The organism is Cryobacterium sp. AP27, from assembly GCF_056680495.1.
Genome location: NZ_CM155285.1, coordinates 2741205 through 2855500, shown reverse-complemented (window position 1 = coordinate 2855500; position 114296 = coordinate 2741205). Strand labels below are relative to the sequence as shown.

The window sequence follows — 114296 nt, the reverse complement described above, 5'->3', positions numbered from 1 at the left end:
CAAACTGAGAATTGTTTGCAGGGTCTCGTCGCTCTGGCCCTTCGATACCCGGATGCGCGGCAGGCCGAGGGCTTCGAAAACGGGACCCCGCTGGGCGCGTTCGACGGAAATCTCGAGCGCCGCACGCTCGGACGGCGCATCCGTTTTCATCAGGTCGTCAACGGTCGTGCCGAGGGCGGCGGCGATTGTGCGCAACATCGACAGCCGCGGTTCTCGTTTGCCGTTCTCGATCATCGAGACCTGCGAGGGCGCCCGGTCGATGGCCGCGGCCAGCCCGTCGAGGGTCATTCTTCGCATCCCCCGCAGCTCACGGATTCGGCGGCCGAGAACAAGGCCGTCGAACTCGGATTCCTCTTCAATGAGCGGGGGGAGGGTGACGGGACCGGAAGTGATCATGGCTCAGTGTGGCATGAAAAATTGCGTAGAACAGAAGAATGTCGATTATTCTCCCGAAACGTTCCGGTTGGCGCGCTTGCTTCCGAGAGAGAGTTATGTCGTACCAAGCACTCGCCATCGAAAACCGGATCGCCCAGGGTGGCACCCCACACACGAAGGAGAAACACCATGACAACCACTCACCCGGCGACGATCGACCGCCCGCAGACGTCCGGGACCAACACCGGCAGCTTCGCCACCGTTCCCGCCCACCTCGAAGTGACCGGGCCCCTGGGCGACCGCTACGACGAGGTTCTCACGCCGGAGGCGCTGGCATTTCTGGCCGAGCTGCACGAACGATTCGCCGGCACTCGCCATGACCTGCTCGCCAACCGGCTGCAGACCCGCGTGGATGCCGCGAACGGGCGAGACCCCAAATTTCTTCCGGAGACCGCGCATATTCGCCTCGACACCGAGTGGACCGTCGCCGGCCCCGGCCCGGGGCTCGAAGACCGACGCGTGGAGATCACCGGACCGACCGACCGCAAAATGGCCATCAATGCGCTGAATTCCGGCGCCAAGGTGTGGCTCGCCGACCAGGAGGACGCCACCAGCCCCACCTGGGCGAACGTCATCGAGGGTCAGATCACCCTCATGGACGCCGTACGCGACCGCCTGAGCTACACGAGCCCCGACGGCAAGGAATACACCGTCGGCGAGCAGACGCCCACGATCGTGATGCGCCCCCGCGGCTGGCACCTGGTCGAGAAGCACGTGACCTTCGTGGACCGCGCCAACCGCCGCATGAAGGCATCGGGGAGCCTGATCGATTTCGGGCTCTACCTCTTCCACAATGCGCAGAAACTCATTGAGAAGGGCAGCGGTCCCTACTTCTACCTGCCGAAGCTCGAAAGCCACAAGGAGGCTCGCCTGTGGAACGACATCTTCAGCTACTCGGAAGACCGCCTCGGCATCGTCCACGGCACCATCCGTGCCACGGTGTTGATCGAGACGATCCAGGCCGCCTTCGAGATGGACGAGATCCTCTTCGAACTGCGCGACCACTGCGCCGGACTCAACGCCGGGCGCTGGGACTACATCTTCAGCATCATCAAGACGTTCCGGGCTCGTGGCCGTCGCTTCGTTTTTCCCGACCGCAAGCAGATCACCATGACTGTTCCGTGCATGCGGGCATACACGGAACTGCTCGTGGCGACCTGCCACCGGCGCGGCGCGTATGCCATCGGTGGAATGAGCGCCTTCATCCCCAACCGCCGCGACCCGGAGGTGACGGAGCGAGCATTCGCACAGGTGACCGCCGACAAGCGTCGCGAAGCGACCGACGGTTTCGACGGAACCTGGGTGGCTCACCCCGACCTCATCCCGCTGGCCCAGGCCGAGTTCGACGCCGTGTTCGGCGACAACCCCAACCAGCTCGAGCGCACCCGCCCCGAGGTCGAGGTCACGGCGGCCCAGCTGCTCGACGTGGCGTCGATCGGTGGCACGATCACCGAGGAGGGCGTGCGCAGCAACCTGCTGGTCTCCCTGCGCTACATCGAGTCCTGGCTCCGCGGGGTGGGAGCGGCGGCCATCGACAACCTGATGGAAGACGCCGCCACCGCGGAAATCTCGCGCTCGCAGCTCTGGCAGTGGATCCACGAGAATTCCGTCACCGCCGAGGGCCGTCGCATCGATTCCGCCTGGGTCGACGAACTCCTGACCGAGACCGTCGCCGGACTCGAACGCACCGCAGATGACCGGTTCAACGACGCCCTCACGGTTCTGCGAAGCGCCGCTCTCGAACCTGAATTCCCGAGCTTCCTCACGGTGGGCGCCTACGCACGCTTCTTCTAGGCCGTGCCGCCGAGCGGGCGGCGACCGGTGGGCAACCACTGGTCGCCGCCCGCTCGGCGCATCCCGTCCGGCATCGAGTCGACGCGGTGGAACTCGACCTAGAGTGGACAGGTGAGCACAATACGAATCGCGACCCTCGCGGATGCCCCCGCCCTGGCCGAGCTGGCCGCCGCCACCTTCGAGCTGGCGTGCCCGCCGCAAACCACGGCGGCGGCCGTGCAGGAGTTTCTGAGGGATGTACTGGCCGAGGACAACTTTTTGGACTATCTGGCCGACCCGAACCGGCTCCTCCTGGTGGCCGCCGTCGAAGACATCCTGCTCGGTTACACCATGGTGAATTTCGGCGATCCGACCGACCCCGAAGTGAATTCCGCGGTCGGCATTCGTCCCACTGCCGAGGTGAGCAAATGCTATGTGCGCGCCGGCAGTCACGGTGGGGGACTCGCCGCGGCGTTGATGACCGCAACCCTGCATGTGGCGCGCGAGCACGGTGCCGCCGGGGCGTGGCTTGGTGTGAACGAACTCAATGCCCGCGCCATCCGCTTCTACGAGAAGCAGGGTTTCGCCCGGGTAGGCCGCAAGACGTTCCTCCTTGGCGGCGTGCTCGAAAACGACTACGTGCTTGAGCGCCCGCTCTGAACTACGTCGACGCCTTCGCTGCCTTGACCTCTTCGTAGGCGGCGAGGGCGGCGCGCCTCGTTTCTCCGAGGTCAACGATCGGCTCGGGATACGCATCCGTGCCCCACTCCGGCACGTTGGCACGCACATAGGACCCCTGCGGGTCGAACTTGGTGAGCTGTAGCTGGGGATTGAATACTCGAAAATAGGGCGCAGCGTCGGCGCCGGACCCGGCGACCCACTGCCAGCCGGCCGGGTTGCTCGCCGGGTCCGCGTCGACGAGAGTGTCCCAGAACCAGCGTTCGCCCACGCGCCAGTCGATGAGCAGATTCTTGGTGAGGAACGAGGCCGTGACCATCCGCACCCGGTTGTGCATCGAACCGGTGCGCCAGAGTTCCCGCATGCCGGCGTCGACCAGGGGAAAACCGGTGCGTCCCTGTTGCCAGGCGGTGAGTGCCGTTTCGTCAAGCGGCTGCCAGGGGAAAGCGTCAAAATCGCGTCGCCAATTCTCCGTGGCGAGCCGGGGCGCGTGAAACAGCACGTGGTAGCTGAATTCGCGCCAGCCCAGCTCGGTGAGAAAACGCACTTCGCCTCTGCTGGCCGAACCCTGCCGCCCGGCGCCCGCCGCACGGGTGGCATGCCACACCTGGTACGGACTGATTTCGCCCCAGCGCAGGTGGGGGGAGAGCCGTGAGGTGACGTTCTCCGCAGGCACATCGCGCTGTTCGGCGTAGCTGCCGAGACTGTCGCTGAGGAAGTCGTGGAGTCGGGCGTGTGCGTGTGCCTCGCCGGGGTGCCAGGCGGCGCGCAGGCCATCGGCCCAGTCGGGAGAGTTGGGCTCGAGGCCCCAATCGTCGAGGTCGTCGGCGGGTAGCTGACCGGGCCACGCGTCAATCGTGGTGGGCGCAGGGAACGGGTGTCGTGGCGGGGGCGCTGCGCTGCACGCCCGCCAGAACGGAGTGAAGACCGAGTAGGGGGTGCCCTGGCCGGTTGTGATGGTCCAGGGTTCGAAGAGCAACGAACCGGCAGAGCTCTGGGCGTTACGGCCGCTGCCCCGCAGGCCCGCCTTGATGCGCGTGTCGAGGTCGCGCTCGGCCTGGCCGTAACGACGATTCCAAAAGACCGCTGCGGCGTTGGTGCTCGCGGCGAGTTCGCTGATCACGGTTTCCGCGGGGCCGCGCCGCAATACGAGACGCACACCGAGAGCCCGAAGGGATTCAGTGAGAGATCGGAGGCTGTTGTGCAGCCACCAGCGTGCGGCGCCGCCGAGCGGACGGATCCCCGGGGATTGCTCGTCGAGCACATACACGGCGACCACGGGCGCACCGCGCGCAATCGCGTGGTGCAGCGCCGGGTGGTCGGCGAGGCGCAGGTCGTCTCGAAACCACACTATCGACGGGGCAGGAGTTCCGGAGATCGGCGTTGCCGGGCCCGGTTGTCCGGGAACATCGGTGTGGCGCTCGGACATGTGTGTGACCTCCGTTGTGTCGTGCCAGTCTTGCACCGCGGACGTGGGGAGGGATGACGGGTCTGACGCGCGCGGCACTCGCTAAGGGTTGGCGGCACGCGGCGTCCCCGGCGGTTAATCGGTGACGCGCAGCACGATCTTGCCGCGGGTGTGGCCGTCCTCCACGAGACGGTGGGCCGCAGCTCCCTCGGCAAGGTCGAAGACCCGGTCGATGTGCACGCGCACGGCCCCGGAATCCATGAGAGCGCTGATGCGGTCGAGCGCACGGGCATCGCTCGAGACCTTGTAGCCGGTGGCCCGGATTCCCGCGGCCGCGGCCTCCCGGGCCATGGTGGGCCAGCTTCCGGTGGGCGCATTCACCAGGATGCCGCCCGGACGGATGACGCTCAAGGAGCGTGATCCGGTGTTGTCGTGCACGTTGCCGATCAGGTCGATGACCGCGTCGAGGTCCTGCACCCGTTCCTCAAACCGCGTCGTCGTGTAGTCGATCACCTCATCCGCCCCGAGCTCCCGCAGGAAATCCAGGCTGTTGGTGGAGCAGGTCGCCGTGACGTGTACTCCGAAGGACTTGGCGAACTGAATCGCGAGGTGACCGACGCCGCCGCTGCCGGCGTGTACGAGCATCCGCTGACCCGGCTCGGCGCCGGCCATGTCGACGACCATGCCCCACGCGGTGAGCGCGGCGACGGGCAGCGCGGCGGCCTCCACGTGGCTGAGCCGCGCCGGTTTGCGGGTCACGCTGAGCGCGGTGACGGCCACGTATTCGGCGTATGTTCCGCCCGTGCGCGGAACCCGGGCCATGCCGTAAACCTGGTCGCCGGGCTGCAGAGCAAATCCCTCATAGGGCGAGCGCACGACCACGCCGCAGAAGTCGTTGCCGAGCACGACGGGGTAACCGGTGATGGCGGCCGAGACGCCCTTGCCCGACCGGGTCTTGGCATCGATGGGATTGACTCCGGCGGCGACCACCCGCACGAGCAGCTCATCGAGAACCGGCACGGGCAGCGGCATGTCAACGAGGTGTAGCTCTTCGGGCGTGCCGGGTCGGTCGATGACAAGGGCACGCATGGTCTTCGGCAGGTCGGTCATGACACCATTCTGCCGCGTACCGCGTCCAGTGCGAGTTACCGCGCGGTGCGGGCCTGTCGGTCGAGGTATTCCTGCTCGAGCAGCCCGATCAGGTCGTTCGCGAAACCGATGAGAATGGCGATCTGGTCTTCATCGCGTTCGATCCAGCGGCACTCGGGAACCGGGTTCACCGGTACGAAGTCGCGGTGCTGCTCCCACACCAGCAGGGTGCGGTCCGCGCCTAATACGTACTGCTGCCACCACACCTGGCGCAGGTACGAGCGGGGAATGCTGCGCCACGGCTTGCTGGTCGTCTTGATCTCGGCGAGTTCGAGCACGCCGTTCTCGCCGCGCCCCACCCCGTCCGGTGTCGCCAGATGTCGTGGCTGATCGGCCGCGTGGAAGAGATTGTTGCTGGGCTCGATGCCGTAGGTCGCGAGCACCCACGCGGCGATCTCCGGTTCGCGTGCGCGACCGTAGTCGGTGAACGTGTTTCCGGTGAAGCTGCTGCCGTTGAGCTTGTCGAACGCGGCGTTTTGCACGGACTTGGGGGTGGCGAGCTTGGCGACATCCGTTGCCGTGATGCCGCGGGCACGAGCCCGCAGCCACGCGACGCGGTCCTCGGAACTGGCAACGATGCGTCGCGTGTGCGGCAGCGGCTGAGGAACGGTGACGGGGGACTCCGGCTCAAAGAGGGAGAGCAAGGAATCGGTCACTGTTCAACTATGTCACTCCGGCGCACGGTGGCGGCCACGAAACGCCCCGCCGCCGCCACCCGCCGGGCCTACGCAACTTCTTTCAGCACACCCTTGCTGATGTGCAGCCGACGTTGGGCGCGGTTGGCCACGGCCGTGTCGTGGGTCACGACGATGAGAGTGAGCCCGCGGTCGCGCCAGAGGCCCTCAAGCAGGTCCATGATCTCGTCGCGCGTGTCCTCGTCGAGGTTGCCGGTCGGTTCGTCGGCCAGTAAAACGGTGGGTTCCTTCACCAGGGCCCTGGCGATGGCTACCCGCTGCTGCTGCCCGCCCGACAGCTCGGCGGGCAGATGAGTCAGGCGCTCGCCGAGGCCGACGGATGTCAGCGCCGCTACCGCGCGTTCCCGGCGCCGGGCGGAGGGGAGGCCCAGCGGGGCCAGCGCGGTCTCCACGTTCTCCTGCGCCGTGAGCGTGGGAATCAGGTTGAAGCCCTGGAACACGAAGCCGATCTCCTTCGCCCGGATGCCGCCGAGCGGTCCATCCCCCAACTTCGAGAGGTTGGACAGGCCGAGTTCGACGGTGCCGGAGCTGGGGCGGTCGAGCGCGCCGAGCATCTGCAGCAGGGTGGACTTGCCGCCGCCTGTCGGGCCCTGGATGGCGATCATCTGGCCGTCCGGAATGCTCAGGGTCACGTCGTTGAGGGCGGTGACGCTCCGCTTTCCCTGGTCGTATTTCTTGGTCACGCGGGTCAGTTCGTACATGGTGTTCTCCTTGACAGGTAGGGATGGTGGGGGTCAGGCGATGCTGCGCAGCGCTTCCGCGGGGCGCAGCCGTGAGGCACGCCATCCGCCGATGGCTCCGGCCAGCAGCCCGCCGAGCACCGACAGGGCAACCGCCACGAGGATCACCGTCGCGGTGACCGGAGCGGTGAGTGCGATGTCGGAGGTGGCGGCCTCCGCGGCCGCCTGGCCAAATCCGCCGCCGGGGCTGCCGGGGCCGCCGGGGCCACCGGGACCGATGGCCTCGGTGACAACGGCGCCTGCCGTGAGCGTGGGGGCGACGAGGTTGATCGTGAGGATGCCCAACAGGCCGACCGCGATTCCGGCCGCGCCGCCAATGAGACCCTGCACGAGCGACTCGCCGGCAACCTGACGCACGATCTTGCCGTTCGACCAGCCGATGGCCTTGAGGGTGCCGAATTCACGGGTGCGGCGGGTGACACCGGAGATGGTGAACAGGATGGCGATGAGGAACGCGGCACCGAGTACGAGCAGCGACAGCCAGAGGCCGAGGTTCTTCACGAGGGCGCCGGCGCTGGACAGAGAGCCGGACACGCTCGAGGCGAGGTCGGCCTGGGTCTTCACCGTGGCGTCGGGCAGCGCCGCCTCGATTCCGGTTTGGATCTGCGCGATGTCGGTCGATGACGCGGCCTGCACGTAGATGTCGGAGATCAGGCCGGTGAGGCCGGAGAGCGTCTGCGCCACGTCGAGCGGAATGTACACATTCGCGGCGGTGGCGGCGTCGGACGTTGTCGCGGTCACCAGGCCCACGATGTCGAAGTCGGTGCCGGCGATCGACACGGTGCCGCCGACGGCGAGACCGGACGTGGCGGCGTAGCTTGAATCGAGCACGGCCACGTTGGCGCCGACATCCTCGGAGGCGAGGGTGCGGCCGTCGGTCAGCGACACGGCCGACAGCGGTCCGACGGCGTCGTCGGCGGTGTTGAGGCCGAGCACGGAGAAGGAATTGACGCTGAAGGCGCTGCCGCCGGCGCCGTCAGGCCCACCTGCCGGTCGTGCGCCGTCGCCGGTCGGTGCGCCACCGGCGGCGCCCAAGCCGGCCATGTCGGGCAGAGCGCCATCGAAGGTCGTGTTGCTCAGCGACAGGGTCGCGGCGGCCGCCGAGACATTCGCGACGCCGGTGACGGTGTCAAGAGCCGTCGCGTCGAACGTGGTGGTTCCGCGGTCGACCGCCAGTCGGGACTGGCTCACCGTGGTGGTTCCATCGGTTGTGGTGCCGTCCCCCTCACCGAAATCAAAGCGCTGCGGCCCGCCGGTCGGCGTCTCTCCCTCGGTGGGGGCCGTGGCCGTCTGGCTCACCGTGATGTCGGTGCCCACTCCGTAGACCGACTGCAGAACGGATGCCTGCGCGAGCGCGACCCCGCTCGAGACGGAACTCACAATAATGACGAGGGCAATGGCCAGGGCCATTCCGCTGGCGACGATGGCCGTCTGCTTGCGTCGACCGGCAAGCTCCCGCCGCAGGTAGGTGATAAACATGTCACTCCAGTTCCGGACGGCCCCGCAGGTGAGGCCACCGAGTACGAAACTAGGAAGCGCACCTATCCCCGCGCCATGACGAAGCTATGAACCGCATATGAAACGATGCCATTCCCGTCTCACAGGGCGTCGAAGCCAGACGCATGGCTGGTTCATAGAAAACTCTGGATACTTGGAACCATGAGCACAAGCACGAACAGCCCCGGCGGCCACGGTCCACGCCTCCGCAAGGCCGACGGGAGCGCCATTCGGGTGCTGGTCGTCGATGACGAACCCACGCTCAGGGACCTGCTGTCCATGGCACTGCGCTACGAGGGCTGGGACGTTCGAACCGCCGGCGAGGGGCGGCAGGCGCTCGCCATGGCGCGCGAATTCCGGCCCGACGCCATCGTTCTCGACATCATGCTCCCCGACATCGACGGCCTGCAGGTGCTTCAGCGCGTTCGCGCCGACGGCTCGGAAACGCCCGTACTCTTCCTCACCGCGAAGGACTCGCTCGACGACCGCATCGCCGGTCTGACCGCGGGCGGCGACGACTACGTCACGAAGCCGTTCAGTCTCGAAGAGGTTGTGGCCAGGCTGCGCGGGCTGATCCGTCGCTCCACCCTCGCGGTCTCCGATTCGAGTGACCCGCGCATCACCGTGGGCGACCTCATGCTCGACGAGGACAGCTACGAGGTCTTTCGCGCCGGTGACGCCATCGAGCTCACCGCCACGGAATTCGAGCTGCTCCGTTTTCTGATGCGCAATCCCCGTCGTGTGCTGAGCAAGGCGCAGATTCTCGACCGAGTGTGGAGCTACGATTTCGGTGGGAAGTCCTCCGTGGTCGAGATCTACATCTCCTACCTGCGCAAGAAGATCGACGCCGGTCGCGATCCGATGATTCACACGGTTCGCGGCGCCGGTTACATGCTGAAGATCGCGGAATGAGCGCCGAGCAACCCCGTCCCGAGGCCGCTGCACCCGAGAGTGCAGCATCCGAGACGCCGGCTCCCGATGTGGACGAACCCGCGTCGCCGCCGCGTGCGGTTCCCGGGCGGCGCGCCCGCCCCCGGTGGACGTTGCGGCGCCGGCTCGTGCTCACCGTCGTGGGGCTGCTCGCCCTGGTGAGCCTCGTGATCGGCGGGGTGAGCGTCGTGATCCTGCGCGCCTCCCTGGTCGACCGGCTCGATGTGCAGCTGGCCTCCGCAGCCGAGCGTTCCGGAGTGGTGGTCGGCGGCGGAGACGGTGGCCTCGACCGGCCTCGCGGCTTCTTCGCCACCCCCACGGCGGATGCCATTCTGGGCGGCCCCGCGCAGCCTCCCGGCCTGCTCGCCCTCGTTTTCGACGGCACCACGGTCACGACCGGGTACACCGATGCCGAGAGCGGCGAGATCAAGACGCTCGAGGCGCGCCAGGTGCAGGTGCTTGCCGACAATATTCAACAATCGACGCCGGTGACGGTCGATCTTGAGGGTGCCCTCGGTCGGTACCGGGTCGTTGCCGAAACCAGCCGCACCGGCACGTTGTACCTCGTCGGACTGCCGCTGTCGGGCGTCGACGCCACGGCCACGCAGCTCGTGGTCATCATCGCGTCGGTCTCGCTCGCCGGAATCCTTGTGGTGGCCGCGCTCGCCGGCTGGATCGTGCGCCTCGCGCTGCGCCCCCTGCAGCGGGTGACAGCCACGGCCACCCGGGTGGCGTCGCTGCCGCTCGATCGTGGTGAGGTGTCACTGGTAGACCGCGTTCCTGCCGCGGACACCGATGAACGCACCGAAGTGGGGCAGGTGGGTCTCGCGCTCAACCGCATGCTCGACCACGTCGATGTGGCGTTGGAGACGCGGGAGGCCAGCGAGCGCAAGGTGCGGCAGTTCGTGTCTGACGCGAGCCACGAGCTGCGCACCCCCCTGGCCTCGATCCGGGGCTACTCGGAGCTCACCCGGCGCAGCGGTCAGGAATTGCCCCCCGACGCCATGCACGCGATCGGTCGCATCGAATCCGAGTCCATTCGCATGACCGGGCTGGTGGAGGATCTGCTCCTACTCGCCCGGCTCGACGAGGGCCGCGAGCTCGACCTCGAACCCGTCGACCTCACGCGATTGCTTGTGGATGCCGTCAGCGACGCTCATGCCGCCGGCCGGGACCACGTGTGGGACCTCGACCTGCCCGAGGAACCGGTCGAGGCGCGGGGGGACACGGCTCGCCTGCACCAGGTGCTCGCCAACCTGCTCACCAACGCCCGCGTTCACACGCCGGAGGGGACCACGGTGACGGTGGCGCTGGCGTCAGAGGACGACCGGGCCATCGTCACGGTCACCGACGACGGCCCTGGCATTCCCGACGGTCTGCAGGACACCCTGTTCGAACGGTTTGCCCGCGGTGACACCTCGCGCTTCCGTGGCGCCGGCGGCAGCACAGGACTGGGCCTCGCGATCGTGGCCGCCGTCGTGGCGGCGCACCACGGCGAGGTCACGGTCGAGAGCAACCCGGGCCAGACCGAGTTCCGCCTCTCCCTGCCACTGGCCTGACGCCGCGCGCTACGGCGTGTTGAGCTGGGCGAGCAGCCGGGTGAATTCGTGCAGGTCGTCGACGGACCACGTGGCCAGACGGCGGTGCACGATGGCCGTGTCCCCGGCGCGCAACTCGGCGAGCTTGCTCTCCGCGAGCGGGGTCACGGCCAGAAAATGCGCGCGGCCGTCGTTCGGGTCTGGCTCGGTGCGCAGCAACCCGAGCTCGCACAGCGGCTTGACATGCCGGCTGATCACGCTCTTGTCCACGGCCAGCGCGGCACCGAGGGCGCCGGCATGCGTGGGCCCCATGCGGGCGATGTGCCGCAGCATCTTGAGGCCGAAGGCCTGCATACCGGGGTCGATGCTGACTGCCGCCGCCCGCTGTGCCGCGCGGATGTGCCCGGCCAGCACGCTCATCTGCTCGATGACCTCGCCGATCAAGGCCGCCGTGGCGGGGTCGGTGGGTTGATCAACAGGCACGTGTACCATCACAGGTCGCGGCGGTCCTCGGGTGGGACCACTCGAATGGATCCCGTCGGGGTGTTCAATCCCACGGGCGTGAGGCCGGCGGATCCCGAGCTCACATCGATCAGGATATCTTCCATGTCCGCGAGTTCGCGTTCGGCTCTCGCGTGGGTCTCCGTCTCCCGCTCCAGTTTCTCGGCGTGTGCCCGGGCGATGGCTGTCTTGCCGCCGAGGGGGATGTTGGGCAGCAACGCCACCGTGACGAGCGTAATCACCGCAAGCGGGGTGCCGAGCAGAAAGACGGTGCCGGCGCCGGATCCATAGGCGGATTCGACGATGACGCGAAGCGCCCCCGGCAGCGCCGAGATGCTGGGGATTGTTCCGCCGCCGATGCTTCCGGCCGCGGCGATCTGCTGCTCCGGCGTAAGACTACCGATGCCCGATCGGATGTGATCGGCCACGACGGTGCCGAGCACCGAGCCGAGCACCGAGACCCCGACCGTGCCGCCGAGGCTGCGGAAGAATGTGATGCCGCTGGTGGCCACGCCGAGGTTTTTCACGTCAATGGCATTCTGCACAACGAGCACGAGGTTCTGCATGAGCGAGCCGAGGCCGGCGCCGAGAACGAACATGAACACGCCCACGAGCACGAGGTTGGTCGTGGCGGTGAGTGTTCCGAGCAGCAACTGGCCCATGATCACGAGCGTGGCGCCCGTGATCATGATGGCCTTCCACTTGCCGGTGCGGCTGATCAGGGTTCCGAATACCGTCGACGAGACGAGGAACCCGCCCATCATGGGGATGGTGAGGAGTCCCGACTGCGTCGGCGTGGCGCCGCGGCCGAGCTGCATGTACTGGCTGAGAAAAAGAGAGGTTCCGAACAGCGAGACGCCGACCGCGATGCTGGCCACCGTCGCGAGGCTGAACGTGCGGTTCGTGAACATGGCGAGCGGAATGATGGGTTCCTTGACGGTCGCCTCCACGACGCCCGCGGCTCCGAGCAACACCACCGCACCGCCGACCATGACGTACGAGACAAGGGATGCCCACTCGAATTGCGTTCCCGCCAGCGTCACCCAGATCATGAGGAGTGACACGCCGCCGGCGATCAGCACGGCGCCCAGGTAATCGATCCGCACCACGCGTTTGACCCGATCGGGCAGATGCAGCGTGCGCTGCAGTAACACGATGGCCACGATGGCAACCGGAAGTGCGATGAAGAAGTTCCAGCGCCAGCCAAACGTGTCCGTGATCACGCCGCCGATCAGCGGGCCGCCCACGGTACCGAGCGCCATGACGGCACCGAACAGTCCGGCGTACTTGCCACGGTCGCGGGGGCTGATGATGTCGGCCATGATGATCTGGCTGAGCGCGGCGAGGCCGCCGGCGCCGAGGCCCTGCAGCACGCGGAAACCGATGAGAGTCCCCGTGTCCTGAGAGAAACCGGCCAGGGCCGAGCCGAGTACGAAGATCACCAGGGAGAGCTGGATGAGCAGCTTGCGGTTGAACAGGTCGGCGAACTTGCCCCAGATGGGTGTGCTCACCGTGGTGGCGAGCAGCGTGGCGGTGATGACCCACGTATAGGAGGACTGCCCGCCGTGCAGGTCGGCGATGATCACGGGAAGCGAGGTGCTGACGACTGTGCCGGCGAGGATGGAGACGAACATGCCCAGAAGGAGGCCGGAGAGTGCCTCCAGCACCTGGCGGTGGGTCATGCTGCCGTCGGCCGCAATTGTCGGACGGGGCTGAGCGGCGGTGCGGCGGGGACGTGGGCGTGACATGAGGCTCCGAATCTAGTTGACAAAAATCAACAATAAATACATGGTGGACATATGTCAACTACTTTGGCCAGCGAATATTGCCGTCAAGTTGCACCGGCCCGGCCCGCGCCATAGACTAAACCTCAGCCACAGACCGCCGGTCGTTGCTCTCGCGCAGAAATGCACGGAGCGACCGAAAGTTCATTCACGTGAACGGCCCGCGCAGGTGTTCGAAGTAAGTTTTCAGTCTCATGGATTGTGACCCAGCTCCGGCGCCCTGCGCTGGAGCTTTTTTCATGTTTGCACTCGGGGCTACCCGGCACATGACTATTAAGAGGAGCACCATGGCGAACAAGGAAGCAACGGTCGCCGAGCTTACGGAGAAATTCGAGAGCTCGACCGCCGTACTGCTCACCGAGTACCGCGGTCTCACTGTTGCGCAGCTCAAGAAGCTGCGTAAGTCCATCAGTGAGGACGCCACGTACGCCGTGGTAAAGAACACGCTCACCAAGATTGCGGCCAACAAGGCCGGCATCACCTCGTTTGACGAGGAACTTGTCGGACCGTCCGCCATCGCCTTCGTGCACGGAGACCCCGTCGCCGTCGCGAAGACCCTGCGTGCCTTTACCAAGGCAAACCCTCTCCTGGTGGTTAAGGGCGGTTACTTTGACGGTAACCCGCTCACCGCAGCAGAGGTTGGCAAGCTTGCCGACCTCGAGTCCCGCGAGGTGCTGCTGGCCAAGCTGGCCGGCGCCTTCAAGGCATCGCTGTTCGGAGCCGCATTTCTCTTCCAGGCGCCGCTGTCGAAGGCTGTTCGCACCGTCGACGCGCTGCGTGAGAAGCAGGAGTCCGCGAACTAGGCATCTGCCTCGTCTTGCGGTATTGAATTTTTAAGAAACTAGAAGGAGTACATCATGGCAAAGCTTTCCACTGAAGACCTGCTTGAGCAGTTCAAGGGCCTCACCCTCATCGAGCTCTCCGAGTTCGTCAAGGCATTCGAGGAGACCTTCGAGGTCACCGCAGCAGCTCCCGTCGCCGCAGCCGGAGCCGCTGGCCCCGCCGCCGTCGTCGAAGAGGTTGAAGAGCAGACCGCATTCGACGTCATCCTTGACGCCGTTGGCGACAAGAAGATCCAGGTCATCAAGGTTGTGCGCGAGCTCACCAGCCTGGGCCTCGGCGAGGCCAAGGCCGTTGTCGATGGCGCCCCCAAGGCCGTCCTCGAGGGCGTTGCCAAGGAAGCTGCCGACAAGGCAAAGGCAGACCTCGAAGCTGCAGGAGCAACCGTAACCCTCAAGTAGTCGGTGCCCCTGCACGGGGCTCAACTGCGCGAGATTTACGGCCTGTCTTTCGACAAGCCAGTACAAACGGGCGTCATCTCCGAGAGGGGGTGGCGCCCGTTCGTCGTCTATCCGGCACGCTCGGAGAAATAGATAGCTGGGCTATGTATAGTTAATGGATGTCCGCTTCCCTTCGTTCCCTTCTGGGTGACCTCGTCTCGGTCAACCACAGACTCACCCGACTGGCGGCACGGGCGACCGACAGCTCCGAGTCGCCCGCCGTCTGGCGCACGCTCAGTGTGTTGAGCGCCGGCCCGATGCGCCTCGGCGAGCTCGCCGAGCTCAGCCGCGTCGCCCAGCCCACGGCCACCAAGCTCGTCAGCAACCTGACCGCACGCGGCTGGGTCACCCGACTCGCCGACCCGGCGGATGCCCGAGCGACACAGACCGCGATCACCACCGCCGGCGCAGTGGCCCTGGCGGGCTGGCGCGATGAACTCGCCGGTGCCATGCTGCCGCTGTTCGCCGGCCTCGACGCCGACGATATCGCCGTGCTGCAACGCGCGGTCGAGATCATCGGGGAACGCGCGGGCGCCGCAGCGGACCTGCCTCCCGGGGCTCCGGTCACGACTCCGGTGGAGGCGCGGCCGTGACCCGCCTCGAAACCGCCGGCGTGGACGCCGGCACGACGGGCAGCATCCTGCACCAGCCGCGTGCCGTGTGGGCCGTGGCCTTCGCGTGTGTGATCGCCTTCATGGGGATCGGCCTGGTCGACCCCATCCTGCCGGCCATTGCCACCGATCTGCAGGCCACACCCACCGAAACCGAGATGCTCTTCACGAGCTACCTCCTGATCACCGGCGTCGCCATGTTCTTCACCAGTTGGCTCTCCAGCCGCATCGGCGCCAAGCGGACCCTGCTCCTCGGCCTCGCCCTTGTCGTGGTCTTCGCCCTCGCCGCCGGCCTCGCGGGCGATGTCGAGTCGATCATCGGGTTCCGCGCCGGCTGGGGGCTGGGCAACGCGCTGTTCATCTCGACCGCCCTCGCAACGATCGTGGGAGCGGCGTCCGGTGGCACGAGTTCGGCCATCATCCTCTATGAGGCCGCGCTCGGGCTCGGTATTGCGATCGGTCCGCTTCTCGGGGGGCTTCTCGGCAGTGTGAGCTGGCGCGGGCCGTTCTTCGGTACCGCGACGCTCATGGCTATCGGCTTCATCGGGATCGTCATGGTGATGAAACCGGATACCCACCGCCTGGAACCCACGCCGCTCTCGGCGCCCTTCCGCGCACTGGCCAACCCGGCGATCGGCGTGCTCGCCGCCGCCGCGCTCTTTTACAACATCGGCTTTTTTGTGCTGCTCGCCTACACGCCGTTCGCCCTGATTCCCCTCGGACTCGGCAGCGCCGTCACCCTCGGACTCGTCTTCTTCGGCTGGGGCCTCTCGCTCGCTGTCACCTCGGTCTGGGCGGCCCCGCTGATCACCCGCCGCTTGCCACGCACGCTAGCGTTGCGGCTCGTGCTGCCGCTGCTCGCCCTCGACCTCGTGGCGGCAGGGGTTTTCATCGGCTCGGCGGCCGGACTGGTCGCTTGTGTGATCGTCGGGGGCATGCTGCTCGGCGTGCTCAACACCGTGCTCACCGAATCCGTGATGGAGGCCACAGACATGCCTCGCGCGGTGGCCTCTTCGGCGTACTCCGGCGTGCGCTTCCTCGGCGGTGCCATCGCGCCGCCCGGGGCGACGCTTCTCGCCGGTGCTTTCGCGCCGACGATTCCCTTTTTCGCGGCGGCGGCATCCGTTCTCATCGCCACACTCATCGTGATTCTCGGTCGCAAGCGTTTGCGGAGAGCCGATGGCGCCGTGGAATCTCAGGAGGAAGAAGTCGAAGCGATAAGCGCCGGCGACCGCTGACCGCACGCCGCGTAGCCGGCGACGTCGGGTCAGGCGACCCGGGTCCGGGGAGCGCTTGTGCTGGAGCGCATGACCAGGGTGGTGGGGATAACAGTCGACACCTCCGTGAACGGCGCCGGGTCGTCGAGACCGGCCAGCAGCGTCGCGACGGCCATTCGGCCCTGGTTTCTCGGGTGCTGCTCGAGGGTGGTGAGACGGAACATTTCGGCATACGGATGGCCGTCGATGCCGATGACAGAAAGTTCGGAGGGCACGACGATGCCGAGCTCGCGCGCGGCCACTATGAGCCCGATGGCGAGCTCGTCGCTCGCGGCGAAGATGGCGGTGGGGCGTCGCCGGGGGTCGCCCAACAGGCTCATGCCCATCTGGTAACCACCGGGCACGGTGAGTTCGCAGGCGTAGAAGCGCCCCGAGATGGGGCGGCCCGCCGCCAGCATCGCCGCATTGAAGCCGGCAAGTCGTTTGCTGTGCACGTCGAAATCCATCTGTTCTTCCTGGCTGCCGCCGACATGGACGACGTCGGAGTGGCCCAGGCTGAGCAGGTGTTCGGTGGCGAGCCGGGCGGTGGCGACATCGTCGATCGCGATCGTGGGTACGCCGCGGATGGGGCCACCGATGCCCACGAGCGGACGTCGCAGCCGATGCAGGTGTTCGACCTCGGCTTCGCTGAGTTCCACGCCCACGGAGATCACGCCGTCGAAGCGCTTGCGCGCCAGAAAATAGTCAAAGACCCGGTCGCGTTCCGGCGAGGCCATCGGCAGGTTGTACAGCGTCATGTCGTAGCCCTGCTCAAGCAGGGCCTGCTCGACGCTTTCGAGCACCTCGGCGAAGAACCAGCGACTGATGTACGGGATGATCACTCCCACGCTCTTGGTGCGCCCCGTGACAAGGCTCGCGGCGTTGGGGGAGACAACGTAACCGATCGTGCGCGCGGCGCTGACGACCCGCGCGCGGGTTTCCTCCGAGACGTAACCCTTGCCGCTGAGGGCACGGCTGGCAGTGGCTTTGGCGACATTGGCAAGACGTGCGACTTCCGCTATCGTGCTCACATCTACCTCCGCCATTGGATCTGTCAGACACACCATATCGGGTCGGAGCGCCGACTGGAACCGGTTCCATAAAAATGGGGGACAACACACCCCTCCGTCCGCTGGTTCAGGGAGAAGGGGCGTTCTGCCCCCCAATCTTTGCCATTCTGTAACATAAATCCCTTGCGTCCGGCCCGAGGGTCCCGTACTTTATGGTGTGGAACCGGTTCCCGAGTTCACAGGAGCACCATGCACCCAGGGCAAAGCTTCCAACCTGCAGATCACAAATACTCAATGAGGAGATAAAAATATGCGGTCCTCCCTGCACCGTCGTATCATCACTCCGATCGCCATCGCGGCGGTCGCAGGCCTGACGCTCGCCGGCTGTTCCGGCGGCCCGGGCAGCACGAACGCCGATGCCGGCGCCGAGGGCGACGGAATCGTCACCGTCTACGGCGGGATCTCAGATTTCGAGGCCGAACAGCTCAATGAGTCGTGGGCCGCCTGGGAAAAAGAGAACAACATCGACATCCAGTACGAAGCGTCGAAAGAATTCGAGGCCCAGATCTCGATTCGCGCCCAGGGTGGAAGCGCGCCTGACATCGGCATCTTCCCGCAGCCCGGTCTGGTGGGCGACCTCGCGAGTCGAGGCTTCCTCAAGCCGGCGCCGCAAGCCGTCGAGGACAACGTCGACAAGTACTGGTCCGAAGACTGGAAGGCCTACGGCACCGTCGACGACGTCTTCTACGGCGCCCCGCTGATGGCCAGTCTCAAGGGATTCATCTGGTATTCGCCGGCCAAATTCACGGAATGGGGCGTCGACGTACCGGAGACCTGGGATGACCTCCTGGCAGTGACGCAGACGATTCGCGAGAAGACGGGCGCCGCGCCGTGGTGCGCCGGTTTCGCTTCCGGTGATGCAACGGGCTGGCCGGGAACGGACTGGATCGAAGACATCGTGCTTCGCGAGGCCGGTCCGGAGACCTACGACAAGTGGGTCAACAACGAAATCCCGTTCACGGATCCCGCCATCAAGACCGCCTTCGATTCGCTGGGCGAGATCCTGCTGAACCCGGACTACGTCAACGCCGGATTCGGTGACGTCAAGTCCATCAACACGGTCCCGTTCGGTGACGTGGCGACACCCGTCGTTGACGGCACCTGCGCCATGACTCACCAGGCCTCCTTCTTCGACGGCTTCCTCACGGATGCCGGTGGCGAGGTCGGGCCCGACGGTGACGTCTGGGCGTTCATCACCCCGGCCGCCGAAGCCGGCAGCCAGGCAGTGACCGGCGGTGGCGAGATCGTCGGAGCCTTCTCCGACGACGCCGACACCCAGAAGGTTCTCGAGTACCTCTCCAGTGCGGAGTGGGCCAACACTCGCGTGGCCCTGGGCGGAGTGCTGAGCGCCAACAACGGCCTCGACCCGGAGAACGCGACGAGCCCCATCCTTCAAGAAGCCATCACGATCCTGCAGGACCCCGACACCACGTTCCGCTTCGACGGCTCGGACGTCATGCCCGGGTCCGTGGGAGCCGGCACGTTCTGGAAGGGCATTGTGGCCTGGATCAACGGAACGCCGACCGATGAGGTGCTCAGCAGCATCGAAGCCGGCTGGCCCTCCAGCTAGGCAGCTGTTCCGCACGCCGCCAACAGGTGTGGGCCGCTCCGGCTAAACGGGCGGCCCACACCGTGAGCTGGGTGTACCGTATCGGTAAGTTTTCGGTCCTGTCTCAGGCGATTGCTCAGAGTCCGCCGTCGTACTCGAAAGGTTTCATATGTCCGCATTCTTCGCCTGGCTCGCGCAGCTGCCGCCGCTCGCGCAGGTGCCCATCGTCATCATCGCCTTCGCGATCGTGATCGCCGCCATCCTGTTCTTCGTCGAGATCGCGCCCCGCCCCGGCAAGGTGTACACCGTCATCCGTCTCGCCGTTTGTGTTGTCACCCCCCTGCTCATCCTCGCCCTCGCCGGCTCGTATCCGATCGCGATCATTGCCGCGGCGGTGCTCGGCGGTGTCTTCTTCCTCATCGACTACCGAGGTCGGATGGGAGCGGGTTACCTCCTGCAGCTCTTCGGCTTTCTGACGCCGGCCGTTCTGCTGTTGGCCATCGGCCTCATCATCCCCACGGTACAAACCACGGTGCAGGCCTTCCAGAACTCCCGCGGCACGGAATTCGTGGGACTCGAGAATTTCGCGTGGGTGTTCACCCAGCCGGAGAATATTCGCATCATCCTGAACACGATCGTCTGGGTGCTTTTCGTGCCCACCGTCTCCACGGTTGCCGGGCTTGCTTACGCCGTCTTCATCGACAAGTCGCGGGGAGAGAAGTACTTCAAGATTCTCGTGTTCATGCCGATGGCCATCTCGCTCGTGGGCGCATCGATCATCTGGCGCTTCGTCTACACGGCCCGGCCGGCCGACCAGGAACAGATCGGTCTGCTGAATGCCATCGTGGCGGGCCTCGGCGGTGAACCCGTCACCTTCCTCGCCGCCTCTCCCTGGAACACTCTTTTTCTGATCGTCATCCTTATCTGGGTGCAAACGGGATTCGCCATGGTTGTGCTGTCGGCCGCCATCAAGGGCGTCCCGGTCGAGCAGATGGAGGCAGCGCTGCTCGACGGCACCAACCCGTGGCAGCAATTCATCAACGTGACGGTTCCCGGCATCCGCAGTGCCCTGATCGTCGTTCTGACCACCATCTCCATTGTGTCCCTCAAGGTCTTCGACATCGTGCGCACGACGACCGGCGGCGCGAACGACACCAGCGTGATCGCCAACGAGATGTACACCCAGTTCAAGAACTTCGAGCAGGGCCGTTCGGCAGCGTTCGCCTTGATTCTGTTCCTGCTCACGGTGCCGATCATCGTTTTCAACGCCCGCCAAATCAAGAAGCAGAGGGAGATCCGATGAGAGCGGTCATTCCGGCAGAGATGCCCATCGACGATGCCACGAAACGACAGCTGCGCCGTGGCGAACGCCGCGCCGAGTCGTCAGCGTTGCGTGGGGCCAAGAAGCGACTCACCAGCCGCGGGGCGACCATCGCTGCGCTCATCATCGCCGTGCTGTGGTCCATTCCCACGCTCGGGCTCTTCGTCTCCTCGTTCCGTCCCGCCCAGGAGGTGCGTACCACGGGCTGGTGGACCATCTTCCAGAACCCGGGCCTCACCCTCGACAACTACAGTGCGGCCCTCGCGGCGGGCAACAGCCAGCTTGACCTGGCCGGCGCGTTCATCAACTCGATCGCCATCACCCTTCCGGCCACGCTCATCCCGCTCATGATTGCGAGCCTCGCGGCCTACGCCTTCGCGTGGATTCAGTTCCGTGGCAGGAATCTGCTTTTCATCAGTGTCTTCGCCTTGCAGATCGTTCCCATCCAGATGGCCCTCGTGCCCCTGCTGCAATTTTTCTCCGGCGGCACACTGTTCGGATTCCCGGTAGTGGAATCGCTCGCGGCGGGCAGCGGGTACACCCAGGTGTGGATCGCGCACAGCATGTTCGCGCTGCCTTTGGCCATCTACCTCCTGCACAACTTCATCTCCGAGATCCCCGGCGAGGTCATCGAGGCGGCACGGGTCGACGGTGCCGGGCACGGGCAGATCTTCTTCCGTATTGTGCTACCCCTCACCATGCCTGCCATCGCATCGATCGCGATCTTCCAGTTTCTCTGGGTATGGAACGACCTGCTGGTGGCGCTGATCTTCGCCGACGGCGCCGTCGCTCCCATGACGAAACTGCTCGCCGAACTCTCGGGCGCGCGCGGGCAGGACTGGCATCTGCTCACGGCCGGCGCGTTCCTGTCGATCCTGGTTCCGCTCATCGTGTTCTTCGCCCTGCAACGCTTCTTCGTTCGTGGGCTCCTGGCCGGTTCGACCAAGGGGTAGCATCTCGCGGGTACGACTCGGCGGGCGACGCGGGTACCTTCGGGTGCCCGCGTCGCCTGCCGTCGTCGTCTGGTGCGCCGCGGCCGGGTCGCCGGAGGCCACTCCGTGGCCGGTCGCAACCCGGTGAGGGAGCCTCGGGTCGTGAGCTTAGAGTGATCGTATGAGTTCAATGCACGGTTCGAGCGGTTCGGGGCCGACCCCACAGGGTCAGCGCTCGCGCATCATGCGCGGAGACGTGGCGGGCCAGCGCGCCCGCAACGCGGAGGCGCCCAAGGTCCCGAACCTGCTGCCGCGCATCCTGTCGCTGTTTCATGCGCATCGGCTCGCGCTCGGCGCCACCGTCGTGCTCGTACTGGTGGCCGCCGCGCTGTCGGTCGTACCGCCGCTGCTCACCCAGCGTGCCTTCGATGAAGGGTTGTTCCCTCTGGGGGGAGAGCCGAACGTGCCCCGGTTGGCGACGCTCGTCGGCCTGATGATGGCCATTTATGTGGTGTCGGCCTTGCTCGGCGTGTGGCAGACCTGGCTCACCGCCAACGTGGGCAACAAGGTGATGGGCGACATGCGGGTGCGGCTGTTCACCCACCTGCAATCGATGGAACTTAACTTCTTCACCAAGACGAAGACCGGCGTGATTCAGTCGCGCCTGCAAAACGACGTGGGCGGCGTGGCCAACGTGCTCACCAACACGGTCTCGAGCGTGCTTGGCAACGTCGTCACGGTGCTCGCGGCGTTCGTCGCGATGGTGCTGCTCAACTGGCAGCTCACGATCGTGGCCGTGATTCTGATGCCCGTGCTCGTGATCGCGCAGCGTCGGGTGGGCCAGGTGCGTGCCCGCATCGCCGCGAAAACGCAGGAGTCGCTGTCCGACATGACAGCGATCACGCAGGAGTCGCTCAGTGTGTCGGGGATCCTGCTGTCGAAAAGCTTCACGCAGCAGCCCACCGAGATCGCGCGCTACACCCGGGAGAACGGCAACCAGATCCGGCTGCAGGTGAGCCAGACCATGAGCGGCCAGTGGTTCTTTGTGATGGTGAACATCTTTCTGTCCAGCATCCCCGCCATCGTGTACCTCGTGGCGGGAGCGCTCATGTCCAACGGCACGACCGAGGTGACCCCCGGCACGATCGTGGCGTTCACCACCGTGCAGGCGCGCCTCCTATTTCCGCTCATGGGCCTGCTCCGCGTTGTTCTCGACCTGCAGACCTCGAGTGCCCTCTTCGCGCGCATCTTCGAGTATCTGGATTTCACGCCGGCGATATCCGACAAGGTCACGGCGCGGTCCCTTCCCACCACGGGGGAGGCGGCCGGCCGGGTCGAATTCGAGGGTGTGACCTTCGCCTACCCCGATGCGACCGACGAGTCCCCGCCCACCCTCAACAACGTGTCATTTCGAATCGAACCCGGCCAATTCGCGGCGTTCGTGGGGCCGTCCGGCGCCGGTAAGACCACCGTCTCGTATCTCATCCCGCGTTTTTACGAGGCGTCGGCCGGCAGCGTACGTTTCTCCGGTATCGACGTGCGTGATCTCACCCAACAGTCCCTGGTCTCCCGGATCGGGATCGTCAGTCAGGAGACCTACCTGTTTCACGCCACCATCGCCGAGAACCTGCGTTACGCGCGTCCCGAAGCGACCGACGCCGAGCTGGAGGCCGCCGCGCGCGCCGCGAACATCCACGACACGATCGCCTCTTTCCCCGAGCAGTACGACACGGTCGTGGGGGAGCGGGGCTACCGCCTCTCCGGCGGCGAAAAGCAGCGCATCGCCATTGCCAGGGTGCTGCTGAAAGACCCGCCGGTACTCATCCTCGACGAGGCCACGAGCGCTCTCGATTCCATCTCGGAGCACGTCGTGCAGCAGGCGCTCGACACCGCGAGCCACGGGCGAACCACGATCGCGATCGCGCACCGGCTTTCCACGGTCGTGAGCGCCGACGTGATCTTCGTCGTGGACGCAGGCCGCATCGTCGAGCACGGCACGCACGAGCAGCTCCTCGCCAACGGGGCTACGTACGCGAAGCTGTACTCGCGTCAGATCACGGCGTCACCGTCACCGCTTTCGAACAGCGGAACCGGCTCCGACCGTGCGTCTGACGACGACTGATCGCGCGCGGTTCGCTCGAGCGCAGAGCAGGATGCCGTCATCCAGATCGGTGCGGCCGCCGCCGTCCACCCAGCCGTGCTGATGATGGGATTCACAACGGCTGGGTGGTCGGTGGCAGTCCGGCCACCTGCATCCGCCGTCCCGAAGGGCGAGGGCCGCGCGTTGCTCAGCTGAAAAGAGGCGCTGTTCCCTGCCTACATCCAGCACGGTGCCGTCCCTGCTGAACAGCACGGGAATGAAACCGGCGTTGCAGATCGACCGGTCGATGGTCGTCGTCGGGACGGCGTCCGGGGTTCCTTCGATGGACCCGTCTGTCAGAACCAGTTCGCCCGAGGCACCCCGCGAGGGTGTCGGGGCTGGAGCATCTGTCGCAGTCACGACGAGCTTCACCGACGGGCGAATCCGGCCGAAGAGCGTGCCGGGATCGGCGGCGGCCGCGACCTTGATCACCTCGATCAGTGCCTCCGCGGCAATCTGGTCCGTTGATCGCGGGTCGTCGATGATGCGCTGCGCGCGTTCCTTCTCGCCCTTCTCCACGAACCTCGGTCCGCCGGTGCGGGGGCCGGTGATCTGCAGCAGGAAGTCCGTGAAGTAGGCTCCGTTCTCCGGGTCCAGTTCGAAGGTGCCGTGCAGCATGCCGTCGGGCTTGTCCCACACCCGCAGGAACTGCCGGGCGCGCATCGCGTCGGCACGCGACGCGACACCCGCCGCATCGATCGAATCCCGGCACTGCCGGGCCGCCTTCGCCGCCTGGTCCGCGTTCACGGTGCGGCACTGGGCGATAAGGGTGACAACCGCGTCGGTGAGCATCTCCTCGGTCACCCCGATCGCCGGTTCACCGAGGCCCCGGCGAATGGCGGTCGCGGACTCGGTGCTCAACGTCCCGTCCGTGACGGCTGCACCGAGCCGGGCGAACCAGGGCGTGTGCACCTCTACCCTCGGCGCGTCCGGGTGAGCGAGGGCCAGTTCATTGGCCTGTTTTTGCCGGGCCCGGGCGGTTTCGGCCTCGGTGGCCATGGTGCCGGCTGCGATCAGGCGGCGGGTGTCGGCCTTCGTGCTGCCGCCGCCTCCGCCGAGCGCCTGCACGTGGTCTTCGGGACTGCCGTAGCCCCTTTTCCGCGCGAGCCCCTCCCGGCCGAGCTGCCAGTCGGAGCGGGCGGCGACGTTCGCCGCCGACAACGCGTAGTACTTTCCGACCTCACGCATGTGTCGGGCGATGGCCCGATGGGTGTTCTCCGATTCGTCGTCGGAGAGCTCCGCGAATGACGCCGCGGATATACCGGACCGGGCCAATACCCCGGTCAGATCAACGAAAACACCGTCAATGGTGGTTGTCATGAGATAAGTGTGACAGGCACCACTGACACTGAGTCGTCCCGAGGGCAGCCCTCGATTCCGTCACAGGAAGCGCCCCGGCATCCGGGCTGCGTCTTCAGGTGCCCATGTCCGGGCACCAACCGCCGGCACGGATCAGGGCGGACACTACTAGGCTCGCGCGGCCAGCATCTCGGTCATGAGGTTGATCTCGCTCTGCTGGCTCGCCATCACGGCCGTCGCAAAGGACCGAACAATGGAGTTGTTGGTGCGGTCAAGCACCGCCTCGGCCATGTCGATCGCGCCCTGGTGGTGCGCAATCATCAGGGTGAGAAAGATCCGGTCGGCCTCCACACCGGATGCCGCGGTCAGCGACGCAAGTTCGGCATCCGTTGCGAGCCCCGGCATGGGGTCGCCGGGCACATGCGTTCCGGACGTATGCTCGTGCGCAGTGTCGGTCATGCCCGGCCGGGTCATCCAGGTCATGGATGCCTCCGGTGCCGACTGGCTCAGCCCCCAGGCGCTCAGCCAACCGAACATCTGACCGGACTGTTGCCCCTGCGTGCGGATGATGTCGTAGGCCAACAGCCGCACGGCATCGTCAATGGAGCGCTCCCTAATGAGGAACCCCAGCTGCACGCCCTGGTCGTGATGCACCTGCATGTCACGGGTGAACCCGGCCTCGGCGCTCGTGGATACCGGCATCGGATCGGCGAGGGTGCTCAGCCGTCCCACCGAGAAGGCGGACACGCCCACGATCACCGCGGTGATCAGCACGGCCACGAGAACGGCCGTGCGGCCACGACGCCGCGCCGGCTGGGCCTCGCCCTCCACGCTTAGGAGACCTTGCCGGGGGCGTCGATCCCGCCGGAGCAGGGCGCGCCGATTTCTGGCGCGGTGCCGCTCTTCCAGTACTCCGAGAAGAACTGACCGAACCGGGGGTCGTCGGCGGAGTCGAGCTGAAGCTGCACGTTCCACCCGCTCAACACGATCGGTGCCGGTGAGTCCTCAAAGGGCGAGAGCACGACGAAGGTCGAGGGCAGCAGGGCCTTCACCGCATCGAGCTCCTCGGAGCTGATCGAGGGGTCGTAGGTCACCCAGATTGCGCCGTGCTCAAGGGCATGAACGGCATTCTCGTTGGGAACCGACTCGTCGTACACGCCGCAATTCAGCCACGCGGGGTTGTGTTCGCCGCCGACCGGCGGCGTTTGATCGTAAGCGACCGTTGTTTCCACGTGGCCGTTGCCGTTCTCATAGGAGAGGACGCCCTCGATCTTCTCGCCGGTGCCGCCACCCGCGTAATCGGGGGCCTTCGGGGTGAGCACAACCATGGTGATCACGAGAGCCACCACGGCCACGCCGCCCACCACGGCAGAGATGATGCCGATGCGGCGGTTGCGCTTGGTGCGTTTCTGCTGCGCGTGAAAGGCCTCAAGCTTCTTGGCGCGCTGTGCGGCGCGCTTGTCCTTCAAGCTGGCTTGGTTCGCGGGCGAGCCGGGCTGGGGCATGCGAGGGACCTTTCATAGCGGTGCAATATTCATCCGAACGTACCAGTGTGACCCGGAGATCTTCTGTATACGCCCTCAGGGGGGCAGATAGAGTGGACGGGTGCGCGCGAAATCCGATGAAGGACACTCCATGAAGATCGCAGATACCATCCTTGACCTCATCGGCGACACCCCGCTGGTCAAGCTCCACAAGGTCACCGGTGACATCACGGCGACAGTGCTCGTGAAACTGGAGTACCTCAACCCCGGCGGATCGGCGAAGGACCGCATCGCGGTGCGCATCATCGACGCCGCCGAGCGCGACGGCCTGCTGAAGCCCGGTGGAACGATCGTGGAACCCACCAGCGGAAACACCGGCGTCGGCCTCGCCCTCGTCGCGCAGCAGCGTGGCTACAAGTGCGTTTTCGTGCTGCCGGACAAGGTGGGCGAAGACAAACGCAATGTGCTGACGGCATACGGGGCGGAGATCGTTGTGACGCCGACATCCGTCGCCCCCGATGACCCCGAATCGTACTACAGCGTGTCTGACCGCCTGGCGCGGGAGATCCCCGGCGCGTTCAAGCCCAACCAGTACTTCAACCCGAACGGCCCGCTGAGCCACTACGAGACCACCGGACCCGAAATTTGGCGCGATACCGACGGCACCGTGACGCACTTCGTCGCCGGTGTCGGCACCGGCGGAACCATCACCGGTACCGGCCGATACCTGCGCGAAGTGTCGAACGACGCCGTTCGGATCGTGGGTGCCGACCCGGAGGGCTCTGTCTACTCCGGCGGAACCGGGCGCCCCTACCTCGTCGAGGGCGTGGGGGAGGACTTCTGGCCCGGCGCCTACGACCCGGACGTCGTGCACGAGGTGATCGCCGTCAGCGACGCCGACTCTTTCGCCATGACCCGCCGCCTCGCCCTCGAGGAGGGCATCCTGGTCGGCGGCTCGAGCGGCATGGCCGTCGTGGCCGCGCTGCGACTGGCGGAAACGCTCACCGAACGCGACACCGTCGTGGTGTTGTTGCCCGACGGCGGGCGCGGCTACCTCGGCAAGATCTTCAACGACGGATGGATGCGCAGCTACGGCTTCACGAACGCGCCGACCGGCCACACCGTCGCCAACGTACTCGAGGCGAAGACCGGCACGCTTCCACCGTTCGTGTACGTGCACCCGAGCGACACCGTTCATGACGCGATCGCCACGATGACGAGCCAGGGCGTGTCCCAGCTGCTCGTGCTCTCGGCCAAGCCTCCTGTGGTGATGGGGGAAGTGCTCGGCGCCCTCGACGAGCGCGATCTGATGGAACTGGTCTTCTCGGGCGAGGCCCAGCTCACGGATCGCGTCGGCAGCATCGTCGGTGAGTCGCTCCCGCTTATCGGCGTCAACGAACCCGTGTCCGCGGCTCGCAGCGCCTTCGCCCACCACGACGCGATGCTCGTGACCGACGGCGGCAAGCCGCTCGGCGTACTCACCCGTCACGACCTGCTCACCTACCTGAGCGTCTAAACCATACTTTCCCGTTAGGAGCCGCACCATGGCCAAGAAGCAGAAGTTCGACACCGTCGCCATCCACGCCGGTCAGGCATTCGACCCGACCACCGGAGCCGTCATCCCGCCGATCTACCAGACGTCCACCTACGTGCAGGAAAGCATCGGCAACCTCCGCGGCGGCTACGAGTACAGCCGGGGCGGCAACCCCACCCGCAATTCGCTGGAGACCCTGCTCGCCGCCCTCGAAGGGGGCAAGCACGGGCTGTCGTTCGCGAGTGGACTCGCCGCGGAGGACACCCTGCTGCGGGCGCTCCTCAAGCCGGGCGATCACATCGTGCTCGGCAATGACGTGTACGGCGGCACCCACCGGCTGATCGAACGCGTGCACGGCTCCTCCGGCGTGCGCAACACCACGGTCGACCTGTCCGACCTGCGCGCCGTCGAGAAGGCGATCATCGCCGATGAGACCAAGGTTCTCTGGATCGAGACGCCGAGCAACCCGCTCATGAAGATCAGCGACATCGCCGAGCTCGCCGACATCGGCCACCGCGCCGGCGTCGTCGTGGTGGTCGACAACACCTTCGCCTCACCCGCGCTGCAAAACCCCTTGTCGCTCGGTGCCGACGTCGTGGTGCACTCCACGACCAAGTACCTCGGCGGTCACTCCGACGTGCTCGGAGGAGCACTCATCATCAATGATGACGAACTGGCCGAGAAGGTCACCTTCCTGCAGTTCGCCGTGGGCCCGGTGTCGGCCCCGCTCGACGCCTGGCTCACCGTGCGCGGAATCAAGACCCTGGCCGTGCGGATGGATCGCCACTGCAGCAACGCGCAGGCCATCGCGGAGTTCCTCGACGCACACGCCGCCGTTGACACCGTCTACTACCCCGGCCTCCCCAGCCACCCGGGGCACGAGCTCGCCAAACAGCAGATGAGCGGCTTCGGCGGCATGATCTCCCTCTCCTTCAAGGGCGGATCGAAGGCCGCGCGGAAGTTCTGCGAGTCGACGCGCCTCTTCCAGCTTGCCGAATCCCTCGGCGGCGTCGAATCGCTCGTGAACTACCCGGCGGAGATGACCCACGCCTCGGTGCGCGGCACCGACCTCGAGGTCGCCGACAACATCGTGCGTCTCTCGGTGGGCATCGAAGACGTCGCCGACCTCATCGCTGACCTGGAGACCGCCCTCCCGCGCAAGTAGCCGGGTCCGCCTGACCGGCGTCCGAGAGCCTCTATTGCCGGTCAGGCGCGGGAGAACTCCGACGCCCGACGCACCTGCTCGGCGGTGGGGCGCACTCCCGTGTACAGCACGAATTGCTCCTCGGCCTGAACGGCCGCGACCTCGGCGCCGGTGATGACCGGTTTGCCTGCGGCCCTGGCCGCCTGGATCAACGGTGTCTCCGAGGGGTACGCGACGACGTCCAACACCCACGTCGCGGCGTCGACCGTGGCGTCCGGGAATGCCACGTCGTCGGCCTCCGGGCCGCCGCTCATGCCGACGGGCGTCACGTTCACGATCAGGCCGGCCTGCAGGTCGCCTACCTCCGGCGCCCACCCGAAACCGTACAGGTCGGCCAGGGCCCGGCCGGTGGTCTCATTGCGAGCCACGATGGTTCCGTCGGTGAACCCGGCGTCGCGCAGCGCCGCGGCGACGGCCTTGGCCATCCCGCCGCTGCCGCGCACCAGCACCGACAGGCCGGCGGGCACGCCATGCTGCGCGAGCAGGTGCTGCACCGCCGTGTAGTCGGTGTTGTACGCCGTGAGGTGCCCGTTGTCGTTCACTATTGTGTTGACGGAGCTGATCGCCGACGCCGAGGCATCCATCTCGTCGACCAGAGCGATCACCTCTTCCTTGAACGGCATCGACACCGCGCAGCCGCGGATGCCCAGACCGCGCACGCCCGCAATGGCCTGCCCCAGATCGGTGGGGGCAAAGGCCTTGTAGACGAAGTTCAGTCCGAGTTCGTCGTACAGATAATTGTGGAACCTCGTGCCGAGGTTGCTCGGCCGAGCGGCGAGCGAGATGCAAAGCGTCATGTCTCTATTCAAAATGGGCATACGCCATTCTGGTCGCAAACCCGGCCGCATGTGACAGTCACATCCTGACCGGATGCTGTGCATAATGGTTGAGCGATCATACTTGTGACCGTGCACATACGATCAGGACCCGCCGTGCCGACTGAATCGCCCCGGGAACGCGCACCGAGTATTCGGGATGTCGCGAAGCTCGCCGACGTCTCTCACCAGACCGTCTCACGCGTGCTCAACGATCACCCCAGCATCCGTGACGCCACCAAGGAACGCGTGCTCGCCGCCATGGCCGAGCTCAGCTATCGACCCAATCGAGCGGCACGCGCGCTCGGGGCCGGGCGTTCACGTACCATCGGCGTGCTCGCGGCCGCGAACGCCGGGTTCGGTCCCTCGAGCAGCCTCGCCGCCATTGAGGACGCGGCCCGAGCCGCCGAGTACTACGTGATCACGGCCAACCTCAACGCGCTCGACCCTGCGTCGATCCGTGACGCGATCGACCACCTGATGAGCCAGTCCATCGAGGGCCTGGTCGTGGTGGCGCCGCAGGTTCGCGTGTTCGACGCCCTCGCGCGCATGTCGATCCACGTGCCGTACGTGAGCCTGCAGTCGATCACCATCACCGGCCCGAGGGCGCTGTCGGTCGATCAGATCGAGGGCGCCCGACTGGCGACCCGACATCTCATCGATTTGGGCCACCGCGAAATCCTGCACCTGGCCGGCCCGCAGGACTGGATCGAGGCAGAGGCGCGGATGCGCGGCTTCCTGGACGAGATCGACCGGGCCGACCTGCCCACCCACCCACCGATCCTCGGCGACTGGACCGCGGAATTCGGGTACTTCGCCGGCCGGGAGCTCTGCCGCAACCGGGACTTCACCGCCGTGTTCGCCGCGAACGACCACATGGCGGCGGGACTGCTGCATGCCTTTCGCGACGAGGGGGTGAATGTGCCGGCGGACGTGAGCGTGGTCGGGTTCGACGACATCCCGTTGGCCGCGCACTTCTGGCCACCGCTCACCACGGTGCACGAGAACTTCACGGAGATCGGGCGTCGCGCCGTCGCGCTCCTCCTGGAGGAGGTGCAGGGCGCGGACGAAGCGGCCCCTCCGTTGCAGACTCTGCCCCGTCTGGTGGTGCGAGAGTCCACCGGGCCTGCTCCCGGGCGAAGTGCCCCGTTACCTAAGCGTTACTAAAGGCCACTTGACACGAACGGCATTCGAGCTGCACTATTATCAACGATGTGAACGGTCACACGAATTTGTTCACACCACACACCTATCCGTATTGGCATGACATTGAGGTCAGGCACGTGTTCAAAAAATGGCTCTCCGGCGGTACTATTCCCGCTGTAACGACCGGCAAAACCACGCGAGCGCCAATCGCCGTGCGCGTGCGCCTGGCCCGTGACGACACATGAATACCGGCGCAAGGAGTACAACGATGTCGACCCGCCCCACCATCCTGGAGATGCGCTCCATCACCAAGGAGTTCCCCGGCGTCAAGGCCCTCTCCAACGTGTCCCTCACGGTCAAGGCCGCGGAGATCCACGCCATCTGCGGCGAGAACGGCGCCGGGAAATCAACCCTCATGAAGGTCCTGTCCGGCGTGTACCCCGCCGGAACCTTCACCGGCGACATCATCTTCCAGGGCAAAAAGGTGCAGTTCAAAGACATCCGCTCCAGTGAAGCGGCCGGCATCGCCATCATCCACCAGGAACTCGCGCTCATCCCCGAGCTCTCGATCACCGAGAACATCTTCCTCGGTAATGAAATGGTGCGACACGGTGCCATCGACTGGGCCGCGTCCAAGAAGCGGGCCCTTGACCTCCTGGCCCGGGTGGGACTGCGCGACGACCCGGACACGCTCATCAAACACATTGGTGTCGGCAAGCAGCAACTGGTGGAGATCGCCAAGGCCCTGAACAAAGACGTGAAGCTGCTCATTCTCGACGAGCCGACCGCGGCCCTGAACGAGGCCGACTCCCAGCATCTGCTCGACCTGATTCGCGGTCTCAAAGGCAAGGGAATCAGTTCAATCATGATCTCCCACAAGCTCAACGAGATAGAACTCGTCGCCGACACGATCACCATCATCCGCGATGGAAAGACCATCGAGACTCTCGACATCCTGCACGACGGCGTCAACGAAGACCGGATCATTCGTGGCATGGTCGGGCGCAGCCTGGAAAGCAGATTCCCCGACCACACCCCGCACATCGGTGAGGTGTTGTTTGAGGTGCGGGACTGGACCGTTCAGCACCCGCAGGACCCCGAGCGCTTGGTCGTCAAGGGCTCGAACCTCACGGTTCGCCGCGGCGAGATCGTCGGCATCGCCGGTCTCATGGGCGCAGGTCGCACGGAGCTGGCCATGAGCATCTTCGGACGCTCCTACGGCACCTTCTTGTCCGGACGGATGTTCATGGACGGCAAGGAAATCGAGATTCGCAACGTCTCGGAGGCCATCGACCACGGCCTGGCCTACGTCAGTGAGGACCGGAAAGCGCTCGGCCTCAACCTGCTGGACGACATCAAACGCAGCGTCGTGTCCGCCAAGTTGTCCAAAATCTCCCGCGGGCCGGTCGTCGACGACTCACGAGAGTTCGCGATCGCGGAGCAGTATCGCAAGAGCCTGCGTATCAAGACGCCCAGTGTCGACGCCGGGGTCGCCAAACTCTCCGGTGGAAACCAGCAGAAGGTCGTCCTGGCCAAATGGATGTTCACGGACCCGGAGGTGCTCATCCTCGACGAGCCCACGCGCGGTATCGACGTGGGTGCCAAGTATGAGATCTACGGCATCATCCAGGAGCTCGCGGCGCAGGGCAAGGGAGTCATCCTGATCTCCTCTGAGCTGCCAGAGCTGCTCGGGCTTGCCGACCGCATTTACACAATTTTCGAGGGCGCCATCACCGACTGCATCGACGGCAGCGCGGCGGATCCCGAATCCCTGATGAAGAGCATGACCTCCGCGAAGAAGAAGGTGCAGAGCAGATGAGTACAGACTCGACGACCAAATCGGGCGGCCTTGGCGACCTGAAGAAAATGTTTGGCGGGGGTGCATCCAACCTGCGCCAGTTCGGAATCCTGTTCAGCCTGATCGGCATCATCGTCTTCTTCCAAATCGTCACCGGCGGGCTCACCCTTTCGCCCGGAAACATGATCAACCTGGTGAGCCAGTACTCCTACATCCTGATCCTCGCCATCGGCATGGTGCTCGTGATCATCGCGGGCCACATCGACCTTTCCGTCGGTTCGGTCGCGGCGTTCGCCGGTATCGTCGTGGCGACGTCGATGCAGAGCTGGCATTTTCCGTGGCCGCTCGCCATTCTCTTTGGCCTCTTCGTCGGCGCCCTTATCGGTGCCTGGCAGGGGTTTTGGGTGGCCTACATCGGTGTGCCGGCCTTCATCGTCACTCTCGCCGGAATGCTCATCTTCCGTGGAGGCAACCAGCTGATCGGAAACGCGAACACCGTTCCGGTGCCCAAGGGCTTCACGTTCATCGGTGCCGGTTACCTGCCGGAGGTGGGTCCCGACACCGGCTACAACAACCTGACGCTGCTGCTCGGCCTGATCCTGGCCGCGGCCGTGATCTGGGTCGAGTTCAAGGGCCGCCGGACGCAGAAGGCGATGGGTTCGGAGGTCGCACCCCTCTGGGTGAGCATCCTCAAGATCGTGCTCCTCGACGGCGTGCTCATTTTCGCCACCCTGCAGTTCGCCAGCGGCAGGGTCGGCACGAGCTTCCCGGTGTCGGGGATCATTCTCGGACTCCTCGTGCTGCTCTACGCGTTCATCTCCCGCAACACGATCATGGGCCGGCACATTTACGCCGTCGGCGGCAACAAACTCGCGGCCGAACTCTCCGGCGTGAAGTCGCGGCGGATCAACTTCCTGGTGATGATGAACATGTCGATCCTCGCGTCGCTCGCCGGCATGATCTTTGTCGCTCGCTCCCAGGCCTCCGGCCCGCAGGACGGGCTCAGCTGGGAACTCGACGCGATCGCGGCGGTCTTCATCGGTGGCGCCGCGGTATCCGGCGGTATCGGCACCGTGATCGGATCGATCATCGGTGGTCTCGTGATGGCCGTGCTGAACAACGGTCTCCAACTGCAGGGTGTGGGCTCAGACCTCGTACAGATCATCAAGGGCCTCGTTCTGCTGGTGGCCGTCGGTGTCGACGTGTGGAACAAGAGCCAGGGGCGGCCCTCGCTGATGGGCTTCCTCACCCGCAATCGCAACGTCACCGAGCCCGAACCCGAACGGCCGACCGTCACGCCGGATGCCGGCACGCCGGACAGCGCCAGGCCGGCAGACCTTCCCCGATAACGTTTCTCCCCCGCTTCATTCCGCATCGCCCTCAATGAATAGAAAGTGATTGACATGCGAAAGAGAATCATCCTCACCACGGCCGTCGCCGCAGTGGCACTCATGGCACTGTCCGGCTGCTCCGGCGGCCGCGCGGACACCTCCGGGGCCGCCGACACGTCGGGTTTCCCGGCCGACGCCACCATCGGAGTGGCGCTTCCGTCGAAGACGTCTGAGAATTGGGTCCTTGCGGGCGGCCTGTTCGAGGACGGTCTGAAGGAGGCCGGCTTCAAGGGGGACGTGCAGTATGCCGGCGCCTCCACCACGGTGAAGGACCAGCAGGACCAGATTTCCGCCATGGTGACCAACGGTGCCAAGGTCATCATTATCGGCGCTCAAGACGGCGGCCAGCTCGGCACCCAGGTGCAGGCCGCGCACGACGCCGGCGCCCTCGTCATCGCCTACGACCGCCTCATCCTGAACACCGACGCCGTGGACTACTACGTTGCCTTCGACAATTACAAGGTCGGCGAATTGCAGGGGCAGGCGCTGCTGGATGGCCTCGCGGCCAAGAAGCCCGAGGGCCCGTACAACATCGAGTTGTTCTCCGGGAATTCCGCCGATGCCAACGCTCCCGTGTTCTTCAAAGGCGCGATGAGTGTGTTGCAGCCGAAGATCGACGATGGAACCCTCGTCGTCGCCTCCGGTCAGACCGACATCAAGCAGACCGCGACCGCAGACTGGAAGGCCGAGAATGCCCAGAGCCGCATGGACTCGCTGCTCACGAGCACCTACGGCGACAAGGAACTGGACGGTGTGCTTTCGCCCAACGACACGCTCGCCAGGGCGATCATCACCTCGGTGAAGGCGGCCGGCAAGCCGATTCCGGTGGTCACGGGTCAGGACTCCGAAGTTGAGTCGGTCAAGTCGATCATGGCGGGGGAGCAGTACTCCACCATCAAGAAGGACACCCGCCTCCTCGTCGCCCAGGCGATCGACATGGTCAAGACATTGCAGACCGGCGGAACGCCGGAGACCAACGACGATTCCTACGACAACGGCAACAAGATCGTGCCGGCGTACCTCATCCCCCCGGTGATCGTGACGAAGGAGACCGCGGCAGAGGCTTACGCCGACGACTCGAAGTTGGCGCCGCTGACCAAGTAGTATCCGTTCTGGAGCAATACAGGCGAGGGGCCGGCCCGATGGGGTCGGCCCCTCGCTGCGTGCGGCGGTGGGGTGCGCGACACGCCGCTCGGGTCTATGCGGGGCAGAATCGTTCCCCGGGCGCCGGCCTGTGGATAACTCGCGGTCGGCCCGCGGAATCAGGCGCTCATTTCGGGGGCCGCCTGTGGGTAACTCGGTGGAATGTCGGTGGATAACTACATAATTGTAATTACCTCATCTAGTGGCCATTCCGATTTCTCATCACTAGATGTAGTATTGAGAGAGTAGTCAGGCACTAGTGCCGGACGAAAAACTTCCTCAGTATCGCACCTGGGTGCACCACTGAAAAGCAGTTCTGACACGCAGTTCTGCCACAACGAGAAAGGCCATCCGCAATGGCAATTACGGTCTACACGAAGCCCTCATGCGTCCAATGCACCGCGACGTATCGCGCTTTGGACAACAAGGGCATCGAGTACGAAGTTCTCGACCTCTCGGTCGACGAGAACGCACTCGAAGCGGTGAAGGCCCTGGGGTACCTGCAGGCACCCGTTGTCATCACCGACGAGGAGCACTGGTCAGGCTTTCGCCCCGACAAGATCAACGCGCTCGCCGCTCGCCTCGCGTAGCACGCTCCGGGCAGGTGCTCAATGACTGAAATCGTCTATTTCTCGAGCGTTTCAGGTAATACGCACCGCTTCGTCGAGAAGCTCGGGCGCCCGGCCAGTCGTATCCCCCTCTACGCGAGAGACACACCCCTCACGGTCACTGAGCCGTACGTCCTCTGTCTTCCCACCTACGGTGGTGGAGGCGAGGGCGGGGCGGTTCCCAAGCAGGTCATTCGTTTTCTGAATGACCCGCAGAATCGCTCCTTGATCCGCGGCGTCATCGGCGCGGGCAACACGAATTTTGGCGAGACGTTCTGCCTCGCGGGGGACATCATCGCCGCCAAATGCGCGGTTCCCCACCTGTATCGCATCGAAGTATTTGGAACACCGGATGATGTGCGCATCGTTCACGACGGATTGGAAGAATTTTGGAAACTACGGCCGTGAAAGTCACGCCCATCGACGCACCGTCGGGCATGGACTACCACTCGCTCAACGCGATGCTCAACCTGTATGGACCGAACGGGGAGATCCAGTTCGACAAAGACCAGGAAGCCGCGCGTGAGTTCTTCCTGCAGCACGTCAACCAGAACACGGTGTTCTTCCACTCGCTGCGCGAGCGCCTCGACTATCTGGTGGAGAAGGAATACTACGAGCAGGCCGTGCTCGACCAGTACTCCTTCGAGTTCATCGAGAGCCTGAACAAGCTCGCCTACTCGAAGAAGTTCCGCTTCCAGAGCTTCCTCGGCGCGTTCAAGTACTACACCTCGTACACGCTCAAGACGTTCGACGGAAAGCGCTACCTCGAACGCTTCGAAGACCGCGTCGTGATGACCGCCCTGGGTCTCGCATCCGGTGATGAGACGCTCGCCGTCGAACTCGTCGAAGAGATCATCGCCGGTCGCTTCCAGCCCGCGACCCCGACCTTCCTGAACTCGGGCAAGGCCCAGCGCGGCGAGCTCGTCTCCTGCTTCCTGCTGCGCATCGAAGACAACATGGAATCGATCAGCCGCGGCATCAACTCATCCCTGCAGCTGTCCAAGCGCGGCGGCGGTGTGGCTCTGCTCCTCAGCAACATCCGCGAGGCCGGGGCGCCGATCAAGCAGATCGAGAACCAGTCCAGCGGCATCATCCCCGTGATGAAGCTGCTCGAAGACTCCTTCAGCTACGCCAACCAGCTCGGTGCCCGTCAGGGTGCCGGCGCCGTGTACCTGCACGCGCACCACCCCGACATCATGCGTTTTCTCGACACCAAGCGTGAGAACGCCGACGAGAAAATTCGCATCAAGACCCTTTCGCTCGGTGTCGTCATTCCCGACATCACGTTCGAGCTCGCCAAGAACGACGAGTGGATGTACCTGTTCTCGCCGTACGACGTGGAGAAGGTCTACGGCGTGCCGTTCGGGGACATCTCGGTCACCGAGAACTACCACGACATGGTCGACAACCCCCGCATCAAGAAGTCGAAGATGAAGGCGCGCGAGTTCTTCCAGACCCTCGCGGAGATTCAGTTCGAATCGGGCTACCCGTACATCATGTTCGAAGACACGGTGAACAAGGCGAACCCGATCAAGGGCCGCATCAACATGTCGAACCTGTGCTCCGAGATCCTGCAGGTGAACACTCCGACCACCTACAACGAGGACCTCTCGTACAACGAAATCGGCAAGGACATCTCCTGCAACCTCGGGTCGATGAACATCGCCCTGGCGATGGACTCCGGAGACCTCGGGCGCACCGTGAGCGCGGCGATCCGTGGCCTGAATGCCGTGTCGGAGCAGAGCCACATCTCCTCCGTTCGCTCGATCGAAGACGGCAACGACCGTTCGCACGCCATCGGACTCGGCCAGATGAACCTGCACGGCTACCTCGCCCGGGAACGCGTCTACTACGGCAGCGACGTGAGCATCGACTTCACCAACATCTACTTTTACACGGTGCTGTTCCACGCCCTGCGCGCCTCCAACGCGCTCGCCATCGAGCGCGGCCGCACCTTTGAGGGCTTCGAAGACTCCGCCTACGCCTCGGGCGCGTTCTTCGACAAGTACACCGAGCAGGTGTGGGAGCCCGTCACGGCTCGCGGCGCGGAGCTCTTCGCCCAGGCCGGGGTGTCGATTCCGACGCAGGCCGACTGGGCCGAGCTGAAGGCATCCGTCATGACGCACGGTATCTACAACCAGAACCTGCAGGCCGTGCCGCCGACAGGGTCGATCTCGTACATCAACAACTCGACCGCGTCGATTCACCCGATCGCGGCGAAGATCGAGATTCGCAAGGAGGGCAAGCTGGGTCGTGTGTACTACCCGGCGCCGTTCATGACGAACGACAACCTGGACTTCTACCAGGATGCCTACGAGATCGGTGCCGAGAAGGTCATCGACGTATACGCCGCGGCGACCCAGCACGTTGACCAGGGCCTTTCGCTGACGTTGTTCTTCAAGGACACCGCGACGACCCGCGACATCAACCGCGCCCAGATCTACGCCTGGAAAAAGGGCATCAAGACCATCTACTACATTCGCCTGCGCCAGATGGCACTCGAAGGCACCGAGGTGGAGGGTTGCGTCTCCTGCGCGCTTTAATGTAATTCGCTGTACACAGCGGTGGTCGTGTCTCGACAGGCTCGACAACCGGCCGAGACACGACCACCGACGCACCACCAAAGGAACCAACTCATGATTGACAAGCTCAAGCTGGTGTCGCACGTCGATGCGATCAACTGGAACAAGATCGAAGACGAAAAAGACGTCGAGGTCTGGAACCGACTGACCAACAACTTCTGGCTGCCGGAGAAGATCCCGCTCAGCAACGACATCCAGTCGTGGAACCAGCTCACGCCGGTCGAGCAGCAGCTCACCATGCGCGTGTTCACCGGGCTGACCCTGCTCGACACGATCCAGGGCACCGTCGGAGCCGTCTCGCTCATCCCCGACGCGATCACCCCGCACGAAGAGGCCGTCTATACGAACATCGCGTTCATGGAGTCGGTGCACGCCAAGAGCTACTCCTCGATCTTCTCGACGCTCGCGTCAACGAAGGAGATCGACGAGGCGTTCCGCTGGTCGACCGAGAACGAGAACCTGCAGCGCAAGGCCTCAATCGTCATGGACTACTACCAGGGCGACGATCCGCTGAAGCGCAAGGTCGCCTCGGTGCTGCTTGAGTCGTTCCTGTTCTACTCGGGCTTCTACCTGCCCATGTACTTCTCCAGCCGGGCCCGCCTCACCAACACGGCCGACCTCATCCGGTTGATCATTCGTGACGAAGCGGTGCACGGCTACTACATCGGGTACAAATTTCAGAAGGGGCTCGAGAAGGAGACCCAGGCGCGTCGCGACGAGATCAAGGACTACACGTTCAACCTCGTGTTCGAACTCTACGAGAACGAGGTGCAGTACACGCAGGACCTCTACGACGAGCTCGGCCTGACCGAGGACGTCAAGATGTTCCTGCACTACAACGCCAACAAGGCGCTGATGAACCTCGGCTACGAGGCGATCTTCCCGAAGGATGTCTGCGACGTGAACCCGGCGATCCTCTCCGCGCTCTCACCGAACGGCGACGAGAACCACGACTTCTTCTCCGGGTCGGGCTCCTCGTACGTGATCGGGAAGGCCGTCAACACCGAAGACGACGACTGGGACTTCTAGCAAGCGGGACCGGTATGGTGGGGCAACTCGGGTTCAACCACGGGAGACCCATCCCGGAACGAAATTGATTGGAGCGTGCACCATGGCCCAAAATCCCAAGCAGAGCAACAAGGTTGCACGAGCATCGAGCTCAGGCATGAGGAACGCGCGGTTCAGCGCTGCGGCCGAAACCACCGCCACGAGCGCCCGCGCTCAAAGAAGAAAGAAGCCCGCCAAGTAGATTCGGGTCCTGATACGAAGCCCAGACTCCGACCCTCAGGGTCCGGGTCTGGGCTTCTCGTCATTCCCCGCATAGCCGGTCGTCGATTCGTCCTGAGTGGTCTTCCGAGCCGACAGTCTTCGGCGTAGGCTCTGGGCCATCAGGGCGGGGGCGCGGACGATTCGCCTGCGCTCTCGCAGGATGGAGGAGGACCGATGAGCGTCAACATCGCCACGCTCGTGGCCGCAGCCAACGACCATGATCTTGACCGGATGATGGCACTTTTCCATCCCGACTACCGGAGTGTTCACCCGGCGCACCCGGCTCGCGCCTTCGTCGGGAGCGCCCAGGTACGGGCCAACTGGACGGCGATGTTCGCGGGGATCCCCGACTTCCGTATCGAGCTCGTCCGCGCGGTACAGGACGGCGAGACGACCTGGTGCGAATGGACATGGTCCGGCACGCGAACCGACGGACTGCCTTTCGAGACCTGCGGGGTCGTGATTTTCGAGTCACAGGACCACGTGATCGTCGTGGGAACGTTCTACATGGACGACGTCGAGGCCGACGGAGCAGGCATCGATCAAACCGTTCAGGGGATGTCCGGGCGCTTCCCCGGAGACGGCGCCGGATCGTGACGAACATACGTTGGCCGGGAAGTTGAGCACCACCGTCGCGTCGTGGACTTACCCGGTGGTCGGCGCAGGCTCGGGGTCGTCGCCCCGAGACGCAGCGATCGCGATGAGCCGGCGCAACACGCCGAGATCGATGTCGTCGAGCTTCCTCACGTAGACGCAGCCCATGCCCTCGGTGTACGTGCCGAGCTGCGGAAGAAGGGCCGCGCCCTCGGGGAGGTCTTTGAGCCCGTAGAGCGACAACTGCGCCTTGCGCGGCGAGAATCCCGCCTTGGGCCAATCGCCGCGCGTGCGCGGGTTCGCGGGGGACACGTAACGGAAGCTTCCGTACCCCACAATCGACGGGCCCCACATGACGGGCGTTGCGCCGGTCACCTCGCGGAAGATCGCGTCGAGGGTCTTGCCGTCGTCGCGACGTCGGGCGGGCGTCGCCGCGTCGAGAAAATCCTCGACGGAGGCGTCCGTCGGCTGCGTCTTGTTCTCGGCCATGACCCCAGTATGGCGCGCGCCCGCCGGATCCGGTCAGATCGGACACGCGAAGGCCTGATCGGTGAAACCGATCGAGGTTCGCGCTCACCCGACTGCGTCCGGCCCTTGGCGGTGCGGAGGACTAGCCCGTCCTGCCCCGCGACTTCCGGCTGGTCATCGCATGGGCGAGGCCAGGTGCAGCGGTGATGTGCCGGCCAACCGGATGGGGGCTCGGTTCGGGTCGGCCGATGACGGTGGAACCAGCCAGTATTCGGTGCCGGTTCGGGTGATCCGCCACCCGTCGTTGTGCAGGCGGAGGTGGTCGCGGGCGCAGAGGAGGACGCCGTCGTCGAGATTGGTGAGTCCGCCGTCTGCGTTCCAGCCGTGCAGGTGATGGGCCTCACAGTGGCTGGGTGGTCGGTGGCAGTCCGGCCACCTGCACCCGCCGTCCCGAAGTGCCAGGGCCGCGCGTTGCTCAGCTGAAAAGAGGCGCTGTTCCCTGCCTACATCCAGCACGGTGCCGTCCCTGCTGAACAGCACGGGTATGAAACCGGCGTTGCAGATCGACCGGTCAATGGTGGTCGTCGGGACGGCGTCCGGGGTTCCTTCGATGAACCCGTCTGTCAGAACCAGTTCGCCCGAGGCACCCCGCGAGGGTGTCGGGGCTGGAGCATCTGTCGCAGTCACGACGAGCTTCACCGACGGGCGAATCCGGCCGAAGAGCGTGCCGGGGTCGGCGGCGGCCGCGACCTTGATCACCTCGATCAGGGCCTCGGCGGCGATTTGGTCCGTGGAGCGGGGGTCGTCGATGATGCGCCTGGCGCGTTCCTTCTCGCCCTTCTCCACGAACCTCGGTCCGCCGGTGCGGGGTCCGGTGATCTGCAGCAGGAAGTCCGTGAAGTAGGCGCCGTTTTCCGGGTCCAGTTCGAAGGTGCCGTGCAACATGCCGTCCGGCTTGTCCCACACCCTCAGGTACTGCCGGGCGCGCATCGCGTCGGCTCGCGACGCGACACCGGCGGCATCGATGGAGTCCCGGCACTGCCGGGCCGCCTTCGCCGCCTGGTCCGCGTTTACCGACTGACATTGGTCGATCAGCTGCACGACCGCGTCGGCGAGCATCGCTTCGGTCACCCCGATTGCGGTTTCACCGAGGCCCCGACGAATCGCCGTCGCGGACTCGGTACTCAAGGTCCCATCCGTAACGGCGGTGCCGAGCGGCGCGAACCACGGCGTGTGCACATCTACTGGCGGCGCCTCGGGAAACTCCCGAGCCCACTGGTCGGCCTGCTTCTGGCGTTCCCGGGCGGTTTCGGCCTCGGTGGCCATGGTGCCGGCCTCGATCAGACGGCGGGTGTCGGCCTTGCTGCTGCCGCCACCTCCGCCCAAGGCCTGCACATAGTCCTCGGGGCTGGGGTAGCCCTTCTTCCGGGCGAGGCCTTCGCGGCCGAGCTGCCAGTCGGAGCGGGTGGCGACGTTCGCCGCCGACAGGGAGAGGTAGGCGGCGACCTCGCGGGAGAGCCGGGCGATGGCCCGGTGGGTGCCCTCCGCCTGGTCGTCGGAGAGCTCCGCGAACGACGCCGCGGATATGTTCGATCGGGCCAGCGACCCGGTCAAACCAACGAAAACACCGTCAATGGTGGTCATGAAACAAGTGTGGCAGCAGCCACCGACATTGGCCGGGGCCCGAAGGCCGTCCCCGGTTGGAGCGTTCAAGCGGACTGCACCAATCGGCAGGTCGCCAGAGAAGGAGGCGCCCACACCATGGCCGGATGTGCCTCTCCGACCGCGCTCACGTGGGACCAAAAGTCATGCCGGGACTTCCGCCCCTAGCCTCGCCCGAGCGGATGCGCGATAGTGAACGTGGGCGGTGACTCTGCTGCCCCCACCGGGAGGCCGTCAATGACGACACCCCCTTCGAAAGACGAGGTAGACCCGTGAACCGCAAGATAGTTGTCGGCGTTCATGAATTGGAGACCAGTGCCGCCGCGTTGGAGTGGGCGTTGCACCGGGCGGAGGCGCTGGACGCTCCCGTGGCCCTCGTGCACACGGTGCCGGCCGCGTGGCTGTCCAAGAAATACGGCTACTACAACAGCATCATCAACGATGAGCAGGCGCTCGTGAGGCAGATCGAGGCGCGTGCCGCCGAACTTGCTCCCGCTGTGGCCGCGACGGGGTCGCTGCGCTCGGGATCAGCCCAGCACGTGCTCCACGAACTGTCGGAAGACGCCGACCTGGTCGTGGTGGGAACCCACCGCAAGGCCGGGTTTGCCGGGGACTTCTTCGGCAGCGTGAGCATGCAGGTCGCCGCCCAGAGCTCCTGTCCGGTGGCCGTCGTGCCCCAGATGCTCTCAGGTGACCGAACGGGCGTGGTGGTCGGTGTAGACGGCTCGGAGGACGCCCGGGACGCCGTGGAATTCGCCGCGGCCGAGGCTGACCGCACGGGGCAGGAACTCACCGCAGTGTACGCGGCGCACGTTCCCAGCCAACGAGTGCTCAAACATATTCCTGAGGAGGGTGTCGCCGAGCGCCTCGAGGAGGAACGCACGGTGCTCTCCGAATCCGTGGCCGGCCTCGCCGACCGTTTCCCCGACCTCGTCGTGCACCAGCTCTTCGTGACCGACGAGACCCCGGCCCAGGCGTTGTTACAAGCGGCCGCCACGGCGCAGCTTCTTGTGGTCGGCAGTCACGGCCACGGCGCGCGGGGCCGTCGGTGGATGGGTTCGGTCAGTCACGAGGTACTCGGGCAGGCTCCGTGCCCGACCGTCATCACGCGCACGAAGCACCAGAAGTCGTAGCAACTTCGCGACAGCGGATGCGCAAGTTCTCGACCTCTTCGGTGTCTGCCTGACCAATCGCGAAGTCGCGCGTTGCGGAGCGGGTCGTCCTACTGCCACCCGAGGAATGCTGACTGTCCAGTGAGTTTTGAGGGGTGAAGCATGCGCAGGATGACCAGATTTCTCGTTGGGGCCGTGGGGCGGCTGGTCCTGCGATCGCCGCGTGACAACAGAGCGCTCGAGGAGACTAATTGGTTTGTCCTCTATTGGAATTTGGGAGCGTTGGCCACGCTCGCCCTGGCAATCGGTGCCTGGTGGCAAGGCATAGCGGACCCACGCGCTTTCCAGATGAGCGCAGCATTTGCGCTTTCGCTCGCCTCGATTTCGGGCATATGGGCGTCTCTCGCCATGGCACGATTGAGTGCCTTGGAGATCGACAGATTGTCCTTTGTTGAGGCGACCACGACGCTGCGGGGGATCGCATTCGCTTGGGTGACGTTGTTCCTGGTGGTCGTAATGGGCGTGATTGCCTCGGCCCTCGGACTGCCCGTTGACGACGTCGCGGCTCGGGCGCTGGCTACCCAGATCCTTCCCCTCGTCACCATCCTCACTCTGGCGACTACTTTCAGTACCGGCTACACAGAGTATCGACGAGCACTTCACACGGTGCTGGAACGGATGGACGTCGATATGTCGTGAGCGCATCCTCCGAGTTCCAGATGTCGCGAAAGAGAAATCCCAGATCAAGCTCACAATTTTCCACGACTCGACTTCGTGTTGTCGGATGTGCCGATGTCGTTGCGGCTTGCTTGAACGCTTGAACGCTTGAACCGGCACTCACCTGACGGTGGGTGCTCCGGCCGTGGGCCGGCTCGGACTGTTTTGAATGAGAGTCGGAGCGCGGTGCAAAAACTCACCGTTGCTCCGATTTTTGCTTTTGATAGGCTAGGTGGGTTCTGGCCTTCATTGCTGGGGAGGGACGCGTCGCTCCAAAAGTAAGGGTTTACATGTCTCAGCCTGTCCAAATTTCCACTGAGGCTGACGAAGCCCCGTCCCGGGTCAACAAGACGGTATTCTTCGGCTCCGCGAGCGGCATCATCGCCATCGCGCTCTGGGCCATCCTCGCCCCTGACAGCGCGAGCACGGTCATCGGCGCCGTTGTCGGTTGGGTGTCCACCAACCTGGGTTGGTACTACTTCCTGATCGTCACCATCGTGCTGGCCTTCGTGATCTACATCGCCCTCTCCCGGGTTGGCAAGACCCGGCTGGGGCCGGACCACTCGCGTCCGCAATACAGCCTGTTCACCTGGACATCGATGCTCTTCGCGGCCGGGATCGGTATCGACCTGATGTTCTTCTCCGTGTCCGAACCGGTCACACAGTACCTGGCCCCGCCTGCCGGCGACGGCAGCACCCTCGAGGCAGCCCGTCAGGCCATGGTCTGGACCCTCTTTCACTACGGCATCACCGGTTGGGCCCTCTACGCCCTGATGGGCCTGGCGCTCGGATACTTCGCCTACCGGCAGAACCTGCCGCTCAGCATCCGGTCCGCACTGTTCCCGATCTTCGGCAAGCGCATCCACGGCCCGATCGGGGACTTCGTGGACATTGCCGCGATCCTCGGCACCATTTTCGGCATCGCCACGAGCCTCGGCATCGGTGTCGCGCAGCTCAACTACGGCCTCACCTACATGTTCGGTACCCCGCAGAACCTCTTCGTGCAGGGGTCCCTCATCGCTCTGTCCGTGGTGATGGCGACGGTGTCGGCCGTGACCGGTGTGGAGCGCGGCATCCGTCGCCTCTCCGAACTGAACGTGCTGTTGTCGGTGGCGCTCATGGTGTTCGTGCTCGTGGTGGGCAATACGTCGTTCTTGCTCGACGCGATCGTGCAGAACGTCGGCGACACCCTGAGCCGCTTCCCCGCCCTGACGCTCAACACCTTCGCCTACGATCGGCCCGACGCTTGGCTGAACGGTTGGACCCTGTTCTTCTGGGCCTGGTGGATCGCCTGGGCGCCGTTTGTTGGTCTGTTCCTCGCCCGAATCTCTCGCGGGCGCACCATCCGTCAGTTCGTGTCCGGTGTTCTCGTGGTGCCGTTCGCGTTCATTCTGCTCTGGATCGCCATTTTCGGTAACAGCGCCCTGGCCATCGTCATCGGCGGTGATGCGGGATTCGGCGAAATAGCCATGAACTCGCCGGAAAAGGCCTTCTACTCCCTGCTCGACCAATTCCCGATGGCCCCGTTGACCGCCGCAATCGCGACCTTCACCGGACTGCTGTTCTACGTGACGTCGGCCGACTCCGGCGCACTCGTGATGTCCAACTTCACGTCGCACCTGAAGAACTCCGAAGCGGACGGCCCGAAGTGGCTGCGCGTGTTCTGGGCGGTGACGACCGGTCTGCTGACCTTCGCGATGATGCTGGTGGGCGGCATCCCGGTGCTGCAAAACGCGACGATCATCATGGGCCTGCCGTTCTCGGTGGTGCTGATGCTGATCATGCTGGGGCTGTACAAGGCCCTCCGTGTGGAACAATCCGTCGCCGACAGCTACCGGGTCAGCCTCCCCGGGCTGCTATCCGGCCGTAGCGGCGACCCGGCCCGCGTACGCAACTGGCGACAGCGCCTCGCACGCGCGATGAGCTACCCAGGGCAGCGCCAGGCTCATCGCTTCGTCACCACCGTGGCGCTTCCGGCGCTGCAGGAGGTAGTCGAGGAACTTCGTGAGCAGGGTGCCGAGGCCACCCTGAGCGAGGGTCTCGTCGAGGGCCTGCAGATCCCGCATCTCGACCTGCTCGTGAGCATGGGTGGCGAGCGCGGGTTCAAGTACCAGGTGTACCCGGTGCAGCTCGACATCCCCACCTACGCCGTGCGCAGCGCGTCGGAGCAGGGCAAGTACTACCGCATGGAGGTGTTCTCGCTCGAGGGCAGCCACGGGTACGACCTGATGGGCTACAGCAAGGAGCAGGTGATCACCGACGTGCTCGACCACTACGAGACACACCTGGACTTCCTGCACCTCAACCGCACCGAGCCGGGCAACACCGCCCTGCCCGTAGACCAGGCGGCCAAAGCCAACTGGGAAGCCGATTACGATTCCGAAGACGTGAAGAAGTGAGCACCATGACAACGACGACCGCGACGACCACCGCGACCCTGTTCATCAACGGCCGGTGGGTTCCCTCCACCGATGCCGGAACCCGGCTGATCAGCTGCCCGGCCGACGGGGAACCGGTCGGCACGGTGTCCGAAGCCACCACGGAGGATGTGCACGCGGCCATCGCCGCGGCCCGCGCGTCGTTCGACAGTGGCGTCTGGTCATCCGTGCCCGCCCCGGAGCGCGGAGACTTTCTGCTCCGTGTTGCCGCGGAGCTGCGCGTGCGCAAGGCCGCGTTCGCCCGTGCGGAGACCCTCGACACCGGCAAGCGTCTTGTCGAGAGCGAAATCGACATGGATGACATCGCCAACTGTTTTGAATTCTTCGGCAAGCTCGCCGGGCAGGACGCGGGCCGTATCGTCGATGCGGGCGATGAGAGCGTGGTCAGCCGCATCGTGGTGGAACCGGTGGGAGTCTGCGGACTGATCGCCCCGTGGAACTACCCGCTCCTGCAGGCCGCGTGGAAGATTGCGCCGGCCATCGCCGCCGGCAACTCGTTCATTCTCAAGCCGAGCGAGCTCACCCCGCACACCGCCATGCTCATGGTGGAGATGCTCGACGACCTCGGCCTCCCCGCCGGTGTCGCCAACCTCGTGCTTGGTGCCGGAGCGGTGGCCGGCGCCCCGCTGTCCAGCCACCCCGACGTCGACCTGGTCTCGTTCACCGGAGGCCTCGAAACGGGCAAGACGATCGCTGCGGCCGCGGCGGCAACCGTGAAGAAGGTGGCCCTCGAGCTCGGAGGCAAGAACCCCAACGTGATCTTCGCCGATGCGGACTTCGACGCCGCCGTCGACAACGCCCTCAACGGCGCCTTCGTGCACTCCGGACAGGTCTGTTCCGCCGGTGCCCGACTCGTGGTTGAGGCATCCATTGCTGACCGTTTCGTGGACGAACTCGTGCGCCGCGCCAACCAGATTCGACTGGGCGGTCCCTTCGACCCCGACGCCGAGACCGGACCGCTGATCTCCGCCGCGCACCGCGACAAGGTGAGCGCCTACGTACAAAAGGGACTCGCCGAGGGTGCGCGGCTGCGCTGCGGCGGCACTTGGGGCACGGGAGACCTCGAGAAGGGCTTCTACTACACCCCGACCATCCTCGATCAGGTGCAGCGCGGCATGAGCGTGGTCATCGACGAAGCCTTCGGCCCGGTCGTGACCGTGGAAACCTTCGAGACCGAAGACGAAGCCGTGGCCATCGCCAACGACACGGTGTACGGACTCGCCGGCGCCGTGTGGACTCAGGACGCCGGACGGGCGCAGCGGATGGCCAAGCGCCTGCGCCACGGAACCGTCTGGATCAACGACTTCCACCCGTACCTGCCGCAGGCGGAATGGGGCGGTTACGGTCAGTCCGGCGTCGGCCGCGAGCTGGGCCCGATGGGGCTGGCCGAATATCAGGAAACCAAGCACATCTACCAGAACACCGCCCCGGCGGTCACCGGCTGGTTCGCGGCGCGCTGAGCGTCGCCGAAGGAGTGACAGACATGACACCACCAACCGAGACTGAATTCGACTACGTCGTGATCGGCGGCGGATCCGCGGGAGCGGCCGTCGCCGCCCGGCTCAGCGAAGACCCCGACGTGCAGGTTGCCCTCGTGGAGGCCGGCCCCGACGACCGCGGCCTCGACGCCATCCTGAAGCTGGACCGCTGGATGGAACTTCTGGAGTCCGGTTACGACTGGGACTACCCCATCGAACCGCAAGAACACGGCAATTCCTTCATGCGCCACGCCCGCGCCAAGGTGATGGGCGGATGCTCGAGCCACAATTCCTGCATCGCCTTCTGGGCGCCGGCCGAAGACCTCGACGACTGGGCCAATAAGCACGGCGCCACCGGCTGGGAGGCGAAGAACACCTTCCCGCTGTACAAAAAACTGGAGACCAACAGCGACCCGGCGCCGCACCACGGGCACGACGGACCGGTGCACCTCATGGACGTGCCCCCGAACGACCCCTGCGGCGTGGCTCTACTCGATGCCTGCGAGCAGACGGGGATTCCCCGCACCACGTTCAACTCAGGCACCACCGTCGTCAACGGCGCGAGCTTCTTCCAGATCAACCGCCAGGCGGACGGCACCCGGGCGTCCTCCTCGGTGTCGTACATCCACCCGATCCGGGACCGAAAGAACTTCACCCTGCTCACCGGGATGCGCGCCCGGCAGTTGACCTTCGATGACGCCAAACGCTGCACCGGCGTGCTCGTCGTCGACGCGGCGGGTCGCACCCACGCGCTCACCGTGCGCGCCGAGGTCATCCTCTCCGCCGGCGCCATCGATTCCCCGAAGCTGCTCATGCTCTCCGGCGTGGGACCGGCCGCGCAGCTGCGCGAGCACGGCATCGAGGTGCTCGCGGATTCCCCAGGTGTGGGCGAGAACTTCCAGGACCACCCGGAAGGCGTGATCCAGTGGGAGGCGAAGCAGCCCATGCCCACGGAGTCCACCCAGTGGTGGGAGCTGGGCATCTTCACGACCACGGAGGACGGCCTCGACCGGCCCGACCTCATGTTCCACTACGGTTCGGTGCCCTTCGACATGCACACGGCCCGGCAGGGATACCCGACCACGGAGAACGGCTTCTGCCTCACCCCGAACGTCACACACGCCCGGTCCCGCGGAACCGTCAAGCTGCGCAGCCGCGACTACCGCGACAAGCCGCTCGTCGACCCGCGCTACTTCACCGACCCGCACGACATGCGCGTGATGGTGGCCGGTATCCGCAAGGCCCGCGAGATCGTCGCCCAGCCGGCGATGGCCGCCTGGGCCGGTGTCGAACTGTATCCCGGGCAGGCCGTGCAGACGGATGCCGAAATCACGGCATACATCGAGAAGACCCACAACACGGTGTATCACCCGGCCGGCACCGTGCGGATGGGCGCGGTCGACGACATCGGCTCACCGCTCGACCCCGAACTGCACGTCAAGGGAGTCACCGGACTGCGGGTCGCCGACGCCTCCGTCATGCCCGAGCTTGTGAGCGTCAACCCCAACATCACGACGATGATGATCGGCGAACGCTGCGCCATGCTCGTGAAGGCGGCCCGCGCCGCCGGGTAGCGCGGCAGAAGGAATTGCGGTCAGCGGCCTCCGCGGGCCCGCCCCCGCAGGTACGCGAGCTGCGTCTGAACGGATGCCTCGGCGGCGAACCGCACCGAGGCATCCGTTTGGGCGTAAACCACGTCGGTGACCTGCGCCACAGTGGCGTCGTCGCCCAACTGCGTGAGGGCGGCGCGCACCTGGTCGAGGCGCTGTCGACGATGCTCGCCATATTGGTCGCACACGGCTGCCAGGTCGGGCAGAACCGGTCCGTGGGCCGGTAAGACGGTGGCCGCCCCGAAGCCGCGCAGAACCTCAAGCGAGTGCAGGTAATCGGCCAGGGTGCCGTCCGGGTGCCCGAGGATCGTCGTTCCGCGGCCGAGGATGGTGTCCCCGGTGAGCATCGAACCGTTCTCGCCGTCGCCCGGCAGATGAAAGCAGACGGAGTCGGCGGTGTGCCCCGGTGTGGCGACGACGACGATGCGGGTGCCGGCGACGAGGATCTCCTCGCCGTCGTGCAGCGGATCGCCGCCCACGCAGAATGCCGGGCCGAGTGCCCGCACGGGGGCCCCGGTCAGCTCGGCGAAGCGTACGCTCGCGGCGCTGTGATCGGCGTGCTGATGCGTGATCAGCACGAGCTCGACCCGGCCGGCCGCCGCGAGCCTGGCCAGGTGGCCCTCGTCGACCGGGCCCGGGTCGACCACGACCGTCGAGCTCGAATCGGACGCGGCGATGAGATAGCTGTTGGTACCGTCGAGCGTCATCGGCCCGGCGTTCGGGGCCAGCAGGCTGCGGGTGAGCGCGCTCGTGCGCTGGGGGCTACTGGCGTCGACGGGCATAGCTGGCAGTTTACTGCCGCAGCCGCTGCCGGGGCTGGCGTTAGGGTGGGGGAAGCTCTATCGACCTAGGCGAGGACACCGCGATGACGCGAGATTCAGAGACCACCCCGGCCCCGATCGGTGTGGCCGCCACTGTCGTTTTGCTGCGCGACGGCGCCGAGGGGCCGGAAGTGCTCCTGCTGGAACGGCCCCATCACCGCGGTTCGTTCGCCGGCGCGTGGGTGTTTCCGGGCGGCGGCGTCGATGCCGAAGACCGCTTGGTGACGGATACCGCGACGCCCGCCGAGGCGGGCGACGCGGCCGCTCAGGCCGAAGCCGTCGAACAGCTCGCCGCCCGCCGCGCCGCAGCGCGCGAGGTGCGTGAGGAGACCGGACTGGCGGTCGCACCCGATTCTCTGGTGGCCACCGCCGTGTGGATTCCGCCGACGGGCACCGGGAAGCGGCTGCGGACCTGGTTTTACCTGACGACCGCGCCCGCCGGCCCGATCGTGCTCGCCGAGCACGAGGTGATCGACTACGCCTGGCTTCGGCCGGAGGCCGCATTGGCGTTGCACGCCTCCGCTTCGCTGACCCTCATCGCGCCGACCTGGGTGACCCTGCACGGGTTGTGCGGCGCCGTTTCGGTTGCCGAGATCGTGGCGCGTGCCAGGGAGCGCGGTCGGGCGCGGTACGAGACGCGGATGCGTGCCGGTGAGCGCGGTCCGGTGCTGTTCTGGGCGGGCGATGTGGCCTACGACGACGAGGCGCTCGTGGAACAGGACGGCGGCCGGCACCGTCTCGAAATCGGCGAAGTGCCGTGGGTGTACCGCACGAGCGGGTTGGACTGAAACATTCCGCCGGCCGATGCGCAGCATGAACCGTTGCCCCTAGCCTGAGAGGGCACACGGAATGTCGGTCGACGGCGGGCAGCTCTGACCCGTTCGCATGCGATGAGGAAGAGGCCCAACCCATGCCGGAGTTCACGGGAAACGAATCGTCCGCCGCGCGGGGAGTACCTGGCTCAGGCGCCGCCCCACTACCGACGCCGCACGGCGACACGACCCCGCCCGGCCACACCACGGCGGCGCTCTCCATCCGCGGGCTCGGCAAACGCTTCGGCGAAACGGTGGCCGTGAACGGGATCAACCTGGACGTGCCGGTGGGGTCGTTCTACGGTCTGGTCGGTCCGAACGGTGCCGGTAAGACCACGACGCTGTCCATGGCGACCGGGTTGCTGCGCCCCGACGTGGGCCAGATCTGGATTCAGGGCGTCGACGTGTGGAAGAGCCCGCTCGAGGCGAAGCGCCTCGTGGGTATTCTCGCCGACGGGGTGCGCCTGTTCGATCGACTCTCCGGCGAACAACTCGTCACCTACGCCGGACTGCTCTCGGGGATGACGCGCGAGACGGTGGCAGAACGAGTCGCCGACCTGCTGAAACTGCTCGACCTTGAGGCGGCGGCGGGAACCCTGGTGGTGGACTACTCCGCCGGAATGACGAAGAAGATCGCGCTCGCCTGCGCCCTCGTGCACGCCCCGCGACTGCTCGTGCTCGACGAACCGTTCGAATCCGTCGACCCGGTGTCCGCCGCGAACATTCGCGACATCCTGCAGGGCTATGTGCGTTCGGGCGGAACGGTGATCGTGTCCAGCCACGCGATGGACCTCGTGCAGCGGATGTGCGACCAGGTTGCCGTGATCGCCGCCGGCCGTGTGGTCGCCGCCGGAACCATCGACGAGGTACGCGCCGGCTCGACCCTCGAAGACCGCTTCGTGGAACTTGTCGGCGGCCGCAACCATGTCGAGGGGCCGTCGTGGTTGAACATCTCGTAAGGCTGCGCCTCCTGCTGCTGAAAAACGGGCTGCGCCGCAGCCCGTGGCAGCTCATCGCCGTGATCTTCGGTGGCCTCTACGGGTTGGGCGCGCTCGCGTTCGCCGCGGCGGGACTGGTCGCGCTGAGCGGTGCTCCCGCGGAGCTGGCCCGCACCGTCGTGGTGCTCGCCGGCTCGGCGCTCATCCTCGGCTGGCTCGTTCTGCCCGTCCTGCTGTCGGGAATCGACCAGGTTCTCGAACCGGCCCGGCTCGTGAACTTTCCCATTCCGCCCACTCAGCTGCTGATCGGGCTCGGCCTCGCGGGCGTGCTCGGCGTGCCGGGCATCGTCACGACACTGGCGGCGCTCGCCACCGCCGGCACCTGGTGGCAGCATCCGCTCATCGCCATGGTCGCCCTCCTCTGCGGTGCGATCGCCGCGATCACCTGCGTGGTGGGCTCTCGAATGGTCACCACGCTGAGCGCCACCGTCACCTCGGGTCGCCGCTTCCGTGAGGTGGGCGGAACCACCATCCTGATCCCGGCGGTACTGGCCGGGCCGATTGTGGTGGGAATAACGACCGGTCTCGGCAGTGCCCAGGACGCCCTGCCGGGTGTCGCCGAGGGGTTGTCGTGGACCCCGCTCGGCGCCGTGTGGGCGGTACCGGCCGAGTTGGCGCTCGGCAACTACGGTGTCGCCGCGCTCAAGTTCGTGATCGGCATTGCGGCGCTCGTCGTGATGGCGCTCGTGTGGCGCAGAGCTCTCGCCGTCGCGCTCGTCACCCCCGCCCGGGCGAGCACTCGCACCACCGGCAAGAAGAGTCTCGGCTTCTTCGCCTACGTTCCCGAAACTCCGACGGGTGCCGTGGTGGCACGCTCCCTCACCTACTGGCTGCGCGATCCGCGTTACTCGAAGCAGCTCATCCTCATACCGCTGATGCCGGCGTTGTTCTGGTTCTACAGCTCAATGAGCGACTCGTCGACCTTCATCAACCTGGTCGCCCCCGCGCTGGCACTTCTGCTGGCCCTGTCCATCTACAGTGATGTGTCATTCGACAGCACGGCCTACGCGATGCACATGTCCCTCGGCGTGAGTGGACGCGCCGATCGCACCGGCCGCGCCCTCGCCGTGCTGGTGTTCGCGTTGCCGGTCGTGCTCATCTTCGCCGTCGGAGCGGTGTGGTTCTCCTCGTCGTGGACTCTGCTGCCGGGGCTGGTCGGCCTGTCCATCGGCACACTGCTGAGCGGCCTCGGGATCTCCAGTGTCAGCTCGGCCATGGTCGTGGTGCCGGTGCCGGCCCCGGGGGACAGCCCGTTCAAGGCCCCGCCGGGCTCCGGATTCACGACCTTCTTATCGACCTTCGCGACGTGGGGTATCCTCACGGTGCTCGTCGTGCCCGAGCTCACTCTCTTCATCATCGCGGCGTTCTCCGGCAGCGTGCTCTTCAGCTGGCTTGCGCTGCTGACCGGACTGGTCCTCGGTCCGATCCTTCTCGCGTGGGGCATCCGGTGGGGTGGCGCGCGGCTCGATCAGCGTTCCCCCGAACTGCTGGAGACCCTGCACCGGCAGCGCTGAGGGCGCGACGGGCATACCGCCTCGAGCAATGGACGCAAGACTGCTCGAGACGGTGCACGTGCGCCAACAGGCGTACCAGCCGCCTAGAACGGGTAGGCGCCCGGCACGCGGCGGAGGGTGATCCAGCGGGTCTCGGTGAACGCGTCGATGTTTGCCTCGGCACCGCCCTGCCTGGATCCGGTGCCCGACGATCCGACGCCGCCGAAGGGCGTGTTCGCCTCGTCGTTGACTGTTTGGTCGTTGATGTGCACGATTCCGGACGGGATCCGCTGGGCCAGCTCGAGGCCGCGGAGAGCGTCAGCCGTCACGATACCGAGTGACAGACCGTAGTCGGTCGCCGCGGCGATCTGAACGGCCTCGTCGTCGGTGCTGAACGGGACGACGGATGCGACGGGGCCGAACACCTCTTCGCAGAATGCGGGGGCGTCCAGGGGCGAGTTTGCCAGCACGGTCGGACGGTAGAAGAGCCCATCGTAGGTCCCGCCCGCTTTCAACTGAGCGCCGGCATCGACGGACGCCGTGACCAGGCGGTGAATCCCGTCCCGCTGCTTCTCGTCGATGATCGGGCCGAGGTGCACGTGGTCGGTGGCGGGGTTTCCGACGGCAAGGGAGTCCGCTTTCGCGGCGAGCTTCTCGACGTATTCGTCGAAGATGCTCTCGTGCACGATGTGCCGCCCGACCGTCATGCAAATTTGGCCCTGGTGCAGGAACGATCCCCAGGCGGCGAGGTTTACCGCCCTGTCGACATCGGCGTCTGCGAGCACGATGAAGGCAGAATTACCTCCAAGTTCGAGATGCGCGCGTTTGAGGTGCTTGCCCGCGAGCTCGCCCACGGCCCGGCCGGCCCGGGTCGACCCGGTGAACGCAATTACCCGAATATTGGGGTCGGTGACCATGGCCTCTCCTACATCGGCGCCGCCCGTGACGAGCTGCAGCACGCCGGCCGGAAGCCCTGCCTCCTCGAAGATGCGCACCATCATCACGCCGCCGGTCACCGCGGTGCGTGGGTCGGGCTTGAGCACCACCGCGTTGCCCAACGCGAGGGCCGGCGCCACCGCGCGAATTCCAAGAATGATCGGAACGTTGAATGGCGACACCACGCCGACGACCCCGACCGGCACGCGCTGGGCGAGGGAGATCCTCGACTCCTCGCTCGACAGGATCTGGCCCAACGGATGCGACGGCAAGGCGGCCGCCTCGTAGCATTCCTGTGCGCCCACGTGCAGGGCGAACCCGGCCAACGCCGGTACGGCTCCGACCTCGCGCACATTCCAATCCATGATCTCTTCGGCGTGCTGCTCGAGGAGTGCTGCGGCCTTGCGGAGTACGCCGGCGCGCACCGGGTGAGGCGTGGCGGCCCAGGCCTTCTGCGCTGAGGCCGCGCCGGCTGCTGCTCTGGTCACATCCGCCGGACTCGCGATTCCGACGCGACCGATCTCGGCACCCGTGGCCGGTTCGATGACGGGGATGTCGCCGGCCGAACCGGAAACCCATTTCCCGTCGATATAGATCCGTCCCGACCAGGCGTCCGGGTCGAGGAGCCCGGGTGCGGCGGTTTCATTCATGGTAAGTGTCATGGGGACCCCTTCGTCCTGCCAGCGTTAACAGAACTTCAGACTACCTATCGCCATAGCTAAATTACAAGCCCCGCGACAGGGCAGAATCAGGTATTGAATCTGACACTTTTTCCCCTACTGGAGACACCGGCAGCCTTGACGGGCCCTACGGCACGAGTGCCGGCGCGGCGCAGTCCTGCCCGGCCGGGTAGTTGAGGCAGCCGTCGAAGAACGCGGGATACCGATTCGCGGTGGGATCGCCGAACCAGTTCTCGTAGAAGGCCCAGAAGTTGAGATTGCCGTAGGTGGAACAATCGTCCCCGACATGGCCCTGGTTGGCGACGGCCGTGTCGTTCGGCTGGTACGGGGTGTAGTTGTACAGATTGGCGGTTGCCTGGTTGCGTATTCGCACCGTGGACGACCCGCATGCGGCGTCGGGGTTGAAGCCGACGTCGACGGCCCCACGCTGGTAGGTCCGATCGGGCTGCTCGGTGTACTGCCGAAACTGCCAGGCCGCGTTGTAGACCTGGTTGAAGAACCCGAAGTATTCCGCGTCGCAGTCGGCGGTGTCGGGGCAGCCGTAACCGGTGGCGCGCAGGTAACCGCTCTCCGTGGGCCGGGTCAGCAAGGACTGTTCCTTCTGCAGCAGAACGAGGAGCACCCGTGGTGAGATCGTGCAGGCCTGAGCAACCTTGGTGATGATGCGGCTTGCCCGTTCGTGGGCGGAACCCGCGTAGCCGGCGCAGTGACCGGCCTGCTGGGCGGGTTGGTCCGTGGTGGTTTCGCGGTATTCCCACGCGCACGGTGACGCGTCGGTGCGCACGCACCGGCGTTCCTCCAGAAAGGACTGCACCTCGGTCTCGGTCATCGCGTCGGCGTTGAAGAAGTTGTAGTCGCTCACAATGAGCCCCGGGTCGAACGGTTCCGGTTCGCCGGAGGCGTCATCGTCGTTCACGGCCGTGAACGGATGCGTCGGCACGGCCTGTGCCTCCGGCGCCACCCCCGCCACGATCCCGGTGAGCAGCACGGCCATGATCCCGACCAGCGCCGGCGTTCGGCGGCGCTCCCCCGCGAAGAAACTCATACCGAAACCCTAGCCCGCCGGTCAGAGGTCAGGCTGGGATCCGGTCTTCCCGCGGCGGATCAGGGCTCTGACGTCGCGTTCACCACCACGGTGGGGACCTGGATGTTGAGCACAAGCGAATGACTCACCGATCCCAACAGAAAACGCTTGAGGCCGTGCACGCCGTGGTTGCCCACCACAAGCAGGGCGGCCTCCCTCGACGCTTCGAGCAGCGCCCACTGGGCGGAACCTCGAATAAGAGTCGATCGCACCCGCAGGTCCGGGTAGGTGGAGCCGACCGACAGCACGGCTTCCTCGAGCACGGTGCGGTGGATGTCTTCGAGCGACTGCAGGAACTCAATGTCGGGAACCGACGATTCGGGCCAGATGACCGGCTCCTGCCAGGCGTGCACAAGGTGCAGTTCCTCGTTCGTGCGCTGTGCCTCGGCCGCCGCGAACTCCACGGCGGCGTTGGACGCGGACGACCCGTCGACACCGACGACGATTCCCTCACCACGTGAACCATCGCTCTCCGGGATGATCGCCACCGGGCCGTTGGCGGCGCCGGCGAGCCGCGCACCGACCGACCACTCATACCGAACGGTCGGGCCATCACGGCGATGGGTGCCCACGACCACGAGAGTGCCCTCGGCGGAGAGCCGCTTCAGCTCCTCAATCGGATCGCCCGGCAGCACCTCGCTGCGCACGGTGACGGAGGGGTGCGACTCCTGCACCCGGTCGACATCGTTCTGCAAGGCGGCCGGGGCCGTCGCCGCGACGGATTCCGGCATGAAGTAGTCCGCGGATTCGCCCGTGCGGTCGACGACGCGAACCATCACGAGCTCGCGTCCGGCGGACCGTGCAAGCGCCCAATCCAGGGCGGCTTTCGCCGGTGGTCGCCCGTCCCAGGCCACAATCGACTTCTCAATCATGCTCACTACCTTTCCCCGATCAACCCGAATGCCGCGTCGTTGGTCACTACGTTAGCGGGCAATCACGACCTTGAGGGCCTTCGTTTCGGCCGCGCGCGCGAAGGTGTCGTACGCGTCCAGGAACTGGTCAAACGTGAAGTGGTGCGTGGCGAGTTTCTCGGCGGGAAGCTTCCCCGACGCCACGAGCTTGAGCAGCATTTTGGTCGTGTTTGCGTTCACGAGTCCCATGCTGATGTTGATGTTCTGGATCCACAGGCTCTCCAGGTGCAGGTCGACGGGGGCGCCGTGAACACCAACGTTCGCAACGCTGCCACCGGGGCGTACGATTTCTGTGGCCATGGTGAAGGTCTGCGGAATTCCCACGGCCTCGATGGCCACGTCGACGCCGGCGCCGTCCGTGAGGGCGAGTACCTGTTCTTTCCAATCGGCCGAACCCGAGATCACGGTATCCGTCGCGCCGAAGTCAGCGGCGCGCTCGAGGCGGTTCTCGTCGAGGTCGATGGCGATGATGGTGGCGGCGCCGTAGAGCCCCGCGGTGGCGATGGCGGCGAGGCCCACCGGGCCGGCACCGATGACGGCGACGACGTCACCGGGCTTGACATGGCCGTACTGCACGCCGATCTCGAAGCCGGTCGGCAGGATGTCGGAGAGCATGACCGCCTGATCGTCCGTGACGCCGGCGGGAACCTTGTGCAGCGAATTCTCGGCGTAGGGGACCCGCACGAATTCGGCCTGGGTGCCGTCGATCAGGTGTCCGAAGACCCAGCCGATACCCGAGGCGCCCTCGTCGCCGAGGCAGTGAGAGAAGAGCCCGGCGCTGCAGTTGACGCAGTGACCGCAGGACTTGATGCAGGAGATGATGACGCGATCTCCCACGGACAGACTCGTCACCGAGGCGCCGACCTCGGAGATCGTGCCCACTCCCTCGTGGCCGAGAATGCGGCCCACCGTGACGGCCGGCACGTCACCCTTGAGGATGTGCAGGTCGGTGCCGCAGATCGTGGTCGTGTCGACCCGAACGATGACATCGGTGGGATTCTCTATCTGCGGGTCCGGAACGTCGGTCCAGGACTTCAGACCGGGGCCGCCATACACAAGTGCCTTCATCATCGTCTCCTCTTCGGGCACTGGCGTGCCGCAATGCACCCCACAGTAGGGCGGAGAGCGACGGCGAGGCTAGGGCCAAAAGTCACCTGCCCCCGGACCGGGACTTCTGCCCCTATGCGCACCGCCGGGGATGCGGGATAGTGAGCGGGAGCAGCGACCCGGCTGCCCCAACCGGGAGGCCGTCAGCGACGGCACTCCCTCTGAAAGACGAGGTAGGCCCGTGAACCGGAAAATTGTCGTCGGAGTCGATGAGTTGGAGCCCGGCGAGGCCGCCCTGCAGTGGGCGCTGCGCCGGGCGGAAGCGCTCGGCTGCGCGGTGAGCATCGTGCACACGGTGCAGGCGGCGTGGCTTGCCGAGGGGTACGGCTACTACAACGCGATCATGGAGGAAGAGCAGAGGCTCGTGCGGCAGATCGGCATCCGAGCGGCGGAACTGGCGCCCACGGTCGCCTCGACCGCGACGCTGCGCACGGGAACCGTCCCGCGCGTCTTGAGCGAGTTCTCGAACGACGCCAGCCTGGTGGTGGTCGGGGCCGGCCGCAGGACCGGTTTTGACTCCGACTTCTTCGGCGGTTCCAGCCTGCAGATTGCCGCCCTCAGTTCGTGCCCGGTTGCCGTCATCCCGCAGCTGCCGTTCGGCGACCGTTCCGGCGTGATCGTGGGCGTCGACGGCTCGCAGGATTCGACCACCGCGGTGGATTTCGCCGCCGCCGAAGCAGATCGCACGGGCCAGGAGCTTACCGCCGTGTACGCGGCGCACGTGCCGACCCAGCGGGTACTGCGGCAGATACCCGAGAGCAGCATCACCGAACGGCTTGAGGAGGAACGTGTCGTGCTGGCCGAGTGCGTGGCCGGTCTCGCCGCACGCTATCCCGACCTCACCGTGCATCAGAAGCTGGTGACCGATCAGGCTCCGGCCCACGCGCTGCTCACCGCCGCCGCGAACGCGCAGCTTCTTGTCGTCGGCAGCCACGGCCGGGGTGCGATCAGCCGGCTGTGGATGGGGTCCGTGAGCCAGGAAGTGCTCGGCCAGACGCCGTGCCCCACCGTGATCACCCGCACCACCACGCACCACCGCTGAACCGGCACCGGGCAGCGGATGCGGGGCACCGGCCGCCGCATCCGCTGCCCGGTCGCGCCCGGAATGCTCACGCGACGGTGAGCGGCTAGCGGTCGAAGTCTCGCTTAGTGACGTACACGGCGGCCTGGGTTCGGCGCTGAAAGTCGAGCTTGGAGAGCATCGACGAGACGTAGTTCTTCACGGTTTTCTCGGCCAGGAACATGGCCTTGGCGATGTCGCGGTTTGTGAGGCCCTCACCGATGAGATCGAGCACCTTGCGTTCCTGCGGAGTCAGCGACGCCAACCGGGCGTCCTGCGGGTCGGCCATGCCCTGGATGACTCTGGCGCGGGTAGCCGGGTCGAAAAGGTTCTGCCCGGCGGCCGCGCGCCGAACCGTCTCGAGCAGGTCATCGCTTCGGATCTCCTTGAGCACATAGCCGGCCGCGCCGGCCAGAATCGCGCCGCGCAGGGCATGCTCGTCGTCGTAACTGGTGAGGATGACGCACTGCAGCGTGGGGTCGATCGACCGTACGTCCCGGCACACCTCGATACCGGTGCCGTCGGGCAGGCGGGCATCGAGAATGCACACGTCGGGGTGCAGCGCGGGAATGCGCCGGGTGGCGTCCTCGGCCAGTCCGGTGTCGCCGACGATGTCGAAACCCTCATCCTCCAGCAGCTCGCGCAGGCCCCGGCGCACGAGTTCATGGTCGTCGAGGATGAAGACCCGGATGGCGGCCGGCCGGGGCGCCGGTCGAGCGGCGGTGTCCGTGCCGGTATCGAGGCTGTTGCCCATCATGATCCTTTCGCTCTGCGCCACAGGGAGGAGGGGCGTTGACTCTCAGTGTCCCGTGGGCGCGGCCGTGTCAGTAGGGCCGAATGACCGTAACCCGTTGATCAGGAGCGAACGAGTCGCGCGATGGCCGCGGACGCCTCCTGCATCTTGGCGTCGGCCTCTTCGCCTCCGGCGGCCGCGGCATCTCGAACGCAGTGGTTGAGGTGGTCGTCGAGAAGGGCGAGGGCCACGGATTGCAGCGCGCTCGTCATCGCAGAGACCTGAGTCAGGATGTCGATGCAGTACTTGTCGTCGGTGACCATTCCCTGCAATCCGCGCGCCTGCCCCTCGATGCGGCGCAGCCGCTTGAGGTAGGCGTCCTTGTTGGAGATATACCCGTGCGGGCCCTGGTGTTCGTCGGGTGAGACCGTGAGCGGCTCGGTCATGTGGGTTCCGTTCGTCGAGCTGGATCGTCTGTCGCCTTGGCAGAAGGTTACCCCCGAGGGGTATGCTTAAGATTAGCCTCAATCGGGGACAGCGACAACAGTCACAGGGGAATCATGAGCATCCAGAACACATACCTGGTCACGGGCATGACGTGTGAGCACTGTGTAACGAGTGTGACAGACGAGATTGGCCTCGTCGACGGCACCCGCAACGTGCACATCGAACTCGTCGCGGGCGGCACCTCCGTCGTGACCGTCACGAGCGACGCCCCGCTCGACCCGGTCGCCGTCGCGGCGGCCGTTGACGAAGCCGGCTACCAGCTCGCCCCGCTGCCCGCATGACCGCGTCACCCGTCGACCTTCTCGTGAGCGGCATGACCTGCACGTCGTGCGCGGCCCGCATTGAAAAGAAACTCAACCGGATGCCCGGGGTCGAGGCCACGGTCAACTACGCCACCGAGAAGGCCACCGTGCTCATTCCGGCCGGTACCTCCGTGGCGGACGCCATCGCCACCATCGAGGCGACGGGCTACACGGCAACGCTGCCGGCGCCCCCGGCGGACACCGGCGCCGATGCGCGCGCCCCGGCCGACGAGGTTGCGGCGTTGCGCCGGCGCGTGCTCGTGTCGGCGGCCCTGACACTGCCGGTGGTTCTGCTCTCCATGATCCCGGTGCTGCAGTTCGACAATTGGCAGTGGCTGGCCCTGACCCTCGCGGCCCCCGTCGCAGTGTGGGGCGCGTGGCCCTTCCACCGCGCCGCCTGGACCAACGCCCGGCACGGGGCGGCGACGATGGACACCCTCGTGAGCGTCGGCGTGTTCGCCGCGCTCGGCTGGTCACTCTTCGCCCTGTTTTTCGGCACCGCCGGTATGGTCGGGATGACGATGTCCTTCAGCTTCACCGCATCGCCGCAGGGAGGGGCAGGCGAGATCTACCTGGAGGTGGCATCCGCGGTCACCGTCTTCATCCTGGCCGGCCGCTATGCCGAGGCGCGCGCCAAACGCCGCTCGGGTGCGGCGCTGCTCGCCCTGCTCGAGCTCGGAGTCAAAGAAACCACGCTGTGGCGTGATGGTGTGGAGACCCGCGTCGCGACCGACTCGCTCGTGGTCGGCGACCAGTTCGTGGTGCGTCCCGGAGAGAAAATCGCCACCGATGGCGACGTCGTGTCGGGAACGTCGGCCGTGGATGCCAGCATGCTGACGGGGGAATCCGTTCCCCTCGAGGTGGGCCCCGGCGACGCCGTCGTGGGCGCAACCCTCAACTCCGGCGGACGCCTCGTGGTGCAGGCCACCCGCGTGGGCGCCGACACGGAACTTGCGCACATCGGGCGACTCGTGGAGCAGGCGCAGACCGGCAAAGCCGACGTACAGCGGCTCGCCGACCGCGTGTCGGCGGTGTTCGTTCCGATCGTTATTCTGCTGGCCCTCGGCACCCTCGCCGTGTGGTTGCTCGTGGGCGGCGGCGCGGAGCTCGCGTTCACCGCGGCGGTGGCGACGCTCATCATCGCGTGCCCCTGCGCGCTCGGGCTGGCCACGCCCACGGCTTTGCTGGTCGGCACCGGGCGTGGTGCGCAACTCGGGATCCTGATCAAAGGGCCGCAGGTGCTCGAGTCAACGCGCCGGGTCGACACGATCGTGCTCGACAAGACCGGCACCGTCACCACGGGCACGATGACGCTCGCCACCGTCATGGCCATAAGCTGCAGCAGCGAAGAGGAGCTGCTCGGGTTCGCCGGGTCGGTGGAGAACGGGTCGGAGCACCCGATCGCGGCGGCAATTGTCGCCGGAGCCCGTGCGCAGGTGGGAGAGGTGCGCGTCGCGGAGTCGTTCGGCTCCGTGCAGGGCCTCGGGGTCAGCGCCGTCGTTGACGGTCATCTGGTGGTCGTGGGCCGCCCGCAGTGGCTGGCCGAGGCGTGGAGCATCGCGTTGCCGGTGGAGCTGTCCGCCGTGCTCAGCGTGGCCGAGGCGCGCGGTGAGACCGCCGTCGTCGTGGCGTGGGACGGCAAGGCGCGCGGGGTGCTCGGCGTCTCCGATGTGGTCAAGCCCACGAGCGCGGCCGCCATCGCCCGCTTCCGCGAGCTGGGTCTGCGCCCAATTCTGCTCACCGGCGACAACGAGGTCGTCGCCCGTGCCGTCGCCGAGGTCGTCGGAATCGACGAGGTGACCGCCGGGGTGCTGCCCGCCGGCAAGGCGGAGATCATCCGCCGGCTGCAGGCGGAGGGCGCCGTGGTGGCGATGGTGGGCGACGGAGTGAACGACGCCGTGGCGTTGGCCACCGCGGACCTGGGCATTGCGATGGGCACCGGCACCGACGTGGCGATCGAAGCGAGCGACCTCACCCTGGTGCGCAGCGACCTGCTCGCGGCAGCGGATGCCATTCGTCTGGCGCGCCGCACGCTCGCGACGATCAAGGCCAACCTGTTCTGGGCTTTCGCCTACAACGTCGCCGCCATCCCACTCGCGATGCTGGGCCTGCTCAACCCGCTCATCGCCGGCGCGGCCATGGCCTTCTCCTCCGTCTTCGTGGTGACCAACAGCCTGCGCCTGCGCCGGTTTCGGGCGCTCGCCGGCTAGCGGTCGGGGCCCAGGAACGGCGGACACATTCCGTCATATTGATTTTGTCGCGGGCGTTTCGGTTGACACACTCAGAAGTCAGCGGTAAACAACCGCGCGAAACTTCAGGACCACCGTGATCTCCGTTCAGCACGTCACCAAGACCTTCCGCTCCGGCGGCACCGTCACCGCTGCCCTCCAGGACGTCTCGCTCGAGGTCGCCGAGGGTGAGATCTTCGGCGTGATCGGCCAGAGCGGCGCCGGCAAGAGCACCCTGATCCGCGCGATCAACCTGTTGGAACGACCAGACTCCGGCTCGGTGACGGTCGACGGCGATGAGCTCACCGCCCTGTCTCCCGCCGCGCTGCGCCGCGCCCGCCGAAAGATCGGCATGGTCTTCCAGCACTTCAACCTCCTGGCCGGACGGACCGTGCGCGGGAATGTGGAACTGGGCCTCGAGATCATCGGGGTTGACGGCGACGCGCGCCGCCGCCGCGCGCTGGACATTCTCGACCTGGTCGGGCTCGCCGATAAGGCCGGCGCGTACCCCGCCGAGCTCTCCGGCGGCCAAAAACAACGGGTGGGCATCGCCAGGTCGCTGGCCGGCCGCCCCAAGGTGCTGCTCTCCGACGAGGCCACCAGCGCCCTCGACCCGGAGACCACCCGGTCGATCCTCGACCTCGTCAAAACCATCAACGCCGACCTGGGCCTGACCGTGCTGCTGATCACCCACGAGATGGATGTCATCAAACGAATCTGCGACTCCGCCGCGCTGATCGCAGACGGCCGGATCGTCGAACACGGCCGGATCGTCTCGCTGATCTCGACGGCCGGGTCCCGCCTCGCCCACGAGCTGTTCCCGCTCGGGGACGCTCCGGCGCGACCGGGCCACACGGTCATCGACATCACGTTCAGCGGCGGCTCCGCCGACAGCCCGGTGATCGCCCAGCTGGCGCGCACCTATGGGCTTGATGTTTCCATCCTCGGCGCCGCCATCGAGAACATCGGCGGCAACCAGGCCGGTCGCACCAGGCTGGCGCTGCCGGGCAACCCCGAGGGCCACGCGCGCCCGATCGCGGACCTGCGTAGCCAGGGCATGCTCGTCGAAATCGTGGGGGAGTAACCGTGCTGCTGGATCCATCCTTGCCGCAATTCTGGTCCGACCTTTTTCAGGTGCTCCTGGTGGGTACCGGCGAGACCCTCTACATGGTGGGCGTCTCGCTGCTCATCACGATCATCGTGGGTCTGCCGCTCGGGATCGTGCTCGTCGGTACCGAACCCGGAGGCCTGATCGAGCGCCCATTTGGGTCGCGCCGTCTCGGACGGGTGATCAACCGGGTGCTCGAATTCGTCGTCAACCTCGGCCGGAGCGTGCCGTTCATCATTCTGATGGTCGCGTTGATCCCGTTCACCAGGCTGGTGGTGGGAACCTTCATCGGCTCCACCGCCGCCATCGTGCCGCTGGCGATTGTGGCAATCCCGTTCTTCGCTCGAATGGTGGAGATCGCCATCAAGGAGGTCGACACGGGCCTGATCGAGGCCGCGGAGTCCCTCGGGGCCACGCGCTGGCAGATCATTTCGAAGGTGCTGGTGCCGGAGGCACTCTCCCCGATGATCCTCGGACTGTCGACGACGGTCACCTCGATCATCAACTTCTCCGCCATGGTCGGCACCGTCGCCGGTGGCGGCCTCGGCGACGTTGCCGTGCGTTTCGGCTACCAGCGGTACAGCAACATCCACATGCTCGCCGTGATCATCGTGATCTTTGTGATCGTGATGATCCTGCAGGGACTGGCGACGATGCTGGCCAAGCGCTTTGCGCACAAGTCCCGGCCGAACCGGGCCGTCCAGGCACCGTCGGTGCTGCGCCCCCGTGCGGCGAGCGGCACGTAACCACAGGAACCCACCTCGATCGCGCCGAAGTCAGCATGACGGCGCGGTCACCACCACAAACACACCACCACGAGAAGAGTCCTCCATGCATTTCACCTCCCGCCGCACGCGCCTTGCTGGTGCCGCTGTCGCCGTTTCCGCCCTGTTCGCTCTCACCGCCTGCGGCGGGACATCGGCCGACTCCGCGGGCGCTGACGAGGACGGCCTGGGGACCCTCACCGTGGGCGCCCTGGCCACCCCGGCCGGCGACATCCTCGAGTTCGTCGCGGAGAACCTGGCCGCCGATGCCGGCCTCGACATCGAGTTCACGGAATTCACCGACTACAACACGCCGAACGTGGCCCTCTCCGACGGTTCGATCGACGCGAACCTGTTCCAGAACGCCACCTTCCTCGACACCTACAACGCCGAGGCCGGCGGGAGCCTCGTGAGCATGGGCGAGATCTATCTGCCGAGTGCGGCCTTCTACAGCGACACCGTGAAGTCCCTCGACGATCTCAACGACGGTGCGAGCATCGCCATCCCGAACGACCCGACCAACGAGGGCCGTGCGCTCAAAATCCTCGCCGGCGAGGGCCTGATCGAAACGACGGATGAGCCCACCTCGCTCGCCGACATCACCGAGAACCCGCACAAGTACGACTTCCAGGAGATCGAGAACGCCACCCTGCCCCAGGCCGTACACGATGTCGACGTCGCCTTCGTGACCATCTCGTTCGCGCTGCCCGCCGGTCTCACCGGGGACCAGGCCATCCTGCTCGAAGGTTCCGACAGCCCGTACTTCAACGTGCTCGCCACCACGCCGGAGCTCGAGAACGACCCGCGCATTGCCAAGCTCAAGGAGCTGCTTCTCTCCGCCGAGACCCAGCAGTTCATGAACGACAAGTGGGCGGGACTCGTCATCCCGGCGGTCTGACGCATTCGCGCCGGCTGTGGTGATCTGCCGCCCCATCCACCGCGCACCCCGCGTGCGCGGTGGATGGCAGGGGAATCTCTCCTCGCGCATACTTGAGGAGGAGGTCTGAGATGAGAACACTTATTGTCGGCGGGGTGGCCGGCGGCATGTCCGCGGCGACCCGACTGCGTCGGCTCGACGAATCGGCCGAGATCGTGGTCTTCGAGCGCGGACAGTACGTGTCTTTCGCCAACTGTGGGCTGCCGTACTACGTGGGCGGTGTGATCAAGAACCGCTCCGACCTGCTGCTGCAGACGCCCGAATCGCTCTCGGCCCGGTTCCGCCTCGACGTACGCATCAACCGCGAGGTCACGTCCGTCGACCGGGCCGCGCGCACGGTCACGGTGCGTGACACGATCACCGGCGATGTCTCTACCGAGACGTACGACCGTCTCGTGCTTGCCGCCGGCGCGTCGGCGCGTTCCGCGACCAGCGGGCCGGCCACCACCACGCTGCGAACGATCGACGATGTCGACCACATCGAGTCCGTGCTCTCCGGGCGGCCGGACGGCGCAACCGCCGTCGTCATCGGGGCCGGGTTCATCGGGCTCGAAGCGGTGGAGAACCTCGTGCACCGCGGCGTGCACGTCACGCTCGTCCAGCTCGGCATTCAGCTCTTCACCCCCCTCGACCCCGAGATGGCCGCGCCGCTGCTCGCGACCGTAGAGGAGCAGGGCGTTGACGTTCGCCTCGGCACGACGGTGCTCGGCGCATCCGCCGACGGCGTCGGGCTCGCGCTGAGCGACGGGACCACCGTCGCCGCCGACCTGGTGATCGACGCGAGCGGAGTCACCCCCGACACTTCCCTCGCCCAGCAGGCCGGCCTGCGCATCGGCGCGAGCGGCGGCGTGTGGGTCGACGACACCCAGCGCACGAGCGACCCGTTCATCTATGCCGTCGGTGACGGCGTCGAGAAGACGGATGCCGTGACCGGCGACCCCCTGCTCGTCACCATGGCGGGCCTCGCCAACCGGCACGGGCGCGCCGCGGCAGACAGCATTGCCGGGCAGCCGGAGCCGGCTGCCCCCGCACTCGGAACGTCGATCCTCGGACTTTTCGGTGTTGTCGTGGCCCTCACCGGCTGGAGCGAGGCGCGCCTCGTTGCCGCCGGCCGAGCCCACCGGATCGCGCACACGCATCCGGTCTCCCATGCCGGTTACTACCCGGGTGCCGAGTCGATGAGCATGAAACTGCTCATCGATCCGCAGACGGATGCCATCCTCGGCGCCCAGATCGTGGGAGGCAGCGGCGTGGACAAACGCATCGACGTGATCGCGACGGCCATGGCGGGCGGGCTCACGGCATCCGCTCTCACCCGGTTGGAACTCGCCTACGCGCCGCAGTTCGCCTCGGCGAAAGACCCCGTGAATCAGCTGGGCTACGTGGCCGACAACCTGCGCGCCGGAACGAGCCGCAACATCCAATGGCACGAACTCGCCGCGGCCCGCGTGGCGGGGGCGGTGCTCGTGGATGTGCGCACCCTCGGCGAATTCGAGGGCGGCAGCATTCCCGGCGCCATCAATGTGCCGCTCGACGAGCTGCGCTCCCGGCTGGCGGACCTGCCGACGGCACCGCTCATCGTGCACTGCCAGGTGGGCCAGCGTGGCCACACGGCGGCGCGCCTGCTCACCCAGCACGGCTTCGACGTGCGCAACCTTGACGGCGGTTACCGCACTTGGCTCGCCGGCGACTCCCTCAACACCGTTCGCCCCACTCCCGAAAGGATCCTCGCATGATCGAGATTTCCGTAACCGAACTGTCCGCCCTCACCGACGCCGTGATCGTGGACGTTCGCGAGGCCGACGAGTACGCCGACGCGCACATTCCCGGCGTCACGCACATTCCGCTGAGTGACTTCGTGGCGCGCGTGGGCGACGTTCCCGACGCGAGCCCCGTCTACGTGGTGTGTGCCGCCGGCGGGCGCAGCGCGCAAGCCGCCTCATACCTGGCCGGCCGAGGAATCGACGCCGTGAACGTGGCCGGAGGAACCATCGCCTGGCAGCAGGCCGGGTTGCCCGTGCAGCAGGGCGGCGCATCATGACCGTCGAGTCGATCGACACCGGGGCCGAGACCGCCGCCGCGAATGCAGCGGCGCAGAAGAAGATCGTGAACCGGTTGCGCCGCGCCCAGGGCCAGCTCGGCGCCGTGATCAGCGCCGTCGAGGGCGGCGGAAACTGCAAAGACGTTGTCACCCAGCTCGCCGCGGTGTCGAGCGCGCTCGACCGGGCCGGCTTCATGATCGTATCGACGGCCATGCGGGACTGCATCGCGAAGCCCGACGGCGAAGATTCCCTCACCGTGGAGGAGCTGGAGAAGCTCTTCATGACCCTCGCCTAGCATCCGCCCGCGCGCCGCCGCCCGTCGCCCACCGTCGCCCCGCACACCGAAGCGAATCACCCGCGGATGTTCCGAGTTCAGGAGATCCGAGGTGGGCCGGCTCCGGTCGCCGCGTAACGACGCGGCCGGGCGGATGCGTGTGGCCGGATCTCCTGAATAAGCGACCGCCGGGCGACGAAGCCGGGGAACCGCACAGAAGTTGCGGCGCGGCGGTAGCCGCGTTACGAGTAATCTGACAGGCTGAGCGAGCCGGCGGACGCCGAACGATCGAGAGCGGGAGTGCCATGACTGCCAAGCCGACTGCACATGTGATTGTGGGCGTTCTGCCCGGGCAGCCCGACGCCGTGGTGCTCGAGGCCGCCGTGTTTGCCCAGCGCTTCGACGCCGAGCTCGTCTGCGTCCACGTCGATGTGAATCGCTACATGGTCTTCGACATGGGCGACGGATCAATGACCTCGTTCCCGATCGACCCGGACCTGCTCGAGACCACGGATCCGACCTTCGATTCCGCGTTGCTCGAGCACCTGACGGGTCTTCTCGGCGACCTCGACCTGTCCTGGTCCACTCGTGCCCTCTCCGGCGACCCCGCGTTGGCGCTCGGCGGCCTGGCCGACACCATCGGCGCGGCGATGATCGTCGTCGGTACCCGCGAGGCCACCGTGCGAGCCACCCTGGGCGAGTTCTTCAACGGCTCGGTCGCCGTGCACCTCGCGCATCGTCAGCACCGCCCCGTCGTGGTCATCCCTCTCGCCCCGGTGCCGCGCGACAAGGCCCTGCCCTGGGACGAATCCTGAGCGTTCCGCGACCCCGTGTACTGTGAGAATTGCGATGGATCCCGCCGGAGCAACCCGCTCGAACCGCCCGCCACGACTGGTTCCGGCCCCCTCCGCCTCGACGAGAATTGGTAGGTGTTCGTGAGCGACACGGTGGCGACGCATCTGCGCTGGGAGTACCTGGGCCTGGTCTTTCTGGGCGGCACCGTCGGCACCGCTCTGCGCGAGGTGCTTCTACTGCTGGATCCCGGCGCGATCCCGGTCACGTTCGCCATCAACGTCACCGGGGCGCTGCTGCTCGGCGCGCTGCTCGAGACGCTCCTTGGCCGCGGACCCGACGGGGGTCGGCGCCGCGGAATCCGGCTGCTGGTCGGCACCGGCGTGCTCGGCGGTTTCACGACCTACAGCGCCCTCGCGACCGACACCGGTCTGCTCCTCGCCGACGGCTCGGTGGGCGCCGCCCTGCTGTATGCCGGGGGCACCCTGATCCTCGGAGCCGTGGCCACCTGGCTCGGCATCATCGGGTCGGCAAGCCTGCGCCGCCGCCGCGGGGGACCGGCATGACCCCGCTGTTCTTCGTCGCCGTGGCCCTCGCCGGCGGGCTGGGCGCGGCCGCCCGGTTCTTCGTCGACGGCGTGCTGCGGTCACGGATGCGCGGCGACCTCGTCTTCGGCACCACCGTAATCAACGTCACCGGTTCGCTGCTGCTCGGGCTGGTGACGGGTCTCGCCGCCCAGCACCTGGTGAGCAGCGACTGGCACCTGGTGCTGGGCGGCGGGCTCCTCGGCGGCTACACGACGTTCAGCACGGCGAGCGTCGAGACGGTTCGTCTGCTGCGGGAGCGTCGGTACCTGCCGGCGCTCGTCGTCGGGCTCGGCATGCTCGTGGCGTCCGTCGCCGCCGCCGGACTCGGGCTCTGGATCGGTCTGACCCTCTGACGATGGCACCGCAAAATACAGGTGCGCGTGCAGTCGGCATCCGTCATTGAACTCGGCGCCGCACGTCGGGCAGTGCGTCACCGACCGGTAGGAGCGGATGCTCATCTCCTCGTGGCACACGCCGCACAGGATGGCGCGCTCGTCCCACTCGTGCTCCGGCCACTGCTCGACCGGATGAGACTCGCGCTCCTCGTGGCAGCGAAAACACGGGTAGTATCGTCGGCAGCAGGCGAACTTGATCGCAATCACGTCTCGCGGCGAGTGGTAGTGCACGCAGCGCGTCTGCTCATCGACGACCGCGCCGTGCACGTGCGGGGCAGAGGTCATCGTCTGAGTATCGCGGGGTCGAGCTAGTCGCCGCTAGTGCCGGTTGCGCTGGCCTGCTTCAGCACGAACGCCTCGAACGCGGTCGCGTCTCGAAGCGAGCCTGTGTACGAGACGCCGTTCACGAGCACGGTCGGCGTGCCGGTGACCTTGTGGATGTCGGCGTTGGGCAGGGGCCCCTTCAGCGCGCGATCCGAGGCCGCACCGACCCATGGGACGAACGTCGCATTCGTGATACAGGCCGGGATGCTCACGTTGGTGACCCCGGCGTTGACGATCAGGGACTGCAACTCGGCGTCGGTGAGGCCCGAGGAATTTTCGGCCGGCTGGTTCGCGAAGAGCGCCGCGTTCACAGCGAGAAAGGAGTCGGGAGCATAGTTGGCCACACACGCCGCGGCATTCGCGGCGCGGGTGGAATAGTTCGTGCCGAGCGAGGAGGCGTCGAGAATGGAGATCGGGTGCAGCTCAACCGTGGCATTGCCGGCGGTCACCCAACTCTCGATCTGGGCGCCGTTTGTCGCCGCGAACTGGCCGCAGAGCGCGCACTTGTAGTCGGCATAGATGGCGATGTTGACCATGTCGCCGAGCCGGGACTGGTCGGTGGACGCCGGCTTCGCGCCGGCGGCGAGTGCGGGGGTCGTCGCCGCCGAGACCGTGGTGCCGTCGCCACCGATCAGAATTCCGTCGCTGGCCATGTTGCGCGGACCGGCGCCGCTCGGAGCCCAGTGATCGACGATCACCAGGGCCACGACGGTCGCGGCGGCAAGCAGGGCGAGGCCGATGCCGCCGCGCCAGAGCATGCGGCGGCGCCGGGCGCGTGTGCGCTCTTCGTCACGCATCAGCTTCGCGTTGTCACGGGCCTGGTCGCGGCGGTCTTTTCTGGGCGGGCGGGGCTGCCCGGAGGCGTTGCTCATCATGCGCTCAGTCACCGTTTCATTGGAATGCCCTTTGACACTAGGTAGTAGGCCTGTGTGCCGGGCTTTCGAGCGCTGTGAAGAGTCTGGGAGCGGTTTAGAACCAGGTGCTGAGACGCGGGGCGTTCGGGGAGTGGAAGGTGGCGTCGAGCCGGGCGGCGGCATCCGGTGTGGTCGAGGTGAGTCGGCCGGCCCGGGCGAGGTCGACCGCGCTGCCCGCCCCGAGGTAGAGCGCGCCGAGGTAGGCCACCGGGAGCGTCACGTGCACGGCGTCCGCGGGCGCGTGGGCGGTGAGCGGATGCGCCGCCGCGCGCCCGTCGACGTCGACCGTGAGCAGGTAGTCGCCGTCCGCGAGCCCGAGGTCGTCGGTGACGGTGAGCCTGAATGTTCCGGGCGCGGAATAGGTGCGGGCGGTGAGGGTGGTGGGCACGTCGAGGATCCGCAACCAGAGGTGGTCGCGTTCGACGGTTTTGCGCACGGCTCGACGGTCGAGAACGTGCCACACGAGCGGTTCGCGCACGCTGCGCAGCGGGGCGCTGACCTCGGTGACCAGGTCCATCTCGAGCACGAAGCGCCACAGGGCGGCGTAGGCGTCGTCGGTCGCGGCCACGAGATCGGCCAGGTCGAGACGGGCGGGGTACCCCTCGTCGCCGAGCACGATCGAGTAAACCGCGAAGCCTTGGGCGTGGCCGGCGGCGTCGTCGTAGCGCACGCAGCGCAGGGTGCGCTTTTCGGAGTCGGGGTCCTGGGCAACCAAGCCGAGGGCGTGGCTCCACCAGATCGTGCGCCGGTCCACCTCGCCGGGTTCACGGGACCGTTCAAAGATCGCGGGGCCGTCGATGAAGAGAGAATCGGCGGTGACGAAGTCCACCCGCCCGGCGGGCGACGCGCCGGTCCAGCGGGCGCGGGTCGTGTCGATGCGCAGGTGCGCCTGGTACGCGGCCGGTCCGAACCCGAAGCGCCCGTAGATTGTGGCCTCCGACACGGTGAGCATCGCCATCGGCAGGCCGAGGGCCCGTGCGGTGCGTAGTTCGGCGGGGAGAAGTGCGCGGGCGATTCCCCGGCGGCGGTGCGTGGGCGCGACGGTGACGGAACTGATGGCCCAGGTGGGGAGCGTGCCGCCGCCGGGGACGCTGAGGCCCATTTCCCAGGACCGCACGGTGGCGACGGGGGAGTCCGGCTCGGCGCCGCTCCTGTCGTGCACCGCGCTCACCCGGTCGACGGCGATTTCCTGTTCCAGCACCCCGAGCAGGTCGTCGCTGCGCGCCGGGTCATGAAAACCGCGGGCCTCGGATTGCAGCCACCGTCTGGCCGACGGGAGGTCGGTGGGATCGAGAATGCTCAGGTCGAGGCCCTGTGCGGCCAGACGGTCTCGGGAATCGGCGTCGACGGGGAGAGAAGTGTGGTGAGTCACGCTTCGAGCGTAGCCCGTCGGGCGGACCGGATCGATGCGCGATCGGGAACCACCAGCGGGCTCCGAGGGTGCGGGGTATCCTCGGTGCGAAGGATGGCGTACCAGGATTGGGAGGCTGCGCGTGAACGACGAAGGTCGCGCCGACGGCGCCGTAATGGTGCGGGGACGCGTGGCATTCCCGCTGGGCGATCGTCCCACTCCGCCGTACACGGTGGTCGTGCGGGTCGAAGACGTGTCACGAGCGGATGCGCCGAGCACCATCGTGGGCGAATCACGGCTGGAGAACCCGACGTTGCCACCGGGGCCGCAACCGGAGCTGGACTTCGCCGTTGCCGTGCCAACCGCTGCGCTCGGCGGCACGGCGCGTCTGAACGTGCGCGTTCATGTTCATCCGTCACGACCGGGTGAGAGGCGCCGTGCCGAGGCCATCGACATCGGTGACCTCATCTCGACGCAGTCCCACCCGGTCGCACCAGGGTCCGGGCTAATCCGTGTCCCGCTGCATCGTGTCTGAGCCGCCTTCCTGGGCATCCGCGCTCGCCGCGTCGAAGCTCGTGACCACTCCGCCCATGTTCTCGTAGCCGGTGAGCGACGGGCCCCAGGCCGAACCGTTCCACCACTTGTGGAACAGCGCACTGTTCGTGCCGGTGAGGAAGACATCCAGCCGGTTCGGGCCCCACGCGACGACGCGCGGGTCGGATGTCGCGATGCCGCCCTGGCCCTCGTAGCCGGTGAGGGACGGGCCCCACGCCGAGCCGTTGAACCACTTGTGGAACAACGAGCTATCGGTGCCGATGACGAAGAGGTCCAGCCGGTCCGGGCCCCAGGCCACGGCCTCGGGCTGCCCGATCACAATGCCGCCCATCCGCTCGAAACCGGTGAGAGACGGACCCCACGACTGGCCGTTCCACCACTTGTGGTACAGCGCACCGTCGGTCCCGGTGACGAACACATCGAGCCGGTTCGGGCCCCACGAGACCACCCGGGGCGCCGACGTGCACACGCCGCCCATCTTCTCGTAGCCGGTGACGGAGGGACCCCATGACTGGCCGTTCCACCACTTGTGGTACAGCGCCCGGTCGGTGCCGACGACGAAAACGTCGAGCCGGTTCGGGCCCCACGACACCACCTCGGGCTGCCCGACGACGATGCCGCCCATGTTTTCGTACCCGGTGAGAGAGGGCCCCCACGCGGAGCCGTTGAACCACTTGTGGTACATCGCCCGGTCGGTACCCACAACGAACACGTCGAGCCGGTTCGGGCCCCACGACACGATGCGTGGATCACCGATCACGATCCCGCCCATGTTCTCGTACCCGGTGAGAGAGGGCCCCCACGTGGAGCCGTTGAACCACTTGTGGTACAGCGCGCTGTCCGTTCCGGTGACGAAGAGGTCGAGCCGGTTCGGTCCCCAGGCCACGGCCTGGGGCACACTCGTCGCGATCCCGCCCATGTTCTCGTAGCCGGTGGTGGACGGTCCCCACGACTGGCCGTTCCACCACTTGTGGTACACGGCCCGGTCGGTGCCAAGCACGAACACATCGAGCCGGTTCGGCCCCCATGACACGACGGGGCCGGAACTCGGCCTCGAACGCGGATACATGAAGTCCGCGGCGGCGATGTCGCCCGCCGAGAGGGCCGTACGCTGCCCGATCTGGGCCCCGGCCTGCACCGGCGTGATCGTCTCCTGCCCGTTCCGGGAGAAGGCGGTGCGGGGGTAGTGCATGATCGAGCCGTAGTCGTAACCGCCCACGTCGTCGCCGTCGGTCACGTGCTGGTCGAACTGGCTCTCCATCCCCGCTTCGATGTTCGCCCAGTTGATCGTGACGAAGGTGTTCCGGTCCTCGCGACTCTGTTCGTGCCAGAGCCCGACGGCGTGCCCGATCTCGTGGATGGCATTGCCGGTTGTGCACCCGGTGCCGAGGCTGATCGTTTGGGATCCGCCCTGCATTCCGAGCCTCGACCAGCAGCCGCCGGCATCCGAGAACTCGATGAAGTTCGGGAATTGGGCCGCGTTGGCCGCGGTGCGCTCCGGGAAGCGTAGGGACGTGCGTTGCTCCCAATGGGTGATTGCGTCGCGCACCCGCTGCTGGTTGGGGAGGGCGGCGTTGATGCGGAACGGGACGATCGCTCCGGGCCACCGGAATTGGGCGCCGGGGATGATGACGGCCCGCGCACCGGCCTGGGCCTCGTATTCCTCGAGGGTCGTCGGAACCTGGTCGACCGTGCCGAGCACGATGTCACCTTCGAAGACGGCCAGCCCGTTGACCTCGAAGTAGGTGACCCTGGTCGGGGGGAACGTGTTGCCCGAAATGTACGCTGTGCCGGGGGCTCCGGCCTGGAATTCACCCTCGCTCACGAACGGTCCGAGACCCTCATGAGGCGTGTCCTGTGGCATTGCAACGACCTTTCCGTATCAGGGGAGATGAGACCCTGACACGGTAGGTCATGTGCCGTTATCGACGCGTTATTGGATGCCGCATCCGCCGCAAAACCGGTGTTTTCGGCGGCGCGCCGCGTGGCGCGGCCGGTTACCTCGGCGTGTCTCAGAAACACCGGTTTTGCGGAGCGGAGCGCGGTGCCGTGGGTGAGGTTTAGCGGGCGCCGAGCAGATGTTCGAGGGCGAGCTGCTGCAGGCGCACGAAGCCGAATCCATTCGCGCCGAAGTAATCGTCGGGGGCGAAGTCCTCGTACGAGGCACGGTCGGCCAGCAGGTCGTCGTAGCTCTCGCCGGGCGCGAGTGTCGGCTGCGACAGTGCGGGAACCATGGAGGCGGCGAGGTGCTCCTGCACCTCCGGGTCGGCGCGGAACGAGGCCGCGCGTTCCTTGAGCAACAGATAGGTGCGCATGTTGGCGGATACCGAGTCCCACACGCCAGACACGTCTTCCGTGCGGGACGGCTTGTAGTCGAAGTGCCGAGGTCCGGTGTAGGCCTGGCCGCCGTTCGGGCCGCCGTTTTCGAGCAGGTCGACGAGCGAGAAGGCGTTGTGCAGGTCGCCGTGGCCGAAGACGAGGTCCTGGTCGTACTTGATTCCGCGCTGGCCGTTGAGGTCGATGTGGAACAGCTTGCCCTGGTAGAGCGCCTGCGCGATGCCGGCCGTGAAGTTGAGCCCGGCCATCTGCTCGTGGCCGACTTCGGGGTTCACCCCCACGAGCTCGGGACGCTCAAGGGTCGTGATGAACGCCATCGCGTGCCCCACCGTGGGCAGCAGAATGTCGCCGCGCGGCTCGTTGGGCTTGGGCTCGATCGCGAAGCGGATGTCGTAGCCCTTGTCGGTGACGTAGTCGCCGAGCACGTTGACGGCCTCGCGGTAACGCTCCAATGCTGAACGGATGTCCTTGGCCGCGTCGTACTCGGCGCCCTCACGGCCGCCCCACATCACGAACGTCTTGGCGCCGAGTTCCGCCGCGAGGTCGAGGTTGCGCATCACCTTGCGCATCGCGAACCGGCGCACGGCGCGGTCGTTGGAGGTGAAGCCGCCGTCCTTGAACACGGGAGCGCTGAACAGGTTCGTGGTGACCATGGGAACTATGAGCCCGGTGTCGTCCAGTGCGCCCTTGAGCCGGTCGATCTGGGACTGGCGCGCGGCATCCGTTGATCCGAAGGCGAACAGGTCGTCGTCGTGGAACGTGAGGCCGTAGGCGCCTCGCTCGGCCAGGTTGGTGACGGCGTCGACCACGTCGAGTTCCGGTCGGGTCGGCCCGCCGAACGGGTCGGCGCCGTTGTATCCGATGGTCCAAAGGCCGAAGGAGAACTTGTCTTCGCGGGTGGGCGTGAGTGCCATGGTGATCCTTGTCTGTCAGCAACGTTGATGATTTGTTGTAGGTTAGAACATATTAGGGCAGATTGCGCGCCAGCGCGACCGCGCGGGCCGGATTGGAGAGAACGAGCCGGTCAGCACGTGCGGCATGGCGCAGGCGGTCGGACAGTCGCGGCGCCACGCGGGTGCGCGAGTGTGCGGTCGCGGGCCGGTGAACCGCGTAATGTCTTGAGCACCTCAAATTCCTCTTCCATCGGGCAAGGACCGCAGATCGTGACAGCAGAACTGAACTGGGCCGGAAATTTCCGCTACGCAGCCGCCGGGGTGGCGACCCCCAAAAGCGTTGCCGAGGTGCAGAGCGTTGTTGCGGGTGCCGCGAAGGTGCGGGCGCTCGGCTCTCGCCATTCCTTCAACGACATCGCCGATACCGACGGCGTGCTGGTATCCCTGCATTACCTCGATGCCAACATCGTCACCAATGAGGAGGCGGGCACGGTCACCGTGAGTGGGGGAACGAAATACGGCATTCTCGCCGAGGCCCTTGCCCACCGAGGGTTCGCCCTGCACAACCTCGCGTCGCTCCCGCACATCTCGGTGGCCGGCGCGATTGCCACCGGCACACACGGGTCAGGCGACCGAAACGGCAACCTCGCGACCGCCGTGACCGCGCTCGACCTCGTCACCGGCACGGGCGAACTCATCAGCGTGTCCCGCGACGAATCGCCGGACTTCGCCGGGCTCGTCGTGGGTCTCGGCGCGATGGGCATCGTCACGCGGGTGACCCTGGAGATACAGCCGAGTTTCGAGGTGCGCCAGGACGTGTTCGAGAACCTGCCCTGGTCGGCCGTGCTGGCGCACTTCGATGCCGTCACCTCAGCCGCCTACAGCGTCAGCCTCTTCACGGATTGGAGCGGAGACCGGGTCGACCAGGCGTGGCTCAAGAGCCGTCGAACGGATGCGGAGGATGCCTATGTCCCCCGGGACGAGTTCTTCGGGGGCACGCCGGCAACGGTGGGACGGCATCCGCTGCCAAACCTGTCCGCCGAAAACTGCACCCAACAGTTGGGGGTCTGGGGACCGTGGCACGACCGGCTGGCCCATTTTCGGCTCGCGTTCACCCCCAGCAGCGGCGCGGAGCTGCAAAGCGAGTACCTCGTGCCCCGCGAGCATGCGGTTGCCGCGATCGCAGCAATGCGGGAGCTTTCCGGTGAGATCACGCCGCTGCTGCTCGTGAGCGAGGTGCGCACGATGGCCGCGGACGACCTGTGGCTCAGTCCCAACCAGGGGCGCGCCGGCATCGGGTTGCACTTCACCTGGAAGCCCGAGCAGGAGGCCGTGGAGAAGGTGCTCGTGCTCATCGAGGCCGCCCTCGTTCCCTTTCAGGCGCGCCCGCACTGGGGAAAACTGTTCCGGCTCGGGGCTATGGACCTCGCGCCGCTGTACCCGAAATTCTCGGACTTCCAGGACCTGGCCGAGCGCATGGACCCGCAGCACAAATTCCGCAACGCCTTCCTCGAGCGCACGGTCTTCGGACGTTGAGGCCGCGGCGGAGAGCGGATGCCGGATCGCGTGAACCGGCATCCGCTCCCACCGTCAGCGGTCGGAGAGCTGCACCGCCGCGGGACGTTCCACCGTGCTGGTGATGGTCGCCGACTCGAACGTCTCCGCCGAGTGCAGGAGCGATTCCATCACCTCGAGTACGTGGAACGCGAGAGCGCCGTTGGCGCGCGTTCCATCGAGCTGCCCGTCGCTCGAGGACCAGGCCATATCGGCCAGGCCGTAGCCTCGCGCGGCCTGGGAGTACCCCGCCGACACGGGAAGGGTGCTCCACTCCGTGTCGCCGAGGGCCCACAGGCGCACGTCCCCGTCGAAGTGGTTGGGGTCCGGCACCCCGAGTGAGCCGAGCTCCCCGTGCACCTCGATGTTGGAGGCCGTCGTGGCGACGGCATCGAAGCTCGTGACGATCGTCGAGATGGCACCGGACTCATGCACGAGAACGCCGGTGACGTGGGTCGGAGTGGTCACCGGGATGACTTCGCCCACCCGATCGCCGTTGGAAATGGTTCGGGTGGGGCGCGTCGCGCTTGCCGCGCCCATCACGCGTACCACCGGTCCCAGCAGCGTGACGAGGGCGGTGATGTAGTACGGCCCCATGTCCAGGAGCGGCCCGCCGCCGGCGACATAGTAGAAGTCGGGGTTCGGGTGCCAGCGTTCATGACCGGGCGTGAGCATGGTCGCGGTGGCCGAGATCGGCGATCCGATCACACCGTCGTCAATGGCGCGCCGTGCCGTTTGGATTCCGGTTCCGAGCACCGTGTCCGGGGCGCACCCGACGAAGACGCCCGCTTCCGCTGCCGCAGAGAGCACGCCGCGAGCCTCCTCCGTCGTCGAGGTGAGGGGCTTCTCCACGTAAACCGACTTCCCGGCGGCGATGATCCGCAGGGACACCTCGGCGTGCGCGGCGGGGATGGTGAGGTTGACGATCACCTTGATGTCCGGCGAAGCCAGGATCTCGTCCACCGTGAGAGCGCGAACGCCCGGAACGGATGCAGCGACGGCGGCCGCCCGGGACTCGTCAATGTCGGCGACCGCGATCAGGTGCACGTCGTCGAGGCGCGCCAGCGTCTCCAGATACTGCGAGATGATCTTTCCGCATCCGATGATTCCGACGTTCAGCGGCTCGCCCATAGGAGACCCCTTTCGATAATGGTGCGTACGGTGGTATCTTCCAGCACGGCCACGTTGTGGCCGGCCGTGCTGACAAAGATGCTGCCCTCTCCCCATTGCCTGGTCCAGACGGCGGGAGAAGTGATGGGGCGGTTCCACGCGTCCCATTCACGGGCCGGCAGCGTGGTCGTGGCGAGCACATCGATGTAGTCGTCGCTGAGCACCCAGTACTGCTCGGTGACGACGTCGAAGCTGTCGATTCCGCGCATGATCGGGTGCTCGACGGCCTCAGGCGACACGTCGATGCGATAGGGGAGGTAGTTGTCCGACTGCTCACCCGTGAGCTCGCTCGGGTGCTTGCCGGGGTGGTGGGCGAACTGCCCGCCGATCAGCTGCAGGTAGTCCGCGCAGTCCCGATAGGAATCGGCGATCCCGCCGTGCCACCCGGCGAGGCCGGTACCGGCCAGCACGGCGGCGCGCAGCCCCGCAATCTCGGCCTTCTCGATGGTGTTCATGGTGTTGCACTGCACGATGAGGTCAACGCCGGCCATGGTCTCCGCGTCGGCATAGACCGAGGAGCCGTCGAAGACCGTTACCTCGAAACCGTTCTCTTCCAGGAACGGGATGAACATCCCGGTCGCCTCGACGGGTTGGTGTCCATCCCAGCCGCCGCGAACGATGATGGCCCGCTTGGTCGAATTCGTCACTGTAATAGGTCCTTTCGTTGAAAAATGGGGGAGCGGATGCCGCGGCCGGCCATGATCAGGTCGCCGCGCCCACACCGGTCCAGCGGCTCTGTGCCCCGGCACTCTCCTCGACCGCGGACAGCACCTGCTGAACCTGCAACGCATCTGCAAAAGAGGGACGCGGCTGCTCGCCGACGGTGAGGCAGCGCACGAAGTCCGCGATCTGGTTGGTGAACAGGTGGTCGTAGCCGAGTCCATGGCCGGTCGGCCACCACGAACCCGTGTAGGGATGCACCGGTTCCGTCACATTGATGCGGCGAAAACCCTGGGTGCCCTCGTCGTCGTTGCCGTCGAAGAACTGCAGGCTGTTCATGTCTTCAAAGTCGAAGGCGACCGAACCATCGCTTCCGTTCACCTCCAGGCGCATGGCATTCTTGCGCCCGAGCGCGAACCGGGTGGCCTCGAAGATGCCGACGGTGCCCGCACCGAATCGCGCGGTGAACAGGGCGGTGTCGTCGACGGTCACGGACCCGCGCGCGGAGTCGGTGCTGCCGACGCCGCCCAACCCGACCAGGTCGCCGCCGAGCGGTCGGGTGGTCACGAAGGTCTCCATGATCGCCGAGACACCCGAGATGGTCGTTCCGGTCACGAACTGGGCCGCATCGATTGAGTGCGCTCCGATATCCCCGAGCGCGCCCGACCCCGCGCGATCCTTGTCCATGCGCCAGGTGAGCGGCGCGTTCTCGTCGGACAGCCAGTCCTGCAGGTATTGCGCTCGGACGTGACGGATGGTGCCCAGCCGGCCTTCCTGAACGAACTGCCGGGCGAGAGCGAGGGCGGGGGTGCGACGATAGCTGAATCCGCACATCGCGAACACACCGCGGGCGGCCGCGGATGCCGCGGCATCCGTCATGCGTTTGGCCTCGGCCACGGAATTGGCGAGCGGTTTCTCGCACAAGACGTGTTTGCCGGCTTCGAGGGCGGCGATCGCGATCTCGGCGTGGCTGTCCCCGGGCGTGCAGATGTCGATCACGTCGATGTCATCGCGGTCGATGAGGCGGCGCCAGTCGGTCTCGGTCTCCTGCCAGCCGAACCGGACGGCCGCCGCCCGGGTCTTCTCCTCGTTTCGGCCCACGAGCACCGCGAGTTCCGGGGTCACGGGCAGGTCGAAGAATCGGTGCGCGTTGCGCCAGGCGTGCGAGTGGGCGGCGCCCATGAACGCGTAGCCGATCAGGCCGACCCGCAGCGGGCGCGTCACTTGCTGAACCCTGCCGTGAGGCCGCCGAGCAGTTGACGGCGACCGAAGATGTAGAGCAGGAGCAGCGGAAGCGTGGAGAGAACGACCGCGGCGAGAATCGCCGGCACGTTCACGCTGAATTCACCCTGGAAGGCCCACAGCGAGAGCGGAAGAACTCGTTTGTCGGGGCTCTGGGTGAGAATCAGCGGGAACAGGAAGCCGTTCCACACCTGCAGGGCGTTGTAGATGCCCACGGTGACGACCGCCGGCCGGGTCATCGGCAACACCAGGTGCCAGAGGATCGACCAGTTCGACGCCCCGTCGAGTCGCATGGACTCGAACAGTTCGTTCGGAATGTCGCGCATGAAGTTCGACAGGATCAGTACCGAGATGGGCAGGGCGAACGCGGCCGAGGGCAAGATCAGGGCGAGGAGCGAATCGTACAATCCCATCTTGGTGATGATCAGATAGATCGGCACGATCGTGGCCTGCAGCGGGATCGCGAGCCCCATCAGAAAGACGGTGTTGGTGAGCGCGATGAAGCGTCCCCGTCCCCGCACCACCGCGTAGGCGGCCATGAATGACACGAGCAGGGCCGGTCCGACCGCGCCGACGGTCACGATGATGCTGTTCACCAGATACGTGACGAACCCGGACCGGAGCACCAGGGCGTAGTTGTCGAGCGTCGGATCGGAGGCGGGCAGGAGCGGATTCGAGGCGAAGAATCCCACCTGGTTCTTGAAACTCGTCATGACGACGTAGTAGAGGGGCAGGATGATGATGACGAGCCAGATCCACCCCGACAGGCCGCCGAGGTAGTTGGGGCGCTCGCGCTGCCGCCGCTGCCGCCGGTGCCGCCGCTGCGGCGGGTGACTGTGCGGGGTCGTCGTCGGGGGCGTGGTGGTGAGGGTTGTGGACATCAGGCACCATCCAATTGGCTTGACGAGCGGTCACGGCCGCCGAGTCGCTGCAGTACGAGGGCGAGAACGAGTCCGATCACGACGAGGATCACTCCGAGGGCGCTCGCCGCACCCATGTCGTTCGCCCGGAACCCCGTGATGTACATGTGGAGGGGCAGCAGACGTGTGGCGTACCCGGGGCCGCCGGCGGTGAGCACGAAGATGAGGTCGAAATAGGTGAGCGAGCCGACGATCATCAGCGTCGACGATGTGATGATCGTGTACTTGAGCTGCGGCAGGGTCACCGCGAAGAACTGCTGCATGCGACTGGCGCCATCGATCTCGGCCGCCTCGAACAGGGAACGTGGAATCTGCTTCACCCCGCCCTGGTAGATGAGGGTGTGAAACGGCACGAACTGCCAGGCGATGACGAAAACGACGACGAATAGCACGAGATCACTGTTGCCGAGCCAGTCCTGTCGGAGCAGCGCCAGTCCCGTGACGGGACCGAGCCCGAAGTTGGGGTCGAGGAGCGCCTTGAACGCGATGGCCACGGCGGCGGATGACAGCAGAAGGGGGATGAAATAGAGCACGGCCAGTAGTGCCCGATACTTCTGCACACCGGCGGTGAAAACACCGAGCAGCAGACTGATCGGCGCCTGAACGATGAAGCTGAACAGCATGATCTTGCCGGTCACGACAAGGGCATTGACGGTGACGGGGTCCGCGAGGACCTTGCGCCAGCTCACGGTCCCGTCAAAGGTGATCGTGCCGAGGCCGTTCCACGAGGTGAAACTCAGGGCGACCACTCCGAGGACCGGCATGAGTGCAAAAACGAAGAAGAGCACGAGCGCGGGGGCGGCAAACCAGCCCGAGGGCCCGCGGGTGCGCGCCTGGGCGCGCACCCGCGTCCCGCGCTCCGAGAGCGCGGCGGTCACTTCTCCAGCGTCCCGTTCATGATCGCGGCGAATTCCTGGGGGGTCTGCTGGTCGAGGAAGATCAGGTCCAGGTTCGTGAGCATCGCGTCAGCGGCCGCCGGGGAGAGGGCCTGGTCCCAGGACTGCTGAAAATGGGGCGCATCGGCGGTCATCGAGTACACCATGGTGAGGAAGTCCTTGTCGTCGGACGAGGCCAGCTTGTCCTTGATCCCGGTGACCACGGGGACCGACCCGGCGGCGATGAGCTGGTCGACGTAGGTTTCATTGAGCATCCCGGTGGTGAGGTAGTCGACCGCGGCCTGCTGCTGCTCTTTGGTCGCCTTGGAGGAGACCGACCAGAAGTTCGACGGGTTGCCCGTCACATTGAGGGGGTCGCCGACGCCGCCTTCAACGGCGGGGAACGGAACGAAGCCGAGCTTGCCGCTGGAGACGAAGTCGCCGGCATCCGCCTTGATCGACGAGTACACCCAGGCGCCGTGCAGCATCATCGCCGCGCGTCCCGTGTAGAGCAGGGCCTGGTCGGCATTTGTGTCGGCGGCGATCGACGAGAAGCCCTCGACGAAGCCGCCCGCGTCCACGAGCTGCTGAATCTTGGTCAGCGCCTCGATCACCGCAGGATCCGACCACGCATCGGGTTCGCCGTCGAGGACGGCCTGGAAGACCTCCGGACCGCCGATGCGGTCGACGAGGTAGGCGAGCCACATCAGATTCGGCCACTTGGACTGGCCGCCGAGGGAGAGGGGCGCGATGCCGGCATCGTTGAACACCGGGATGAGCGCAAGAAGCTCGTCCCAGGTTGTGGGCGCTTCCACTCCGAGTTCGTCGAAGACCTGCTTGTTGAAGTACAGCACGACGGGCTGGGTGTAGTTGTTGGGAACGGCGTAGGTTTTGCCGTCGATGACCCCGTTCTTGGCCACGGACGGGATATACCGGTCGCTGAGCTCGGGGTTGGCTTCCAGGTACGGGGTGAGGTCGACGACCTCGTCGGCATCCACGTAGGACTTGAGGATTCCGCCTCCCCAGCCGTAGATGAACGTGGGGCCCGCTCCGGCTCCGATCGCCGTGCGCACCTTGGTCTTGTAGGCGTCGTTGGCGAAAAAGTCGATCCCGATCGTCTCATCGGGATTGCTCTCGTTCCAGCTCTCGACGGAGTCCGTCATGATCTGTTGCATCGGCGCGTTGCTGAGCCCCCACATACTGAGGTCGCCGTCGCCTGCCGAGGTTGTGGTCGGTCCGGTCGTGCCGCAGGCGGAAAGTGCCACCGCGGCCGTGAGGGTGAACGCCGCAGTGCGGGCGAGCCGTCGAGTCCTGAGAGTCATGTCTTCTTCCGTTTCGTATCCGGAAGCCTGCAATGGCCACCGGAGAGGTGAGGTCGTCAACGCACCGCTTCATCGTCGAAGCAGCCCAAAATCGCAGTGGTTGAACACAGTGTGAGCGAAAACTTTCGCAAGTTTTTGCTTGGTGAGTTCACACTAGCCACCCGAATAACGCGCGTCAAGCAACAAATCGGCCACAAGTGTTTCCGAAAAGTTTCGAAGCCGACTAGCATGTCAGGCATGGTCACCAAAGTGCGTCGGATCACCCTCCGGCAGATAGCGGATGCCGCGGGCGTCTCCGTCCCGACAGCCTCGAAAGTCGTGAACGGCCGGGACGATGTCTCCGCGACCACACGCGCACTGGTCGAAAAGTCGATCGACGCCCTCGGCTACGAATCCCCGCAGCGACGCCGGGCGAAGTCCTACAGCCCCGCCCTGGTCGACCTCGTGATCGACAAGCTCAACTCCGCGTATTCGATCGAGGTGATGCGCGGCATCGTCGCCCTCGCGAGCATCGAGCAGGTGGAGATCGTCATCAGCACGGTGAGCCCCAAGCAATTGGCGGACACGGACAGCGCAGCATGGGCCAGACGACTGAGTGCGGCCGATCGGCGGGGTCTGATTCTCGTGACGAGCGACATCGGCCAGACGCAGCTTGACTCCTTCGCTGCCTGTGGGATCTCGGTCGTGCTCATCGACCCGCTCAGTTCTACCCAGGACGATGTTCCGACCATTGGGGCGACGAACTGGGCCGGTGGTCGGTCGGCTACTCGGCATCTGATCGAGCTCGGCCATCGTCGCATCGCGTTCCTCGGCGGACCGGAGGATGCCGCGTGCAGCCGGGCGCGCCTGCACGGCTATCACGCCGCCCTCGCCGATGCCGGCATCGAGGCCGAGAATGGGCTCGTTCGATCGGGAGACTTCACTACGGCGACGGGGGTCGCCGGGCTGGACTCACTCATGGGCGTGGGCCTCGCCCCGACCGCGATCTTCGCCGCGAGCGACAGCATCGCCCTGGGCGTGCTCGCCGAGGCGCATCGTCGGGGGATTCGGGTGCCCCGGGACCTCAGCGTCGTGGGCTTCGACGGCACCAACAACGGCGAGCTCGCGGTGCCGCGCCTCACCTCCGTCGCGCAACCCCTCTTCGAGATGGGAGCGGCAGCGCTGCGCTCGGTGCTGAGACTGTCCCGTGGCGACCGGATCGACGCCAACCACATCGAGTTGGAGACGAAGCTGATCGTGCGGGAATCAACGGCGCCTCCCGCCGGGCCCGCCCCGGTGGCCGGAGCGGGCCCGCGGGCGCCGATCGGCTAGGCCTGGTCGCGCCAACTGTGCTCCGGCGCGAAGCCGAGCAGGCGCCGCGCCTTGTCGATCGACAGCAGCGTCTCGTGCTCCGTCACGTCCTTCACCACGGGCACGTTCGGAAATACCTCCGCGGCGAGGCCGGCCGACGAGCGGGTCATCACGGTGTCCGCCGCCGCGATGATGAACGTCTCAAAGCCGGGACCGGCCGTCTCGAGCGCCCGCGCCACCGCTTGCGCTCCGTCCCGGCCGTCGATGTAGCCCCACAGGTTCCACTTGCGCAGGGTGGCATCGGCATCAAAGGCACCGAACGCGGCGTAGTCCTCCGGGTCCATCACGTTGGAGAAGCGCAGTGCCGTGATGCTGAGTGTCGGATCCCAGCGCACGAGTTCGATCGCCATCTGCTCTTCAAGGTGCTTCACGAGAGAGTAGGTGCTCTCCGGCCGGGCCGGGTACTCCTCGTCAACCGGGATGTACGGCGGGTCGATGTCGAACGGCAGGCCCAGGACCGTCTCGCTTGAGGCGTAGACGATGCGCTTGATCCCCGCTCGGCGCGCGGCCTGGAACACGTTGTAGGTGGACAGCATGTTGTTGTGGAACGTGGCTGCGTCCGCGTGCAGGCCGGGCGCCGGGATGGCTCCGAGGTGCACGACCGCGTCGAAGCCGTCGGTGCGGTCGTTGATGCCGAACATCACATCGACGACCTGGCCGTAGTCGGTGAGGTCGATCTTCGTGAAGCCCGAGCCGCGTTCGCCCGACATATCGAGGTTCGTAACGGCGTGGCCTTGGCTCGTGAGCCGCGCGACAACGCTGCGTCCGAGCTTGCCGCTACCGCCGGTGACTGCAATTCTCATCTGTACTCCTGGTTTGGGTCGAAGGGGGATTGCGCAAAACCGGGAAATGTCCCGACACGCCGTCATTCCCGACGTCGGAACTCGGCGTGTCTCAGAAACACCGGTTTTGCGCGCGGGAGGAGGGGGACGCGGGGAGCGGAAGTCCCGGCGCGACTAGGACAGCCGGGTCTCGGGAGACGTGGTCTTGCGCGGGTCGACCTCGGCCAGCGCCCGGGTCACGTCGTCGATCTGCGCCATGACGGCGGGTTCGAGCGTGACGCCGACGGCCTTCACATTGTCGACGATCTGCTCCGGGCGAGACGCCCCCATGATCGCCGAGGCCACATTCTGGTTCTGCAACACCCAGGCGAGCGCCAGCTGGGCCATGGTGAGCCCCACGCCGTCCGCGATCGGTTGCAGGCGCTGCACGCTCGTCAGGACCTCGTCGCTCATCCAGCGGGAGATCATGTCGGCACCGCCCCGGGCATCCGCTGCGCGGCTACCCGCCATCGGCGGCTGGCCCGGCAGGTATTTTCCGGTGAGCACGCCCTGAGCCACGGGGGACCACACGATCTGTGACACGCCCAGCTCAACGGATGCCGGCACGACCTCCGCGTCGATCACGCGCCACAGCATGGAGTATTGCGGTTGGTTCGACACAAGTTGAATGCCGAGCTCGCGGGCGAGCGCGTGGCCCGCGCGGAGTTGCTCCGCGTTCCACTCGCTGACGCCGATGTACAGTGCCTTGCCCTGGCGCACGACGTCGGCGAAGGCCTGCATGGTCTCTTCCAACGGTGTTTCCGGGTCGTAGCGGTGCGCCTGGTACAGATCGACGTAGTCGGTCTGCAGGCGGCTGAGCGAACCGTCGATCGACTCGAAGATGTGCTTGCGGCTGAGTCCGGTGTCGTTGTGGCCCTTGGGACCGGTCGGGAAGTACACCTTGGTGAAGATCTCGAGCGACTGGCGGCGCTCGCCCTTGAGGGCTTCGCCGAGCACGCTCTCGGCCACGGTGTTCGCATACGTGTCCGCGGTGTCAAACGTGGTGATGCCGGCGTCGAGTGCGGCGCGCACGCACAGCGCGGCGGTGTCGTTCTCCACCTGCGAGCCGTGCGTCAGCCAGTTGCCGTAGGTGAGTGCGGAAACTTTCAGTCCGCTGTTTCCCAGATAACGAAATTCCATGAGGGGTGTCCTGTCTCTCGGCGGCGCTGCTGGTTTGTTGCCCAAGGCAACCTAACACATCCCGGCGGGCGTCCGGCTGCGGCGGGCGGTGATCCGGGCCCGAGTGGCGGAGGGAGTCGACGCGGTAACCTGAAACCTGACGAGTGGAACGGAAACACTGTGCAGGGCAGCAACCATGACGATGTGCGTCGGCACAACCTGTCGACGATTCTGCGCATCATCCACCGAAACGGGCCCACCTCCCGCGCGCAGCTGACCCGGTTGACCGGACTGAACCGGTCCACGATCGCGGCTCTGGTCGGCGAGCTCGGCCAACTCGGCCTCGCCGGCGAACGCGACCCGGATTCCACCAACCAGGTCGGACGGCCCAGCCCGGTGGTGTTCTGCGCCGAGCGGGTCGTGGCGCTGGCTGTGAATCCGGAGATCGACGCCGTCACCATCGGAATCATCGGCCTCGACGGCACGGTGCACCGGCGCATCCGCTACCCGACCGAACGCTCGCCCAGCGCGACGGAGGCGGTGAACATCGCCACTGCCGTGATCGACGGGATGCGCGGCGAACTGGAGACCCGGTTCCGGGTGGTCGCGATCGGCGTCGCCGTTCCCGGTCTGGTCCGCGCCCAGGACGGTCTCGTGCGCCTCGCCCCGCACCTCGAATGGACCGACGAACCGTTCAAAGAAATGCTGGAGCAGGCGACCGGGTTCCCGGTCTTCGCCGCCAACGATGCCAGCCTCGGCGCGCTCGCCGAACAGTACTTCGGCGCGGGCAAGGGCATGACCGACCTGATCTACCTCAACGGCGGCGCGAGCGGCATCGGCGGCGGCATGATCATCGGCGGCGGCCCGGCCGGCGGCATCGCCGGCTTCGCGGGCGAGTTCGGCCACACCAGGGTCAGCAGCGGGGCCCGCACCGATTCCGCCGGACTCACCGGCACCCTCGAAGCCGAGGTGACCCGGCAGGAACTGCTCGCGGTGCTCGGGCTGCACAACGCCGATCCCGATGAACTGGAGCAGGCCCTGCTCGCCTCCGACTCGGATCAGGTACGCGACGAGGTCAACCGGCAGTTGGACTTTCTCGCGGTGGCTCTGGCCGGCGCGATCAATATCCTCAACCCGCAGTCGGTCGTGCTCGGCGGGTTTCTCTCCGCCCTGTTCGCCGTCGACCCCGATCGGCTGCGCGCCGCCGTGGCGGCGAGAACGCTCTCTGCCTCGTTCGGATGCGTGCAGGTCAGCGCCGCCGAGCTGGGCTCCAACCTGCTCATGATCGGCGCGGCCGAGCTCGCGTTCGAGGGGCTGCTTGACGACCCGAGCGGCGTGGGGCCGTCCTGACGCCGTCGGCCACTTCGCCGCGGTTCAGGGTTCGCGGGAATAGGAACGGCCCCGGCGGGCTTGTCTCTGAAGAGAGTGCGGTTTTCGCTGCCGACCGTCTCGCTTGCGACTCGACGCCCGAACGCCGTCTCCAGCACCCGTGCGCACCATCGGCTCGCACATCGACACCGTCCGCATCGACTCCGAGGAAGCCCGTCACGTGACTACCGCCGCCATTCCTGTGGTTAGCGCCGCACAACTCCGCTCCACCGGTCGCCACCCGGGCGACGCCCTCAGCCGACGCCAACGGATGGTCTACGTGCTGATCCTCGGGGCGCTCACCGCGCTCGGACCGTTCACCATCGACCTCTACCTGCCCGCCTTCCCCACCCTCGAGAGTGATCTCGGGGTGTCGGCCGCGGCCATTCAGCTGACGCTCACCGGGACCATGATCGGGTTCGGGTTCGGGCAGCTCGTTGTGGGGCCGTGGAGTGACAAGGTGGGCCGCCGACTGCCGCTCATGCTCGCCACCGGGTTCCATATCCTGGCCTGCGTGGGCGCCGCGCTCTCGACCGACATCGCGTGGCTCGGGGTGTTCCGCGTGCTGCAGGGCTTCGGCGCCGCGGCCGGCGCCGTTGTCGCGCTCGCCATGGTGCGGGACCTCTTCGGCGGCAAGCCGCTCGTGCGCATGCTCTCCCGACTGGCCCTGGTGAGCGGCCTCGCGCCTGTTCTCGCCCCGGTCATCGGCTCGCAATTGCTCCTGGTGATGCCGTGGCGCGGAATCTTTTGGGTGCTCGCCTCCTACGGCACCCTGGTGATCCTTGCGGTGGCGTTCTTCATCGTGGAGACGCTCCCGGCCGGTGAACGACACGCGCGCGGGCACAACACCCTCGCGAAGCGCTACCGCGCGGTGCTCGGCGACCGTACGTTCGTGGGGGTCGCCATCATCGGGGCCATGACGTTCACCGGGCTGTTCTCGTACCTGTCGGCATCGCCGTTCCTCTTTCAGCAGGTCTACGACCTGAGCGCCCAACAGTACGGTCTGCTCTTCGCGGTGAACTCCCTCGGCATCGTCACCGGCGTTCAGCTGAGCGCCCGGCTCATGCACCGGCTGAACGTGGGTCCGCAGTGGATTCTGTCCGTGTCGACCGTTGTTCTGCTCATCACCGCCGTCGCGATCATGCTGCTCGACCTCGCCGGCGCCGGACTCTGGGGCACCGTCGTGCCGCTCTGGTTCTTCATCGCCGCCTGCGGCTTCACCCTGCCGAGCGTTCAGGTGATCGCGCTCAACGGGCACGGACGTGAGGCGGGGACCGCCGCCTCGTTGCTCGGTGCCGCCAACTTCGGCGTCGCCGGTCTCATCTCGCCGATCGTGGGGCTGCTCGGTGTGGGCACCGCCGTGCCGATGTCGGCCGTGATGGCGACGACCGCGGTGCTGGGCATCCTCTCCCTCTGGCTCATCGTGCGGCCCCGGCGCGTGCCGGCCCTCGAGCACTGAACCGGGGAGCGGCACCCGCCTGGTTTACGATGGCGCCATGACTACTCCAGCGGCACCGGAACGTGCGGCGACGCCGGGGGCCCGAAGAATCGCCCGGCGTTGGCCCCTGATCAGCGGCGCCCTCGCCCTCGCTCTCGCCGCCGGGCTCGGCTTCCTCGCCGTGGTTCGCTCGAGTGGTGTGCCCGAGATTGATGCCGAGTGGATGGAAGAGATCATCGAACACCGGGCGACGTTCTGGGACGTCCCCGCGCTGTTCATGAACGCTCTCGGCGGGGGTGTGATCGGTGTCATTGTGGTGCCCGTGCTCCTCGCGACCGTGCTGCTCATTCTCAAACGTCCGTGGGCGGCGGGGTATTTTCTTGCGGCCACGATCGTGAGCGCGGGGATCGTGCAACTGCTCAAGCAACTCTTCGGCCGCGCACGCCCGCTTGAGATCCTCGTGACCAGCGATTTCGGGTCGTTTCCGTCCGGTCACGTCGCCAACGCGGCCACCATGGCCATGGTGCTCGCGGTCCTGTTTCCGCGGGTCTGGGTCTGGGCCGCGGGGGTGGCCTACACGGTCATCATGCTGCTCAGCCGCACCTACCTCGGTGCGCACTGGCTCACCGACACGATCGGTGGCCTGTTGATCGGTCTGGGTGTGGCCGTGGTCGTGTGGGCCCCGCTGGCCGCGAAGCTCGACGGCGAACGACACCTGGCGGGGCGGCGTCCGGTTGCACAGTGATCGGTAGCGTCGCGTCGCCGCCGTAATCTGCTCGTCAGAGGCCCATCTGGGTAGTTTTCGTGGTCTACTTTTTGCATGACGGCAGACACGACGCCAGATCTCACCGCGGAGGCGTTTCGACAGGCGGATGCCGCGGCGCGGGCCGCCGGGGTCGTGGTGCGCGCCGCAGACCCTCCGGACATCACCGGCGTGCGCGGTCTCTTCGACCGCACCTGGGGTGCAGGGCGCGGGCCGGACCGGTCGATGCTGCTCGCCCTGGACTACGCGGGCAACACGATTCTCGTCGCTCTCGGCGACGGCAGGCCCGTGGGGGCCGCGCTCGGATTCCTCGGCTGGACCGGCGGGTTGCACCTGCATTCGCACATGGCGGCCGTCGTGCCGTGGCGCCGCAGCCACGGCGTCGGGTATGCGCTGAAACTCTTCCAACGCGCCGTCTGCCTCGAGCAGGGCGTCACCGAGATGCGGTGGACCTTCGACCCGCTCATCCGGCGCAACGCGCACTTCAACCTCGTGAAGCTCGGCGCCGAGGCGACGCTGTTTCTGCCTGATTTCTACGGCCGGCTCGACGATGCCATCACCGGGAGCGATCAGAGCGACCGGTTCGAGGTTCGCTGGCGCCTTGAATCCGCACGGGTGCAGCGGGCGCTGAACGGCCACCCGCCGCCCGCGTGGACCGGGACGGAACGACTCGCGCTCAACGTGGATTTCGAAGAACTGCGGGCGACGGACCCCGAAGCGGCCAGGCGCCTGCGCGCCGACTCGCGGCGCCTGTTCACGGGGGCCATGGCCCGTGGCCTGCGTCCCGAGGTCGACGGGGAGAACAACTACATACTGACCATGGACGCCGCGGAGCCCGTCAACGGGCCGTGACGTCGCTGGAATCGGTGGCGGGAAGCGTGCGCCCACTGGGCGGCAGAGTCATCCGACGCTCAAACCAGTAGAGCAGTTCCGGTCGCAGTCGGTTGAGATCGGCGAGCGTGACCGGCTCCGGCACGCGCACCACGGGCACCTCCAGGATGTCGGCCAAGAGCGCCATATCCGTGTCCGACCAGAACTGTCCGCGCATCCGCACGAGCAGCTTGCCGTCGGCGTCTGTCACGAAGAGCTGTTGGTTCGTGTCGAGGGAGCCGCTGGCATAAAGGTTGAGCAGCACGACCCGGCCGAGGGTTGCGTGCGGGAATGTCACGTAACGGCGAAGGAATCCGCGCTCGGAGATGCCGGTCGCGTCCACGCGAATCATGACTCGGCGGGCGGCGACCATGCTCAGCACGTACGCGAGGGTCACGACGACCTGCGCGATGAGCACGGGGAGCCAGGCTCCATTCGGAGCGTTCAACCAGTAGAGAACGGTGAATGCCGGCGCGCAGAAGGCGAGAAAAACCAGAAACGTCTCACGAACGATGCGCCTGTGGGGCCGCAGTACAATGTCCCGATTCACTTCGCCCCCATGACGTTCGTCCATCGACTTGGACGTGTACAACGAGTATGCCCCACAAATCCCTTCGTGCGCAGACCTTCGTTTAGGTGGCACCACATCAGGGGGCGTGATGGGATCCTGGGTGTGACAGCGACGACGAAGGGGCGATCCCCGGGGAGGGAATCGCCCATTCGTCACGCTCCGCTGTCGCGTGTGGCCGCGCGGCTAGCGCCCGAGGATTCCACCGAGGTCGATGCCGTCGAGCGCGTCGCCCACGGTGCTGTCAACGAGGTCGTTGACCTCGCCGTCGATGCTTCCGGTATCGACCCCGCCGAGGTCGGTCGAGGTGCCGTTTGCGGCAGGAGCGGTGACGGGCGCATCTACCGGAGCGGTGACGGGAGCGTCTACGGGTGCTGTGACGGGCGCATCAACGGCGGTGTCGTTGCCCGAGGCGACGGCGTTGCCGTTGCCCAGCTCGGTGCCGGAGGCCACGTCGGAGACGGACGGGTTGAGCGAGCCGTTTGCAATGCCGCCGTTGACGAGCCCGCCGTTGGCCACGCCGCCGTCGGCTACATCGTTGCCCAGAACCCCGTTGCCGGTCGCCCCGTTGAACAGGTCGTTGATGAGGTCGGTGTGCTGCTGCGTCGACGAGCTGTCCGACACGGTGCTCGTGGTGTTGGCGGCACGGTCGAGAGTGTCGGCCTGGGCCGGGGCGATGACCCCGCCGATGATGAGAGCGCCGGCGGCGGCTCCGGTTGCTCCGAATACGGCAATGCGCTTGGTGATCGTGTTCATGAGAACTCCTAAATTGTTGTTCTTTTGCTCGGCCCGCTTTCCGGGCCACACGTCCCGGGTAGTCATCCGGGGCACGGCAATGGTCCGGAGCCCTCCGCCCAGGGGTTTGGTCGGGTGCCGGCGCATCGTGCCCATTCGGTCGGCGGATGCCGTCCGGCGCGCGCTTCCGCGGCCCGCGATCGCTGCCACCACATGCATCCGCGGTGAACGGACGCCGAACCTGATAAACGGCTGGCAACCCCGCCGGATTCCCCTCCCCACCGCACCGACGTGGGCGCGGGGTGCCGCGTAGAGTGATCGAGTGCACTCACCGGCGACGCGTCACGACCGCAGGCAGGTCGGAAATCTCCCCCAGGGGAGGCGCCGGTTGCACCCCGCGCAGGTGGTCGCATCCGCCTTCGCCTTCACCATCCTGGTGGGCACAGCACTTCTGATGCTGCCCAATGCTCGCCTGGGCCCCGGCAGCGCGACGTTTCTGGAAGCGATCTTCACCGCGACCTCGGCCGTGTGCGTGACCGGGCTCACCGTGGTGGACACCAGCACGTACTGGACAACGTTCGGGCAAGTCGTGATTCTCGCGCTCATTCAGGTGGGCGGCCTCGGCATCATGACGTTCGCCTCCGTGGTCGGACTCGCCGTCGTGCGTAAGCTCTCCCTGCGCTCCCGCATCAACGCCGCCGCCGAGGTGAAGAGCGTGGGTCTCGAAGACGTCAAGGGGCTCGTGCGCGGCGTCGTCGCCATCTCCCTCGTCATCGAAACCATCGTGGCCGTGATGCTCACGCTGCGCTTCGCCACGGGGTACGGCGAGCCGTTCGGGCGTGCCGCCTGGCTGGGGGTTTTCCACGCGGTATCCAGCTTCAACAACGCCGGCTTCGCCCTGTTCAGCGACAGCATCATGTCGTACGCCACCGACCCGTGGATCGGCCTGCCCATCTGTGGAGCGGTCATCCTCGGCGGACTCGGCTTCCCCGTCATCGTGCAGCTGCGCCGGCACCTGCGCCACCCGCTTAAATGGACCATGAACACGCGCATCGTCGTGGTCGGAACCATCACCCTGCTCGTGCTCGGATCCGTCTACCTCACGGCCGTGGAGTGGAACAATCCGAACACGCTCGGCCCGATGGACTGGCCGGGCAAGATTCTCACCGGGTTCTTCCAATCGGTGCAGACACGCACCGCCGGCTTCAACAGTGTCGACATCGGCCAGATGGATTCCGCGAGCCTGCTCGGCATGGACGTGCTCATGCTCATCGGCGGCGGTCCGGCCGGCACCGCCGGCGGAATCAAGATCACGACCTTCGCCGTGCTGTTCTTCATCCTGTGGACGGAGGTGCGCGGCGAGGTGGCGGTGAATGTCTTCGGCAAGCGACTCTCGCGCGCGGTGCACCGGCAGGCGATCAGCATCGTGCTGCTGGCGGTCGCCGTGATCGTTGCCGCAACGGCCAGTCTCATGCTGATGACCGACATCACCATGGACGCGCTCATGTTCGAGGCCATCTCCGCCTTCGCCACCGTGGGAATGTCCACCGGCATCACCGCCGGCCTGCCGCCCGCCGGCCAGGTGATCCTCATCGTTCTGATGTTCATCGGCCGTCTCGGCCCCATCACCTTCGCATCGGCCCTCGCCCTGCGCGATCGCCGCTCCACCTATGAATACCCGAAGGAAAGGCCGATCATTGGCTAAATACTCCCTGTTCGGACGTCGTGACCGGTCGCGCATCGCCGACGCGGACTCTGTCGTCGTCATCGGCCTCGGCCGGTTCGGCAGCGCGCTCGCGCTCGAACTCATGCGTGGTGGCACCGAGGTTCTCGGCATCGACGGTGACGAAGACATTGTGCAGGCGCACAACAGTCTGCTCACGCACGTCGTTCGTGCCGACGCCACCCGGGAAGCGACCCTGCGCGAGCTGTCGGTTCCCGAGTTCAGCAGCGTGGTCGTGGCCATCGGCGGCGACATCCAGGCGAACATTCTCACCTCGTCTCTCCTGCTCAAACTGGGACTGGCCAACATCTGGGCCAAGGCGGTGAGTGATCCGCACGGTGAGATCCTGACTCAGCTCGGGGTGCACCACGTGATCTACCCGGAAAAGGACATGGGCAAACGTGTCGCCCACCTCGTGCGCGGCGCCATGCAGGACTACATCGAAATCGGCGAGAATTTCGCCCTGGTCAAGACCACCCCGCCGGCGCTGCTGATCGGGGTGCCGCTCGGCGAGGCCCGGATACGCGCCACCCACGGCGTCACGGTGACCGCCTTTCACCGGGAGGGCGTCGGCTGGAGCTACACGAAGCTCGACACGGTCATCATCGACGGCGACGTCATCCTGATCGCCGGTCAATCCGAACGGGTGGAGGCATTCAGTCGATTGCGGTGAGCCCCGTACGGGGGTCAAAGGTCACGATTTGGTCACGATGCCCAGGTGCCTGACCCGGGACCCGAATAGGGGTAGATGTTCGATTCGGGAAAGCGCGGCTGCCCGACCGGGCGGCCGGCGTCCCACTCGAATCGGGAGGCATTGTGCGAAGAAGAACTTTGCTCGTGGCGGCATTGGTGGTGGGGAGCCTGGCGGTTCCCATCTCTGCGACCGCGGCAATCGACGAGGTCAATACCAACAAGCTGCGGCACGCGGTAACCGTGAACGGCATCCTGCAGCACGAACGTGTCCTGCAACGCATTGCGAACCGGAACGATGGCACGCGCGCGGCGGGCACTCCGGGCTATGAGGCATCCGCGGCCTATGTGAAGGACCGCCTCGTCAAGGCCGGCTACAAGGTGACCGAGCAGCCCTTCGACTTCGAGTTCTACCAGGAGGTCACACCCGCGGCCCTGAGTCAGGTATCGCCCGCTCCGCAGGACTACGAGACGGAGACCTTCACCTACTCCGGCAGCGGCGATGTGGTCGGCGACCTTGTGGCCGCCGCCAACACGGTGATCCCGGCCACACCGGCCCCGAGCTCCGCCGCCGGCTGCGCGGCGACAGACTTCGTGCCGGCCTCGGCCACCGAACCCCAGATCGCGCTGATCCAGCGCGGCACCTGCGCCTTCGCCGACAAGGTGGCGAACGCGGTCGCGGCCGGGTACGACGCCGTGATCATCTTCAACGAGGGCAATCCGGGCCGCACCGACCTAATCGTGGGAACACTCGGCGCCCCGGCAACCGTGCCGGTCGTGGGACTCAGCTACGCCGACGGGGTGGCACTGTACGACGCCGCACAGGCCGGGCCGACGACCATGGCGGTGAGCACCGAGGTGATCGCCGAAACACGCACGACCAAGAACATCATCGCCGACACCCGCAAGGGGAACAAGGACAAGGTCATCGTGGTGGGCGCGCACCTGGACTCGGTGCTCGCGGGGGCCGGCATCAACGACAACGGTAGCGGCACCGCCACCATCCTGGAGACCGCCATCCAAATGTCGAAGCTCAACATTCGGCCCAGGCAACAGGTGCGGTTCGCCTTCTGGGGCGCCGAAGAACTGGGGCTGCTCGGGTCGGAGAACTACGTGGAGACGGCGAGCGACGCGGATCTGGCCAAGATCTACGCCAACCTCAACTTCGACATGCTCGCCTCGCCCAACTACGTGCGCTTCGTGTACGACGGTGACGGCTCGGCGGCCGAAGGAGCCCCGGCAGGCCCTCCCGGCTCGGCGCAGATCGAATCGATCTTCACGGACTACTTCGCCCGGCAGGGGCTCGCCACTGAGCCGACGGCATTCGACGGCCGGTCCGACTACGGACCGTTCATCGCCGCCGGCATTCCGGCCGGTGGGCTGTTCAGCGGTGCCGAGGGCGTGAAAACGCCCGAGGAAGCCGTGACGTACGGCGGAACCGCCGGTGCGGCCTACGACGCCTGCTACCACCAGGCGTGCGACTCGATCACGAACCTCAACACGAAGGCGATTGACGAGTTGGGCGACGCCGCCGTGCACGCGGTGATGACCCTGGCCCGCAGCTCGTCCGGCTTCTTCGAGGACGGCAGCCGCATGGCGGCCCGCGAGACCCAGTCCGTTCCCGACACCGCGTTCGACTACAAGGGCAGCTCGCTGGTGCGGTAGCCGGCAACAGGTCCAGGTCCGGCCCGGTCGCCGCGTTCGCGCAGCGGCCGGGCCGGATGACGGATGCCGCCGCGCGGGTTAGCATCGTGGAATGAGCTCCCGTCAGCAGCCAGCGAAAGCCCGGGTGAAGCCCGGCCCCGGGCAGGAATCCGTGTGGGATTATCCGCGTCCTCCCCGCGTTGAACGCCTCAGCGAACGGGTCACCATCGACCTCGATGGTCGGCGCATTCTCGACACGACCAATGCCGTGCGCGTGCTGGAGACGAGCCATCCGCCGGTGTACTACCTGCCGCGGGGTGACTTCGCCCCTGGCGTGCTGCGGCCCTCCGCCGGGCAGACGATGTGCGAGTTCAAGGGCGCCGCGAGCTATCTGAGCGTGGGACGCGTCGACCGGGCCGCGTGGTTCTACGCGGCGCCGACGGCCGGGTTCGAGGACCTCGAGGGCCGCATCGCTGTCTACCCGGGTTCGATGGATCGCTGCACGGTGAACGGTGAAACCGTCACCGCCCAGGAGGGCGACTTCTACGGCGGCTGGATCACCACCAGGATCGTCGGCCCGTTCAAGGGCGCCGACGGCACCTGGGGTTGGTAGCGCGACGGCCGTCGCGGCGGCGTACGCTCGAAGCATGAGCGACTTTCTTGTCGGCGCAGAGCTCGGCACCCGCGTGGTCGTTCGCACCCGCATCGACGGCGGCTACACGGATGCCCTCGGTTACCTGCGGTTCGTCGACGCGGCATCCTGCCGGGTCGAGACGAAACGCGGACTCGTGACGCTTGACCTTGCCGATGTCGTGGCCGCGAAAGAGGTTCCGCCGGCGCCGTCGCCGAGGGGCCGGCGACCCCTGGCCTGAGCCGCGCACGGCAGTCGGCACCCGTTGCTGTTTTGCCGCCGCGACGCCCAGCGGACAAGGCCTGTCCCGGGTACCATCGGGGCAACCAAGCGGCGCATGGGCGCGTTCGCGGAGGAGGCGTTCTGATGAGCACCAACACGGGCGAGAAGACGGCGAGCGGGGCCGAGCCGGCCGGTGCGGACGGTGCACGGAAGGCGCGGGCCGTTGCCGAGGCGGCCCGGGAAACGGAGTGGACCAGACCGAGTTTCGCGAAAGGCCTCTACCTCGGCGCCTTTGACGTATCGCTTATTCACTCGGTCCCCGAGCCGGCGCCCGCCGTCGCGGCGCGCGGCGACCGGTTTCTGGCCGAATTGACCGCCTACTGCGAAACCCTCGACGGCGGGCGGATTGAGCGTGAGGACCGAATCCCCGACGAGTACATCGCGGGATTCACCGAGCTCGGGGTGTTCGGTATCAAGATTCCCGAGGAATACGGGGGCCTCGGCCTTCCGCTGGTCTACTACGGCCGGGCGCTCATGCTGCTCGGGTCGGTGCACCCGAGCATCGACGCGCTCGTCTCGGCGCATCAGTCGATCGGCGTGCCAGAGCCCGTGCACATGTTCGGTACGCCCGAACAGAAGCGCGAATACCTGCCGCGCTGCGCCACCGGGGCGATCTCGGCGTTCCTGCTCACCGAACCCGACGTCGGATCCGATCCGGCCCGCATGCACTGCACCGCCACGCTGAGTGAGGACGGCACCGAGTACCTGCTCAACGGCGTGAAGCTGTGGACGACGAACGGTGTCATCGCCGAACTTCTCGTGGTGATGGCCGCCGTCCCGCCGCACGAGGGCGGGCGCGGCGGCATCAGCGCCTTCGTGCTGGAAGCGGATGCCCCGGGCATCACGGTGGAGAATCGCAACACCTTCATGGGGCTCAAGGGCATCGAAAACGGGGTGACGCGTTTCCACGACGTGCGGGTCCCGGTGGCGCAGCGCCTCGGCCGCGAGGGGCAGGGCCTCAAGATCGCCCTCACCACCCTGAACACGGGGCGGTTGTCCATCCCGGCGATCTGCGCCGGCGGCGGTAAACTCGCGCTCAAAATCGCCAGGGAATGGTCGGCGGAGCGGGTGCAGTGGGGGCAGCCGGTGGGCAGGCACGAGGCCGTGGCCACCAAGCTCGCCTTCGTGGCCGCGTCCACCTTCGCTCTCGAGGCCGTGTTCGAGCTCTCTGCCGCGCTCGCCGACGCCGGACTGAAAGACATCCGCATCGAAGCGGCCCTCGCCAAGCTGTGGTCGAGTGAGATGGGCTGCCGGATCGCCGACGAACTGGTGCAGATACGCGGGGGCCGTGGCTTCGAAACGGCGGATTCCCTCGCCGCGCGAGGCGAGCGCGCGGTCCCGGCCGAACAGCTTTTTCGGGACCTGCGCATCAATCGCATCTTCGAGGGTTCGTCGGAGATCATGCGGCTGCTGATCGCCCGGGAGGCGGTGGACGCCCATTTGACGGCCGCGGGCGATCTCGCCTCCGCCGACGCGAGCCTCGGCGCGAAGGCGCGGGCCGCAGGCAAGGCGAGCGGATTTTATGCGCGCTGGCTGCCGCAACTCGTGGTGGGCCGGGGAACCCTGCCGGGCTCCTACAGTGAGTTCGGCCGACTGGCCCGGCACCTGCGGTACGTGGAGCGGCAGTCGCGCGCCCTGGCCCGGCGCACGTTCTACGCGATGGGCCGATACCAGGCCGGGCTCGAGAAACGTCAGGCGATGCTCGGCCGGATCGTGGACATCGGCGCCGAATTGTTCGCCATGTCGGCCTGCTGCACCCGCGTCGCGACGATCTGGTCTGCCGCACCCGACGAGCGAGAGGCCGCCTACCGGCTCGCGGACGCGTTCTGTGAGCAGTCGCGGGTGCGCGTCGAGCAACTCTTTCGTGACCTCAGTCACAACTCGGATCGTTCCGACGTGGCCCTCGCCGGGCGAGTGCTCGAGGGGGACTTCGTGGGTCTGGAGAGCGGCGTCATCGACGCCTCGGAGGGCACCGGACCATGGATTGCGGCGACGCCACCCGGAGCATCGATGCACCCCAACATGCGCCGCCGCTATCGCTGAGTTCCCCGGCCGCAGTCGACACGGCCGGGCGGCGTCGAACCCTCGGGTAGGGACCGGCGCCGTCAGGACAGTCCGTGAACGCCCAAGGGGGTCGTGTGCGTAATGAACAGCAGGTCCACGCCGCCGCGGTGGGCGAGCGGCACCAGCTCGGAACCGTGCGCCGTGACGACTCGTCTGGCCTGCTTCAGGAACAGGTCCGCCATGATCCGCTTGACGACGAATTCCCGGCCCCGGTGCACGATGACCACCGTCTCGGTCGCCGGCGCGTGGCGGCGTTGCCGTGCCGGGTGGCGCTGCGTGCCGACAACAACGGGCGGAAGCGCGACCGGTGCCTCGGAAAGCGGATAGTGGGTGGCTCCCGGCCACCGATTCGACGCGGCGGCCCCTAAACCACTGGCGAAACGGGGCCGGGCGTCGGTGACCCGTGCCGGGGCACCCGAAGGAACAACGGTCGCCGTTCGCGTGCCAGGGTTACGCACTGGAGGCCTCGCCGCCTCCGCGGGAGCCCTGCGGCTCGCGGGCGGTTACGCGGGGGTCGCGCCCGCGCCGTTCCGGTGTGGCGGACACCGCAGCGGTGCGGACGGTCGCGGCGTCGGGCTCGCGGCGGCGCTCGGGAACGCTCACGATCATGCCGGTCTCGCCGAAGAATGCATTGCGCACGGTGACTCCTTACCTTGAATTTCTGGTCGAACCTGGGCCGTCCCTGGCTCACGGTCGGGCGCCTTCGCACGTCGTGCTGAGGTGATCCCGACGGCGTGCGAGCGGATGCTGATGCCTACTGAACTGGGGGTAGACGGCCTTACCCCTTCAATGTCTCTCCCCAGGATTTTTTTTTCTAGCGGTTGACTTCACAGGGAAAGGCGAATCCGTGCGCGAACCACCGCCCACCGCCCACCGCCCACCGCCCACCGTCCACCGTCCACCGCCCACCCTCCGGCTCGCCTGGTCGCTACTTCAGGAGAAGCGCCGCGCCGCGGCATCCGTGTCGTGACAGGGCAACGGATGCCCCGGGCTCGCATCGCGGATCTCCTGAACCAGGCACCGTCGAGCGGGCCGCCGCGAACCGGGCACGGGGCTGCCGGGGCAGGTTGGTACTCTGGGACGGTGAAAAAACAGCCCCAACGCGAGGTCGACGTGCACGCCGTTGTCATCACCGTCTCCGATCGCTGCGCACGCGGTGACCGGCCCGACCGCTCCGGCCCGACGGCCGTTGCCGCCCTCGGCGACAATGGCATTCCGTGCGGCCCCGCCCGCGTGGTGCCCGACGGCGTCGCGAGCGTCACCGGTGCGATTGCGGCGGCGCTCGCCGACGGTGCCCGCCTCGTGATCACGAGCGGCGGCACCGGCGTGAGCGCCCGCGATCTCACCCCCGAAGGCACCCGGCCGTTACTCCGCACGGCGCTGCCCGGCATCGCCGAGCAATTGCGCGCGCAGAGCGCCGCCACCATTCCCACCGCGGTGCTGTCTCGCGGCCTGTCAGGCGTGGCCGATTCGGCCGGCAACGCCGGCGCGCTCATCGTCAACCTTCCCGGATCGACCGGCGGGGTGCGCGACGGCGTCGCCCTCGTCGCCCCGCTCGTGCGTCACATTCTCGACCAACTGGACGGCGGCGATCACTGATGACCGGCACCCAACCAACGCCGCACCAGGCGGCCGCTGACGGCTTCGCCCGGGTGACGGATGCCCCGCTCGACGTGAGCGAGCACGTTGCCGCGGTTGCCACAAACGCCTGCGGCGCCGTGGTGACGTTCATCGGTCAGGTACGCGATCATGACCCCGACGCCGTCAATCGCGTGATTGGGCTGGAGTACAGCGCGCACCCCGACGCGGGGCGCATCATCGGCGAGATCGCCGAGCGAATGCGCGCGAAGCATCCGCTGGTGAATCTGGCGGTCAGCCACCGGATCGGCCGCCTCGACGTGGGTGACCTGGCGCTCGTCGCCGCCGCGGCCAGCGCCCACCGGGCCGTGGCGTTCGCGGCCTGTGAGGATCTTGTGGAGACGGTGAAGGCCGAAGTTCCCATCTGGAAGAAGCAGCACGAAATCGATGGCGCCACCTCGTGGGTGGGCCTGGTCTAGGGCCCTGTCCCGGGTCGGCGACGGGCGCCGGGGCGGTGCTACGGTGTCGCCGACAGGACGCGACCACCCGCGGACTGTGTCGAGGAGTTCTTCGTGGGAATCAACATCGGCACGTCGGGCTGGTGTTACGACCACTGGAACGGTGTGCTCTATCCGGAGGGACTCGTCGCCCGGGACCGGCTGTCGGCCTACGCGTCCCGGTTTCGCACCGTCGAACTCAACGCGAGCTTCTATCGCTGGCCCCGTCCGTCAACGTTCGCCGGGTGGCGCCGACGCCTGCCCGACGGCTTTCTGCTCACCGTCAAGGCGCCGCGTGGCCTGACTCATGGCAAGATTCGCGCCCGAGGCGTGGATCGAGCGCATCGCCGCCGGCTGGCACGAGCTGGGCGACAAGCGCGCGATTCTGTTGGTGCAGCTTCACCCCGCTTGGGGCGCGCTGCCGGTGTGGATCCCCGTCGCCGTGGAACTTCGGCACGAGAGCTGGCACGACGAGGCCGTGTTCGACAATCTGCAACGCCATGGCGCCGCCTATTGCGTCATGAGCGGCGCGGGCCTGCCCTGCGTGTTGCGCGTGACCGCCCCGTTCGTCTACGTGCGGCTGCACGGACCCGATCACGAGTATCTGTACGGCGGATCGTATTCGGATGCGGACCTGCTCTGGTGGGCGGATCGCATCCGGGAATGGGACCGCGGTGGCACGGACGTGTTCGTCTACTTCAACAACGACAGTGGCGGCAACGCCGTGCGGAACGCCCTGACCCTGCGCCGCGGCCGTGATCAGCGCCCCCCGCCAAGCACGCCGAGGTCGAGGGCGCCGCACGTGGACACGCGCGCCCACGTGCATTCCCGACCGCCGAACTCTGCCCCGGCCGGGTTGGCTCCGCCGGGGTTCGGCCGAGTATCTCCGCGGACAGCTCAGTCACGGGATGCCCGGCCCGGCTCCGTCCCGCCCGGCTCTGCCCAGACCGGGGAGGCCGACCGGGCCAGCCCGAGGTGGGAGTGCAGGGTGCTCCGGGGTACTCGCGGCGGAAGACGCCGCGTCGTTGCAGCACCGGAAGGACGTGCTCGACGAAATCGTCGATGCCGCCGGGCAGCGTCGGCGGCATCAGCTTGAAACCGTAGGCCCCGCGGTTGTCGACGGACGCGGAGCGGGAGGCCGGGCGGATGCGGTCGGTGGTGGGGGCCGCGGATGTCCCTACTTCAGGAGATCGGCGGCCCGCGCGGCAGGCTGTCGCGTGAATCCGGGGGTGGTTGGTGCGGCGCCGGGCGGATCTCCTGAACTAGGAACAGGGGCCGGGCGGATGCGTGTCGGCGTTGGCGGAGTCGCGGCGCCGGCGGCGCGGCGGCGCGGCGCGCGGGACGGGTGTCAGCCGCCGGCGAAGGGGGGCAAAACGTCGACGGAGTCGGTCTCCGCGAGCGGCGCTGCGTCATCCGTCGCCCGGACGCCGTTGACGAGAAGGGAACAGAGGCCGAGCACCCGGGCGAAGTCGGGGCCGTACCGCTCCACGAGCCGAGCCCGCAGCCCCCCGATCGTGGCGGCGGCTACGGTGGCGCCTTCGGTGGCGGCGGCCTCCGCGGCTCCGGCGAAGAATCGTATGGTCGCCATCAGAGCCGGTCCGGTGTCCACGACAAGGCGAGCTCGGTCGCCGAGGCACACGCCTCCGCGATGTCCTCGCGACTGCCGCCGCTGCGCGCGGCCGCGAGTCCCACCAGGAACGTGCTGAGCGGGGCGGCCGGGCGGGCCACATTGTGCGCCACGTCACGGGCCACGTCGAGCAACGAGGCGGTGGGCACATCGGCCGGGTCGAGCCCGAGCTTCTCGGCGAGGGCCACGAGCCAGTCGTCGAGGGCCTCCGGGGCCAGTGGGGCGGGTGTCGTCATTCTGCGGTCCTCCGTGCGGTGTCGGTCGCGCTGCTCAACCGCGCGGCGCTGTCCGACACATCCTGCCACGTGTCGACATCGATTGCCGCCCCGGTTTCATCGAGGATGCCCCGGAGCGCGAGCGAACCCACGAGCTCGCGCATGCTGCCCCCTCGCGTGCGGGCGCCGAGGCGTTGCACGGCCGACCGCAGCGCGTCGTACCGATACGCCGCGGTGAGCCACTGGGCCCGGCCGTCAGCGTCGATGAGATGTAGGCCCTGCACGTCGGATGGGAGCGTCGGGTCGGCGAGGGCGGCGATGAGTGTGCGCGCGGCATCCGCTGCCCATGGCAGGTCGCAGGCAAGAACGAGGAGCCAGGCAGGCGGATCGGTGGGGTCGAGGGCGTCGAGGCCGGCCGCGATGCCAGCAACGGGGCCGCCGAAGGGAGGATCCTCGAGCGCCCAGATCGCGGGAGTGTCGCCCGCCGCCGACTCCGCAACTGCGGGCCCCACGACGACCACGTGTCGCACGAAGGCGCGCGCGTCGAGCACCCGGGACAGCAGAGTTCGGCCGCCGACCTCGACGGCTGGCTTCACCGCGCCGCCGAGTCGGCTGCCCCGTCCGCCCGCGAGTACGATCAGGTCAACGGTGGGCGCGGCGTTCACGAGCGGGTCCCGGGTGGGCGCCGGAGCGTGGCCGAGACCGCGTCACCCCAGGCAATGGGGTGATTCCGGATGCCCGCCGGGCCCCGGCTTGCCTGCCCCGTGCGGCCCGACCGGCCCGCCGGGACTGCCTGCCCCGCTGGGACCGTGAGGCCCGCTGGGACCGTGCGGCCCGCCTGGACTGCGTGCCCCGCTGGGACCGCATAGCCCGCCTGGCCCGCCCGACGAGGTCGTGCGGCGCGGTACGGCGGCGGGAGCGCGGGCATCCGCTACTCGCCTGCGCGGTGCCAGTCGCCCGACTTGCCGCCGGTTTTGGCGAGCAGGCGCACGTTCTCGATGGTGACGGATTTGTCGAGGCCCTTGACCATGTCGACCACGGCAAGGCCGGCGACGGATACCGCGGTGAGGGCCTCCATTTCGACGCCCGTGCGGTCGGCGGTGCGCACGGTGGCCGTGATGCTCACGCCGGTGTCGCCCACAACCAGGTCGACGACGGCGCCGTGCACCCCGATCACATGCGCGAGCGGCAGCAGGTCGGCGGTCTTCTTGGCGCCCTGAATTCCGGCGATGCGGGCGACGGCGAGCACGTCCCCCTTGGGCGTCGTGCCGTCGCGGAGCGCGGCGATCACCTTCGCGCCACAGCGCACGAAACCGGCGGCCGTGGCACTGCGCACGGTGGGTGTCTTGTCGGTGACGTCGACCATGCGGGCCTGGCCCGTGGCATCCAGGTGGGTGAACGGCTGGGAGGCCGCGGACGGCGTCGTGTCGGCGGCAGGGTTCATGATGTCAGCATGACAGTCACGAGGTCACCGCCGCTAATCTCCGTCGTCTCTTCGGGCACGATCGCCAGTCCGGTGGCCTGACCGAGCCCGGCCACGAGGTGTGAACCGGATCCGCCGGCCGCGGCCGGGCGCACGCGGGCGCGTTCGCCGTCGCGGTCGATGATCACGGGCATGTACTGCGCGCGTCCGGGAGGCGAGCGCCAGCCCTGGTCGACGGTTGCGGTGATGGTGGGACGCTGCACATCGGTGTGCCCGAGCATCCGGCGCAGGGCCGGGCGCACGAAGACTTCGAACGACACGTAGGCGCTCACCGGGTTGCCGGGCAGCGCGAAGATGACCGGGCCGGGACGCCCCGGGCTCGCGGGCGATGCCACCTCATCGTCGTTCGATTCGTCGTCGTGGTTGAGTGCACCGTCATCGCCGTAGACGTCGACGCCGTTGGCCTCGCCGTAGCCGGTGCCGGGGTTGGGGTTGGCGGGCGTCGGCCAGCGGCCGAAGCCCTGCGGCTTGCCCGGCTGCATCTTCACCGGTCCGAAGCGCATGGTGTCCAGCGGGGCCAGGACGGCCTTCACCACGTCGTAGGCGCCCACGCTCACGCCGCCGGACAGCACGATCGCATCTACTGTTTCGGCCAGTGAGGTCAGGAGTTCGCGCAGCGTGCGCTCGTCGTCGGGAACTGCGCCGACGCGAATAGGGATGCCGCCGGCCTCGGCGACGGCCGTGGCCAGCAGAAAGGAGTTCGAGTCGGGAATCTGCCCACGACGGGTGGCATCGCCTGGCGTGACGAGTTCACTTCCGGTGGAGATCACGGCGACGCGCGGCGCCGGGTATGCAAGCACGACAGACGTTCCGGCGCTCGCCGCCGCGGCGATCCGGGTGGGCCAGAGTGCCGCGCCCGCGCGCAGCACGGTGTCGCCGGCATGCGCGTCTTCGCCGGCGCGTCGAATGTGCGCGTGTTCCTGCGGGGCCACGGTGATGGTGACTCTCTCGGTCCCCTGGTCGGTGCCTTCGATCGGAACAATCGCATCCGCCCCATCGGGCACCGGCGCACCGGTCATGATGCGCGCGCACTGTCCGGCTTCGATGAATGGATTCTCAGCGGTTCCGGCGGCGAGGTCGGCGATCACGGGCAGCGTGATCGGGTTCGTGACGCTCGCCTGCACCACGTCGGCACGACGCACCGCGTAGCCGTCCATCGCCGAATTGTCGAAGGGAGGCGTTGCCGTGGCGCTCAGGATGTCTTCGGCGAGCACCAGGCCACGCACCTCGTCGAGCGACACCCGGGTCGGCGGCATCGGGTGGCATTCGGCGAGCACGACGGCCAGGTGTTCGGCCACGCTGCGAGCGGATGCGGCCGGCGCGCACGCATCCGCCGCCGCGTCGCGCTCATGCTCGGGCGTGCCGGACGGGGGGCCGGGATTGCCCTGAAGGAGCGGGGAATCAGTCACGAGCTACTGCGCGTTCGCCGGCGCGACGGCGGCAGGCCCGGCCGCGGTCACGCCGGTTCCGGGGGCCTGGCCCGCGGCGACGGCTGTGTTCCAGCCCACGATCCCCCCGGTGAGCACGCTCACATCCGTGAACCCGGCAGCGAGCAGCGCGATCGCGGCGCGGTTGGCGCGCGTTCCGGCATGGCAGTGCACCACGAGGGGCAGATCGCGGGGGAGTGAGTCCTGGCCCTCCGCGGTCAGCAGGCGGTCGAGCGGCAGCAGTCGAGCATCCGGAATGGCCGATTCGGCATGTTCGCTGGGCTCGCGCACATCGACGACGACGAAGTTGTCGAGGCCGGCAGAACGGGCGGCGAGCCGGGCCACCAGCTCCAGCGTCGAGATCTCCGGTGCACCGCTTGCCTCGGGGCCACTGGCTTCCCCGGGAAGGGGAGCGGCGGCAATCCCGGTGCCCACGAGTGGAACCTCGCTGAAGCGCCCGGAGAGAGCATCGATCACGAGCACCCGTCCGATCAGGGGGGAGCCGATGCCGGTGATGAGTTTGATCGTCTCGGTCGCCATGAGCGAGCCGACCTGGCCGCACAGCGCGCCGAGCACCCCGGCGTCGGCGCAGTTGGGCACCTCGCCCTCGGCGGGCGGGCGGGGGAACAGGTCGCGCAGGTGCACGCCGGTGACGCCGCTGCCGGCGGGCGGGGTGGCCCAGAATACGGTGAGCTGGGCGTCGAAACGCAGAACGGATGCCCACACGAGGGGGAGCCCGAGCGCCGCGCAGGTGTCGTTCACCAGAAACCGTGTCGGAAAGTTGTCGGTGCCGTCGATGATCACGTCGTAGCCGCCGAGGATGGCGGCGGCGTTCGCGGCGACGAGTCGTTCGCTGTGCTGGATCACGGTGGTGTCCGGGGCGATGCGGGCGATCGCCTCGGCGGCGCTGGCCACCTTGGGCCGGCCGACATCCGTGACGCCGTGCACGATCTGGCGCTGCAGGTTGCTCGGTTCCACGTCGTCGTCGTCGACGATTCCGATTGTGCCGACGCCGGCCGCGGCCAGATACAACAGGGCGGGGGAGCCGAGCCCGCCCGCGCCGAGCACGAGAACGCGGGCGTTGGCCAGTCGGCGCTGTCCGAGCTCATTGAGCTGGGGGAGGCGGCGCTGCCGCGCGGTGCGAACGGTTTCGGCGGCACTGAGCGGCCGGTCGACGGGCTCGACGAGAGGGGGAATAGCCATGTTCTTAAGGCTAGGCGTTCCCGGCGGCGCGTGCGACCGTCCCGTCCCGTGGTCTCGCGCTGGTGCTGTCCCTACTTCAGGAGAACCGTCGCCGGGCGGCATCCGCTGCCCCGAAGCAGTGCGGTGGACAGGCCGGTCGCGAGCGAATCTCCTGAACTAGCAACACGAGCCCGGGAGACGGGCGGCGACAAACCTGGTGAAAGGCGCATCTGCGGTGATAATCTTCTCTTCATGACGCATTATCGGATCAGCGAGGCGGCCGAGCTGCTCGGAGTGAGCGACGACACCGTGCGGCGCTGGGTTGACACCGGGCGACTGGATGCCGCAGCCGACTCCGCCGGGCGCCTCGCCATCGACGGCGCCCAGCTCGCCGCCTTCGCGGCAGAGCAGGCGAGTACGCCGGCCGATCCGTCCACCGTCGGCCGCAGCGCCCGCAACCGCTTCGTCGGCATCGTCACCGCCATCACGATGGACACCGTCATGGCACAGGTCGAACTGCAGTGCGGTCCGCATCGCGTGGTTTCGCTCATGTCGAGCGAGGCCGTGCGCGAGCTCGGGCTCGAGGTCGGCTCGCTCAGCGTCGCCGTGATCAAGGCCACCAACGTGATCGTCGAAACGCCGGGTCGCCTATGACCACGCCGCGCGCGGTGCCGGTCATTGTCGCCGCGGCACTGCTCCTCGCTCTCGCCGCCTGCACGCCAACGGCGGCGAATTCGGGCCGGCAGATCACCGTCTTTGCGGCCGCCTCCCTCACCGCGCCGTTCACGCAGATCGCGGCCGCCTACGAGTCGGAACATCCCGGCACCACCATCGCCCTGAACTTCGCCGGGTCGGCCGACCTCGTCACGCAAATCACCGAGGGCGCTCCCGCCGACGTCTTCGCCTCGGCCGACACAGCTAATATGGCCAAGCTCATTGCTACCGACCTCGCCGACCGCCCCGTCGACTTCGCCAGCAACACGCTCAGCATTGCCGTTCCGCCGGGGAACCCGGCCGGCATCTCGTCGTTCGCCGACCTCGCCCGGCCCGGGGTGAAAACGGTCGTCTGCGCCCCACGAGTACCGTGCGGCGCGGCCACCGCCACCCTCGAGGCGAACACCGGCGTCACCCTCACACCGGTCAGCGAGGAATCATCCGTCACCGACGTACTCGGCAAGGTGAGTTCGGGCGAAGCGGATGCCGGCCTCGTCTACGTCACCGACGTGCGGTCGGCGGGCGCGAGCGTGCAGGGTGTTCCGTTCCCCGAGTCGACCGGAGCGGTGAACACCTATCCGATCGCCCCGCTGGCCGCTTCGACCAACCCGGCCGTGGCCGCCTCGTTCACGCAGTATGTCATCGGGCCGGCCGCACGCGAGATCCTGAAGGCGGCCGGTTTTGGCGCCCCCTGACGACGCGGGCGGCGTTCCCGCACCCGAAGCCGGCGGCCGCATCCCGGCGGCGCACACGACCGCAACGTCGAGTGCCTCCACAACCTCGGGTCATTCTCGAGTGCGCTCGCGCCGGAGACCGCGACCGGCCCGCGTCGACGCCGTTCCGCGCTGGGTCCTCGGGATCGCCGCGGTCGGTGCGCTGTTCGTGCTGCTTCCCCTGGTGGCCATGGTCAGCCGGGTCAACTGGGGGAGCTTCCTTCAGCTCGTGACGAGCGAATCATCCGTTGCCGCACTGCTGCTCAGCCTGCGTACGTCGAGTGTTGCGACGCTGCTGTGCATTCTCCTCGGGGTGCCGATGGCGCTCGTGCTCGCCCGCACCCGGTTTGCCGGGCTGCGGTTGCTGCGCCCGCTCGTGCTGCTTCCGCTCGTGCTGCCCCCGGTCGTGGGCGGAATCGCGCTGCTCTACACGTTCGGACGCCGCGGCCTGCTCGGTGAGACCTTCGAACTGCTGGGCATCCAGATCGCATTTTCGACCACCGCCGTGGTGCTTGCGCAGACATTCGTGGCGTTGCCGTACCTCGTGCTGAGTCTCGAAGGCGGGCTGCGCGCGGTCGGCACCCGGTATGAGGCCGTCGCGGCGACGCTCGGCGCGGCGCCCACCACCGTGTTGCGCCGGGTGACCCTGCCGCTCGTGCTGCCGGCGCTGGTGTCCGGCGCGGTGCTCTCCTTCGCCCGCGCGCTGGGCGAATTCGGTGCCACGCTCACCTTCGCCGGAAGCCTGCAGGGCGTCACGCGCACGTTGCCGCTGGAGATCTACCTGCAGCGGGAGATCGACCCGGATGCGGCGGTCGCCCTCTCGCTCGTGCTCGTTGTCGTGGCCGTGCTTGTCGTGGGCTTCGCACACCGCGGAGCCAACCCCGCCACCGGCTTTCTGCGTCGGGCCGCCTGATGCTGAGTATCGACGCCGCAATGCCGGAGCGGGGCCTCGACGTGTCGCTGCGGGTCGCCCGGGGCGAAACCGTCGCCATTCTCGGCCCGAACGGCGCCGGGAAATCCACCCTTCTCGGTATTCTCGCCGGCCTCGTGCGCCCCGCGACCGGGCGCGCCGAACTCGCCGGGCGCATCCTCTTCGACGTTGGCTGTGCCCGTGTCGGTGCCGATGATCGTGCCGGTGTCGCGCGTGCCGCGCACCCGAGCGCCACCGACCCGGGCGCTGGCGGCCCGCACGTGGGAGCTGTAGGTCGTGGCGACCCGACTGCGGACCCGCGTGCGGCAGGTCTACGGGCTGCGAAGCTCCCGAAGCGGATGCCGAGCCGACGCGAGCGCTGGCTGCCCGCTCACGCGCGTGGTGTGGCCCTGCTCGCGCAGGAGCCGTTGCTGTTCCCGCACCTGAGCGCCGCGTCGAACGTGGCCTTCGGCCCGCGCAGCTCCGGGGTCGGCCGGAACGAGGCACACGCCCGCGCGCTGCACTGGTTGCACGAGGTCGACGCCACGGAACTCGCCGACCGCCGACCCACCGAGCTGTCCGGGGGACAGGCGCAACGCGTGGCCGTGGCTCGTGCCCTCGCCGCGGAACCGCAACTTCTGCTCCTCGACGAGCCGCTCTCCGCACTGGATGTGGCGGCAGCCCCGCTCCTGCGACGGATGCTCCGCCGGGTGCTCGTCGACCAGACGGTTCTGCTCGTGACGCACGACGTGCTTGACGCCCTCACCCTCGCCGACCGCGTGGTGGTGATGCACGACGGTCGCATCATTGAAGAGGGACCCACCCGCGATGTCCTGGAACGCCCGCGCACGCGATTCACGGCCGACCTCGCCGCCCTCAACCTCATCACCGGCACGAGCACGGAGGCCGGCGTGGTGACGGATGCCGACGCATCCGTCACCACGCCGCGCACCGCCGCTGCCCCCGCCGCCGACATCCCGGTCGTTGCCGGGCCCGACACCCCCGCCGAAATTCGGTTCGGCAGCGGCCTGGACGTCCCCTCCGAACGCGAGCCCGACATTGCCGCCGATACCCCCTCCGAACGCGAGCCCGAAATCCCGATCGGCACGCGGGTCGGGGTGGCCGTTCGGCCCGCGAATGTGCTGGTCTCGCTCAGCGCACCGCACAGCGCGCGGCTCACCGTGTTTGCCGCGATCGTGCGCGACCTCGAACCTCGCGGGGACGTCGTGCGCGTGCGCTCCGACAGGCTCTTCGCCGATCTCACTCCCCGGGCGATCGCCGATCTCGATCTTGAGCCGGGCATCCGTGCCTATTTCTCTTTCGACTCTGCCGACGCCGTCGTCTACCCGCTCTGACCCGCTTGCACGCGCGCAAAACCGGAATTTCTGAGACACACCGGGCTGCGGCGCCATCCAGCACGGCGTGTCGCGAACGCACCGGTTTTAGAAGGGGCCGAAAGCTGGTACCACTTGGCGGAGAATGGGGGATTCGAGCCCCGCGTGTGGGGTGTGCGCTTTCACCCAACACGCTTGCGTTACTTGGCGGAGAATGGGGGATTCGAACCCCCGAGGGCTTTCACCCAACACGCTTTCCAAGCGTGCGCCATAGGCCACTAGGCGAATTCTCCTGGCCGGCCGTTCCCAAGAGAACGGCACCAGAGAATCCTATCTGTTTCTGAGCGGGTCTGCTGCCGCTTCGCATCCGGAGGCCCTCAGGAGGCGTGAATCCGCTCATGTTTTTGCTGCGGCCCGATGTCGCCTAAGCTAGTGCACGGCTCCTCGCGTGGCGCCATCCAGGCCAATTCCCCCAGGACGGAAACGTAGCAAGGGTAACCGGGCTCTGGCGGGTGCGCGAGGGGTCCTTTCTTTTTCCACCGCGTGTATGGCCGCCGGGGCGATAGCACGTGACGTGCGGCCCACCCGGTTCGGGACCTGTGGCCCTTGAGCGCTCGCGTGGGCATCCCTAAGCTGGGCCGGTGCGGCCGCCGCGCCGTGGGATGCGAAGGACCGATGCCTGATTCGTTGAGTACGACAGCCGCCCCAGTGACCGCCTGGCCCGCGCGCCCGCCGGCCCCGCTCACCGCGGAGGCCCTCGCGAGCATCGACGCCTGGTGGCGGGCGGCGAACTACCTCTCCATCGGGCAGATTTACCTGCTCGGCAATGCCCTGCTGCGCGAGCCCCTCACCCGCGACCACATCAAGCCGCGGCTGCTGGGGCACTGGGGAACCACGCCGGGACTCAACTTTCTCTACGCGCACCTGAACCGGGCGATCCGGCAGCGCTCGCAGAGCACGCTCTATGTGACCGGCCCCGGGCACGGCGGGCCCGGCATGGTTGCGAACGCCTGGCTCGACGGAACCTACTCCGAGATCTACACCCACATCGAGCAGACCGAGGTGGGCGTGCAGAAGCTGTTCCGCCAGTTCTCTTTCCCCGGCGGAATCCCCAGCCACGCCTCGCCGGACACCCCCGGCTCCATCCACGAGGGCGGCGAGCTCGGGTACGCGCTCAGCCACGCCTACGGCGCCGCGTTCGACAACCCCGACCTGCTCGTGGCGGCCGTCGTGGGCGACGGCGAGGCCGAAACCGGCCCGCTCGCCACGAGCTGGCACTCGAACAAGTTCATCGACCCCGTGCAGGACGGCGTCGTGCTGCCCATCCTGCACCTGAACGGCTACAAGATCGCGAACCCCACGGTGCTCGCGCGCATCCCCGAAGAGGAGCTGCTGAGCCTCATGCGCGGCTACGGGCACACGCCGCACATCGTGTCGGGCGGCTTCGACGGCGAAGACCCGCTGCTCGTGCACGCCCGCATGGCCGAGACCCTCGACGTGGTGCTCAACGAGATCGCCGAGATCAAGCGCGCCGCCGCCGCGGCCCGGGATGCCGGCGAAGACTTCGCCCGGCCGAGCTGGCCGATGATCATCCTGCGCACACCGAAGGGCTGGACCTGCCCCGCCGAGATCGACGGCCTGCCGGTCGAAGGCACCTGGCGCGCACATCAGGTTCCGCTCGGCAACGCCCGCGACACCGAGGCGCACACCCAACTGCTCGAAAAGTGGATGCACTCCTACCGTCCCGAGGAACTCTTCGACGAGTCCGGTGCCCCGGTGTCCCTCATCACCGACCTCGCTCCGGACGGGAACCTGCGCATGAGCGCGAACCCGGTGTCGAACGGCGGGCTGCTGCGCCGGGAACTGCAACTTCCCGACTTCCGCGACTTCGCGGTGGACGTGCCCTCGCCGGGCGCGACGGTGGGCGAGGCCACGCGGGTGCTCGGCGGCTACCTGGCCGAGGTCATCCGTTTGAATCCCGACAACTTTCGGATCTTCGGGCCCGACGAGACGGCATCGAACCGGCTGGCGCCCGCCGTGTACGAGGCGACCGACAAGCAGTGGAATGCGCAGATGCGCCCGAATGACATGAACCTCGCCCGGGCGGGCCGGGTGATGGAGATGCTCAGCGAGCACCAGTGCCAGGGCTGGCTTGAGGGCTACCTGCTCACCGGGCGGCACGGGCTGTTCAATTGCTACGAGGCGTTCATCCACATCGTGGAT

107 protein-coding genes, 1 tRNA gene, 1 other RNA gene and 2 pseudogenes (2 of these 111 cut by a window edge) are annotated in these 114296 nt (G+C 66.9%); 65 read left to right on the top strand and 46 right to left on the bottom strand.

The features are described 5' to 3' along the window. Positions 1-396: the start of a helix-turn-helix domain-containing protein gene (locus tag AC1MB9_RS13445; RefSeq protein WP_479962444.1), read on the bottom strand. 1098 nt of this gene lie to the left of the window's left edge; 396 of the gene's 1494 nt are visible here — the first part of the coding sequence; the start codon lies at positions 394-396; its stop codon lies off the left edge, out of view. A gap of 168 nt (positions 397-564) precedes the next feature. On the opposite strand from AC1MB9_RS13445, the gene aceB reads away from it, so the two are divergent. Together aceB and AC1MB9_RS13435 are read left to right on the top strand one after the other, a co-directional pair. Continuing rightward, on the top strand, positions 565-2229 hold the full coding sequence (gene aceB / locus AC1MB9_RS13440) for a malate synthase A (RefSeq protein ID WP_479962443.1): 1665 nt from the start codon (positions 565-567) through the stop codon (positions 2227-2229). 111 nt (positions 2230-2340) lie between these two features. Next, positions 2341-2868, top strand: coding sequence for an N-acetyltransferase family protein (locus AC1MB9_RS13435; RefSeq protein ID WP_479962442.1), 528 nt, complete (start codon positions 2341-2343; stop codon positions 2866-2868). 1 nt (position 2869) lies between these two features. On the opposite strand, the gene AC1MB9_RS13430 is transcribed toward AC1MB9_RS13435, so the two are convergent. The 5 genes from AC1MB9_RS13430 to AC1MB9_RS13410 form a co-directional block, all read right to left on the bottom strand. Beyond that, positions 2870-4315 (bottom strand): cryptochrome/photolyase family protein, encoded by a 1446-nt coding sequence (locus AC1MB9_RS13430; protein WP_479962441.1) that lies wholly within the window; start codon positions 4313-4315, stop codon positions 2870-2872. Positions 4316-4429: 114 nt separating this feature from the next. Continuing rightward, positions 4430-5404, bottom strand: coding sequence for an NADP-dependent oxidoreductase (locus AC1MB9_RS13425; RefSeq protein WP_479962440.1), 975 nt, complete (start codon positions 5402-5404; stop codon positions 4430-4432). Between the two features lie 35 nt (positions 5405-5439). Next, on the bottom strand, positions 5440-6099 hold the full coding sequence (locus AC1MB9_RS13420) for a YqaJ viral recombinase family protein (RefSeq protein ID WP_479962439.1): 660 nt from the start codon (positions 6097-6099) through the stop codon (positions 5440-5442). Between the two features lie 68 nt (positions 6100-6167). Beyond that, positions 6168-6839 (bottom strand): ABC transporter ATP-binding protein, encoded by a 672-nt coding sequence (locus AC1MB9_RS13415; RefSeq protein WP_479962438.1) that lies wholly within the window; start codon positions 6837-6839, stop codon positions 6168-6170. A gap of 33 nt (positions 6840-6872) precedes the next feature. After that, positions 6873-8357 carry an ABC transporter permease gene (locus AC1MB9_RS13410; RefSeq protein ID WP_479962437.1) on the bottom strand — a complete coding sequence of 495 codons (1485 nt, stop codon included), beginning with the start codon at positions 8355-8357 and terminating at the stop codon, positions 6873-6875. A 180-nt stretch (positions 8358-8537) separates the two neighbouring features. Here AC1MB9_RS13410 and AC1MB9_RS13405 point away from each other — a divergent pair, with 180 nt between their 5' ends. Together AC1MB9_RS13405 and AC1MB9_RS13400 are read left to right on the top strand one after the other, a co-directional pair. Further along, a complete protein-coding gene (locus AC1MB9_RS13405) occupies positions 8538-9287 on the top strand; it encodes a response regulator transcription factor (protein ID WP_479962436.1) in 750 nt (249 codons plus the stop codon). After that, on the top strand, positions 9284-10864 hold the full coding sequence (locus AC1MB9_RS13400; RefSeq protein WP_479962435.1) for a sensor histidine kinase: 1581 nt from the start codon (positions 9284-9286) through the stop codon (positions 10862-10864). Before AC1MB9_RS13405 ends, AC1MB9_RS13400 begins: the two co-directional genes overlap by 4 nt. A gap of 9 nt (positions 10865-10873) precedes the next feature. On the opposite strand, the gene AC1MB9_RS13395 is transcribed toward AC1MB9_RS13400, so the two are convergent. After that, positions 10874-11335, bottom strand: coding sequence for a MarR family winged helix-turn-helix transcriptional regulator (locus AC1MB9_RS13395; RefSeq protein ID WP_479964651.1), 462 nt, complete (start codon positions 11333-11335; stop codon positions 10874-10876). Next, positions 11335-13026, bottom strand: a complete 1692-nt coding sequence (locus tag AC1MB9_RS13390) for an MFS transporter (protein ID WP_479964650.1) — start codon at positions 13024-13026, stop codon at positions 11335-11337. Before AC1MB9_RS13390 ends, AC1MB9_RS13395 begins: the two co-directional genes overlap by 1 nt. A gap of 389 nt (positions 13027-13415) precedes the next feature. Between AC1MB9_RS13390 and rplJ the strand changes: the two genes are divergently transcribed. From rplJ to AC1MB9_RS13370, 4 genes are all read left to right on the top strand, one after another. Continuing rightward, complete coding sequence (gene rplJ / locus AC1MB9_RS13385; protein WP_479962434.1) at positions 13416-13931, top strand: 50S ribosomal protein L10; 516 nt, start codon at positions 13416-13418, stop codon at positions 13929-13931. 54 nt (positions 13932-13985) lie between these two features. Continuing rightward, positions 13986-14369, top strand: a complete 384-nt coding sequence (gene rplL / locus AC1MB9_RS13380; RefSeq protein WP_479962433.1) for a 50S ribosomal protein L7/L12 — start codon at positions 13986-13988, stop codon at positions 14367-14369. A 158-nt stretch (positions 14370-14527) separates the two neighbouring features. Beyond that, entirely contained in the window at positions 14528-15001 is a 474-nt protein-coding gene (locus AC1MB9_RS13375) for a MarR family winged helix-turn-helix transcriptional regulator (protein ID WP_479962432.1), read from the top strand. Beyond that, on the top strand, positions 14998-16257 hold the full coding sequence (locus AC1MB9_RS13370; protein WP_479962431.1) for an MFS transporter: 1260 nt from the start codon (positions 14998-15000) through the stop codon (positions 16255-16257). The genes AC1MB9_RS13375 and AC1MB9_RS13370 overlap by 4 nt, the downstream gene beginning before the upstream one ends. 29 nt (positions 16258-16286) lie before the next feature. Here AC1MB9_RS13370 and AC1MB9_RS13365 read toward each other — a convergent pair whose 3' ends face one another. Beyond that, the gene (locus tag AC1MB9_RS13365; protein ID WP_479962430.1) at positions 16287-17306 is read right to left on the bottom strand and encodes a LacI family DNA-binding transcriptional regulator; all 1020 of its coding nucleotides are present in this window, start codon (positions 17304-17306) and stop codon (positions 16287-16289) included. A 289-nt stretch (positions 17307-17595) separates the two neighbouring features. Here AC1MB9_RS13365 and AC1MB9_RS13360 point away from each other — a divergent pair, with 289 nt between their 5' ends. The 4 genes from AC1MB9_RS13360 to AC1MB9_RS13345 all read left to right on the top strand — a co-directional run bounded on the left by AC1MB9_RS13360 (position 17596) and on the right by AC1MB9_RS13345 (position 23269). Continuing rightward, complete coding sequence (locus tag AC1MB9_RS13360) at positions 17596-18915, top strand: ABC transporter substrate-binding protein (RefSeq protein ID WP_479962429.1); 1320 nt, start codon at positions 17596-17598, stop codon at positions 18913-18915. 148 nt (positions 18916-19063) lie between these two features. Beyond that, the gene (locus tag AC1MB9_RS13355; protein ID WP_479962428.1) at positions 19064-20197 is read left to right on the top strand and encodes a carbohydrate ABC transporter permease; all 1134 of its coding nucleotides are present in this window, start codon (positions 19064-19066) and stop codon (positions 20195-20197) included. Beyond that, a complete protein-coding gene (locus tag AC1MB9_RS13350) occupies positions 20194-21168 on the top strand; it encodes a carbohydrate ABC transporter permease (RefSeq protein WP_479962427.1) in 975 nt (324 codons plus the stop codon). Before AC1MB9_RS13355 ends, AC1MB9_RS13350 begins: the two co-directional genes overlap by 4 nt. A 160-nt stretch (positions 21169-21328) precedes the next feature. Next, positions 21329-23269: an ABC transporter ATP-binding protein gene (locus AC1MB9_RS13345; protein ID WP_479962426.1), complete on the top strand. Its 1941-nt coding sequence runs from the start codon at positions 21329-21331 to the stop codon at positions 23267-23269. On the opposite strand, the gene AC1MB9_RS13340 is transcribed toward AC1MB9_RS13345, so the two are convergent. The 3 genes from AC1MB9_RS13340 to AC1MB9_RS13330 form a co-directional block, all read right to left on the bottom strand. Beyond that, on the bottom strand, positions 23216-24607 hold the full coding sequence (locus AC1MB9_RS13340) for an HNH endonuclease signature motif containing protein (RefSeq protein WP_479962425.1): 1392 nt from the start codon (positions 24605-24607) through the stop codon (positions 23216-23218). The genes AC1MB9_RS13345 and AC1MB9_RS13340 overlap by 54 nt on opposite strands. 147 nt (positions 24608-24754) lie before the next feature. Further along, positions 24755-25417 carry a DUF305 domain-containing protein gene (locus AC1MB9_RS13335; RefSeq protein WP_479962424.1) on the bottom strand — a complete coding sequence of 221 codons (663 nt, stop codon included), beginning with the start codon at positions 25415-25417 and terminating at the stop codon, positions 24755-24757. A gap of 2 nt (positions 25418-25419) precedes the next feature. Beyond that, a complete protein-coding gene (locus AC1MB9_RS13330) occupies positions 25420-26091 on the bottom strand; it encodes a DUF3105 domain-containing protein (protein ID WP_479962423.1) in 672 nt (223 codons plus the stop codon). 130 nt (positions 26092-26221) lie between these two features. Between AC1MB9_RS13330 and AC1MB9_RS13325 the strand changes: the two genes are divergently transcribed. Both AC1MB9_RS13325 and AC1MB9_RS13320 read left to right on the top strand, forming a co-directional pair. Beyond that, on the top strand, positions 26222-27586 hold the full coding sequence (locus AC1MB9_RS13325; RefSeq protein WP_479962422.1) for a cystathionine beta-synthase: 1365 nt from the start codon (positions 26222-26224) through the stop codon (positions 27584-27586). Positions 27587-27614: 28 nt separating this feature from the next. Beyond that, positions 27615-28769, top strand: a complete 1155-nt coding sequence (locus AC1MB9_RS13320) for a cystathionine gamma-synthase (RefSeq protein WP_479962421.1) — start codon at positions 27615-27617, stop codon at positions 28767-28769. Between the two features lie 41 nt (positions 28770-28810). Here the strand turns inward: AC1MB9_RS13320 and AC1MB9_RS13315 are convergent, their stop codons facing one another. Next, the gene (locus AC1MB9_RS13315) at positions 28811-29626 is read right to left on the bottom strand and encodes a shikimate 5-dehydrogenase (RefSeq protein WP_479962420.1); all 816 of its coding nucleotides are present in this window, start codon (positions 29624-29626) and stop codon (positions 28811-28813) included. Between the two features lie 114 nt (positions 29627-29740). On the opposite strand from AC1MB9_RS13315, the gene AC1MB9_RS13310 reads away from it, so the two are divergent. The 9 genes from AC1MB9_RS13310 (at position 29741) to AC1MB9_RS13270 (ending at position 40157) form a co-directional block, all read left to right on the top strand. Further along, positions 29741-30790, top strand: a complete 1050-nt coding sequence (locus tag AC1MB9_RS13310; RefSeq protein ID WP_479962419.1) for a LacI family DNA-binding transcriptional regulator — start codon at positions 29741-29743, stop codon at positions 30788-30790. Between the two features lie 247 nt (positions 30791-31037). Then, positions 31038-32588, top strand: a complete 1551-nt coding sequence (gene mmsA / locus AC1MB9_RS13305) for a multiple monosaccharide ABC transporter ATP-binding protein (protein WP_479962418.1) — start codon at positions 31038-31040, stop codon at positions 32586-32588. Further along, positions 32585-33916, top strand: coding sequence for a multiple monosaccharide ABC transporter permease (mmsB, locus tag AC1MB9_RS13300; protein ID WP_479962417.1), 1332 nt, complete (start codon positions 32585-32587; stop codon positions 33914-33916). Before mmsA ends, mmsB begins: the two co-directional genes overlap by 4 nt. A 54-nt stretch (positions 33917-33970) precedes the next feature. Beyond that, positions 33971-35062 (top strand): substrate-binding domain-containing protein, encoded by a 1092-nt coding sequence (locus AC1MB9_RS13295; protein WP_479962416.1) that lies wholly within the window; start codon positions 33971-33973, stop codon positions 35060-35062. 395 nt (positions 35063-35457) lie between these two features. Then, positions 35458-35691 (top strand): glutaredoxin-like protein NrdH, encoded by a 234-nt coding sequence (nrdH, locus tag AC1MB9_RS13290; protein ID WP_035880942.1) that lies wholly within the window; start codon positions 35458-35460, stop codon positions 35689-35691. Between the two features lie 21 nt (positions 35692-35712). After that, positions 35713-36117 carry a class Ib ribonucleoside-diphosphate reductase assembly flavoprotein NrdI gene (gene nrdI / locus AC1MB9_RS13285; RefSeq protein ID WP_479962415.1) on the top strand — a complete coding sequence of 135 codons (405 nt, stop codon included), beginning with the start codon at positions 35713-35715 and terminating at the stop codon, positions 36115-36117. A gap of 29 nt (positions 36118-36146) precedes the next feature. Next, positions 36147-38252 (top strand): class 1b ribonucleoside-diphosphate reductase subunit alpha, encoded by a 2106-nt coding sequence (gene nrdE / locus AC1MB9_RS13280; RefSeq protein WP_479964649.1) that lies wholly within the window; start codon positions 36147-36149, stop codon positions 38250-38252. A gap of 93 nt (positions 38253-38345) precedes the next feature. Then, complete coding sequence (gene nrdF, locus AC1MB9_RS13275) at positions 38346-39320, top strand: class 1b ribonucleoside-diphosphate reductase subunit beta (protein WP_479962414.1); 975 nt, start codon at positions 38346-38348, stop codon at positions 39318-39320. Positions 39321-39734: 414 nt separating this feature from the next. Continuing rightward, positions 39735-40157, top strand: a complete 423-nt coding sequence (locus tag AC1MB9_RS13270) for a nuclear transport factor 2 family protein (protein WP_479962413.1) — start codon at positions 39735-39737, stop codon at positions 40155-40157. Between the two features lie 48 nt (positions 40158-40205). Here AC1MB9_RS13270 and AC1MB9_RS13265 read toward each other — a convergent pair whose 3' ends face one another. Both AC1MB9_RS13265 and AC1MB9_RS13260 read right to left on the bottom strand, forming a co-directional pair. Further along, on the bottom strand, positions 40206-40643 hold the full coding sequence (locus AC1MB9_RS13265) for a DUF1801 domain-containing protein (protein ID WP_479962412.1): 438 nt from the start codon (positions 40641-40643) through the stop codon (positions 40206-40208). A 153-nt stretch (positions 40644-40796) separates the two neighbouring features. Beyond that, a complete protein-coding gene (locus AC1MB9_RS13260; protein ID WP_479962411.1) occupies positions 40797-42266 on the bottom strand; it encodes an HNH endonuclease signature motif containing protein in 1470 nt (489 codons plus the stop codon). A gap of 290 nt (positions 42267-42556) precedes the next feature. Here AC1MB9_RS13260 and AC1MB9_RS13255 point away from each other — a divergent pair, with 290 nt between their 5' ends. The 5 genes from AC1MB9_RS13255 (at position 42557) to AC1MB9_RS13235 (ending at position 49603) form a co-directional block, all read left to right on the top strand. Further along, a complete protein-coding gene (locus AC1MB9_RS13255; RefSeq protein WP_479962410.1) occupies positions 42557-43417 on the top strand; it encodes a universal stress protein in 861 nt (286 codons plus the stop codon). A 150-nt stretch (positions 43418-43567) separates the two neighbouring features. Further along, the gene (locus tag AC1MB9_RS13250; protein ID WP_479962409.1) at positions 43568-44095 is read left to right on the top strand and encodes a hypothetical protein; all 528 of its coding nucleotides are present in this window, start codon (positions 43568-43570) and stop codon (positions 44093-44095) included. A 308-nt stretch (positions 44096-44403) separates the two neighbouring features. Continuing rightward, positions 44404-46512 carry a choline BCCT transporter BetT gene (gene betT / locus AC1MB9_RS13245; RefSeq protein ID WP_479962408.1) on the top strand — a complete coding sequence of 703 codons (2109 nt, stop codon included), beginning with the start codon at positions 44404-44406 and terminating at the stop codon, positions 46510-46512. 5 nt (positions 46513-46517) lie between these two features. Continuing rightward, entirely contained in the window at positions 46518-48011 is a 1494-nt protein-coding gene (locus tag AC1MB9_RS13240) for an aldehyde dehydrogenase family protein (RefSeq protein ID WP_479962407.1), read from the top strand. A 23-nt stretch (positions 48012-48034) separates the two neighbouring features. Next, positions 48035-49603, top strand: coding sequence for a GMC family oxidoreductase (locus AC1MB9_RS13235; protein ID WP_479962406.1), 1569 nt, complete (start codon positions 48035-48037; stop codon positions 49601-49603). 20 nt (positions 49604-49623) lie between these two features. Here AC1MB9_RS13235 and AC1MB9_RS13230 read toward each other — a convergent pair whose 3' ends face one another. Further along, a complete protein-coding gene (locus AC1MB9_RS13230; RefSeq protein WP_479962405.1) occupies positions 49624-50421 on the bottom strand; it encodes an MBL fold metallo-hydrolase in 798 nt (265 codons plus the stop codon). 83 nt (positions 50422-50504) lie between these two features. Between AC1MB9_RS13230 and AC1MB9_RS13225 the strand changes: the two genes are divergently transcribed. The 3 genes from AC1MB9_RS13225 (at position 50505) to AC1MB9_RS13215 (ending at position 53784) form a co-directional block, all read left to right on the top strand. Next, positions 50505-51248 carry an NUDIX domain-containing protein gene (locus tag AC1MB9_RS13225; protein ID WP_479962404.1) on the top strand — a complete coding sequence of 248 codons (744 nt, stop codon included), beginning with the start codon at positions 50505-50507 and terminating at the stop codon, positions 51246-51248. 122 nt (positions 51249-51370) lie between these two features. Beyond that, positions 51371-52231, top strand: a complete 861-nt coding sequence (locus tag AC1MB9_RS13220; RefSeq protein ID WP_479962403.1) for an ABC transporter ATP-binding protein — start codon at positions 51371-51373, stop codon at positions 52229-52231. Beyond that, positions 52213-53784 (top strand): transporter, encoded by a 1572-nt coding sequence (locus AC1MB9_RS13215; RefSeq protein ID WP_479962402.1) that lies wholly within the window; start codon positions 52213-52215, stop codon positions 53782-53784. The genes AC1MB9_RS13220 and AC1MB9_RS13215 overlap by 19 nt, the downstream gene beginning before the upstream one ends. An 83-nt stretch (positions 53785-53867) precedes the next feature. On the opposite strand, the gene AC1MB9_RS13210 is transcribed toward AC1MB9_RS13215, so the two are convergent. The 4 genes from AC1MB9_RS13210 to AC1MB9_RS13195 all read right to left on the bottom strand — a co-directional run bounded on the left by AC1MB9_RS13210 (position 53868) and on the right by AC1MB9_RS13195 (position 58442). Further along, entirely contained in the window at positions 53868-55361 is a 1494-nt protein-coding gene (locus AC1MB9_RS13210; protein WP_479962401.1) for an aldehyde dehydrogenase family protein, read from the bottom strand. Positions 55362-55506: 145 nt separating this feature from the next. Beyond that, positions 55507-56424 (bottom strand): hypothetical protein, encoded by a 918-nt coding sequence (locus tag AC1MB9_RS13205; RefSeq protein WP_479962400.1) that lies wholly within the window; start codon positions 56422-56424, stop codon positions 55507-55509. Positions 56425-56483: 59 nt separating this feature from the next. Beyond that, positions 56484-57335, bottom strand: coding sequence for a universal stress protein (locus tag AC1MB9_RS13200; protein ID WP_479962399.1), 852 nt, complete (start codon positions 57333-57335; stop codon positions 56484-56486). Positions 57336-57386: 51 nt separating this feature from the next. Next, on the bottom strand, positions 57387-58442 hold the full coding sequence (locus AC1MB9_RS13195; protein WP_479964648.1) for a zinc-dependent alcohol dehydrogenase family protein: 1056 nt from the start codon (positions 58440-58442) through the stop codon (positions 57387-57389). Between the two features lie 220 nt (positions 58443-58662). Here AC1MB9_RS13195 and AC1MB9_RS13190 point away from each other — a divergent pair, with 220 nt between their 5' ends. Continuing rightward, the gene (locus AC1MB9_RS13190; RefSeq protein WP_479962398.1) at positions 58663-59523 is read left to right on the top strand and encodes a universal stress protein; all 861 of its coding nucleotides are present in this window, start codon (positions 58663-58665) and stop codon (positions 59521-59523) included. An 85-nt stretch (positions 59524-59608) separates the two neighbouring features. Here AC1MB9_RS13190 and AC1MB9_RS13185 read toward each other — a convergent pair whose 3' ends face one another. Both AC1MB9_RS13185 and AC1MB9_RS13180 read right to left on the bottom strand, forming a co-directional pair. Further along, entirely contained in the window at positions 59609-60298 is a 690-nt protein-coding gene (locus AC1MB9_RS13185) for a response regulator (protein ID WP_479962397.1), read from the bottom strand. Positions 60299-60396: 98 nt separating this feature from the next. After that, positions 60397-60720 carry a metal-sensitive transcriptional regulator gene (locus AC1MB9_RS13180; RefSeq protein ID WP_479962396.1) on the bottom strand — a complete coding sequence of 108 codons (324 nt, stop codon included), beginning with the start codon at positions 60718-60720 and terminating at the stop codon, positions 60397-60399. Positions 60721-60834: 114 nt separating this feature from the next. Between AC1MB9_RS13180 and AC1MB9_RS13175 the strand changes: the two genes are divergently transcribed. The 11 genes from AC1MB9_RS13175 to crcB all read left to right on the top strand — a co-directional run bounded on the left by AC1MB9_RS13175 (position 60835) and on the right by crcB (position 70168). Further along, on the top strand, positions 60835-61062 hold the full coding sequence (locus tag AC1MB9_RS13175; RefSeq protein WP_479962395.1) for a heavy-metal-associated domain-containing protein: 228 nt from the start codon (positions 60835-60837) through the stop codon (positions 61060-61062). Further along, entirely contained in the window at positions 61059-63293 is a 2235-nt protein-coding gene (locus AC1MB9_RS13170; RefSeq protein ID WP_479962394.1) for a heavy metal translocating P-type ATPase, read from the top strand. Before AC1MB9_RS13175 ends, AC1MB9_RS13170 begins: the two co-directional genes overlap by 4 nt. Before the next feature lie 115 nt (positions 63294-63408). After that, positions 63409-64395 carry a methionine ABC transporter ATP-binding protein gene (locus AC1MB9_RS13165; RefSeq protein WP_479962393.1) on the top strand — a complete coding sequence of 329 codons (987 nt, stop codon included), beginning with the start codon at positions 63409-63411 and terminating at the stop codon, positions 64393-64395. A gap of 2 nt (positions 64396-64397) precedes the next feature. Then, complete coding sequence (locus tag AC1MB9_RS13160) at positions 64398-65165, top strand: methionine ABC transporter permease (protein WP_479962392.1); 768 nt, start codon at positions 64398-64400, stop codon at positions 65163-65165. An 85-nt stretch (positions 65166-65250) separates the two neighbouring features. Then, positions 65251-66081, top strand: a complete 831-nt coding sequence (locus AC1MB9_RS13155) for a MetQ/NlpA family ABC transporter substrate-binding protein (RefSeq protein ID WP_479962391.1) — start codon at positions 65251-65253, stop codon at positions 66079-66081. Positions 66082-66191: 110 nt separating this feature from the next. Then, complete coding sequence (locus tag AC1MB9_RS13150; protein WP_479962390.1) at positions 66192-67856, top strand: FAD-dependent oxidoreductase; 1665 nt, start codon at positions 66192-66194, stop codon at positions 67854-67856. Beyond that, positions 67853-68161 carry a rhodanese-like domain-containing protein gene (locus tag AC1MB9_RS13145; protein WP_479962389.1) on the top strand — a complete coding sequence of 103 codons (309 nt, stop codon included), beginning with the start codon at positions 67853-67855 and terminating at the stop codon, positions 68159-68161. The genes AC1MB9_RS13150 and AC1MB9_RS13145 overlap by 4 nt, the downstream gene beginning before the upstream one ends. Then, a complete protein-coding gene (locus tag AC1MB9_RS13140) occupies positions 68158-68457 on the top strand; it encodes a metal-sensitive transcriptional regulator (protein WP_479962388.1) in 300 nt (99 codons plus the stop codon). Before AC1MB9_RS13145 ends, AC1MB9_RS13140 begins: the two co-directional genes overlap by 4 nt. 284 nt (positions 68458-68741) lie before the next feature. After that, entirely contained in the window at positions 68742-69251 is a 510-nt protein-coding gene (locus AC1MB9_RS13135) for a universal stress protein (protein ID WP_479962387.1), read from the top strand. Between the two features lie 120 nt (positions 69252-69371). Further along, the gene (locus AC1MB9_RS13130) at positions 69372-69794 is read left to right on the top strand and encodes a fluoride efflux transporter FluC (protein WP_479962386.1); all 423 of its coding nucleotides are present in this window, start codon (positions 69372-69374) and stop codon (positions 69792-69794) included. Further along, the gene (gene crcB, locus AC1MB9_RS13125; protein ID WP_479962385.1) at positions 69791-70168 is read left to right on the top strand and encodes a fluoride efflux transporter CrcB; all 378 of its coding nucleotides are present in this window, start codon (positions 69791-69793) and stop codon (positions 70166-70168) included. Before AC1MB9_RS13130 ends, crcB begins: the two co-directional genes overlap by 4 nt. A 114-nt stretch (positions 70169-70282) precedes the next feature. Here the strand turns inward: crcB and AC1MB9_RS13120 are convergent. From AC1MB9_RS13120 to AC1MB9_RS13110, 3 genes and pseudogenes are all read right to left on the bottom strand, one after another. Beyond that, positions 70283-70495 (bottom strand): annotated as a pseudogene (locus tag AC1MB9_RS13120) (CHY zinc finger protein); the annotation flags it as partial. Positions 70496-70518: 23 nt separating this feature from the next. Then, the gene (locus AC1MB9_RS13115; protein WP_479962384.1) at positions 70519-71421 is read right to left on the bottom strand and encodes a DsbA family protein; all 903 of its coding nucleotides are present in this window, start codon (positions 71419-71421) and stop codon (positions 70519-70521) included. 82 nt (positions 71422-71503) lie between these two features. After that, positions 71504-72820 (bottom strand): GNAT family N-acetyltransferase, encoded by a 1317-nt coding sequence (locus AC1MB9_RS13110; RefSeq protein ID WP_479962383.1) that lies wholly within the window; start codon positions 72818-72820, stop codon positions 71504-71506. A gap of 121 nt (positions 72821-72941) precedes the next feature. Between AC1MB9_RS13110 and AC1MB9_RS13105 the strand changes: the two genes are divergently transcribed. After that, entirely contained in the window at positions 72942-73334 is a 393-nt protein-coding gene (locus AC1MB9_RS13105) for a YbaY family lipoprotein (protein ID WP_479962382.1), read from the top strand. Here AC1MB9_RS13105 and legP read toward each other — a convergent pair. Together legP and xylA are read right to left on the bottom strand one after the other, a co-directional pair. After that, positions 73305-75218, bottom strand: coding sequence for a Dot/Icm T4SS effector Zinc-dependent metalloprotease LegP (gene legP, locus AC1MB9_RS13100; protein WP_479962381.1), 1914 nt, complete (start codon positions 75216-75218; stop codon positions 73305-73307). The genes AC1MB9_RS13105 and legP overlap by 30 nt on opposite strands. A 196-nt stretch (positions 75219-75414) precedes the next feature. Beyond that, a complete protein-coding gene (gene xylA / locus AC1MB9_RS13095) occupies positions 75415-76605 on the bottom strand; it encodes a xylose isomerase (RefSeq protein ID WP_479962380.1) in 1191 nt (396 codons plus the stop codon). Between the two features lie 249 nt (positions 76606-76854). Between xylA and AC1MB9_RS13090 the strand changes: the two genes are divergently transcribed. Continuing rightward, on the top strand, positions 76855-78120 hold the full coding sequence (locus tag AC1MB9_RS13090; protein WP_479962379.1) for an FAD-binding protein: 1266 nt from the start codon (positions 76855-76857) through the stop codon (positions 78118-78120). A 54-nt stretch (positions 78121-78174) separates the two neighbouring features. On the opposite strand, the gene AC1MB9_RS13085 is transcribed toward AC1MB9_RS13090, so the two are convergent. Genes AC1MB9_RS13085 through AC1MB9_RS13060 form a run of 6 tightly spaced genes read right to left on the bottom strand, consistent with a single transcriptional unit; the run spans position 78175 to position 84327 of the window. After that, the gene (locus AC1MB9_RS13085) at positions 78175-79269 is read right to left on the bottom strand and encodes a Gfo/Idh/MocA family protein (protein ID WP_479962378.1); all 1095 of its coding nucleotides are present in this window, start codon (positions 79267-79269) and stop codon (positions 78175-78177) included. Beyond that, entirely contained in the window at positions 79254-79955 is a 702-nt protein-coding gene (locus AC1MB9_RS13080; RefSeq protein WP_479962377.1) for a ThuA domain-containing protein, read from the bottom strand. The genes AC1MB9_RS13085 and AC1MB9_RS13080 overlap by 16 nt, the downstream gene beginning before the upstream one ends. Before the next feature lie 55 nt (positions 79956-80010). Further along, positions 80011-81192: a Gfo/Idh/MocA family protein gene (locus tag AC1MB9_RS13075; RefSeq protein WP_479962376.1), complete on the bottom strand. Its 1182-nt coding sequence runs from the start codon at positions 81190-81192 to the stop codon at positions 80011-80013. Further along, positions 81189-82091 (bottom strand): carbohydrate ABC transporter permease, encoded by a 903-nt coding sequence (locus AC1MB9_RS13070; RefSeq protein ID WP_479962375.1) that lies wholly within the window; start codon positions 82089-82091, stop codon positions 81189-81191. Before AC1MB9_RS13070 ends, AC1MB9_RS13075 begins: the two co-directional genes overlap by 4 nt. Further along, a complete protein-coding gene (locus tag AC1MB9_RS13065; RefSeq protein ID WP_479964647.1) occupies positions 82091-82975 on the bottom strand; it encodes a carbohydrate ABC transporter permease in 885 nt (294 codons plus the stop codon). The genes AC1MB9_RS13070 and AC1MB9_RS13065 overlap by 1 nt, the downstream gene beginning before the upstream one ends. A 29-nt stretch (positions 82976-83004) precedes the next feature. After that, positions 83005-84327: an ABC transporter substrate-binding protein gene (locus AC1MB9_RS13060; protein WP_479962374.1), complete on the bottom strand. Its 1323-nt coding sequence runs from the start codon at positions 84325-84327 to the stop codon at positions 83005-83007. A 237-nt stretch (positions 84328-84564) separates the two neighbouring features. Between AC1MB9_RS13060 and AC1MB9_RS13055 the strand changes: the two genes are divergently transcribed. Further along, complete coding sequence (locus AC1MB9_RS13055; protein ID WP_479962373.1) at positions 84565-85638, top strand: LacI family DNA-binding transcriptional regulator; 1074 nt, start codon at positions 84565-84567, stop codon at positions 85636-85638. Here AC1MB9_RS13055 and AC1MB9_RS13050 read toward each other — a convergent pair. Then, complete coding sequence (locus AC1MB9_RS13050) at positions 85635-86480, bottom strand: NAD-dependent epimerase/dehydratase family protein (protein ID WP_479962372.1); 846 nt, start codon at positions 86478-86480, stop codon at positions 85635-85637. The two genes, AC1MB9_RS13055 and AC1MB9_RS13050, sit on opposite strands and share 4 nt — an antisense overlap. Positions 86481-86633: 153 nt before the next feature. Further along, the gene (locus AC1MB9_RS13045) at positions 86634-87638 is read right to left on the bottom strand and encodes an aldo/keto reductase family protein (RefSeq protein ID WP_479962371.1); all 1005 of its coding nucleotides are present in this window, start codon (positions 87636-87638) and stop codon (positions 86634-86636) included. A 159-nt stretch (positions 87639-87797) separates the two neighbouring features. On the opposite strand from AC1MB9_RS13045, the gene AC1MB9_RS13040 reads away from it, so the two are divergent. The 4 genes from AC1MB9_RS13040 (at position 87798) to AC1MB9_RS13025 (ending at position 92038) form a co-directional block, all read left to right on the top strand. After that, the gene (locus tag AC1MB9_RS13040) at positions 87798-88967 is read left to right on the top strand and encodes an ROK family protein (protein WP_479962370.1); all 1170 of its coding nucleotides are present in this window, start codon (positions 87798-87800) and stop codon (positions 88965-88967) included. Positions 88968-89256: 289 nt separating this feature from the next. After that, entirely contained in the window at positions 89257-90444 is a 1188-nt protein-coding gene (locus AC1MB9_RS13035) for a multidrug effflux MFS transporter (protein WP_479964646.1), read from the top strand. Between the two features lie 37 nt (positions 90445-90481). Further along, complete coding sequence (locus tag AC1MB9_RS13030) at positions 90482-91168, top strand: phosphatase PAP2 family protein (protein ID WP_479962369.1); 687 nt, start codon at positions 90482-90484, stop codon at positions 91166-91168. Between the two features lie 75 nt (positions 91169-91243). After that, entirely contained in the window at positions 91244-92038 is a 795-nt protein-coding gene (locus AC1MB9_RS13025) for a hypothetical protein (protein WP_479962368.1), read from the top strand. Here AC1MB9_RS13025 and AC1MB9_RS13020 read toward each other — a convergent pair. Both AC1MB9_RS13020 and AC1MB9_RS13015 read right to left on the bottom strand, forming a co-directional pair. Then, positions 92025-92606 (bottom strand): hypothetical protein, encoded by a 582-nt coding sequence (locus AC1MB9_RS13020; protein ID WP_479962367.1) that lies wholly within the window; start codon positions 92604-92606, stop codon positions 92025-92027. The two genes, AC1MB9_RS13025 and AC1MB9_RS13020, sit on opposite strands and share 14 nt — an antisense overlap. A 204-nt stretch (positions 92607-92810) precedes the next feature. Further along, the gene (locus tag AC1MB9_RS13015) at positions 92811-93380 is read right to left on the bottom strand and encodes a hypothetical protein (RefSeq protein WP_479962366.1); all 570 of its coding nucleotides are present in this window, start codon (positions 93378-93380) and stop codon (positions 92811-92813) included. Positions 93381-93747: 367 nt separating this feature from the next. Here AC1MB9_RS13015 and AC1MB9_RS13010 point away from each other — a divergent pair, with 367 nt between their 5' ends. The 6 genes from AC1MB9_RS13010 (at position 93748) to AC1MB9_RS12985 (ending at position 100372) form a co-directional block, all read left to right on the top strand. Beyond that, positions 93748-95064: a TrkH family potassium uptake protein gene (locus AC1MB9_RS13010; protein ID WP_479962365.1), complete on the top strand. Its 1317-nt coding sequence runs from the start codon at positions 93748-93750 to the stop codon at positions 95062-95064. Beyond that, positions 95057-95755: a potassium channel family protein gene (locus tag AC1MB9_RS13005; RefSeq protein ID WP_479962364.1), complete on the top strand. Its 699-nt coding sequence runs from the start codon at positions 95057-95059 to the stop codon at positions 95753-95755. The genes AC1MB9_RS13010 and AC1MB9_RS13005 overlap by 8 nt, the downstream gene beginning before the upstream one ends. A gap of 164 nt (positions 95756-95919) precedes the next feature. Next, positions 95920-97437 (top strand): M20/M25/M40 family metallo-hydrolase, encoded by a 1518-nt coding sequence (locus tag AC1MB9_RS13000; protein WP_479962363.1) that lies wholly within the window; start codon positions 95920-95922, stop codon positions 97435-97437. A 91-nt stretch (positions 97438-97528) separates the two neighbouring features. After that, on the top strand, positions 97529-98029 hold the full coding sequence (locus AC1MB9_RS12995) for a DUF427 domain-containing protein (protein ID WP_479962362.1): 501 nt from the start codon (positions 97529-97531) through the stop codon (positions 98027-98029). 34 nt (positions 98030-98063) lie between these two features. Further along, on the top strand, positions 98064-98288 hold the full coding sequence (locus AC1MB9_RS12990) for a putative acetyltransferase (protein ID WP_479962361.1): 225 nt from the start codon (positions 98064-98066) through the stop codon (positions 98286-98288). Between the two features lie 125 nt (positions 98289-98413). After that, positions 98414-100372: an acyl-CoA dehydrogenase family protein gene (locus AC1MB9_RS12985; protein ID WP_479962360.1), complete on the top strand. Its 1959-nt coding sequence runs from the start codon at positions 98414-98416 to the stop codon at positions 100370-100372. A gap of 62 nt (positions 100373-100434) precedes the next feature. Here the strand turns inward: AC1MB9_RS12985 and AC1MB9_RS12980 are convergent, their stop codons facing one another. Further along, positions 100435-100851 (bottom strand): hypothetical protein, encoded by a 417-nt coding sequence (locus AC1MB9_RS12980; protein ID WP_479962359.1) that lies wholly within the window; start codon positions 100849-100851, stop codon positions 100435-100437. Further along, a complete protein-coding gene (locus AC1MB9_RS12975; protein WP_479962358.1) occupies positions 100844-101032 on the bottom strand; it encodes a hypothetical protein in 189 nt (62 codons plus the stop codon). Before AC1MB9_RS12975 ends, AC1MB9_RS12980 begins: the two co-directional genes overlap by 8 nt. A 444-nt stretch (positions 101033-101476) precedes the next feature. Here AC1MB9_RS12975 and AC1MB9_RS12970 point away from each other — a divergent pair, with 444 nt between their 5' ends. The 3 genes and pseudogenes from AC1MB9_RS12970 to AC1MB9_RS12960 all read left to right on the top strand — a co-directional run bounded on the left by AC1MB9_RS12970 (position 101477) and on the right by AC1MB9_RS12960 (position 103564). Continuing rightward, complete coding sequence (locus AC1MB9_RS12970) at positions 101477-101992, top strand: MogA/MoaB family molybdenum cofactor biosynthesis protein (RefSeq protein ID WP_479962357.1); 516 nt, start codon at positions 101477-101479, stop codon at positions 101990-101992. After that, the gene (locus tag AC1MB9_RS12965; RefSeq protein WP_479962356.1) at positions 101992-102450 is read left to right on the top strand and encodes a molybdenum cofactor biosynthesis protein MoaE; all 459 of its coding nucleotides are present in this window, start codon (positions 101992-101994) and stop codon (positions 102448-102450) included. The genes AC1MB9_RS12970 and AC1MB9_RS12965 overlap by 1 nt, the downstream gene beginning before the upstream one ends. Before the next feature lie 93 nt (positions 102451-102543). Continuing rightward, positions 102544-103564 (top strand): annotated as a pseudogene (locus tag AC1MB9_RS12960) (DUF72 domain-containing protein). Positions 103565-103816: 252 nt separating this feature from the next. Here the strand turns inward: AC1MB9_RS12960 and AC1MB9_RS12955 are convergent. From AC1MB9_RS12955 to AC1MB9_RS12930, 6 genes are all read right to left on the bottom strand, one after another. Then, positions 103817-104056 carry a MoaD/ThiS family protein gene (locus AC1MB9_RS12955; protein ID WP_479962355.1) on the bottom strand — a complete coding sequence of 80 codons (240 nt, stop codon included), beginning with the start codon at positions 104054-104056 and terminating at the stop codon, positions 103817-103819. Further along, positions 104056-104331: a DUF6457 domain-containing protein gene (locus AC1MB9_RS12950; RefSeq protein WP_479962354.1), complete on the bottom strand. Its 276-nt coding sequence runs from the start codon at positions 104329-104331 to the stop codon at positions 104056-104058. Before AC1MB9_RS12950 ends, AC1MB9_RS12955 begins: the two co-directional genes overlap by 1 nt. Further along, the gene (gene mobA / locus AC1MB9_RS12945; RefSeq protein WP_479962353.1) at positions 104328-104975 is read right to left on the bottom strand and encodes a molybdenum cofactor guanylyltransferase; all 648 of its coding nucleotides are present in this window, start codon (positions 104973-104975) and stop codon (positions 104328-104330) included. Before mobA ends, AC1MB9_RS12950 begins: the two co-directional genes overlap by 4 nt. Before the next feature lie 266 nt (positions 104976-105241). Continuing rightward, complete coding sequence (gene moaC, locus AC1MB9_RS12940; RefSeq protein ID WP_479962352.1) at positions 105242-105754, bottom strand: cyclic pyranopterin monophosphate synthase MoaC; 513 nt, start codon at positions 105752-105754, stop codon at positions 105242-105244. Beyond that, positions 105751-107202 carry a molybdopterin molybdotransferase MoeA gene (locus AC1MB9_RS12935; RefSeq protein WP_479962351.1) on the bottom strand — a complete coding sequence of 484 codons (1452 nt, stop codon included), beginning with the start codon at positions 107200-107202 and terminating at the stop codon, positions 105751-105753. Before AC1MB9_RS12935 ends, moaC begins: the two co-directional genes overlap by 4 nt. Positions 107203-107205: 3 nt before the next feature. After that, on the bottom strand, positions 107206-108423 hold the full coding sequence (locus AC1MB9_RS12930; RefSeq protein WP_479962350.1) for a ThiF family adenylyltransferase: 1218 nt from the start codon (positions 108421-108423) through the stop codon (positions 107206-107208). Positions 108424-108654: 231 nt separating this feature from the next. Here AC1MB9_RS12930 and AC1MB9_RS12925 point away from each other — a divergent pair, with 231 nt between their 5' ends. The 4 genes from AC1MB9_RS12925 (at position 108655) to AC1MB9_RS12910 (ending at position 112094) form a co-directional block, all read left to right on the top strand. Beyond that, positions 108655-109056, top strand: a complete 402-nt coding sequence (locus tag AC1MB9_RS12925; RefSeq protein WP_479962349.1) for a TOBE domain-containing protein — start codon at positions 108655-108657, stop codon at positions 109054-109056. After that, a complete protein-coding gene (gene modA, locus AC1MB9_RS12920) occupies positions 109053-109811 on the top strand; it encodes a molybdate ABC transporter substrate-binding protein (protein ID WP_479962348.1) in 759 nt (252 codons plus the stop codon). The genes AC1MB9_RS12925 and modA overlap by 4 nt, the downstream gene beginning before the upstream one ends. Positions 109812-109911: 100 nt before the next feature. After that, entirely contained in the window at positions 109912-110742 is an 831-nt protein-coding gene (locus AC1MB9_RS12915; protein WP_479964645.1) for an ABC transporter permease, read from the top strand. Beyond that, positions 110739-112094: a sulfate/molybdate ABC transporter ATP-binding protein gene (locus tag AC1MB9_RS12910; protein WP_479964644.1), complete on the top strand. Its 1356-nt coding sequence runs from the start codon at positions 110739-110741 to the stop codon at positions 112092-112094. The genes AC1MB9_RS12915 and AC1MB9_RS12910 overlap by 4 nt, the downstream gene beginning before the upstream one ends. Positions 112095-112278: 184 nt before the next feature. On the opposite strand, the gene AC1MB9_RS12905 is transcribed toward AC1MB9_RS12910, so the two are convergent. Next, a tRNA-Ser gene (locus tag AC1MB9_RS12905) sits at positions 112279-112366 on the bottom strand. Positions 112367-112508: 142 nt separating this feature from the next. Here AC1MB9_RS12905 and ffs point away from each other — a divergent pair. After that, positions 112509-112605: signal recognition particle sRNA small type (gene ffs, locus AC1MB9_RS12900), an RNA gene on the top strand. 143 nt (positions 112606-112748) lie between these two features. Continuing rightward, on the top strand, positions 112749-114296 hold the 5' portion of the coding sequence (locus tag AC1MB9_RS12895) for a phosphoketolase family protein (protein ID WP_479962347.1). The gene runs 954 nt beyond the window's last position; 1548 of the gene's 2502 nt are visible here — the first part of the coding sequence; its start codon is at positions 112749-112751; its stop codon lies off the right edge, out of view.

Bases quoted from the DNA above. Each gene is read 5' to 3' on its own strand.
- aceB (WP_479962443.1), top strand. From the start codon at position 565: ATGACAACCACTCACCCGGCGACGATCGACCGCCCGCAGACGTCCGGG.
- AC1MB9_RS13430 (WP_479962441.1), bottom strand. From the start codon at position 4,315: ATGTCCGAGCGCCACACCGATGTTCCCGGACAACCGGGCCCGGCAACG.
- AC1MB9_RS13425 (WP_479962440.1), bottom strand. From the start codon at position 5,404: ATGACCGACCTGCCGAAGACCATGCGTGCCCTTGTCATCGACCGACCC.
- AC1MB9_RS13415 (WP_479962438.1), bottom strand. From the start codon at position 6,839: ATGTACGAACTGACCCGCGTGACCAAGAAATACGACCAGGGAAAGCGG.
- AC1MB9_RS13410 (WP_479962437.1), bottom strand. From the start codon at position 8,357: ATGTTTATCACCTACCTGCGGCGGGAGCTTGCCGGTCGACGCAAGCAG.
- AC1MB9_RS13405 (WP_479962436.1), top strand. From the start codon at position 8,538: ATGAGCACAAGCACGAACAGCCCCGGCGGCCACGGTCCACGCCTCCGC.
- AC1MB9_RS13400 (WP_479962435.1), top strand. From the start codon at position 9,284: ATGAGCGCCGAGCAACCCCGTCCCGAGGCCGCTGCACCCGAGAGTGCA.
- AC1MB9_RS13395 (WP_479964651.1), bottom strand. From the start codon at position 11,335: ATGGTACACGTGCCTGTTGATCAACCCACCGACCCCGCCACGGCGGCC.
- AC1MB9_RS13390 (WP_479964650.1), bottom strand. From the start codon at position 13,026: ATGACCCACCGCCAGGTGCTGGAGGCACTCTCCGGCCTCCTTCTGGGC.
- rplJ (WP_479962434.1), top strand. From the start codon at position 13,416: ATGGCGAACAAGGAAGCAACGGTCGCCGAGCTTACGGAGAAATTCGAG.
- rplL (WP_479962433.1), top strand. From the start codon at position 13,986: ATGGCAAAGCTTTCCACTGAAGACCTGCTTGAGCAGTTCAAGGGCCTC.
- AC1MB9_RS13375 (WP_479962432.1), top strand. From the start codon at position 14,528: ATGTCCGCTTCCCTTCGTTCCCTTCTGGGTGACCTCGTCTCGGTCAAC.
- AC1MB9_RS13360 (WP_479962429.1), top strand. From the start codon at position 17,596: ATGCGGTCCTCCCTGCACCGTCGTATCATCACTCCGATCGCCATCGCG.
- AC1MB9_RS13355 (WP_479962428.1), top strand. From the start codon at position 19,064: ATGTCCGCATTCTTCGCCTGGCTCGCGCAGCTGCCGCCGCTCGCGCAG.
- AC1MB9_RS13350 (WP_479962427.1), top strand. From the start codon at position 20,194: ATGAGAGCGGTCATTCCGGCAGAGATGCCCATCGACGATGCCACGAAA.
- AC1MB9_RS13345 (WP_479962426.1), top strand. From the start codon at position 21,329: ATGAGTTCAATGCACGGTTCGAGCGGTTCGGGGCCGACCCCACAGGGT.
- AC1MB9_RS13340 (WP_479962425.1), bottom strand. From the start codon at position 24,607: ATGACAACCACCATTGACGGTGTTTTCGTTGATCTGACCGGGGTATTG.
- AC1MB9_RS13330 (WP_479962423.1), bottom strand. From the start codon at position 26,091: ATGCCCCAGCCCGGCTCGCCCGCGAACCAAGCCAGCTTGAAGGACAAG.
- AC1MB9_RS13325 (WP_479962422.1), top strand. From the start codon at position 26,222: ATGAAGATCGCAGATACCATCCTTGACCTCATCGGCGACACCCCGCTG.
- AC1MB9_RS13320 (WP_479962421.1), top strand. From the start codon at position 27,615: ATGGCCAAGAAGCAGAAGTTCGACACCGTCGCCATCCACGCCGGTCAG.
- AC1MB9_RS13315 (WP_479962420.1), bottom strand. From the start codon at position 29,626: ATGCCCATTTTGAATAGAGACATGACGCTTTGCATCTCGCTCGCCGCT.
- mmsA (WP_479962418.1), top strand. From the start codon at position 31,038: ATGTCGACCCGCCCCACCATCCTGGAGATGCGCTCCATCACCAAGGAG.
- mmsB (WP_479962417.1), top strand. From the start codon at position 32,585: ATGAGTACAGACTCGACGACCAAATCGGGCGGCCTTGGCGACCTGAAG.
- AC1MB9_RS13295 (WP_479962416.1), top strand. From the start codon at position 33,971: ATGCGAAAGAGAATCATCCTCACCACGGCCGTCGCCGCAGTGGCACTC.
- nrdH (WP_035880942.1), top strand. From the start codon at position 35,458: ATGGCAATTACGGTCTACACGAAGCCCTCATGCGTCCAATGCACCGCG.
- nrdI (WP_479962415.1), top strand. From the start codon at position 35,713: ATGACTGAAATCGTCTATTTCTCGAGCGTTTCAGGTAATACGCACCGC.
- nrdE (WP_479964649.1), top strand. From the start codon at position 36,147: ATGGACTACCACTCGCTCAACGCGATGCTCAACCTGTATGGACCGAAC.
- nrdF (WP_479962414.1), top strand. From the start codon at position 38,346: ATGATTGACAAGCTCAAGCTGGTGTCGCACGTCGATGCGATCAACTGG.
- AC1MB9_RS13270 (WP_479962413.1), top strand. From the start codon at position 39,735: ATGAGCGTCAACATCGCCACGCTCGTGGCCGCAGCCAACGACCATGAT.
- AC1MB9_RS13265 (WP_479962412.1), bottom strand. From the start codon at position 40,643: ATGGCCGAGAACAAGACGCAGCCGACGGACGCCTCCGTCGAGGATTTT.
- AC1MB9_RS13260 (WP_479962411.1), bottom strand. From the start codon at position 42,266: ATGACCACCATTGACGGTGTTTTCGTTGGTTTGACCGGGTCGCTGGCC.
- AC1MB9_RS13250 (WP_479962409.1), top strand. From the start codon at position 43,568: ATGACCAGATTTCTCGTTGGGGCCGTGGGGCGGCTGGTCCTGCGATCG.
- betT (WP_479962408.1), top strand. From the start codon at position 44,404: ATGTCTCAGCCTGTCCAAATTTCCACTGAGGCTGACGAAGCCCCGTCC.
- AC1MB9_RS13240 (WP_479962407.1), top strand. From the start codon at position 46,518: ATGACAACGACGACCGCGACGACCACCGCGACCCTGTTCATCAACGGC.
- AC1MB9_RS13235 (WP_479962406.1), top strand. From the start codon at position 48,035: ATGACACCACCAACCGAGACTGAATTCGACTACGTCGTGATCGGCGGC.
- AC1MB9_RS13230 (WP_479962405.1), bottom strand. From the start codon at position 50,421: ATGCCCGTCGACGCCAGTAGCCCCCAGCGCACGAGCGCGCTCACCCGC.
- AC1MB9_RS13225 (WP_479962404.1), top strand. From the start codon at position 50,505: ATGACGCGAGATTCAGAGACCACCCCGGCCCCGATCGGTGTGGCCGCC.
- AC1MB9_RS13220 (WP_479962403.1), top strand. From the start codon at position 51,371: ATGCCGGAGTTCACGGGAAACGAATCGTCCGCCGCGCGGGGAGTACCT.
- AC1MB9_RS13210 (WP_479962401.1), bottom strand. From the start codon at position 55,361: ATGACACTTACCATGAATGAAACCGCCGCACCCGGGCTCCTCGACCCG.
- AC1MB9_RS13205 (WP_479962400.1), bottom strand. From the start codon at position 56,424: ATGAGTTTCTTCGCGGGGGAGCGCCGCCGAACGCCGGCGCTGGTCGGG.
- AC1MB9_RS13200 (WP_479962399.1), bottom strand. From the start codon at position 57,335: ATGATTGAGAAGTCGATTGTGGCCTGGGACGGGCGACCACCGGCGAAA.
- AC1MB9_RS13195 (WP_479964648.1), bottom strand. From the start codon at position 58,442: ATGAAGGCACTTGTGTATGGCGGCCCCGGTCTGAAGTCCTGGACCGAC.
- AC1MB9_RS13185 (WP_479962397.1), bottom strand. From the start codon at position 60,298: ATGATGGGCAACAGCCTCGATACCGGCACGGACACCGCCGCTCGACCG.
- AC1MB9_RS13180 (WP_479962396.1), bottom strand. From the start codon at position 60,720: ATGACCGAGCCGCTCACGGTCTCACCCGACGAACACCAGGGCCCGCAC.
- AC1MB9_RS13175 (WP_479962395.1), top strand. From the start codon at position 60,835: ATGAGCATCCAGAACACATACCTGGTCACGGGCATGACGTGTGAGCAC.
- AC1MB9_RS13170 (WP_479962394.1), top strand. From the start codon at position 61,059: ATGACCGCGTCACCCGTCGACCTTCTCGTGAGCGGCATGACCTGCACG.
- AC1MB9_RS13155 (WP_479962391.1), top strand. From the start codon at position 65,251: ATGCATTTCACCTCCCGCCGCACGCGCCTTGCTGGTGCCGCTGTCGCC.
- AC1MB9_RS13150 (WP_479962390.1), top strand. From the start codon at position 66,192: ATGAGAACACTTATTGTCGGCGGGGTGGCCGGCGGCATGTCCGCGGCG.
- AC1MB9_RS13145 (WP_479962389.1), top strand. From the start codon at position 67,853: ATGATCGAGATTTCCGTAACCGAACTGTCCGCCCTCACCGACGCCGTG.
- AC1MB9_RS13140 (WP_479962388.1), top strand. From the start codon at position 68,158: ATGACCGTCGAGTCGATCGACACCGGGGCCGAGACCGCCGCCGCGAAT.
- AC1MB9_RS13135 (WP_479962387.1), top strand. From the start codon at position 68,742: ATGACTGCCAAGCCGACTGCACATGTGATTGTGGGCGTTCTGCCCGGG.
- crcB (WP_479962385.1), top strand. From the start codon at position 69,791: ATGACCCCGCTGTTCTTCGTCGCCGTGGCCCTCGCCGGCGGGCTGGGC.
- legP (WP_479962381.1), bottom strand. From the start codon at position 75,218: ATGCCACAGGACACGCCTCATGAGGGTCTCGGACCGTTCGTGAGCGAG.
- xylA (WP_479962380.1), bottom strand. From the start codon at position 76,605: ATGGCACTCACGCCCACCCGCGAAGACAAGTTCTCCTTCGGCCTTTGG.
- AC1MB9_RS13085 (WP_479962378.1), bottom strand. From the start codon at position 79,269: ATGGGCGAGCCGCTGAACGTCGGAATCATCGGATGCGGAAAGATCATC.
- AC1MB9_RS13070 (WP_479962375.1), bottom strand. From the start codon at position 82,091: ATGTCCACAACCCTCACCACCACGCCCCCGACGACGACCCCGCACAGT.
- AC1MB9_RS13060 (WP_479962374.1), bottom strand. From the start codon at position 84,327: ATGACTCTCAGGACTCGACGGCTCGCCCGCACTGCGGCGTTCACCCTC.
- AC1MB9_RS13055 (WP_479962373.1), top strand. From the start codon at position 84,565: ATGGTCACCAAAGTGCGTCGGATCACCCTCCGGCAGATAGCGGATGCC.
- AC1MB9_RS13050 (WP_479962372.1), bottom strand. From the start codon at position 86,480: ATGAGAATTGCAGTCACCGGCGGTAGCGGCAAGCTCGGACGCAGCGTT.
- AC1MB9_RS13045 (WP_479962371.1), bottom strand. From the start codon at position 87,638: ATGGAATTTCGTTATCTGGGAAACAGCGGACTGAAAGTTTCCGCACTC.
- AC1MB9_RS13035 (WP_479964646.1), top strand. From the start codon at position 89,257: ATGGTCTACGTGCTGATCCTCGGGGCGCTCACCGCGCTCGGACCGTTC.
- AC1MB9_RS13030 (WP_479962369.1), top strand. From the start codon at position 90,482: ATGACTACTCCAGCGGCACCGGAACGTGCGGCGACGCCGGGGGCCCGA.
- AC1MB9_RS13025 (WP_479962368.1), top strand. From the start codon at position 91,244: ATGACGGCAGACACGACGCCAGATCTCACCGCGGAGGCGTTTCGACAG.
- AC1MB9_RS13015 (WP_479962366.1), bottom strand. From the start codon at position 93,380: ATGAACACGATCACCAAGCGCATTGCCGTATTCGGAGCAACCGGAGCC.
- AC1MB9_RS12995 (WP_479962362.1), top strand. From the start codon at position 97,529: ATGAGCTCCCGTCAGCAGCCAGCGAAAGCCCGGGTGAAGCCCGGCCCC.
- AC1MB9_RS12990 (WP_479962361.1), top strand. From the start codon at position 98,064: ATGAGCGACTTTCTTGTCGGCGCAGAGCTCGGCACCCGCGTGGTCGTT.
- AC1MB9_RS12985 (WP_479962360.1), top strand. From the start codon at position 98,414: ATGAGCACCAACACGGGCGAGAAGACGGCGAGCGGGGCCGAGCCGGCC.
- AC1MB9_RS12965 (WP_479962356.1), top strand. From the start codon at position 101,992: ATGACCGGCACCCAACCAACGCCGCACCAGGCGGCCGCTGACGGCTTC.
- AC1MB9_RS12955 (WP_479962355.1), bottom strand. From the start codon at position 104,056: ATGGCGACCATACGATTCTTCGCCGGAGCCGCGGAGGCCGCCGCCACC.
- AC1MB9_RS12950 (WP_479962354.1), bottom strand. From the start codon at position 104,331: ATGACGACACCCGCCCCACTGGCCCCGGAGGCCCTCGACGACTGGCTC.
- moaC (WP_479962352.1), bottom strand. From the start codon at position 105,754: ATGAACCCTGCCGCCGACACGACGCCGTCCGCGGCCTCCCAGCCGTTC.
- AC1MB9_RS12930 (WP_479962350.1), bottom strand. From the start codon at position 108,423: ATGGCTATTCCCCCTCTCGTCGAGCCCGTCGACCGGCCGCTCAGTGCC.
- AC1MB9_RS12925 (WP_479962349.1), top strand. From the start codon at position 108,655: ATGACGCATTATCGGATCAGCGAGGCGGCCGAGCTGCTCGGAGTGAGC.
- modA (WP_479962348.1), top strand. From the start codon at position 109,053: ATGACCACGCCGCGCGCGGTGCCGGTCATTGTCGCCGCGGCACTGCTC.